Source organism: Nitrosophilus alvini, from assembly GCF_015100395.1.
Classification (GTDB): domain Bacteria; phylum Campylobacterota; class Campylobacteria; order Campylobacterales; family Nitratiruptoraceae; genus Nitrosophilus; species Nitrosophilus alvini.
In genome coordinates this window covers 1,198,928-1,314,270 of sequence record NZ_AP022847.1, presented here as the reverse complement: position 1 = coordinate 1,314,270, position 115,343 = coordinate 1,198,928, and the positions used below count along the sequence as shown (strand labels likewise).

107 protein-coding genes and 4 tRNA genes (1 of these 111 cut by a window edge) are annotated in these 115,343 nt (G+C 38.1%); 81 read left to right on the top strand and 30 right to left on the bottom strand.

What is annotated here, in order from left to right:
* Both EPR_RS06725 and polX read left to right on the top strand, forming a co-directional pair.
* Nucleotides 1–1,014: the 3' portion of a phosphoethanolamine transferase gene (locus EPR_RS06725; protein ID WP_200762477.1), read on the top strand. 462 nt of this gene lie to the left of the window's left edge; 1,014 of the gene's 1,476 nt are visible here — the last part of the coding sequence; its start codon lies beyond the left edge, outside the window; the stop codon is at nt 1,012–1,014.
* A gap of 25 nt (nt 1,015–1,039) precedes the next feature.
* Complete coding sequence (gene polX, locus EPR_RS06720; protein WP_200762476.1) at nt 1,040–2,758, top strand: DNA polymerase/3'-5' exonuclease PolX; 1,719 nt, start codon at nt 1,040–1,042, stop codon at nt 2,756–2,758.
* On the opposite strand, the gene EPR_RS06715 is transcribed toward polX, so the two are convergent.
* Nucleotides 2,748–5,156, bottom strand: coding sequence for a Lon protease family protein (locus EPR_RS06715; RefSeq protein ID WP_200762475.1), 2,409 nt, complete (start codon nt 5,154–5,156; stop codon nt 2,748–2,750). The two genes, polX and EPR_RS06715, sit on opposite strands and share 11 nt — an antisense overlap.
* 171 nt (nt 5,157–5,327) lie before the next feature.
* Between EPR_RS06715 and EPR_RS06710 the strand changes: the two genes are divergently transcribed.
* Genes EPR_RS06710 through EPR_RS06700 form a run of 3 tightly spaced genes read left to right on the top strand, consistent with a single transcriptional unit; the run spans nt 5,328 to nt 8,612 of the window.
* On the top strand, nt 5,328–5,741 hold the full coding sequence (locus tag EPR_RS06710; RefSeq protein ID WP_200762474.1) for an NUDIX domain-containing protein: 414 nt from the start codon (nt 5,328–5,330) through the stop codon (nt 5,739–5,741).
* Nucleotides 5,741–6,112 carry a hypothetical protein gene (locus EPR_RS06705; RefSeq protein WP_200762473.1) on the top strand — a complete coding sequence of 124 codons (372 nt, stop codon included), beginning with the start codon at nt 5,741–5,743 and terminating at the stop codon, nt 6,110–6,112. Before EPR_RS06710 ends, EPR_RS06705 begins: the two co-directional genes overlap by 1 nt.
* A gap of 7 nt (nt 6,113–6,119) precedes the next feature.
* Nucleotides 6,120–8,612: a bifunctional diguanylate cyclase/phosphodiesterase gene (locus EPR_RS06700; RefSeq protein WP_200762472.1), complete on the top strand. Its 2,493-nt coding sequence runs from the start codon at nt 6,120–6,122 to the stop codon at nt 8,610–8,612.
* Here EPR_RS06700 and EPR_RS06695 read toward each other — a convergent pair.
* The 5 genes from EPR_RS06695 to EPR_RS06675 all read right to left on the bottom strand — a co-directional run bounded on the left by EPR_RS06695 (nt 8,613) and on the right by EPR_RS06675 (nt 10,160).
* Nucleotides 8,613–8,689 (bottom strand) — tRNA-Asp (locus EPR_RS06695).
* Between the two features lie 9 nt (nt 8,690–8,698).
* Nucleotides 8,699–8,774: transfer RNA gene (locus tag EPR_RS06690), tRNA-Val, on the bottom strand.
* Between the two features lie 5 nt (nt 8,775–8,779).
* Nucleotides 8,780–8,855, bottom strand: a tRNA-Glu gene (locus tag EPR_RS06685).
* Nucleotides 8,856–8,915: 60 nt separating this feature from the next.
* A tRNA-Lys gene (locus tag EPR_RS06680) sits at nt 8,916–8,991 on the bottom strand.
* Nucleotides 8,992–9,071: 80 nt separating this feature from the next.
* Nucleotides 9,072–10,160, bottom strand: a complete 1,089-nt coding sequence (locus EPR_RS06675) for a CinA family protein (protein WP_200762471.1) — start codon at nt 10,158–10,160, stop codon at nt 9,072–9,074.
* Nucleotides 10,161–10,324: 164 nt separating this feature from the next.
* On the opposite strand from EPR_RS06675, the gene ileS reads away from it, so the two are divergent.
* From ileS to EPR_RS06605, 14 genes are all read left to right on the top strand, one after another.
* The gene (gene ileS, locus EPR_RS06670; RefSeq protein WP_200762470.1) at nt 10,325–13,078 is read left to right on the top strand and encodes an isoleucine--tRNA ligase; all 2,754 of its coding nucleotides are present in this window, start codon (nt 10,325–10,327) and stop codon (nt 13,076–13,078) included.
* Between the two features lie 99 nt (nt 13,079–13,177).
* Complete coding sequence (gene gatA, locus EPR_RS06665) at nt 13,178–14,515, top strand: Asp-tRNA(Asn)/Glu-tRNA(Gln) amidotransferase subunit GatA (protein ID WP_200762469.1); 1,338 nt, start codon at nt 13,178–13,180, stop codon at nt 14,513–14,515.
* A 96-nt stretch (nt 14,516–14,611) separates the two neighbouring features.
* A complete protein-coding gene (gene guaB, locus EPR_RS06660) occupies nt 14,612–16,057 on the top strand; it encodes an IMP dehydrogenase (protein WP_200762468.1) in 1,446 nt (481 codons plus the stop codon).
* Nucleotides 16,058–16,186: 129 nt separating this feature from the next.
* Nucleotides 16,187–17,296: a homoserine O-acetyltransferase MetX gene (gene metX, locus EPR_RS06655; RefSeq protein ID WP_200762467.1), complete on the top strand. Its 1,110-nt coding sequence runs from the start codon at nt 16,187–16,189 to the stop codon at nt 17,294–17,296.
* Nucleotides 17,297–17,494 carry an exodeoxyribonuclease VII small subunit gene (gene xseB / locus EPR_RS06650; RefSeq protein WP_200762466.1) on the top strand — a complete coding sequence of 66 codons (198 nt, stop codon included), beginning with the start codon at nt 17,297–17,299 and terminating at the stop codon, nt 17,492–17,494.
* A complete protein-coding gene (locus tag EPR_RS06645; protein ID WP_200762465.1) occupies nt 17,491–18,288 on the top strand; it encodes a carbon-nitrogen hydrolase family protein in 798 nt (265 codons plus the stop codon). The genes xseB and EPR_RS06645 overlap by 4 nt, the downstream gene beginning before the upstream one ends.
* Nucleotides 18,285–18,950, top strand: a complete 666-nt coding sequence (locus tag EPR_RS06640; protein WP_200762464.1) for a HesA/MoeB/ThiF family protein — start codon at nt 18,285–18,287, stop codon at nt 18,948–18,950. The genes EPR_RS06645 and EPR_RS06640 overlap by 4 nt, the downstream gene beginning before the upstream one ends.
* A 13-nt stretch (nt 18,951–18,963) precedes the next feature.
* Complete coding sequence (locus EPR_RS06635; RefSeq protein WP_200762463.1) at nt 18,964–21,804, top strand: ChaN family lipoprotein; 2,841 nt, start codon at nt 18,964–18,966, stop codon at nt 21,802–21,804.
* Nucleotides 21,804–22,922, top strand: a complete 1,119-nt coding sequence (locus EPR_RS06630; protein WP_200762462.1) for a succinyldiaminopimelate transaminase — start codon at nt 21,804–21,806, stop codon at nt 22,920–22,922. The genes EPR_RS06635 and EPR_RS06630 overlap by 1 nt, the downstream gene beginning before the upstream one ends.
* Before the next feature lie 3 nt (nt 22,923–22,925).
* Nucleotides 22,926–23,510 carry a hypothetical protein gene (locus EPR_RS06625; protein ID WP_200762461.1) on the top strand — a complete coding sequence of 195 codons (585 nt, stop codon included), beginning with the start codon at nt 22,926–22,928 and terminating at the stop codon, nt 23,508–23,510.
* Nucleotides 23,507–24,814, top strand: coding sequence for a UDP-N-acetylmuramate--L-alanine ligase (murC, locus tag EPR_RS06620; RefSeq protein WP_200762460.1), 1,308 nt, complete (start codon nt 23,507–23,509; stop codon nt 24,812–24,814). The genes EPR_RS06625 and murC overlap by 4 nt, the downstream gene beginning before the upstream one ends.
* A complete protein-coding gene (locus EPR_RS06615; RefSeq protein WP_200762459.1) occupies nt 24,814–25,164 on the top strand; it encodes a hypothetical protein in 351 nt (116 codons plus the stop codon). Before murC ends, EPR_RS06615 begins: the two co-directional genes overlap by 1 nt.
* A complete protein-coding gene (locus EPR_RS06610) occupies nt 25,165–27,357 on the top strand; it encodes an endonuclease MutS2 (RefSeq protein WP_200762458.1) in 2,193 nt (730 codons plus the stop codon).
* A gap of 8 nt (nt 27,358–27,365) precedes the next feature.
* Complete coding sequence (locus EPR_RS06605) at nt 27,366–28,679, top strand: APC family permease (protein WP_200762457.1); 1,314 nt, start codon at nt 27,366–27,368, stop codon at nt 28,677–28,679.
* A gap of 92 nt (nt 28,680–28,771) precedes the next feature.
* Here the strand turns inward: EPR_RS06605 and EPR_RS06600 are convergent, their stop codons facing one another.
* Nucleotides 28,772–29,575, bottom strand: coding sequence for an EI24 domain-containing protein (locus EPR_RS06600; RefSeq protein ID WP_200762456.1), 804 nt, complete (start codon nt 29,573–29,575; stop codon nt 28,772–28,774).
* A 244-nt stretch (nt 29,576–29,819) separates the two neighbouring features.
* Between EPR_RS06600 and EPR_RS06595 the strand changes: the two genes are divergently transcribed.
* Together EPR_RS06595 and EPR_RS06590 are read left to right on the top strand one after the other, a co-directional pair.
* A complete protein-coding gene (locus EPR_RS06595) occupies nt 29,820–31,823 on the top strand; it encodes an IGHMBP2 family helicase (RefSeq protein WP_234697100.1) in 2,004 nt (667 codons plus the stop codon).
* Nucleotides 31,820–32,422, top strand: coding sequence for a DUF2238 domain-containing protein (locus tag EPR_RS06590; RefSeq protein ID WP_200762455.1), 603 nt, complete (start codon nt 31,820–31,822; stop codon nt 32,420–32,422). Before EPR_RS06595 ends, EPR_RS06590 begins: the two co-directional genes overlap by 4 nt.
* A 19-nt stretch (nt 32,423–32,441) precedes the next feature.
* On the opposite strand, the gene EPR_RS06585 is transcribed toward EPR_RS06590, so the two are convergent.
* Nucleotides 32,442–33,533 carry a multiheme c-type cytochrome gene (locus tag EPR_RS06585; protein ID WP_200762454.1) on the bottom strand — a complete coding sequence of 364 codons (1,092 nt, stop codon included), beginning with the start codon at nt 33,531–33,533 and terminating at the stop codon, nt 32,442–32,444.
* A 54-nt stretch (nt 33,534–33,587) separates the two neighbouring features.
* Nucleotides 33,588–33,782, bottom strand: a complete 195-nt coding sequence (locus EPR_RS06580; protein ID WP_200762453.1) for a hypothetical protein — start codon at nt 33,780–33,782, stop codon at nt 33,588–33,590.
* Between the two features lie 53 nt (nt 33,783–33,835).
* Between EPR_RS06580 and EPR_RS06575 the strand changes: the two genes are divergently transcribed.
* Both EPR_RS06575 and dapE read left to right on the top strand, forming a co-directional pair.
* Entirely contained in the window at nt 33,836–34,171 is a 336-nt protein-coding gene (locus EPR_RS06575) for a hypothetical protein (protein ID WP_200762452.1), read from the top strand.
* Nucleotides 34,172–34,241: 70 nt separating this feature from the next.
* Nucleotides 34,242–35,336, top strand: a complete 1,095-nt coding sequence (gene dapE / locus EPR_RS06570; RefSeq protein ID WP_200762451.1) for a succinyl-diaminopimelate desuccinylase — start codon at nt 34,242–34,244, stop codon at nt 35,334–35,336.
* A 10-nt stretch (nt 35,337–35,346) separates the two neighbouring features.
* On the opposite strand, the gene EPR_RS06565 is transcribed toward dapE, so the two are convergent.
* Nucleotides 35,347–36,822, bottom strand: a complete 1,476-nt coding sequence (locus EPR_RS06565) for a GNAT family N-acetyltransferase (RefSeq protein WP_200762450.1) — start codon at nt 36,820–36,822, stop codon at nt 35,347–35,349.
* Nucleotides 36,812–38,005, bottom strand: a complete 1,194-nt coding sequence (locus tag EPR_RS06560; protein ID WP_200762449.1) for a M20 family metallopeptidase — start codon at nt 38,003–38,005, stop codon at nt 36,812–36,814. Before EPR_RS06560 ends, EPR_RS06565 begins: the two co-directional genes overlap by 11 nt.
* Before the next feature lie 88 nt (nt 38,006–38,093).
* Here EPR_RS06560 and EPR_RS06555 point away from each other — a divergent pair, with 88 nt between their 5' ends.
* From EPR_RS06555 to EPR_RS06400, 32 genes are all read left to right on the top strand, one after another.
* The gene (locus EPR_RS06555; protein ID WP_200762448.1) at nt 38,094–38,465 is read left to right on the top strand and encodes a RidA family protein; all 372 of its coding nucleotides are present in this window, start codon (nt 38,094–38,096) and stop codon (nt 38,463–38,465) included.
* A 74-nt stretch (nt 38,466–38,539) separates the two neighbouring features.
* Nucleotides 38,540–38,845, top strand: coding sequence for a 50S ribosomal protein L21 (rplU, locus tag EPR_RS06550; protein ID WP_200762447.1), 306 nt, complete (start codon nt 38,540–38,542; stop codon nt 38,843–38,845).
* A gap of 10 nt (nt 38,846–38,855) precedes the next feature.
* Nucleotides 38,856–39,110 carry a 50S ribosomal protein L27 gene (gene rpmA / locus EPR_RS06545; protein ID WP_200762446.1) on the top strand — a complete coding sequence of 85 codons (255 nt, stop codon included), beginning with the start codon at nt 38,856–38,858 and terminating at the stop codon, nt 39,108–39,110.
* Nucleotides 39,111–39,259: 149 nt separating this feature from the next.
* Nucleotides 39,260–40,351: a GTPase ObgE gene (gene obgE / locus EPR_RS06540; protein WP_200762445.1), complete on the top strand. Its 1,092-nt coding sequence runs from the start codon at nt 39,260–39,262 to the stop codon at nt 40,349–40,351.
* Complete coding sequence (proB, locus tag EPR_RS06535) at nt 40,348–41,106, top strand: glutamate 5-kinase (protein ID WP_200762444.1); 759 nt, start codon at nt 40,348–40,350, stop codon at nt 41,104–41,106. Before obgE ends, proB begins: the two co-directional genes overlap by 4 nt.
* Before the next feature lie 96 nt (nt 41,107–41,202).
* Nucleotides 41,203–42,117, top strand: a complete 915-nt coding sequence (gene fmt / locus EPR_RS06530; RefSeq protein WP_200762443.1) for a methionyl-tRNA formyltransferase — start codon at nt 41,203–41,205, stop codon at nt 42,115–42,117.
* Nucleotides 42,098–42,733, top strand: a complete 636-nt coding sequence (locus tag EPR_RS06525; RefSeq protein ID WP_200762442.1) for a biotin--[acetyl-CoA-carboxylase] ligase — start codon at nt 42,098–42,100, stop codon at nt 42,731–42,733. Before fmt ends, EPR_RS06525 begins: the two co-directional genes overlap by 20 nt.
* Nucleotides 42,730–43,515 (top strand): ParA family protein, encoded by a 786-nt coding sequence (locus tag EPR_RS06520; protein WP_200762441.1) that lies wholly within the window; start codon nt 42,730–42,732, stop codon nt 43,513–43,515. Before EPR_RS06525 ends, EPR_RS06520 begins: the two co-directional genes overlap by 4 nt.
* 1 nt (nt 43,516) lies before the next feature.
* A complete protein-coding gene (locus tag EPR_RS06515; RefSeq protein WP_200762440.1) occupies nt 43,517–44,371 on the top strand; it encodes a ParB/RepB/Spo0J family partition protein in 855 nt (284 codons plus the stop codon).
* Nucleotides 44,372–44,441: 70 nt separating this feature from the next.
* Nucleotides 44,442–44,864: a FoF1 ATP synthase subunit B' gene (locus EPR_RS06510; RefSeq protein WP_200762439.1), complete on the top strand. Its 423-nt coding sequence runs from the start codon at nt 44,442–44,444 to the stop codon at nt 44,862–44,864.
* 12 nt (nt 44,865–44,876) lie between these two features.
* A complete protein-coding gene (locus EPR_RS06505) occupies nt 44,877–45,392 on the top strand; it encodes a F0F1 ATP synthase subunit B (protein WP_200762438.1) in 516 nt (171 codons plus the stop codon).
* A 1-nt stretch (nt 45,393) separates the two neighbouring features.
* A complete protein-coding gene (locus EPR_RS06500) occupies nt 45,394–45,924 on the top strand; it encodes a F0F1 ATP synthase subunit delta (protein WP_200762437.1) in 531 nt (176 codons plus the stop codon).
* 24 nt (nt 45,925–45,948) lie between these two features.
* Complete coding sequence (gene atpA / locus EPR_RS06495; RefSeq protein ID WP_200764192.1) at nt 45,949–47,454, top strand: F0F1 ATP synthase subunit alpha; 1,506 nt, start codon at nt 45,949–45,951, stop codon at nt 47,452–47,454.
* Nucleotides 47,455–47,464: 10 nt separating this feature from the next.
* Nucleotides 47,465–48,349 carry an ATP synthase F1 subunit gamma gene (atpG, locus tag EPR_RS06490; RefSeq protein WP_200762436.1) on the top strand — a complete coding sequence of 295 codons (885 nt, stop codon included), beginning with the start codon at nt 47,465–47,467 and terminating at the stop codon, nt 48,347–48,349.
* Nucleotides 48,350–48,373: 24 nt separating this feature from the next.
* Complete coding sequence (gene atpD / locus EPR_RS06485) at nt 48,374–49,777, top strand: F0F1 ATP synthase subunit beta (protein ID WP_200762435.1); 1,404 nt, start codon at nt 48,374–48,376, stop codon at nt 49,775–49,777.
* A 35-nt stretch (nt 49,778–49,812) separates the two neighbouring features.
* Nucleotides 49,813–50,205, top strand: a complete 393-nt coding sequence (gene atpC, locus EPR_RS06480) for an ATP synthase F1 subunit epsilon (RefSeq protein ID WP_200762434.1) — start codon at nt 49,813–49,815, stop codon at nt 50,203–50,205.
* Nucleotides 50,202–50,780, top strand: a complete 579-nt coding sequence (locus tag EPR_RS06475) for a MotA/TolQ/ExbB proton channel family protein (RefSeq protein ID WP_234697099.1) — start codon at nt 50,202–50,204, stop codon at nt 50,778–50,780. The genes atpC and EPR_RS06475 overlap by 4 nt, the downstream gene beginning before the upstream one ends.
* Nucleotides 50,781–50,783: 3 nt before the next feature.
* Nucleotides 50,784–51,173, top strand: coding sequence for an ExbD/TolR family protein (locus tag EPR_RS06470; RefSeq protein ID WP_200762433.1), 390 nt, complete (start codon nt 50,784–50,786; stop codon nt 51,171–51,173).
* Nucleotides 51,166–51,933 carry a TonB C-terminal domain-containing protein gene (locus EPR_RS06465; protein WP_200762432.1) on the top strand — a complete coding sequence of 256 codons (768 nt, stop codon included), beginning with the start codon at nt 51,166–51,168 and terminating at the stop codon, nt 51,931–51,933. The genes EPR_RS06470 and EPR_RS06465 overlap by 8 nt, the downstream gene beginning before the upstream one ends.
* Before the next feature lie 2 nt (nt 51,934–51,935).
* On the top strand, nt 51,936–53,192 hold the full coding sequence (gene tolB / locus EPR_RS06460) for a Tol-Pal system protein TolB (protein ID WP_200762431.1): 1,257 nt from the start codon (nt 51,936–51,938) through the stop codon (nt 53,190–53,192).
* A gap of 82 nt (nt 53,193–53,274) precedes the next feature.
* Nucleotides 53,275–53,841, top strand: coding sequence for an OmpA family protein (locus EPR_RS06455; RefSeq protein WP_200762430.1), 567 nt, complete (start codon nt 53,275–53,277; stop codon nt 53,839–53,841).
* 13 nt (nt 53,842–53,854) lie between these two features.
* Nucleotides 53,855–54,796 carry a tetratricopeptide repeat protein gene (locus EPR_RS06450; RefSeq protein WP_200762429.1) on the top strand — a complete coding sequence of 314 codons (942 nt, stop codon included), beginning with the start codon at nt 53,855–53,857 and terminating at the stop codon, nt 54,794–54,796.
* Nucleotides 54,797–54,875: 79 nt separating this feature from the next.
* Nucleotides 54,876–55,385 (top strand): FKBP-type peptidyl-prolyl cis-trans isomerase, encoded by a 510-nt coding sequence (locus tag EPR_RS06445; RefSeq protein ID WP_200762428.1) that lies wholly within the window; start codon nt 54,876–54,878, stop codon nt 55,383–55,385.
* On the top strand, nt 55,336–56,121 hold the full coding sequence (locus tag EPR_RS06440; protein WP_200762427.1) for a helix-turn-helix domain-containing protein: 786 nt from the start codon (nt 55,336–55,338) through the stop codon (nt 56,119–56,121). Before EPR_RS06445 ends, EPR_RS06440 begins: the two co-directional genes overlap by 50 nt.
* A gap of 8 nt (nt 56,122–56,129) precedes the next feature.
* Nucleotides 56,130–57,062 carry an ACP S-malonyltransferase gene (gene fabD / locus EPR_RS06435; protein ID WP_420827474.1) on the top strand — a complete coding sequence of 311 codons (933 nt, stop codon included), beginning with the start codon at nt 56,130–56,132 and terminating at the stop codon, nt 57,060–57,062.
* An 18-nt stretch (nt 57,063–57,080) separates the two neighbouring features.
* Nucleotides 57,081–57,770, top strand: a complete 690-nt coding sequence (locus tag EPR_RS06430; protein ID WP_200762425.1) for a 5'-methylthioadenosine/adenosylhomocysteine nucleosidase — start codon at nt 57,081–57,083, stop codon at nt 57,768–57,770.
* A gap of 181 nt (nt 57,771–57,951) precedes the next feature.
* Nucleotides 57,952–58,713, top strand: coding sequence for a tRNA 2-thiocytidine biosynthesis TtcA family protein (locus tag EPR_RS06425; protein WP_200762424.1), 762 nt, complete (start codon nt 57,952–57,954; stop codon nt 58,711–58,713).
* 109 nt (nt 58,714–58,822) lie between these two features.
* Nucleotides 58,823–61,081, top strand: a complete 2,259-nt coding sequence (locus tag EPR_RS06420; protein ID WP_200762423.1) for an EAL domain-containing protein — start codon at nt 58,823–58,825, stop codon at nt 61,079–61,081.
* Nucleotides 61,082–62,248, top strand: coding sequence for a flagellar hook-length control protein FliK (locus EPR_RS06415; protein WP_200762422.1), 1,167 nt, complete (start codon nt 61,082–61,084; stop codon nt 62,246–62,248).
* 2 nt (nt 62,249–62,250) lie between these two features.
* Nucleotides 62,251–62,508 carry an EscU/YscU/HrcU family type III secretion system export apparatus switch protein gene (locus EPR_RS06410; RefSeq protein ID WP_200762421.1) on the top strand — a complete coding sequence of 86 codons (258 nt, stop codon included), beginning with the start codon at nt 62,251–62,253 and terminating at the stop codon, nt 62,506–62,508.
* A 92-nt stretch (nt 62,509–62,600) separates the two neighbouring features.
* Nucleotides 62,601–63,050 carry a CBS domain-containing protein gene (locus EPR_RS06405; protein WP_200762420.1) on the top strand — a complete coding sequence of 150 codons (450 nt, stop codon included), beginning with the start codon at nt 62,601–62,603 and terminating at the stop codon, nt 63,048–63,050.
* Nucleotides 63,051–63,119: 69 nt separating this feature from the next.
* Nucleotides 63,120–63,803, top strand: coding sequence for a hypothetical protein (locus EPR_RS06400; RefSeq protein ID WP_200762419.1), 684 nt, complete (start codon nt 63,120–63,122; stop codon nt 63,801–63,803).
* 9 nt (nt 63,804–63,812) lie between these two features.
* Here EPR_RS06400 and recO read toward each other — a convergent pair whose 3' ends face one another.
* Nucleotides 63,813–64,430, bottom strand: a complete 618-nt coding sequence (recO, locus tag EPR_RS06395; RefSeq protein ID WP_200762418.1) for a recombination protein RecO — start codon at nt 64,428–64,430, stop codon at nt 63,813–63,815.
* A 145-nt stretch (nt 64,431–64,575) separates the two neighbouring features.
* Between recO and gltB the strand changes: the two genes are divergently transcribed.
* From gltB to dusB, 9 genes are read left to right on the top strand one after another with little or no spacing between them, the layout of a single operon-like run.
* On the top strand, nt 64,576–69,000 hold the full coding sequence (gene gltB / locus EPR_RS06390) for a glutamate synthase large subunit (RefSeq protein WP_200762417.1): 4,425 nt from the start codon (nt 64,576–64,578) through the stop codon (nt 68,998–69,000).
* A gap of 1 nt (nt 69,001) precedes the next feature.
* Nucleotides 69,002–70,381, top strand: coding sequence for a glutamate synthase subunit beta (locus EPR_RS06385; RefSeq protein ID WP_200762416.1), 1,380 nt, complete (start codon nt 69,002–69,004; stop codon nt 70,379–70,381).
* A gap of 24 nt (nt 70,382–70,405) precedes the next feature.
* Complete coding sequence (locus EPR_RS06380) at nt 70,406–71,125, top strand: inositol monophosphatase family protein (RefSeq protein WP_200762415.1); 720 nt, start codon at nt 70,406–70,408, stop codon at nt 71,123–71,125.
* A gap of 53 nt (nt 71,126–71,178) precedes the next feature.
* Nucleotides 71,179–72,051: an acetyl-CoA carboxylase, carboxyltransferase subunit beta gene (gene accD / locus EPR_RS06375; protein WP_200762414.1), complete on the top strand. Its 873-nt coding sequence runs from the start codon at nt 71,179–71,181 to the stop codon at nt 72,049–72,051.
* Nucleotides 72,029–72,637, top strand: a complete 609-nt coding sequence (locus EPR_RS06370) for a thiamine phosphate synthase (protein WP_234697098.1) — start codon at nt 72,029–72,031, stop codon at nt 72,635–72,637. Before accD ends, EPR_RS06370 begins: the two co-directional genes overlap by 23 nt.
* The gene (locus EPR_RS06365) at nt 72,630–73,091 is read left to right on the top strand and encodes a 23S rRNA (pseudouridine(1915)-N(3))-methyltransferase RlmH (protein ID WP_200762413.1); all 462 of its coding nucleotides are present in this window, start codon (nt 72,630–72,632) and stop codon (nt 73,089–73,091) included. The genes EPR_RS06370 and EPR_RS06365 overlap by 8 nt, the downstream gene beginning before the upstream one ends.
* Before the next feature lie 9 nt (nt 73,092–73,100).
* A complete protein-coding gene (gene dksA, locus EPR_RS06360) occupies nt 73,101–73,454 on the top strand; it encodes an RNA polymerase-binding protein DksA (RefSeq protein WP_234697097.1) in 354 nt (117 codons plus the stop codon).
* Nucleotides 73,455–73,475: 21 nt separating this feature from the next.
* Nucleotides 73,476–74,480, top strand: coding sequence for a hypothetical protein (locus EPR_RS06355; RefSeq protein ID WP_200762412.1), 1,005 nt, complete (start codon nt 73,476–73,478; stop codon nt 74,478–74,480).
* Between the two features lie 11 nt (nt 74,481–74,491).
* Nucleotides 74,492–75,421 (top strand): tRNA dihydrouridine synthase DusB, encoded by a 930-nt coding sequence (dusB, locus tag EPR_RS06350; protein WP_200762411.1) that lies wholly within the window; start codon nt 74,492–74,494, stop codon nt 75,419–75,421.
* Nucleotides 75,422–75,460: 39 nt separating this feature from the next.
* Here dusB and EPR_RS06345 read toward each other — a convergent pair whose 3' ends face one another.
* Nucleotides 75,461–76,249, bottom strand: coding sequence for a hypothetical protein (locus EPR_RS06345; protein WP_200762410.1), 789 nt, complete (start codon nt 76,247–76,249; stop codon nt 75,461–75,463).
* A 100-nt stretch (nt 76,250–76,349) separates the two neighbouring features.
* Here EPR_RS06345 and EPR_RS06340 point away from each other — a divergent pair, with 100 nt between their 5' ends.
* The 3 genes from EPR_RS06340 to EPR_RS06330 all read left to right on the top strand — a co-directional run bounded on the left by EPR_RS06340 (nt 76,350) and on the right by EPR_RS06330 (nt 80,790).
* A complete protein-coding gene (locus EPR_RS06340) occupies nt 76,350–77,105 on the top strand; it encodes a sulfite exporter TauE/SafE family protein (protein WP_200762409.1) in 756 nt (251 codons plus the stop codon).
* Nucleotides 77,098–79,914, top strand: coding sequence for an excinuclease ABC subunit UvrA (uvrA, locus tag EPR_RS06335; protein ID WP_200762408.1), 2,817 nt, complete (start codon nt 77,098–77,100; stop codon nt 79,912–79,914). Before EPR_RS06340 ends, uvrA begins: the two co-directional genes overlap by 8 nt.
* A 66-nt stretch (nt 79,915–79,980) precedes the next feature.
* Nucleotides 79,981–80,790, top strand: a complete 810-nt coding sequence (locus EPR_RS06330) for an HDOD domain-containing protein (RefSeq protein ID WP_200762407.1) — start codon at nt 79,981–79,983, stop codon at nt 80,788–80,790.
* Nucleotides 80,791–80,795: 5 nt separating this feature from the next.
* On the opposite strand, the gene EPR_RS06325 is transcribed toward EPR_RS06330, so the two are convergent.
* Entirely contained in the window at nt 80,796–81,149 is a 354-nt protein-coding gene (locus EPR_RS06325) for a hypothetical protein (RefSeq protein ID WP_200762406.1), read from the bottom strand.
* A gap of 57 nt (nt 81,150–81,206) precedes the next feature.
* Here EPR_RS06325 and polA point away from each other — a divergent pair, with 57 nt between their 5' ends.
* On the top strand, nt 81,207–83,879 hold the full coding sequence (polA, locus tag EPR_RS06320; protein WP_200762405.1) for a DNA polymerase I: 2,673 nt from the start codon (nt 81,207–81,209) through the stop codon (nt 83,877–83,879).
* A 162-nt stretch (nt 83,880–84,041) separates the two neighbouring features.
* Nucleotides 84,042–87,182 carry a cytochrome c biogenesis protein gene (locus EPR_RS06315; RefSeq protein ID WP_200762404.1) on the top strand — a complete coding sequence of 1,047 codons (3,141 nt, stop codon included), beginning with the start codon at nt 84,042–84,044 and terminating at the stop codon, nt 87,180–87,182.
* 39 nt (nt 87,183–87,221) lie between these two features.
* Here the strand turns inward: EPR_RS06315 and dnaJ are convergent, their stop codons facing one another.
* Complete coding sequence (gene dnaJ, locus EPR_RS06310; protein ID WP_200762403.1) at nt 87,222–88,346, bottom strand: molecular chaperone DnaJ; 1,125 nt, start codon at nt 88,344–88,346, stop codon at nt 87,222–87,224.
* 180 nt (nt 88,347–88,526) lie between these two features.
* Between dnaJ and recR the strand changes: the two genes are divergently transcribed.
* Both recR and EPR_RS06300 read left to right on the top strand, forming a co-directional pair.
* Complete coding sequence (gene recR, locus EPR_RS06305) at nt 88,527–89,096, top strand: recombination mediator RecR (protein WP_200762402.1); 570 nt, start codon at nt 88,527–88,529, stop codon at nt 89,094–89,096.
* Between the two features lie 104 nt (nt 89,097–89,200).
* Entirely contained in the window at nt 89,201–90,553 is a 1,353-nt protein-coding gene (locus EPR_RS06300; RefSeq protein ID WP_200762401.1) for a class II 3-deoxy-7-phosphoheptulonate synthase, read from the top strand.
* 39 nt (nt 90,554–90,592) lie between these two features.
* Here EPR_RS06300 and EPR_RS06295 read toward each other — a convergent pair whose 3' ends face one another.
* From EPR_RS06295 to gatC, 8 genes are all read right to left on the bottom strand, one after another.
* Nucleotides 90,593–91,378 carry a shikimate dehydrogenase gene (locus EPR_RS06295; RefSeq protein ID WP_200762400.1) on the bottom strand — a complete coding sequence of 262 codons (786 nt, stop codon included), beginning with the start codon at nt 91,376–91,378 and terminating at the stop codon, nt 90,593–90,595.
* 21 nt (nt 91,379–91,399) lie between these two features.
* The gene (locus tag EPR_RS06290; RefSeq protein ID WP_200762399.1) at nt 91,400–92,827 is read right to left on the bottom strand and encodes an anthranilate synthase component I family protein; all 1,428 of its coding nucleotides are present in this window, start codon (nt 92,825–92,827) and stop codon (nt 91,400–91,402) included.
* Complete coding sequence (locus tag EPR_RS06285) at nt 92,827–93,519, bottom strand: SPOR domain-containing protein (RefSeq protein ID WP_200762398.1); 693 nt, start codon at nt 93,517–93,519, stop codon at nt 92,827–92,829. The genes EPR_RS06290 and EPR_RS06285 overlap by 1 nt, the downstream gene beginning before the upstream one ends.
* Nucleotides 93,520–93,641: 122 nt before the next feature.
* Nucleotides 93,642–94,889 (bottom strand): serine hydroxymethyltransferase, encoded by a 1,248-nt coding sequence (locus EPR_RS06280; RefSeq protein WP_200762397.1) that lies wholly within the window; start codon nt 94,887–94,889, stop codon nt 93,642–93,644.
* A complete protein-coding gene (lysS, locus tag EPR_RS06275) occupies nt 94,886–96,397 on the bottom strand; it encodes a lysine--tRNA ligase (RefSeq protein ID WP_200764188.1) in 1,512 nt (503 codons plus the stop codon). The genes EPR_RS06280 and lysS overlap by 4 nt, the downstream gene beginning before the upstream one ends.
* Nucleotides 96,398–96,410: 13 nt before the next feature.
* Entirely contained in the window at nt 96,411–97,007 is a 597-nt protein-coding gene (locus EPR_RS06270; RefSeq protein ID WP_200762396.1) for a CvpA family protein, read from the bottom strand.
* Nucleotides 97,008–97,112: 105 nt separating this feature from the next.
* A complete protein-coding gene (locus tag EPR_RS06265; protein ID WP_234697095.1) occupies nt 97,113–98,180 on the bottom strand; it encodes a type IV pilus twitching motility protein PilT in 1,068 nt (355 codons plus the stop codon).
* Nucleotides 98,181–98,207: 27 nt separating this feature from the next.
* Nucleotides 98,208–98,498: an Asp-tRNA(Asn)/Glu-tRNA(Gln) amidotransferase subunit GatC gene (gatC, locus tag EPR_RS06260; protein WP_200762395.1), complete on the bottom strand. Its 291-nt coding sequence runs from the start codon at nt 98,496–98,498 to the stop codon at nt 98,208–98,210.
* 179 nt (nt 98,499–98,677) lie between these two features.
* Here gatC and EPR_RS06255 point away from each other — a divergent pair, with 179 nt between their 5' ends.
* Genes EPR_RS06255 through EPR_RS06225 form a run of 7 tightly spaced genes read left to right on the top strand, consistent with a single transcriptional unit; the run spans nt 98,678 to nt 104,398 of the window.
* The gene (locus tag EPR_RS06255) at nt 98,678–99,283 is read left to right on the top strand and encodes a hypothetical protein (protein WP_200762394.1); all 606 of its coding nucleotides are present in this window, start codon (nt 98,678–98,680) and stop codon (nt 99,281–99,283) included.
* A complete protein-coding gene (locus tag EPR_RS06250; protein ID WP_200762393.1) occupies nt 99,280–100,284 on the top strand; it encodes a hypothetical protein in 1,005 nt (334 codons plus the stop codon). Before EPR_RS06255 ends, EPR_RS06250 begins: the two co-directional genes overlap by 4 nt.
* Entirely contained in the window at nt 100,281–100,613 is a 333-nt protein-coding gene (locus EPR_RS06245) for a hypothetical protein (protein WP_200762392.1), read from the top strand. Before EPR_RS06250 ends, EPR_RS06245 begins: the two co-directional genes overlap by 4 nt.
* Nucleotides 100,594–101,232, top strand: coding sequence for a type III pantothenate kinase (locus EPR_RS06240; protein ID WP_200762391.1), 639 nt, complete (start codon nt 100,594–100,596; stop codon nt 101,230–101,232). The genes EPR_RS06245 and EPR_RS06240 overlap by 20 nt, the downstream gene beginning before the upstream one ends.
* Nucleotides 101,232–101,849 (top strand): ATP phosphoribosyltransferase, encoded by a 618-nt coding sequence (hisG, locus tag EPR_RS06235; RefSeq protein ID WP_200762390.1) that lies wholly within the window; start codon nt 101,232–101,234, stop codon nt 101,847–101,849. The genes EPR_RS06240 and hisG overlap by 1 nt, the downstream gene beginning before the upstream one ends.
* Nucleotides 101,839–102,534 (top strand): class I SAM-dependent DNA methyltransferase, encoded by a 696-nt coding sequence (locus EPR_RS06230; protein WP_200762389.1) that lies wholly within the window; start codon nt 101,839–101,841, stop codon nt 102,532–102,534. Before hisG ends, EPR_RS06230 begins: the two co-directional genes overlap by 11 nt.
* Nucleotides 102,509–104,398 carry an HDOD domain-containing protein gene (locus EPR_RS06225; RefSeq protein WP_200762388.1) on the top strand — a complete coding sequence of 630 codons (1,890 nt, stop codon included), beginning with the start codon at nt 102,509–102,511 and terminating at the stop codon, nt 104,396–104,398. Before EPR_RS06230 ends, EPR_RS06225 begins: the two co-directional genes overlap by 26 nt.
* Before the next feature lie 28 nt (nt 104,399–104,426).
* Here the strand turns inward: EPR_RS06225 and rpsR are convergent, their stop codons facing one another.
* The 7 genes from rpsR to EPR_RS06190 form a co-directional block, all read right to left on the bottom strand.
* Complete coding sequence (rpsR, locus tag EPR_RS06220) at nt 104,427–104,705, bottom strand: 30S ribosomal protein S18 (protein WP_200762387.1); 279 nt, start codon at nt 104,703–104,705, stop codon at nt 104,427–104,429.
* A gap of 13 nt (nt 104,706–104,718) precedes the next feature.
* On the bottom strand, nt 104,719–105,159 hold the full coding sequence (gene ssb / locus EPR_RS06215; RefSeq protein WP_200762386.1) for a single-stranded DNA-binding protein: 441 nt from the start codon (nt 105,157–105,159) through the stop codon (nt 104,719–104,721).
* Nucleotides 105,160–105,171: 12 nt separating this feature from the next.
* Nucleotides 105,172–105,537 (bottom strand): 30S ribosomal protein S6, encoded by a 366-nt coding sequence (gene rpsF / locus EPR_RS06210; RefSeq protein WP_200762385.1) that lies wholly within the window; start codon nt 105,535–105,537, stop codon nt 105,172–105,174.
* Nucleotides 105,538–105,623: 86 nt separating this feature from the next.
* Nucleotides 105,624–106,595: a DNA polymerase III subunit delta gene (gene holA, locus EPR_RS06205; protein ID WP_200762384.1), complete on the bottom strand. Its 972-nt coding sequence runs from the start codon at nt 106,593–106,595 to the stop codon at nt 105,624–105,626.
* 11 nt (nt 106,596–106,606) lie between these two features.
* Nucleotides 106,607–107,062, bottom strand: coding sequence for a heme-binding domain-containing protein (locus EPR_RS06200; protein ID WP_200762383.1), 456 nt, complete (start codon nt 107,060–107,062; stop codon nt 106,607–106,609).
* A complete protein-coding gene (locus tag EPR_RS06195) occupies nt 107,059–109,008 on the bottom strand; it encodes a VacB/RNase II family 3'-5' exoribonuclease (RefSeq protein WP_200762382.1) in 1,950 nt (649 codons plus the stop codon). The genes EPR_RS06200 and EPR_RS06195 overlap by 4 nt, the downstream gene beginning before the upstream one ends.
* A gap of 53 nt (nt 109,009–109,061) precedes the next feature.
* The gene (locus tag EPR_RS06190) at nt 109,062–111,740 is read right to left on the bottom strand and encodes a phosphoenolpyruvate carboxylase (protein ID WP_200762381.1); all 2,679 of its coding nucleotides are present in this window, start codon (nt 111,738–111,740) and stop codon (nt 109,062–109,064) included.
* Between the two features lie 160 nt (nt 111,741–111,900).
* Here EPR_RS06190 and ilvC point away from each other — a divergent pair, with 160 nt between their 5' ends.
* The 3 genes from ilvC to EPR_RS06175 are packed head-to-tail and all read left to right on the top strand — an operon-like array spanning nt 111,901 to nt 115,301.
* Nucleotides 111,901–112,923 (top strand): ketol-acid reductoisomerase, encoded by a 1,023-nt coding sequence (gene ilvC / locus EPR_RS06185; RefSeq protein WP_200762380.1) that lies wholly within the window; start codon nt 111,901–111,903, stop codon nt 112,921–112,923.
* Nucleotides 112,924–112,961: 38 nt separating this feature from the next.
* Nucleotides 112,962–113,954 (top strand): divergent polysaccharide deacetylase family protein, encoded by a 993-nt coding sequence (locus tag EPR_RS06180; protein WP_200762379.1) that lies wholly within the window; start codon nt 112,962–112,964, stop codon nt 113,952–113,954.
* A gap of 9 nt (nt 113,955–113,963) precedes the next feature.
* Nucleotides 113,964–115,301 (top strand): SLC13 family permease, encoded by a 1,338-nt coding sequence (locus tag EPR_RS06175; protein WP_200762378.1) that lies wholly within the window; start codon nt 113,964–113,966, stop codon nt 115,299–115,301.
* Nucleotides 115,302–115,343 lie beyond the last annotated feature (42 nt).

Genomic DNA, 115,343 nt, shown 5'->3' with positions numbered 1-115,343 from the left:
CTTTTGGCTTCGAGTTTGAAAGATTACGCGCTGATAGAAAAAGAAGCTCCGTATCAGACAAATTTTTTTTCAGATATAGAAGCACTCAAAGAGGGAGAAGCCAATATCATTCTTGTTATAGGTGAGAGTTTAAGATATTCAAAGATGAGACTTTTTGGTTATGAAAAAGACACAACCCCCGGCCTTGACAGACTGAAAAATAAAGAAAATTTTATCTATAAACCTTGTATATCGTATGCAACAAGTACCGATGTGAGTGTTCCGCTGCTTTTAAATCCTATTGAAAATCCAAAGCAGCTGAGAAATATCAGGCTGTTTTCCCGCAATCTTTTCAGGCTTGCAAAGAAAAACGGCTACAGAACGTATTTTATCTCTTCGCAGTCACAGCGGGTAATAAAGTATATGAAAAAGTTTATCGGTATGAGATTTATAGATGTTTTCAAAACATGTGAAGATATGTCGGATGGTTGCAAATTCGGAATGATGGACGGGAAGCTTTTGGAGGAGTTTAAAAGTATGGATTTAAACAAAAAAAGCTTTGTTGTGCTGCAGATGAGCGGACAGCATTCACCATATAGATACTATCCCGAGGAGTTTGGGAGGTTTTCAGAAGATGTGCTTGGCAGATACGACAATTCAGTACTTTATACAGATTATGTAATCAGCGAGATAATAAAATATATAGAAAATTTTGCGAAAAGACCTACTGTTTTTATATTCACCTCCGACCATGGAGAAATGTTGGGAGAAAAAAGCAGATGGGGACACAACTGTTTTGAAAAGGAGGTATATTCTGTACCTTTCGTTTTTTATACTAAGAATTTGGAAGACAAAGCTCTCAAAGAGATTGAAAACGCTCATTTCATGACGCATTACAATATTTCCGAATTGATACTCTATTATCTTGGCTACTCATCCTCTTTCAGTCCGAAATTGACCGATATATATGTAAACGGTACTATGATAACGGGAGAGGACGGGTATATAAAACTTGAAAATGTTATAATCGATTAGACTTAAACCCAAAAGAGGTGGAGTTATGGCAGTGACCAATGCCGATATTGCGGCGATTTTCAATAAAGTAGCAGATTTACTTGAAATAAAAGGAGAAAATCCTTTCAAAGTCAGAGCCTACAGAAATGCGGCAAGGACTGTTGAAAATATAGGAAAGAGTCTTGCACAGCTGGTTGAAGAGGGATATGACCTGACAAAATTGCCGGGTGTAGGACACGATATATCTGAATATATAAAAGAGATAGTTACAACAGGAAGATTGAAAAAACTTGAAGAACTTGAAAAAGAGATACCTTCACATCTTGTAGAGATGCTATCCATCGAGGGGCTCGGTCCCAAAAGAATAAAAGTTTTATACGAAAATCTTCACATAGAGTCTTTGGAAGATCTAAGAAAAGCGGCAGAGAGTGGTGAGATAGAAAAACTTCCCGGATTTGGACCTAAACTCATAGAGAAAATCCTTAAAGGGATAAAGCTTGCCAAAAAAGAGGGTAAAAGGTTTAAGTGGGCAGTCGCAGAGTATTATGCCAACGAACTTGTAAAATATATAAAGAGTATAAAAGGTGTGATAAATATCGAAGTAGCAGGAAGTTTCAGAAGAAAAAAAGAGACTGTGGGGGATCTGGATATCCTGGTTACCGCCAAGGACTGGGAAGAGGTGAGTGATCACTTTATAAAATTTGATGGTATAAAAGAGGTGATTTCCAAGGGGCCAACCAGATCCACTGTGATACTGAAATCCGATATTCAGGTAGATCTGCGGTCAGTGGCCAAAGAGAGTTACGGATCTGCGCTTCATTACTTTACAGGCTCAAAAGCGCATAATATCGCAATCAGATCAATAGCGGTCAAAAAAGGTCTGAAAATAAACGAATACGGTGTCTTCAAAGGTGCAGAGAGGATAGCCGGTCTGACGGAAGAGGAGGTCTATAAGACAGTGGGACTTCCATATATAGAACCTGAGCTCAGGGAGAACAGAGGTGAGATAGAAGCCGCATATGAAAACAGACTGCCAAAACTGATAAGACTTGAGGATATCAGAGGCGATCTGCATGTTCATACTAAATACACAGACGGAAAACATACTATCGCTCAGATGGCTAAAGCGGCTAAGGATCTAGGATACGAATATATAGCGATAACAGATCATTCGAAGCATCTTACTGTTGCAAATGGTCTTGATGAGAAGAGGCTGAGAGTGCAGATGGAGGAGATCGACAGACTAAACGAAGAACTGGATGGTATAACCGTACTCAAAGGGATAGAAGTGGACATTCTTGAAGACGGCACGCTCGATCTGCCTGATTCCGTACTAAAAGAGCTGGATATTGTCGTAGCTGCCGTCCATTTCAAATTCAAGCTGAGTTCCGAAAAACAGACTGCAAGAATTTTGAAAGCCATGGACAATCCCTATGTAGATATCGTAGCGCATCCAACGGGAAGGCTCATAGGAGAAAGGGAGGCTTATGAGGTGGATATGCAGAAACTTCTCGAATCTGCAAAAGAGAGAGGCTGTGTTATGGAACTCAATGGCCAGCCGGAGAGACTTGATCTCAACGACGTATATTCAAAAATGGCCAAAGAGATGGGTGTAAAGCTTGCAATAACCACTGACGCTCACAATACCTTTTCTCTGAATTATATGAGATACGGTATAAATCAGGCCAGAAGAGGCTGGCTGGAAGCTGCCGATGTGATAAATACACTTCCTTTGAAAGAGATGAAAAAAGCGCTTAAGAGGTAGATTTTTTTCTCTCCTCTTTCATTATTTTTTTCGCTTTTTCGAAAAACTCTACAAGTCTCTCTTCTACAAGACGATTAACGCTATCTTTCGGAAATTTGCCCTCTGCATCTCTTTCTCCTGCTTCTTTGCCGGTGAGTATCTCCATGGCTTCATCTACGCTTTCAACGGCATATATGAAAAATTTGCCTTTTTTGATCGCATCTAGTACATCATCATCAAGCATAAGATGGTCTATGTTCGATTTTGGGATTATGACACCTTGCTCTTTTTCGAAACCTTTCAGTTTGCAGACCTCAAAAAAACCTTCGATTTTGTGATTTACACCGCCCACTGCCTGAACTTCACCTTTTTGGCTGATGGAGCCGGTTACGGCTATGTTCTGTTTAATGGGGAGATTTGAAAGAGATGAAAGAAGAGCGCATGTCTCGGCCAAAGATGCACTGTCTCCTTCAACGCTGCTGTATGTCTGTTCGAAAACCAGCGAAGCGGAAAGAGAGAGTGGAATGTCCGGAACATATCTGCCTTTTAGAAATCCTGCCAGAGTCATAACCCCTTTGGAGTGAATGGGGTCTCCTAGTTTGACCTCTCTTTGAATATCGACAACTTCGCCTTTTCCAAATCTCGTAACTGCCGTTATACGAACAGGCCTGCCGAAACTCGCCGTACCCAGTTCTATGACGGAAAGACCGTTTATCTGTCCTGTTTTTTCTCCTGTTGTTTTTATATGTATCGTATCTCTGCCTATCTCCTCGTAGACTCTCTCTTTGAGTCTGGCCGCTCTTTTTTTCTGACTTTTTACAGCCTCTTTTATATCTTCACTGTCGATTGTATCTGAACCTTTTTTGCGGGCTATATAGTCTGCCTCTTTGAGAAGACTTGTCAGCGGTTTTATCTCCATTGAGAGTTTTTTAGAATCCTCTGCCATTCTTGAGCTTATGTCTATCGTTTTTGCTACAGCTTTTCTGGTCAGAGGCAAAATTTTCTCCTTTTTGGCAAGAGCGGCGATTATTTTCGCATAGAGCTGGAGATTGTTTTCATCTTTATGGATAACCTCGTCAAAATCGGCTATTACCTTGAAAAGCTCTCTGAAATCCGGATCTAGATCGTATAGAAGATAGTAGAGAATCCTTTCTCCGACAAGAACGATTTTTATATTGAGTTCGATCGGTTCGGGTTCGAGTGTAAGTGTACTGATAAGGCCGATCATCTTTTCGCCCGGAACGATTTTTATCTTTTTTGCGAAAAGCGCTCTTTTTAGCGAATCCCATGCGAAATAGTTTGTGAGGATTTTTCTCGCATCTATAATGAGGTATCCTCCCAGAGCTTTATGAAGTGCTCCCGGCTTGATGAGCGTGAAGTCTGTTATCAGCATTCCCATCTGTGCTATATGCTCTATACGCCCGACTATGTTTTCGTATGTGGGATGATCTTCGTATATTACGGGTACGCCTTCATCTTCTTTGTGTCCTACGAGCAGATTCACTTCATATCTTTTGAAAGAGGGTTTAAAGATAGGAAGATAGGGTACAGGAGGATAGAGGTCTTCTTTGAAAAGAAAATCGCTCACGTTTTCTATCACATCTTTTTCCACTCTTTTGAGATATTTGCAGACCTTTTCGAAATCGGCATATTTTTCCAGTAGGGTTTCTAGCAGATTTCCAGCGGCTACGTTCGTTATCTGTTTATTCAGCTCTTTTAATTTTTCGTTTCCCTCTTTTTTCCAAATAGTGATCTGTCTTATGATCTCTTCGAGTTTGTCCTGCAAATATTCCACTTTTTTTTTCAGATCCTCTTTTATCTCTTCCGGAAGCTGCTGGAACTCTTCGGGTGTCATTATCTCGCCGTTTTCCTTGCGGGGTGCAAAAATGATACCCTGCGGAGTTCTTACCAAAGCTATACCTAGGGCTTCGGCCTCTTTGGAGAGGATTTTGTATGCCTCTTCGTTTTTCTGTCTGAATTCATCTTCGATTATCTTTCTTTTAGACTGATACTCTTCACTCTCAAAAGCTGCGGGAATGACAGTTTTGAGTGAGTCTACAAGTTTTTTCATATCTTTTTTGAACTCTTTTCCCATTCCTGGCGGAAGAAGTATCGCCCAGGGTTTGTTTGGTGTGTCGAAGTTGTTTACATAGCAGATATCTTCAGGTGTTTTCTGCTCTTTTGCTCTGCTTTTGAGTATTCTGTTGATTATCTCATGTTTCCCGAGACCTGTAGGACCCATAACATAAAGGTTATATCCGGTTCCATCGATGCCGATACCGAAATCTATCGCTTCCAGGGCTCTTTCTTGCCCGGCTACCTTTACGAGAGTCTCGACCTCCTGTGTGGTTTCAAAATCAAATATTTCAGGATCGCATCCGTGATATATATTTTCATATCCTAGTGGCTTTATATCCATGTAAAACTCCTCATTTTGTAAAAAAGCCGTAAAATAAGGCAATTAATATATTATACATGGTTTTTCTTTTCTGTTTCGAAAAAGTTGGTGAAAAATCTTAAGTTTTATTTTGTACGGATGGTATATAATCTATAATAAAAGTGAAAAAGATCAAAATAAAAAGGGTTTTAAGTGGCGATAAAGACACCCTATCTAACAGTTGACGGAATCATAAAAATCTTCGATGAAAAAGATCGTTTCAGAGGAATTGTATTGATAGAGAGGAAAAATGAGCCTCTGGGACTCGCTCTGCCCGGCGGATTTGTGGATGTAGGCGAGAGAGTGGAAGATGCTTTGAAAAGAGAGATGAAGGAAGAGACATCTCTTGAAGTGGAGATAATAAAGCTTCTGGGGGTATATTCGGATCCCCGAAGAGATCCGAGATTTCATACGGCCTCATGTGTTTTTGTATGCAGAGCGACAGGGGAACCTGTGGGAATGGATGATGCCAAAGAGGCGAAAATATATGCTCTTGAAGAGATTCCGTTTGAGAGACTAGTCTTTGATCATGCCGAAATTTTGCATGATTTTATAGAGGGGATGTGATGATTGTGAAACTGATAGCAGTTATGTTTATGAGTCTGTATACATTCGCCTGTACGGGTGATTGTATAGCCTGCCATCCCGTATTGAAAAAGTCTATCGATAAGCCCCATCACAAAGTACTCAAAAGATGTATAGAGTGCCACAAAGAGAATGCAGGACCGCAAAGAGAGTGCGGCGCTGACTGTTTTGATTGCCACGATAAAAACAAGTTAGTAAAATCCAATATTCCTGAACACAGAGCAGTAAAAAAATGTTTCAAATGCCATATCGATAAAAAAGAGTTCAGACCTTTTATGCAGGAGTCACCAACTCTTGGCGGTTTTATGGAAGAGTTCGGAAAAAGTTTAGAGTTTGAACCTCTAAAAAAATGAGGGTTAGATGCATTGCAAAAATATTGTAGTCGGTAAAAATGACGGAATTGACGGCAAAGATCTAGAAAAATTTCTGAATTTCAGTGCCGTTTTGATACAGGTTTTCGCGGCCAGTGAAGAGAGAAACTTTATAAAAAGAGTTTTGGAAGAAGTTAAAAGAGTGTTGCCCGACTCCGTAGTTATAGGTGTTTCAGCCGAAAGTTTCATCTGCGGCACTGATATCGGGGAGGGAGAAAAGATACTTTTGAGTATTTGCGGATTTGAAAATGCCTCTTTGGAAATGTTTTATGAAACAGACATCAAAGACAGTTTTGAAGTGGGCAAAAAAATAGGATCGAAAGTTTCACCAGACAGTAAGGCTTTGATAACATTTATCGATTCTAAGATAAATGGCGATGCGTATCTTGAAGGAATATACAGTGAAAACAGAGATCTGAAAATTGTGGGTGGAGCGGCTTCGACAAAGAGCTGGAAAGACAGTTTTATAATATTTGATACTTCGATACCCCAGTGCGGTGCAGTTGCAGTTTCGGTAAGCGGTGAAAGAGTAAGAGTCTGCAACAATTTCGTTTTGGGGTGGGAGCCCTTCGGCAGAAAACTTACGGTTACAAAAGCGGAGGGAAACAGACTTGATGCAGTTGAACGTGTTTCTCCGAAGAAGATATTTGAACACTATCTCGGCAAAGAGGTTGCGGATGCACTTCCAGGAATCGGTTCTGCATTCAGTTTTATTATAGAAAGAGATGGAGATTATCTGCCAAGAGGTATTATAGGTGTAAACGGAGAGTCGTTTATACTTGCAGGAAATGTAAAAAAGGGTGACAGAGTATATATCGGATACGCCAATCCACACAATATCATTCATCAAAACAGACTGGATGAAAATATTTACAATGAAATTGGATCAGCTGAGGTGATATTCAACTACTATTGCCTTGGAAGAAAGCTCTTTTTACCTGAGAAGATTGTCAGATACGAACTTGAAAAACTTGGAAGATGTGGATTACTCAGCGGTTTTTTTACTCTGGGTGAGTTCTGTTCGACTAAATCAAACTACAACTATCTCAACTTCAGCTCCTCCATACTTGCTTTGAGCGAAAAAGAGGAAAAAAGACCCTGTTTTGAAAAAGTAAATATACCAGATGTAGGGCCATTTGGTCTTATTGCACAAGGGCTCTTTCATATGATAGGGGTAAGAAGCAAAGAGCTGGAGAAACTTGCATATTTTGACTATCTGACATCTCTTCCCAACAGAGTCTATTTTGACCAAAAATTAAGTGAAGCGATAAAAAATGTTGATAAAAACGCAGAAAATATTGCCGTTATGTATATAGATCTGGACAGATTTAAAAATGTAAATGACACTATCGGGCATATTCTCGGGGACAAGATTTTAAAAAAAGTGGGCAAAAAACTCAAAAGTCTTGTACCCGAAATCGATTTTCTGGCAAGATTCGGAGGTGATGAGTTCATCGCTATGAAAGCTTTTAAAAGATCAAATATCGAAGAGGTCACCGATCTGGCAAATACTATTGTAGAGATTTTAAATGAGCAGATTCGTATCCGTAACAGGGTTTTTGTTTTGGGGTGCAGTATAGGCGTAGCTGTTTATCCTTATGACGGAGAGAATGCAGAGGAACTGATAAAAAATGCAGATACCGCAATGTATCAGGCAAAGCTGGCCGGAGGGAACAGATACGAATTTTACAGAAAAGATATGACAAAAGAGGCGATAGACAGGGTAAAAATGGATAACGATTTGAGAGTAGCCATGCAAAAAGAGGAGTTTGCCCTTTACTATCAGCCGATTTTTGATCTAAAAACCGGTAAAATTATAGCCGTGGAAGCATTGGTAAGATGGAACCATCCAAAAAGAGGGGTTTTGTTGCCGGCTTACTTTCTGGACTTTGCGGAAAAATCGGGGGTTATACACAAATTGGGTGACCTGGTTCTTAAAAATGTTTTCAATGATCTTCGTAGATTGAAAAAAAGAGGTATAAACCCTCCAAAAATTAATGTAAATATGTCTGTTAAAAACCTTACAGACGGTACTATTTTGGAAAAAATTTCAGACTATTCAAACAGATATGAAATTTCGGAGAACTCTATCACTATTGAAGTTACCGAAACATCCATCATGAAAAATATAGATAGATGTATAGACACCCTGAACGGACTTACAGAAAAGGGCATAGAGATATCTATAGATGATTTTGGCACCGGATATTCATCTTTGAGTTATTTGAAAAATCTGCCGGTAACTTCGCTGAAAATTGACAGAGTTTTCGTTTCTGAAATCCCTTACTGTAAAAATGACATAGTTATAATAGAAGCTATTTTGGCTCTTGCAGATGCTATGGGTCTAAAAGTCGTTGCGGAAGGAATAGAGACAAAAGAGCAGGAAAAATTTCTAATAGATAGCAATTGCAAAGCGGGTCAGGGATTTTTATATTGTAAACCTGTTGATTTTGATAAGTTTTCGGATATGCTGAAGAAATAATGGCGGAGCGGACGGGACTCGAACCCGCGACCTCCGGCGTGACAGGCCGGCATTCTAACCAGCTGAACTACCGCTCCGTATAAAAGTGGTGGTCGCTAGTGGACTCGAACCACTGACATCCACCTTGTAAGGGTGGCGCTCTACCAACTGAGCTAAGCGACCATCGATGGCGACCCCTAGGGGATTTGAACCCCTGTGACCACCGTGAAAGGGTGGCATCCTTGGCCACTAGATGAAGGGGTCAGTTTAGCTAAAAAAAGCGGTTACCGAAAAGCATTTCATGCTGTTCAGTAACCGCTTAAGTGGTGACCCGTGTTGGATTCGAACCAACGGCCCTCTCCTTAAAAGGGAGATGCTCTACCAGCTGAGCTAACGGGTCAAAAGAAGCGATTGCTTCGTAAATGTGGGTGAAATTATATGCAATTTTTTTTTCTTTGTCAAGACTTTTTTAGAAAAAAATCAAAACAGATCATCTTTTGCAATATCAAACAGAAGCTTAAGCGCATAAAAGGAGGCCTGATACTGTATATACTCCCTGTCACCTTCGAAATGCATAACTTTGACTATCTCTTTCGTATTGCTTTTTGCGCCGACTACTACAGTACCCACCGGTTTTGTTTTGGTTGCTCCGCCCGGACCCGCAATACCGCTTACAGCTAGGGCAAAATCGGATTCGCTGACTTTTAGCGCACCTGAAAGCATCTCTTTTACCGTCTCTTTGCTTACGGCTCCGAAATTGTTTAAAGTTTCCGGTTTTACGCCAAGCCACATACTTTTTATTTCATTTGCATACGTAACTAATGAGCCTTTGAAGATGGTAGAAGAGCCAGGAACTTTTGTAAGCAAAGATGCAAGAAGACCGCCTGTACAGCTCTCTGCAAAAGTGACTGTTTTTCTCATGAAAGAGAGTCTTTCTATAAGGTATTGAAATATGTTTTCGCTTACAATAATATTTTGGGGAAAAAGAAGTTTGGCGTTTTGTACAAAAAGGGCCAGTTCACCGTATCTGTTACTTGTAGCGCATACTCTGTTCCACTCCTTTGTAACATTTGAAATCGAAAGAGAGACTTCGTATGTATTTGCGAGGGCTGAAAGACCAGTGAGGATCTCTTCTTTTTCGAGATTGAATATCTGTAATGAGGCATGTTCTTCTTCACTTTTTAGAAGTATTTCGGGAAGTTTTTGGCACTCTTCGGCTAAAATTACGTTTATATTTCTTTTTTCAAATTCTATCAGATAGCTGTTTTCCTTGTAAATCTCACTTTTGGAAGGGATAAGCATATTCTCTTTTACTACAAGATTGTCTTCTGTCAGAGTCGAGATTATTTTACTGACCGTTGCAAATGCCGTTTTATTTGCAGCTATTAGAACATTGTCGTATTTGCTTATAATCTCTTGCAGTTCTATAAAAAGATTTTTATCATTTTCTTCTATAAAGACAATATTGTCACACTCCCCTGTTTTTTCTCTGAAACTTCTTTGTATGTAGTGGTAAAAACTGCTGTTTATCTGAAACTCTTTTCCTACTGCCAAAAGGGCGTTTTTCATAGTTTTTCTCCGCTTTAAAAAGGTTTGTTGTTGTCCCAAAAAAGTGTTATTTCGGGCTGTTTATATGATTATATCAAAATAAATTCTCAGCACTTCTTAAACCCTTTTTTTGTAGAATTGAGGAATTTTAAACAGGGCTTATAAATTTTGGCAAGGAATTGTTAATGGATTATAAAGAGACGCTTCTTCTTCCGAAAACCGGTTTTCCAATGAGAGGAAACCTTCCTCAGAACGAACCTAAAAGATACAAAAAATGGTTTGACGAAGATGTTTATAAAAAGATGATAGAAAACAGAAAAGATGCGAAAAACACTTTCACACTTCACGACGGACCGCCTTACGCAAACGGTCATATACATATTGGCCATGCGTTGAACAAGGTTTTGAAAGATATTATCGTAAAATTTCACTATTTTCAGGGCAAATCGGTCAGATTTACGCCGGGTTGGGATTGTCATGGGCTTCCTATTGAGCAGCAGGTTGAAAAAAAGATAGGCAGGAAAAAGAAAGAGACGCTCCCGAAATCTAAAATAAGAGAGCTTTGCAGAGAGCATGCGAGAAAATTTGTTGGCGTACAGAAAGAGGAGTTCAAATCACTTGGAGTTATAGCCGACTGGGAGAGACCATATCTTACAATGGATTTTGTTTTTGAGGCAAATATATTTAGAACTCTTTGCAATATCGCGAAAAAAGGATTGCTTGTACAAAGATGCAAACCTGTCTACTGGTCCTGGGCTGCTAAAACTGCACTTGCCGAGGCGGAAGTAGAGTATGAAGACAAAATCTCCCCTTCGATATATGTTGCGTTTCCTCTAAAAGATGATGCGAAAGAGGTTGTTGGCGAAGATGCTGCGCTAGTTATATGGACAACTACGCCATGGACACTTCCTGCAAACGTTGCGGTTGCCCTAAATCCAGAAGAAATATATGTACTTACTACCGACGGATACATAGTTGCCGAAAAGCTTTATAAGAGTCTTAAAGAAGCAGGCGTTGTAAAAGGAGATATCAAAAAAGAGATAGATCCCAAAGTACTTGAGAACAAAACAGCCGAAAATCCGCTCAACGGAAGAGATTCTAAAATAGTTCTGGGCGAGCATGTCACAATGGAGAGCGGAACAGGCGCTGTTCATACCGCTCCGGGACATGGCGAGGATGACTACCGTGTAGGGCTTAAATACGGTCTTGATGTTATCATGCCGGTAGATGACGAAGGAAAATTTGATCAGACAGTTGTTCAGATGAAGCTGCTGCCAAATCCGCAAGAGTTTGTCGGTATGAATATATTTGACGCAAATGAGAAGATTATCGAACTTTTAGGGGATGCGCTTCTTAAAAGAGAAGATATAAAGCACTCCTATCCCCATTGCTGGAGAACTCACAAACCTGTGATTTTCAGAGCAACAAAACAGTGGTTTATCTCAGTTGACGGAAAGCCTGAGGGTGAAGAGAAGAGTCTTAGAGAAATAGCACTTGAAGAGATAGAGAAAACAAAATTTTATCCCGAATGGGGTAGAAATCGACTCAAAACGATGGTGGAAAACAGACCTGACTGGTGTATAAGTAGGCAAAGAGACTGGGGTGTTCCTATAGCATTTTTCAGAAACAAAAAAACAGGCGAAGTTATTTTGGATGAAAAGGTGCTTAACTATACCGCAATGATATTTGAAAGGCTCGGCTGCGACGCCTGGTACGATATGGAAATAAAAGAGCTTTTGTATCCTGGAAGCGGATATGATCCTGATGAACTCGAGAAAGTAAATGATATACTTGATGTATGGTTTGACAGCGGCTCAACCTGGTATGCGGTTTTAAAGAGCAGAAACTATGATGCCGGAAACTATCCCGCTGATCTTTATCTTGAAGGGAGCGACCAGCACAGAGGCTGGTTTCAAAGCTCACTTCTTGTAAGTTCGGCCATAGAGCACAAAGCGCCTTTCTTTTCGATTCTAACACATGGATTTACCGTAGATGAGCGCGGTGAAAAGATGAGCAAATCGAAAGGAAACGTGGTAGCACCTCAGGATGTGATGAAAAGATACGGTTCCGAAATTCTTAGACTATGGGTTGCCATGAGCGATTATCAGAGCGATCTTAAAATAAGCGACAATATTCTCAAACAGATATCGGAACAGTACAGGAAGCTTAGAAATACATTCAGATTTCTGCTTGCAAGTGTAAACGACCTTGAGAAGTTGAGTGAAGAGTTTGGCGTTCTGGACAGATGGATACTGGCAAAGTCGAAAAAAGTGCTTGATGAAGTGGAGAAAAACTTTTCCGAATACGATTTTTCGAAAGGTTTTAATATACTTAACAATTTTATAGTCAATGAACTCAGCGGTATATATATAGACATATGCAAAGACAGGCTTTACTGCGATGCAAAAAACAGTCCCAGAAGAGTGGCAAGCCAGAGTGCCATGACTCTTATAGCAAGGTCTCTTCTGGGTCTTATAGCACCTGTTCTTACCTATACGGCAGATGAGATAGTGGAGCATGCTCCAGAGGTTCTGAAAGAGGGCAGGAAAGATATATTCGATTTTGAGTATGTGACGCTCAAAGACATCTCCAGCGACTTTGATGAGGAGTATATGCTCAAAGCGAGGGACAGTTTCAACGAGATTGTCGATGCTCTTAAAAAAGAGAAAACTGTAAAAAGTTCTCTAGAACTGATTGTAGGAACAAACTCGGATATAGTAATAAATATGGACAGAAGCGAAGCAGAGGACTGGTTTATAGTTAGCGGAATCGATGATGCGCTTGAAGGGGAGATTCTGGGTGAATTCGAAGTCGATAATGACAGGTTTGTCATAAAAAGGGCAAAACTTCACAAATGTCCCAGATGCTGGAAATTCCAGGCTGAAAAAGAAGAGGGACTATGCCCTCGCTGCGAAAAGGTGATAAGTGGACTTGAGTAAGCCAGTACCGCCTGAAGCGACAGTGTATGCGATAATATTTTTTGCTATTATAGTAACAGCAGCAATCGGTTTCATAAAAATGAAAAGCAGGAGGTAGTTTTGATAACACTTAAAGAGGCTCTGAAACTTTCCAAAGAGGAGCTTGCAGAACTGAAAAAAGATCTGGCGGCAAAAATAGAAGAAAACAGCGAAATAAATGCATATATAGATGTGAAAGATTTCGGCGACGGAGTACCTATAGCTATAAAAGACAATATACAGGTAAAAGAGTGGGAGATAACCTGTGCAAGTAAAATATTGCAAGGCTATATAGCACCATATAATGCAACCGTTATAGATAGAATGCTTGAAAAGGGACTCTCACCTTTCGGACGTACAAATATGGATGAATTTGCTATGGGAAGTTCTACCGAAACCAGTTTTTACGGCAAAACACTAAATCCAAAAGACAAGAACAGAGTTCCGGGAGGCAGCAGCGGAGGCAGTGCCGCTGCGGTTGCTGCGGGCCTGGCAGTAGCGGCTCTTGGAAGCGATACTGGTGGAAGTATAAGACAACCTGCGGCTTTTTGCGGATGTGTGGGTATGAAGCCAACATACGGAAGGGTAAGCAGATTTGGTCTTGCCGCTTATAGTTCAAGTCTTGATCAAATAGGGCCTATGACACAAAATGTAGAAGATGCGGCTATTCTATACGATATTATTTCAGGGCATGATCCGAAAGACAGTACGAGTGCCAGTATGGTCTACTCTCCCGTAGCTTCAAATCTTAATCCGGATAGAAAGCTTAAAATAGCAGTTATAGAAAAATATGTAAAAGATGCAAGTGAAGAGGTGCAAAAAGCATATAGAAAAGCGATAGATGCCCTTAAGAAAGAGGGTCACGAGATAGTCTCATGTGAGCTTATGGATGCAAAATATGACATCTCGGCATATTATATAGTCGCAACCGCGGAAGCAAGTACGAATCTGAGCAGATACGACGGTGTCCGGTACGGTTTCAGGGAAAAAGCAGACTCTCTTAGAAAGATGTATTTTAAAACAAGAAGCGAAGGTTTCGGAGAAGAGGTAAAAAGAAGGATACTTCTTGGAACTTTTGTTCTCTCGAGCGGCTATTATGATGCTTACTATCTGAAAGCGCAAAAAGTCAGACATCTGATAAAAGACGAATATGCAAAAGTTTTTGAAGATGCGGATCTCATACTCTCACCGGTAGCTCCAACTCCGGCCTTTGAGTTTGGAAGTAAAAAAGATCCTCTTGAAATGTATCTGAGCGACGTTTATACAATAGGAGTAAATCTTGCCGGTCTGCCCGCTATAAGTATTCCGGTTGACGAGACAGAGGAAGGGCTTCCTGTAGGCCTTCAGCTTATAGGAAACCATTTTGAAGAGCAGACTCTTTTTGACGGGGCATTGAGTCTGGAAAGAGCATTGGGGTAAAGTTAGTGTGAGTGTGGGTGTGGGTAAAACCAATCACTAACCACCAATCACGAATCACGAATTGCGAATTATGAATCACCAGTCACAGGAGAAAATATGAAGATAAGAAAAAGAGCATTGACATTTGAAGATGTATTGCTTGTGCCTAAACATTCTAACGTACTTCCCAAGGAGGTAGATATAAGTACGAGGCTTACAAAAAATATCACTCTCAATATGCCTCTTATTTCCGCTGCGATGGATACAGTAACGGAGTATAGAGCAGCTATCGCAATGGCACGTTTAGGAGGGATAGGAATAATCCATAAAAACATGGATATAGATTCTCAGGTTATGGAGATAAAAAGAGTAAAAAAAAGTGAGAGCGGTATCATAATAGACCCTATTTTCGTTCATCCCGGAGCTACTCTCAAAGATGCGGACAGGCTTATGAGTGAGTATAAAATTTCGGGAGTTCCTGTGGTTGATGAGCATAAGAAACTTCTTGGAATACTGACAAACAGAGATATGAGATTTGAAACCGATATGAACAAAAAAGTGGAAGAGGTTATGACAAAAATGCCTCTTGTGACTGCCAAGCAGGGAACAACTCTGGAAGAAGCGGCGGAAATCATGCATAAGCATAAAATAGAAAAGCTTCCTATTATTGATGATGAAGGATATCTAAAGGGTCTTATCACTATTAAAGATATAAAAAAGAGGATCGAGTATCCAAATGCCAACAAAGACGGATATGGAAGGCTAAGAGTAGGTGCCGCTATAGGAGTAAACCAGCTTGACAGAGCAAAAGCTCTTGTGGAAGCCGGAGTCGATGTCCTTGTTCTTGATTCTGCTCATGGACATTCCCAGGGAATCATAGATACTCTTAAAATGATAAAAGCTGAACTTGCTATAGATGTGATAGCCGGAAATGTTGCTACAGCAGAAGCAACTATAGACCTTTGCAAGGCAGGTGCGGACGGTGTAAAGGTAGGGATAGGTCCCGGAAGTATATGTACAACAAGAATCGTTGCCGGTGTGGGTGTTCCGCAGATAAGTGCCATAGACGAGTGCGCACAGGCGGCAAAAGAGTTTGATGTGCCTGTTATCGCAGACGGAGGTATAAAGTATTCCGGCGACGTTGCAAAAGCTCTTGCGGTCGGTGCAAGTTGTGTAATGATAGGAAGTCTTCTCGCAGGTACGGAAGAGAGTCCCGGCGAAGTTGTTATGTATCAGGGACGCCAGTATAAAACATATAGAGGCATGGGAAGTATCGGCGCTATGACAAAAGGAAGTACCGATAGATATTTTCAGGAAGGAACTGCTGCCGATAAACTTGTTCCGGAAGGTATTGAGGGAATGGTTCCATACAGGGGCAAAATATCAAATGTCGTACATCAGTTGATAGGTGGTCTTAGATCTTCTATGGGATATGTGGGTGCAAAAGATATCGCTGCTTTTCACGAAAGAGCAGAGTTTGTGGAGATTACTCAAGCCGGTTTGAAAGAGTCACATGTTCATGATGTTACAATTACGAAAGAGGCTCCGAACTACCATGTTTAAAAAAGAGGCGATGCCTCTTTTAGATAAAGCAAGACTTTCATTTTAATCTCAAATTTATAAAAAAATGTAATAATTATTAAAGAATTTTTAAACATATTTTTATAGGGTATAAATCCAAAAGGCGAATAGTTGGAAATAACCACAAAAAAGATAAAATTTACAAATCCTCTCTATCTTGAGAGCGGAAGAATACTCGAACCGTATGAAATTGTTTTTGAGACATACGGCGAACTAAACGAGAAAAAAGATAATGTTGTAGTCGTGTGCCATGCTCTGAGCGGTTCTCATCATGCTGCAGGAAGATACGAGGGCGATAGAAAAGCGGGCTGGTGGGACAATCTTATTGGTGACGGCAAACCTGTAGACACATCGAAATATTTTGTTATCTGTACAAATGTAATAGGAAGCTGTTTCGGTTCAACCGGTCCTATGTCTCCGAGATATCAGGGTGGAGAGCCTTTCAGGTTTAAATTCCCTGTAATTACAATTAAGGATATGGTCAAAGCCCAGAAAATTTTGTTCAGCCGCCTTGGTATTGATAAAGCGTATGCGGTAATAGGTGGCTCAATGGGTGGAATGCAGGCTCTGAGTTTCGGAGTTTTGTTTCCCAATTTTGCGAAAAAGATCATATCTCTTGCGGCTACACACGCCACAAAGCCTTGGGTTATAGCATTTAACAAAGTCGCACAGGAAGCCATACTCAAAGATCCGGCATTCAGAAACGGGTACTATGATCCTGAGATTTTGAGAGAAACAGGACTCAGCGGTCTAGCTATAGGCAGAATGGCCGGACACATAAGTTTCCTTTCGCACTATTCCATGGATAGAAAGTTTGGTAGAGAATATGTGGAAAATGAAGGTCTTTTCGAACTTTTCGGAAGGTTTCAGGTAGAGAGATATCTTGAATATAACGGGTACAATTTTTCAAAATGGTTTGATCCCCTTAGTTATCTGTATATTACAAAAGCTATAAATATTTTTGACCTCTCAAGAGGATATGATTCGTTACAAGAGGCTTTGGAAAATGTAAAATCAAAACTCTATCTAATAGGTTTTGAAAAAGATGTCCTTTTTCTTCCTGAAGAGATGAGGGAGATAAAAGACGCTATGAATTCCATTGGCAAAGGTGAACTCGCCGAATATTACGAAGTAAAAAGTGATTACGGGCATGATGCTTTTTTGGTTGAGGTGGAAAAATTCGGCGATTATATAAGCGAAATTCTGGAGGACAAAAGATAGATGGAGAAAAAAAGTTTCGAAGAGAAGATAGAGTTTGCAAAAGAGATACTAAATCGCCTTATGAATCCCGAAATTACTCTTGAAGAGAGTGTAAAGCTTTATAAAGAGGGGATAAAAGCCATACGAGAAGCTGAAGAGCTTTTGGAAAAGGCAAAAACCGAAATAATCGAAATAGAAAAAGACGAGAATGAACAATGAACATAGCGGCACTTCAACTCTCTTCTTTAGGAATGAGTCCAAATAAGCTTGATTATTATCTTAGAATATGCCGTTCAAAAAATGTAAGAGTTCTTTTGCTGGGCGAATATGTACTGAACAGATTTTTTAAAGAGCTTGAATCCACCCCAATCTCTATGATAAAAGAGCAGTCTTCCCATCAGACAAAGACGCTCAAATCACTTGCCAAAACATACGGCATTACTATTGTGGCCCCTATAGTGACCGTATCCAAAGAAAAACCCTACAAAAGTATAGCTATATTTTCTCCCTCTAAGACACACTATTATCAGCAGCAGTTTCTAATAGACTACAAACACTGGAATGAAGAGAAGTTTTTTGCAAACGAGATTAAAGAGGTGACGGCGCCGCCTGTTTTTGTTATAGACGGAGTAAAATTCGGTGTCTTGGCCGGATATGAGCTCCATTTCAATATTTTCTGGGATATCTTTATGAAAAAAAATGTAGATGTTGTTCTGTTGCCTACGGTCTCGACGTTTGATTCAAATGAGAGATGGATGGAGATAATAAAGACAAGAGCATTTTTGGGTTCTACATATATACTCAGAGCAAACAGAATTGGAGAGTATATACACGAAGGAGTGAAGTGGAACTTTTACGGTGAGAGTTTCTGTGTCAACCCTTATGGTAAAATAGAGGCAATATTATCGGATAAAGAGGAACTTTTGATCTGTAGCGTCAGTAAAGAGCTTTCAAAGGAGATGAGAAGAGCGTGGGGATTTAAAAACAGTCTTCAAAAAAGGAAGGTGCTATGAAAGAGTATTTTAAAAGACAGATTCAGCTTTGGGGCGAAGAGACCCAAATGAGTCTTGTAGATAAAAAAGTTGCTATTATCGGTTGCGGAGGACTTGGAAGTTCAGTTGCAATCGCTTTGGGCTCCAGCGGTATAGGTGAGATATATCTTGTGGATTTCGATAAGGTGTCGGTTCATAATATCCATAGACAGATAGCTTTCAAAGTTGAAGATGAAGACAAATACAAAGCTGAAGTAGTAGCCAAACTTCTTATGGACAGATCTCCATATGTAAAAGCCAAAGCTTTTACGGAGAGTTTTGACGAGTTTAAAAAAAGAGATATCAAGTATGATCTTATAATAGATGCTACAGATAATCTTCCGAGTCGGGCAAAAATAGACGAATTTTCAAAAGAGGTGGGAGTTCCGTGGATATATGGGGCAGTAGAGGAGTTTAACGGACAGGTATGCTTTTTCGACAAAAGCAGTTTTGGTGCTTTCAAAGTGATGCCGAGACAGCCGGCTGGTATTGCGGCTCCTATAGTCATGTTTATAGCCTCTTTGGAAGCAAACCTGGCACTAAGATATCTTGCGGGACTTGATGTACAAAAAGATCTGCTCTACTATCTCTATTTTAATCAGGCCGGCGAATTGGTAATGCAGAAATTCCAGATGTCAAAATAGAAGAGGGAAATTTATGAAAAAGATATTGACTGCATCGGCTCTTTTTTTATCCCTGCTTTTTGCAAATGAGTGCAACTACAATCTTAATATCGACCTTGATATGGAAAAAAATGAGCTTAGAGGCATTTCTAAAATCCAGACTGATAAAAAACATATAAGACTTTTAGACACTAATGCAAATATTACGGATATAAAAAATGCGAAAATGGTCATAAAAGAGGGCAGTCCGTATCTTATAAAAGATGATTCCGGCAGACCTGTGGAGATAAAATTTGTCTACGGATTTAAATCGTTTGATAATACTGCTGTTTTGCTTGAAGGATGGTATCCGGTAATTGATGAGATGTGCAGTTATGAGACGTTTGTCTCAAATAGGAGGCTTAAAACAGTCGTAGAGGCTACTGATGTGGAAAAGAGAAAAAACGGTTATATCTTCAGATTTGATCATCCTTTGGATTCCGTTCATCTAATATCATCGGACAGATACGTACCAAGCTCTGCAGATTTTGAAAACGGGATCGAAATTTCTGCATATCTGTATCCCTCCGACTCACATCTTGCGGAAAAGTACCTTGAAAAAAGCGATTTTTATTTCAATATGTATAAGAACATGTTCGGTTTTCTGCCTTTTAAAAGATTTTTGATTGTAGAAGTACCATTTCCCGCCGGATATTCCATGCCCACATATACACTTATAGGAAAACAGATAATAGACAAAGATTTTGTTTTGGACAACTCACTGGGGCATGAAATAGTCCATCAGTGGTTTGGCAACTATGTATATGCCCCGTACAGAGGAAACTGGGTCGAGGGGCTTACCACTTTTTATTCCGATTATCTGTATGCGGTAAGGCAAAACAGAGCTATTGAGTACAGAAAAGACCTTTTGATAAAGTATGATTCATATGTAAACTCTTCAAACGAGATAGCTCTTATTGAGTTCGAATACAAAACAAAAGAGAGCAAAAATGCCATAGGCTATGGAAAAGCCGCATATTTTTTCTATATGCTAGAAAAAAAGATTGGAAAGGATGCATTTGAGAGAGGAGTAAAAAAACTGCTCCAGGAGTATCCTTTCAAAACCGCAAGCTATAAAAATCTAAGAGAGATTTTTGAAGAGACATCAGGGAAAAAGCTTCTTGGTTTTTTTAAAACCTGGGTCTACAAAAAAGGTGCATTCGATTTTAATATAGACAATATCAAACTGAGTTTTGTTGATGAAAAATACAGACTTGAATTTGATATAACAAGCAACTCTATGATAAAGTTTCTTCCTTTGAAAATCTGCTCTGAGGATGAATGCCTTTCGACAAAAATCGACCTTACAAAAAAAAGACAGAAACTAGATCTCGATATCGAACCTAAGAAAATAGTGGTCGATGACAGATATGAAATATTCAGAAGGCTTCAGCCAAAAGAGATACCTCCCGTAATATCAAAAATTCTTCAGGGAAATGTGATCGCAGTTATTGACAGGAAAGATGAAGAGAAATTCTCAAAAATGGCAAAAGTTTTCAAAAATTTCAGATATGCCGACGAGCTGAGATTTGACGAAGTTAAAAACGGAAATATCCTTATCCTTGGCTCAGACAACTCCTTTTTGAAACAGATTGCCCTTCCTTTCAAAATGGAAGGTGATACAAAAATAGAAGTTTTCAAAAATCCTTTCAACGATAGAAATGTTGTTGCGGTATTTGATGCTGTCACTCTTTCCAAGGCTATTTTTTATAAACTGAGACATCTTGGAAAATATTCAACCGTTGTATTTGAAAAGGGCAAAATAGTAAAAAAAGAGACAAAACCTTCCCAAAACGGGGCAGTATTCAAGGTAAAAAGCGGCTCATACGCATTGAAGCCCCATATGCAAAAGCTCCAGGATATATATCCAGATATCATAAACAGAAAAGTAGTCTTTATAGGCGAGCAGCATACGGAGTTTTCAAATCATCTCAATCAGCTGAAAATAATAAAAGCTATGTTTGAAAAAGACCCTAAACTTGCAATTGGAATGGAGATGTTCCAAGAGCCTTTCCAAAAGTATCTGGACGAGTTTATAGAGGGCAGGATAAGCGAAAAAGAGATGCTTAAAAAGACTGAGTATTTCAAAAGATGGAAGTATGATTACAATCTGTACAGACCGATAATTCTTTTTGCCAAAAAGCATAAGATACCTATAGTCGCTCTCAATATCGAAAGAGAAATCACAAAAAAAGTCGTAAGAGAGGGTATTGACTCTTTAAGCAAAGAGGAAAGAGCGAAGGTTCCGAAATCTATAGACTTTGGAAACAGGGAGTATAAAGAAGAACTGAAGAGAATATTTTCAGGACATCAGGCAGAAAGTTTCAAAAATTTTGACGAGTTTTATAATGCACAGCTTCTTTGGGATGAGACAATGGCCAAAAATGTTGCCAGATTTCTTCATAACAATCCGGAGTTTAAAATGGCGGTTTTGGCAGGCAACGGTCATGTAATGTTCGGATACGGAATCCCTGACCGTATAAAACGAAGAGGTATCACCGACTATAAAATAGTTATAAATTCGATGAAACCAAAACCGGGCATAGCCGACTATCTGCTTTATCCCGAAAAAATCGATACACCCAAAACCAAAAAAATTGGTGTCTACCTGGAAGGTGACGATGACTTGACAGTTGTAAAACTGGTGGAAAAATCTCCTGCCGCAAAAGCGGGTATCAAAAAAGGCGACAGGATAGTGGCTTTAAACGGTGAAAGGGTAGAGTCTATATTCGATTTGAAAGCGGAGCTTGTTTTTGTAGAAAACGAGGCGGAAGTTACTGTTTTGAGAGGAACTTCCGAGAAAAATATAAAAATAGTCTTTGAGCAGGGAGAGTAATGAAATTTGAAAGTTATCCCTTTGAAAAACTTAACAATCTCCTCAAAGAGATAGAGCCAAATTCCGATTTTGAGCCTCTTGTCCTGACCATAGGCGAACCGCAGTTTGAAACGCCCAGGTTTATACTTGATGAATTCAGGCTCACTGCTCCAATGCTGAACAAATATCCGAAAACTGCAGGTGAAGAGAGACTCAGGCAAGCTATTTTGGGATTTGTGGAGAGAAGATTTGGTGTAAAACTGGATAATTCGCAGATAATTCCCACATTTGGAACAAGAGAGGTACTGTTCAATTTTCCCCAGTATCTTTTGTTTGACAAAAAAGAGCCCAAAATGGCATTTACCAACCCTTTTTATCAGATATACGAAGGTGCGGCCATAGCCTCAAGAGCGAAAGTAAAGTATATAAATCTCACAAAAGAGAACGGCTTTAAAGCTGTAATAGATGATGAGATAAAAGAGAGCGACCTGGTAATTTTGAATTTTCCAAACAATCCGACTGCCGGTGTTATGAATAAAGAGGAACTTGCCTTATGGGTTGAAGCGGCACTCGAGTACGATTTTGTTCTGCTTAACGATGAATGCTACAGTGAACTTTATACGCATAGCGCTCCCTCTTCTTTGCTTGAGGCAAGCGAGCTTGTAGGAAACAGAGAGTTTAAAAACATTCTTGTGGTAAACTCCATATCCAAAAGAAGTTCAGCTCCGGGTCTTAGAAGTGGTTTTATAGCAGGTGACAAAGAGATACTCAGAGGTTATTTGCAGTATAGAACATATGCCGGATGTGCGATTCCTCTTCCTTTGCAGTACGCTGCGGCAGAGGCGTGGGATGATGATGTGCATGTGATAGAGGCTAGAGGCCGATACAAAAAAAACTTTGAACTTGCTTCAAAAATTTTGGGAGTAAAAGAGCCGGAAGCAACATTTTATATCTGGCTGGAAGTGGGAGATGAGCTTGAATTTACCAAAAGGGCATATAAAGAGTATAATGTAAAAGTGCTGCCGGGAAGTTTTTTAGGACGTGAAGGCGCAGGCAGAGGATATGTGCGTATAGCCCTTGTATACGATGAAAAAAGATGTGAAGAAGCACTGAAAAGAATAAAAAAAGTTTTAGGATAGGGAATGGAAGATAAAAATCTGGCAAAACTGAAAATAGACAAAGAGTTTTTGAAAGAACTTGAAAAAAAAGAGGAAGAGGCGCTAAAAAGCGGGAAAATTTCGCTGATGTATGATGTGCTTGATACCCTGTTGGCTCTCGATATGGAGGCTGATAGGATTGACAGACTCTATTCCAAAATACTTGAAACCGCTTTTGATGCTCTTGCGGAGTATCTCACCTCTTTCAGACATTTTGATCTCTCCAAAGAAGAGGAGCTTTATACTGTTAGAGCCATATATGAGCACGCTTTGGAGAGGTATGACGAAGGCGATTTCAAAGGAGCCAAGGAGCTGTTTTTGATACTTTCGCTTGTCACCGATGATGAGGATTTCAAAAAAGCGATGCTTTTGCATACAGCTGCTGCGGCTGCTTCAGTTGATTTGAATGCCTTTTTGCAAAAATTTGTAGACCATTCAAAGCTTGACGAGAACAGTTTCTTTTTTACCGTATTTACCGAAGAGGCTGAAGATTTTATGGAAAAAAACAGAGATGCCATAGAAAAAGAACTTGAAAATCTTAAGAAACTTGCATCCGGGGAAGGCAGATGAAAATACATTTTATAGGTATCGGTGGTATCGGTCTTTCGGGCCTTGCACAGTTTTTAAAATTTGAAGGTTATGAAGTAAGCGGTTCGGATATGTTTGCCGGCAGTATTATAAATACCTTGAAAAAATTTGATATAAAAGTGGATATTCCTCATAAAGAGGAAAATATCGAAGACAAAGATATCGTTGTATATTCCGCTGCAGTAAAACCTTCAAATATTGAGCTTAAGGCAGCCAGAAAAAGAGGTATAAAGACTCTTTGCAGAAGAGAGGCTTTACCGCTGGTCCTTGGCGGCAAAAAGGTATACTCTGTATGCGGAGCCCATGGAAAAAGCACAACAACAGCGATACTTTCATCTATTATGCAGGATGCCTCGGCAATAATAGGAGCCGAATCAAAAGAGTTCAAATCAAATGTAAGATACAAAAACAGTGAGCTTGTAGTGTTTGAAGCGGACGAAAGCGATGCGAGTTTTCTAAACTCAAATCCCTATTGCGCTATAGTAACAAACGCTGAGCCAGAGCATATGGAGTTTTACAAGCACGATCTGGATCTTTTTTACGATACATACAGGGAGTTTCTGAAAAAAGCTAAAATAAGAGTTATAAATGCGGAAGACTCTTTTTTGAAAACACTCGATATGGAAGCCATCAGACTCTATCCTTCGCAGGATATCAAAAATGTTGAGTTTGTTCTGATTGATGATGAGCCATATACAAGGTTTGTTTTGAGAGATTTTGGCGAGTTTGAAGTGTGGGGATTTGGAGAGCATATCGCTCTTGATGCATCTTTGGCAATACTTGCGGCCATGAACGAACTGGGACTTGACGAGATAAAAGAGAATCTCAAAAAATACAGAGGTATCAAAAAGAGATTCGACATAATACAAAAAGAGAGTGATAAAATAGTAATAGACGACTATGCACACCATCCTACCGAAATAGAAGCGACTTTAGATTCGCTGCGCCAGTTTGCCAAACTGAAAGGGTTTGATGATATAGTTGTTATCTGGCAGCCGCACAAATACAGCCGCACTATCGAAAATCTTGAGAGATTCATAGAGTGTTTCAAAGGGAGTTCAAAACTGGTGATTCTTCCTGTATGGGCTGCGGGAGAAGAGAGGGTGGATATAGATTTTCAGAAATATTTCTCAAGATACAAACCTCTTTTTGCAGACAGGATAGTTAAAAAAGGTTCCAGGCTTGTGGCGATGAAAAACGGTAAAGAGGTTGATAGTTTTGAAAACGGCATGATTGTAGGGTTCGGTGCGGGAGATATTACTTATCAGCTTAGAGGTGATCTGTAGTGGCGTTTTTATACATAGCGATAATTTTGCTGCTTGTAGTTACACTGATAGGGATTGTTTTTATTCTTTATACGGATATGGGTAAAAAGTTTAAAATTGTCATTCTTGCTGCGGCGCTCACAGGATGGGGAATGATATATTTTTACAACTCATATCAGGAAGATGCACGAGAAAGACACAAAAAGATACTCTTTGATTACGAACACGGCAAAGAGATAAGATGCGGCGATACGGTTGTCTCCAAAGATAAGTTTAACTATGTAAGCGGTACGATGGTTTTTGTAGGAAAAGAGGAAAGTGAATATGCGGGGCTTGTAGTGCCTTTGGATAAGTGTAAAGCGGGGGAATGATTGGATTTAGCGAAAAGTCTTGATTTAACACAGTTTCTGGATGAGTTCAACTCATTTTTGGCAAGAGAGAAACCTCTTTTTATGGAAGGGGATATAAATCTTCACTACAAATTTATAAAAGAGCTTGAAAACTACAGTTTCAATCCTCCGCCAAAGGTAAAAAATCTCGATACTCAGATAGTTCATCTCAAAAAACAGGGTATTCTTGGGCTTGATGAGATATTTGAATTTGTAAAAATAATCAGATATTTCCTCTATCTCAAAAAGCTCAGGTTTGAGGGTATGGTCAAAGAGTGGATAGACCAGATAGAGATACCTCAAAGCATAAAAGATATCGAAGACTATTTTGACAAAAACGGAAAAATAAAAGATGATGTGGATGAGAGGCTACAAAGCCTTGCCAGAGCGCTGAAAGATAATAAAGATTCGATTAGACAGAAACTCCGATCGCTTCTGAACTCATCAAAGCTTCAAAACTATCTTGTCGACAGACAGATACACTACCTGAGCGGCGAAGAGGCTCTTCTTGTAAGAGGCGGGTTCAATCATGTTTTGAAAGCTTCCATTGTAGGGAGGTCTAGCAGCGGCTTTTTCTATGTGGTACCCGAAGTGCTAAGAGAGCTTAAAGATAAAGAGGCAGGGATACTCAGCCGAATGGAGGAGATATTTTACGAATACTCAAAAAATATCAGTTCTATTTTTCTTAAAAATATAAAATTTCTTGCATTTGTCAACAGAGCATTTGACAGGTTTGATCACTATCAGGCAAGAATCGCCTTTGCCAAAGCAAAAAATCTTGATATGATAGTACCCAAAAACGATGACAAAATCATTCTTAAAGACTTTGTTCATCCGGCAATTTCCAATCCAAAACCGGTCAGTGTGGATTTTAGCAAAAAAGTTCTTATCATAACGGGTGTAAACGCCGGCGGAAAAACTATGCTTTTAAAATCGATTCTTTCAGCTGCCTTTTTGGCGAAATATCTTATTCCTTTCAAACTTGATGCAAGAAAATCGCATATAGGACGTTTCAAAGAGATAATACCTATAATAGAAGATCCACAGAACGTAAAAAACGATATATCGACTTTTGCCGGCAGAATGCTTGCGTTTTCGAAACTCTTTTCAAAATCAAACGTACTTGTGGGAGTTGACGAGATAGAACTTGGAACGGACAGCGACGAAGCGGCAAGCCTTTTTAAAGTTATTTTGGAAGAGCTTATGAAAAGGGACATTAAAATAGCTGTAACTACCCATCACAAAAGACTTGCGGCTCTTATGGCGAGCCATGATGAAGTGGAGCTTGTCGCTGCTTTGTATGATGAGAAAAAATCGGAGCCCACATATACGTTTTTGCAGGGAATTATCGGGAAAAGCTATGCTTTTGAAACTGCAAAGAGGTATGGTATCCCTATAAACATAGTCAAAAGAGCCATAGAAGAGTATGGTGAAGATCAGGCAAAACTGAGCGAACTGATTGAACGGGGGAGCGAACTTGAACGAGAACTCAGAGCCAGACAAAAAGAGCTTGAGAGTGAACATGAACAGGTCAGACGTCTTCGTTCTTTGCTTGAAGATGAGAGACATTCTCTTTTTATGGAAATTAAGTCTGAAAAAGAGAGATTGCAAAAAAGCTTTACAGAAGCTATAGAAGAGGCAAAAAAAGCTATAAAAGCAAAAGAGACCAAAGAGGCGCATAAGTTTTTGAATATCGCACACAAAAAAGCGAAAAGTGTAAAAATAAAAGAGAAAGAGCCAATCGAGCCGTTAAAAGCGGGTGACAGTGTCAGATACAGAAAAAATCTTGGAACGATAATCTCCATAAAAGGAAAAGAGGCTTTTATAGAGTGTGACGGAATGAGACTCAGGGTTCCTCTAAATGAACTCAAAAGAGCAAGAGTGCCGCAAAAAAAGAAAAAAGAGAGTGTTGTAAAAGTCAGCAGACCCAAAAAACTGGGTATGACGCTGGATCTGCATGGACTTCGGGCAGAAGAAGCTATAGAAAAAACAGATAAATTTATATCCGATGCTCTGATAGCCGGTTTTGACGAAGTACTTATATATCACGGTATAGGCAGCGGCAAACTGGCACGCGCTATAAGAGAATTTCTCAAAAACCATCCGAAAGTCAAAAGCTACACTGATGCACCTCCTCATATGGGCGGACACGGTGCGACGATAGTCGAATTATGAGGGAATATATGTATAAAAATAGTGAAAAAAAGATACCCGAAAGTGAAAAACTCGGACTGAAAGAGCTTGTTGCCATAGCTATCGGTTCGATGATAGGCGGAGGAATATTTTCTGTTCTTGGAATGGCCGATCAGATTTCCGGGCACGCTACATTTTTGGTTTTTGTGCTTGGCGGTATAATCGCTCTTTTTGCCGGTTATAACTACGCCAAACTTGCAGTTGCCTATAAAAAAGATGGTGCAAGCTATACATACCTTAAAAGAGCCTTTCCAAAAAAGAGTTACATTGCCGCATTCGTAGGATGGAGCGTTATAGTAGGATATATAGGTACACTGGCACTCTATGCCTATACTTTCGGCTCCTATGCTTCCGCAATGTTTGGGTTTGAAAATAGCATATTGGCGAAAGATGTTTTCGGTTTTCTGATACTTACGGTTTTTCTTTTCATAAATCTTATGGGTGTAAAGACCACGGGAAGAAGTGAGGATCTGCTTGTATATCTGAAACTTTTGGTATTGCTTGGTATGGGCATAGCAGGTCTGTATTTTATAAAGCCTGATCATTTCACCCCTCTTTTTGATAAAGGCGTTGCGGCTGTATTCTTGAGTGGAGCCATTGTTTTTGTGGCATTCGAGGGTTTTCAGCTTGTTACAAACTCTGTCGAAGAGACAAAAAATCCCGAAAAAAATATCCCAAGAAGTATCTATATATCGGTTTTTATCGTAACATTGACATATGTGATACTTGCAATTGCCGTTACAGGGATACTTACCCCGGAGGAGATTTTGAAGGCTGAAGAGTATGCTGTAGCCGAAGCTCTTAAACCGGCTTTCGGAAAGTACGGTTTTATAGCGGCAAGTCTGGCTGCGCTTTTTGCTACAAGTTCGGCTATAAACGGTACATTTTTCGGGGCGAGCAGAATGATGGCAGATATCGCCAAAGATGGGGTTTTTCCAAGAGTTTTTTCAAAGATGAACGGTAGTTTCATACCTAAAAATGCTCTCTTTTTTATGTATATGGCGGCTGCGCTGTTTGTTCTTTTTGGAAAACTGGATGCGATTATCAGTTTTTCGAGTATGACTTTTCTGCTTGTTTCATTTTTTGTCACAATTGCCAATCTTAAACTGTACAAAGAGACCAACTCTTCTCTTTTTGTCATTATTCTCTCTATTCTTTTAATGTTAGCTACACTCTATCTGATGATAGATTATCTTGCAAAAAACGAACCGCAAACTCTTTACAAAATAGTTTTTGTATATGCCATAATAACGGTATCTTTCATTATATACAGGGTTATGCTTTTGAAAAAACAGCAAAAGTGATGAGTCCAACCCAATTCGTGATTCGTGATTGGTTTCATTTCACACCCACACCCACACCCACACTCACACTCACACTCTCACTCTCACTAACACTATTCAACAATTTCTGCCTCATATATCTCTTTTGGAGAACTTTTTTTCGAAATACGCTCTTTTTTTATATTGAAAAAAAGATGGGTCAGGACTGATACGAAATATACCTGAAGAAGCATACCGGCAAAGGGAAGAAGAGAGATAAGATAGAGTATGAGTGTTGTTATTCCCACCTCTTTTCTGTTTTCTCTCAAAATCTGTTCAAACTCTTTTGGGGCAAATATCTCTCCTGCTACATCAACGGCAAGAAGCCTTGAGAAGAGGAAATAAAAGGGTGCATTTATTGCTACCAGATTTATAACCGGAATAAAGTAAAAAGGTAGAGTCACAATAAAAAAAAGCATAAAAAGCGCCAAGCTCTTAAGTACGAACCATATATAAGAGAATATATCATACCCGGATGAGATATCGATAGAGCGATAGTGTCTTTTGTGTATTTCAGCCACTATGTATGAAGTGAAAAATCCTATGACGATAACCGCAACTATTGTAGAAAACATTATTGCAAGTCCTCCTCCTATGATATAGAAAAATGTTCCGGCTATCGCTTTGAATATAAAACTTCCGAATATTACGGAGAGAAAAGGATACTCTTTTAAAAATTCGGCAAGTTCGTTTCCTTGCACCGCCGCCGCATCGGGGTTCGTAACCGCACTGTTTAAAAGATCGAAAAATTCTCCGGAAATCTGAAAAAGCAGGACAAAAGCGATGATCAAAGTAGCGAAAAAAGGAACGGTTGTAAGAGCAAGAAATTTAGTACTCAAAAAATCTTCCAAAGCCAGAATAAATATATTTTTACCCATATCTCACCTTTGGTATAATATAACAGTTATACAAGTATTGTAACAAAAAGGATTTGACATTAAACAACTGCCGATAATTCTGCCAAAGACAGAAGATGAAAGAGAACTTCATAAACAGCTGAAAAAACTTAAAATCAAAAAATCCGATATCAAAAAGAGATACGAAGCAAACGGATATGTACTGATTTTTCTGAAAAAAAGAGTTAAAACGAAACCTCCCAAAAATTATGTTCCATCCACTATTTTGGAAAAAGAGATAATAGCTGTACACGATTTTGTCGAAGAGTATAAAAATCTTATAGAAGTTGAAAGAATTGCCGAAATTGAAGCTCAGATAAATGAGATAAGAAGTTTCAGCGGATTTGAAAGGGAGATTTTCGGCAGAGCGATACTTGATCTCAAAGGGTTCAAAGCGCCTCCTAAATTCAATCTCTATTTTGTAAAGTTTGGAAGAAGCAAAGAGATCGAAACAGAGATAAGTTCCGGAGACATTGTACTTATAAGCAGAGGAGAACCTCTCAAGAGTGATCTTACGGGGACCGTTTCGGAGGTAAAAAGCCATTTTATTACGGTTGCTTTTGAAAATATGCCGCCAAAATGGGTTTACAGCGGCGGAATAAGAATAGACCTATATATAAATGATGTTACATTTAAAAGGATGGAGGAAAATTTAGAAGAGTTAAGAGACGCGAAGGGCAGAAAAAGAGAACTTAGAAATATCATTTTGGGACTTGAGAATCCGAAACCGCCAAAAGCAAAATCCTTTAAGCCCGTAAACGAAAAATTGAACGATAGCCAAAGAGATGCCCTTTCAAATGCTCTGGGAAGCGAAGATATATTTCTCATACACGGGCCTCCAGGTACCGGGAAGACAAGCACTCTCATAGAGTATATAATCCAGGAGATAAAAAACGGAAAGAAAATCTTGGCAACGGCCGATTCCAATACAGCTGTTGACAATATGCTGGAGCGCCTCTCAAAGTACGATATTAACGTGGTAAGGGTTGGACATCCGGCAAGAATACTTGAAGAACTCGAAGAGTTTTCGATTCATGCGATATATGAAAAGAGGCTTGAGGCCGTTGCTTTGAAAAAAGGATGGGAAGAGGTTGCACTGCTTGCCAAAAGAAGAGAGGAGTTCAGTAAGCCTACACAGTCTAGGGCAAGGGGTCTGGGACATGACAGGATCATAACTCTTGCTGCAAGAGGCAAGTCGATGAGGGGAGTTTCGGCAAAAACACTGGCTTCCATGGCGAAATGGATAAAGATGGACAGAAAGATTGATTCTCTGGTGGAATCTCTGAGAGCAGATGAAGAGAAGATATATGCAAATATTATAAAAGAAGCGGATGTGGTTCTCTCTACAAATTCGATGGTAAAATCACAGGTTTTGAATGAGTTCGTTTTCGATATAGCTGTTGTAGACGAAGGAAGCCAGCAGATAATACCTTCAACGCTTATTCCTCTTATGCATGCCAAAAAGTTTGTTATAGCAGGTGATCACAAACAGCTTCCTCCTACTGTAGTAAGCAAAAATGCGTCAAAACTGGAGAAATCCCTTTTTGAAATGATGATGGAACAAAGAGGGGAATTTTCAAAGATGTTAAGGGTCCAATACAGAATGCATGAAAACATCATGGGTTTTTCCAACATAGAATTTTATGAGGGAAAACTTATAGCGGATGAGAGTGTAAAAAAGCATACGTTGGAAGATTTCAAACTCAAAGAGGCCGAAATTTTCAAAGATATTCTCGATCCTTCTCTTCCTCTTGTCTTTGTTGATACATCCAAAATGGATGCTTTAGAGTCTTTGCCTGAGCGTTCGACAAGCTATGAAAACAAAACTGAAGCTTTGATTGCTTCAAAACTTGTCGAAGAGCTTATCGATATGGGACTCGATGAGACACAAATCGGTGTAATATCTCCTTATCTCAGTCAGGTCAAGAGAATAAAACAGCTTTTAAGAGAGCGTGAGATAAAAACGGAAGTTAAAAGCGTCGACGGTTTTCAGGGGAGGGAAAAGGAGGCGATCATCATTTCATTTGTTCGCTCCAACAAAGAAGGAAAGATAGGTTTTTTAAAGGATATCAGAAGGTTAAACGTTGCAATCACCAGAGCAAAAAGAAAGCTTATCTGTATAGGGAATGCCGAGACTTTAAATCATCACGAGGTTTATAAAAAATTTCTAAATTATATAGAAAAAACGGAAAATGCCGAAATTTGCCATTTGAAAGAGGTTCTGACATGAGATTTTTAAAAGAGTTTTTTCCTCACATACTGTTTGTGATATATCTTATACTATTTTTCTATTTTGCAATAGAGCCTTATAACCTACAGGTTTGGATTGCTGAAAATGTAACAGTACTTTTGGTAGTTATTCCTCTGGTTTTAACATATAAAAGATTCAGATTCAGCAATACGGCCTATTTTTTGATGAGTATATGGGTCTATATGCATACGATTGGAGGGCATTATACTTTCGCGAGGGTACCTTTTGATTTTGTGAACGATTTTTTTGGCTGGGAACGCAACAACTATGACAGAGTTGCCCATTTTACGGTGGGATTTTATGCCTATGCAATTGCCGAACTTCTGGATAGAAAAAAGCTGGTCAATTCAAAAATAATACTCTTTCTTTTCCCCATATTTTCAATATTTACCGTTGCAAGCGTTTATGAAATAATAGAATGGATAGCAGTTGTTTTTTTTAACCCGGAGGCAGGGATAGATTATGTAAGTGCTCAAGGAGATATCTGGGATGCTCAGAAGGATATGCTGCTTGACGGATTGGGGGCTATTTTTGCAACGATACTCTATTTTATTTTGAGGAAAAAATCTCTGCCATAAGATTGGCAGAGATTCGGGATTATATTTTGAACTGTTTTTGTGTAAGTATGAAAAATCTTTTTGCTATCTCGCTGTTTTGGAGTCCAAGTTTGTTAATCATTTTGGGATTAACCAGGTAATATCCTAAAACTGCTTTTATTTTATCACCTTTTTCCAGTTTGAAATTGTGTTTGAAAACTTTTTTTTCATTTGGGCCGGGCATACTGTTTTTGATAACCTCTTTTGCCAGCCATGGAGGGGTTGGTTTGCCGTTTGCACCGATTATTCTTGCAAATGTTTTTGTATCTTCATACACTTTTTTCCCGTTACGAAAGACTTCTACTTTTAGTTTTGCAACTCTTAAAGGATGCAGGAAAAGAGCATGGGAGCTTTTATTGTTGACAGATATATCAAAATCTTCGATATTTCTTAAAAACTCTATATCCACATACTTTTTGAGCATGCTTTGATGTGTATGTGCTCCGGGAAAACCGTGAAACGTATGTGTTCTGGTTTTTCTTAGTACTGAAACACTTCCTCCAATTTTGGGCATATGACAACTTATGCAGTTTGAACCGTCCATCTCATTTTTAATATTCGTAGAGCAGATATTTAAACCGTTTTTATTTTTTTTGTGTGAATGGCATCCTATACAGACGTTACCGTCTAGAAAATTTCTATTGCTGGTATCTATTTTGTGGAAAGGGGACTTTATATGGTCTTTTCTTGTTCCGAAATATTTTTTTTCATCTTTGGAGATGATATTTACGTTTGATTTCCACTCATGTTTTATTGATTCAATTCTGTGGCAATATGCACAGGAAATTCCTTCATTTTGGGTAGGATTTTTTTGGTCGGGAACTATCCCGTTTCCTGCAGATATAAGTTCTTTAATATTATTTGCTGCCGGAGTGTGGCATTTTGCACAGCTGTAAGAACTTTTTTTCTTTTTGGGATGTATATTCCAAATCGCCCCGTGAATTTCATCTTTGAAGATTGTGGAATTTGCGTGCTGAGATGTTGCAAACTCTTGATATATAAGCGGATGGCACTCTTTACACTCTTCATTTTTGGCAAACTGAGCGCCAAAAAGCGTCAATACTGAAAGTGCTGTGATAAACAGTTTTCTCATTACCCCTCCTTTTGAGTTGGGTAAATTTTATCAAAAAAAAGCTGAATCCAAAGTCTAAAAGTAGCCTCTCTCTTTTCTTTTTTTTTCAATCTCCTCTCTTCTTTTTACAGCATCATTTGAAGGAGTATCCGGATTTGAGAAGAGAGCTTTTCCATATAGTGTGCATCCTTTATCTCCCGGATTGCATGTTTTTTTGATAAGCTCGCAATAGTTTCCAATCATATGGGAACAAGTCCAGCCTCCACTCATGTCGCCCTCCCTTTACCTTTTTGATATAATACCAAAAAATCAAGGAGAGTTCTATGCGAATAATTCTCGCTTCAGTTGCCGCACTTCTGCTACTTGGAGGATGTACGCAGGAAGTTCAGAATAAACTTGGACGTGCAGTACAAAACTGGACCGGTACAAACGGTGTTCTTGATATATATGCAGGAGATAAATTGGTAAAAAGATTTATAAAAATTGACAAAATCTCTACTGCATACGGTACAAGTGACAACAGACCCAGACCTTATAGGTACGGTTACGGTTTTTTAGATGAAAACTTCAACTATAAAGTGGATGAAGGCGAGAAGAAAGTATATTTTGAGTTTAGTGATTATTCTACAAATTATATATTTTATGAGAGTCCGAGATAGAGAGTGTGAGTGTGAGTGTGGGTAAAACCATTCACGAATCACGAATCACGAATTAAGAATAGAGGAAAAAATGGATGTAATAGAGCTTTTTAAAAAACTTCTGAAATTTCACTCTGTAACGCCACATGATGCTGGGAGTCTTGATTTTATCAAAGATTATCTTCCGGACTTTGAAGCGATATGGGTTAACAAGTACGATGTTAAAAATCTTTTTCTTTACAAGAGATTTGGCGAAGGTGAGCATCTCTGTTTTGCAGGACATGTTGACGTTGTGCCTCCCGGAGACGGGTGGAATAGTGACCCCTTTGAGCCTGTAGAAAAAGATGGATACATATATGCAAGAGGTGCGCAGGATATGAAAAGCGGTGTTGCCGCATTTGTCCAGGCTGTAAAGGAGACAGGAAGCTTCAACGGAATTTTATCTCTGCTTCTTACAAGCGATGAAGAGGGTGATGCAAAATACGGAACGAAAATTGTACTTGAAGAGTTGAGAAAAATCGGGCTAATGCCTGATTTTGCGGTAGTGGCTGAGCCCACCTGTGAAAAACTCTTCGGTGATGCGGTAAAGATAGGTAGAAGAGGCTCTATAAACGGAGTTATAGAAAAAACAGGCAGACAGGGACATGCCGCGTATCCGGAAAAAGCTGTTAATCCTATACATAAAGTGGCCCAGGTGCTTCCTCATATGGCAGGAGCCGATCTTGACGAAGGGGATGAGTTTTTTGCTCCGAGTAAATTTGTCATAACCGATATAAGAGCCGGTATGGAAGTGACTAACGTGACGCCCGGAAAGTTGAAGATGATGTTCAATGTAAGAAACTCAACGAAAACTACCATAAAAGATGTGGAAGATTTTGTACACAGATATTTTAGCGGTATGAACTATACACTCAGAATTTCTCAAAGCGCAAAACCCTTTCTGACCGATCCCAATTCAAAAATAGTAAAAATCATCGATGAGTCGATAAAAGAGGTTACAGGAACGACTCCGAAACACTCAACCGCCGGAGGAACAAGCGATGCGAGATTTTTTGGGGAATTTGGTGTAAAAACGGTGGAATTTGGTGTAATAAACGATACTATTCATGCACCGAACGAAAGAACATCTGTTGATGAGGTGGAAAAACTTTACAGAGTTTTCAAAAAAGTGATAGAGAAATTTTAATTTAACGGATTTATTTGCTTGTGCCAAGAACCCTGTTTTTGTCACAAAGTACGAATTCAAGCAGATTTTTACAGTACTCAGACCAGCAGACCAAATGTTTTTCTTCTATGATTTCGGAGCTTTCGAACTGGAGGCGAAGATAGTCTTTCTCGTTTCGCCTCGAAAAGAGAATACCTGAATAGAAAAAGCCATAATCATTTAGAATTTCAACGGTTTTGTCTATATTTTTGCAATTATTCAGGTTTATATCCGCATATATCATATCGGGATGTTTTGCCAGAGATTTTTCGAACTCTCTTTTGAAAACAGTCTCGAAATCTTCAAAATCACCTTCGATGACAAGAGTGCAGATGTTGAAAGCTTTGTTGTACTCTCTTTGCAGTTTTTCGGCTTTTCTTCCCCTTTTTGCAGCCTCAAAAGGGACTCGGCATTTTTTATACACCTCTTTTATCATCTCTTCATATTGCTTTGGCAGAAATATTTTTCTTTTTCTTCTTTTTAGAACCTTGTAGCCTATCAGAGCCGCTCCTCTTTTTTCTCTGAAGGGGTATTTGTGTTCTTTGAGCATCACTTTATGGTGTACGTCGCCTAGCAGAAGTGCGCTTTCACAAAATCCGTGTGTAAGGTTTGCTTTCTGACTGTAGGGATGAAACATGACCGCTTCTCCGAAAAGTGCGCTTAAACCAAGCTCTCTTGCGCGTTTGAGAAGAAGCTTGAACATGGCGTTCATTATTCCCATACCTTTGAATTTCGGATCTACTACCGCTATACCTATTTCGGCTATGTTTGAGTTCGGTATTTTGACAAGAGCAAAATGTCCTACCACTTTGCCATCAATTTCCGCGATAATAGAAGATATCTGACCGCTTTTCTCTTTTTGAAGAATTTTTTCTGGATAGTAGAAGAGATTTTTGAAGTATGTATAGCCGTAGTTTTTGTAGATTAGAGCCGGAATATGGATTTCGTCACCCTCTTTGAAGAGCCTTATTGTAAGTCTTTCTCTTATCATCTCTTTTGCTGTTTTGTCGAAATCGTATCCTATATCGCTGTAAAAAGGAATATCTTCTTTGAGGCGAAGTTTTTTGGGACTATATTTTATAATGGAGAATTTCTTTCCTTTTTGTCCAAGATTGTAAAACCTGAAGCTGTCGGTATTTAAAAAAACTCTGTTTAATCCTCTGTTTTTCTCTTTCAAATCGATAGGAACAGATTTTAATATATTTGCATCAAAAGGCAATCCTTCGTCTCTTATATCGATTTTGATTCCGTTTTCAAACAGTTCAAAACCTATCTCTATCTCTCCCTCTTCTTCAGGCTCATATGCATGAACAACGGCATTTTCAAAAAGCTCTTTCAAGGCGGCTTCCAACTCTTTTTTCTCCTTTGTTGGAAAATCTATAATACGGCAAAGCTCTTCGTAAAGTTTTTTCAATACCCTCCAGTATTCGATATTGTTGGGAAGTTTCAGAAAAAGCCTATTTTTCATTCATAGCCTCCAGAGCCGATGCGGCAAGTATCTTCATACCTATAGGCAAAGCCTCTTCATCGATATCGAACCTGCTGTTGTGCTGGGGCACACAGGTTCCTTTTTTGGGATTGCAGGTTCCTAGCCTAAAAAAAGCGCCTGGCACTATCTGCAGGTATCTGGAAAAATCCTCTCCTCCCATAACTGGATCGAGCAGGTCTATGACATTTTCTTCGCCTATTATCTTTTTAGCCTCTTTTACGACAATGTCCACCATTTTGTCATCGTTTATCAGTTCCGGTTGGCCGAATTCATATTCGAATTTATATTTGGCACCCATCGACTGGCATATACCTTTTATGGATACTTCCATCATTTCGGGTATCTTTTTTCTTATTTTTTCGTTCAGAGTACGAACAGTGCCTCTCAACTTTACGTGATCGCAAATGATGTTTGGTGCGTTTCCTCCTTCTATAGTTCCCAGGGAAATGACAGCCGGGTGTATCGGGTCTATTCGTCTTGATACGATATGATTTAGCGAATTTACGGCCATTGCGGTTACCAGTATTGCATCCACTCCTTCGTGAGGCCTTGCTCCATGAGAGGATTTGCCGAAAATCTCTATAGTGAAAATATCTGCACTTGCCATCATCACACCATATTTATATCCTATCTGTCCGGTCATCATGTATGGATATACATGCAGTCCGAATATCGCTTTGACATTTTCCAGAGCCCCGTCTCTTATCATATCTATACTGCCCCCTTCATTTACCTCTTCTGCATGTTGAAAAATAAATCTTATGTTTGCCGGTAGTCTCTCTTTTACAGAGGCAAAAGCGATGGCAGTTCCTATACCGATGGCGGTATGAGCATCGTGTCCGCAGGCGTGCATTACACCCTTTACTTCCGAAGCGTATGGCTTGTTTGTATGTTCTTCTATAGGAAGTGCATCCATATCTGCTCTGATTGCCACAAAAGGCTTGTTTTCGTCCACAACAAGGTCTGCTATGATGCCGTTGTGGTCTTTGAACTCTTTTATCGTGTATCCTTCCATCTCAAGGATACCTTTTACAAGATATTTTGTGTGTTCTTCCTGGTTTGAGAGCTCAGGATGTCTGTGGATGTCACGTCTTATGTTTATGGCTTTCTCTTTCAGGGAGTCGATAGTTTTGAAAAGTTTGCGTTTGATATCCCGATTCATGTGAACCTCCCTGCAAAAAAGGTCTTTATACTTTGATAATATAATAATTTTCATTTTGATAAAATAAGTTCAAAAAAAAGGATTTTATATGGAAATGATATCTACAGACAAAGCGCCACAGGCAATAGGACCATATTCTCAGGCTGTACGAATCGGAGAGTTTATATATACATCAGGACAGATAGCCCTGACGCCGGAAGGAGAGATGGTTCAGGCCGATATCGAGAAGCAGACGAGACAGGTTTTGAACAATCTTTCAAATGTACTTGAAGCAGCGGGAACAACTCTGCAAAAAGTAGTTAAAACGACTATATTTCTGGCCGATATGGACGATTTTGCGAAAGTCAACGAAATCTATGCCGAATTTTTCAAAGAACACAAGCCTGCACGCAGTACAGTTGCGGTAAAAACACTTCCTAAAAATGCACTTGTGGAGATCGAGGCTATAGCGATCCTTTAGAGTAACTCTTTAATCTAAGCTTAAACATTTTTTGGATATTATTCGCAATCAAAATGTCCGAAGAAGGAAGAAGGATGTACGCAATTATAAAAAACGGCGGTAAGCAGTATAAGGTTCAGGAAGGTGATATTATCTGCTTTGACAAAATGAGTCTTGAGCCGAAAACAAAAGTAGAATTCAAAGAGGTTCTTGCCGTAAACGACGGAGAGCTTAAAATCGGTACACCGTTTGTTGAAGGCGCTGTAGTGGAAGGCGAAGTCATAAACGAGGGTAGAGGAAAAAAAGTTATAATCTTCAAAAAAAGAAGAAGAAAAGACAGTAAACTCAAGAGAGGTTTCAGAAGAGACTTCACAAGAGTAAGAATTACCAAGATAGCGTAAGGAGTAGATAATGGCTCACAAGAAAGGTCAGGGAAGTACCCAGAATAACAGAGACAGTGCCGGTAGACGACTGGGTGTGAAAAAATTCGGCGGCGAATTTGTCAGAGCCGGAAATATCATAATCAGACAAAGAGGTACAAAAATCCATCCCGGAAACAATGTAGGTATGGGAAAAGACCATACTATATATGCTCTTGTTGACGGATATGTAAAATTTGAAAGAAAAGATAAAAAAAGACAAAAAATCTCCGTCTATCCTGCATAATTTTCGGGCTTTGCCCGAAAAGACTCCGAATATTTGAAAATCTCCGCAAAATCTTTTTTATTAAATATGGTATTTAACCATTTTTCTATATAATAATTTCGTATTTGGATAATAGTGATTGATAAATTTTTAATTTCCCAAGGATATTTATGTTTGTTGACAGTGTAGAATTGACAGTAAGTTCAGGTAAAGGCGGAGCCGGCGCCGTCTCCTTTCGAAGAGAAAAATTCATTCCAAAAGGAGGACCCGACGGCGGTGACGGAGGGAAGGGAGGAGACGTATATTTTGTAGTGGATAAAAATACCCATACTCTTTCACACTTTAAAGGGAAAAAGGTACTCAAAGCTGAAAACGGAAAGCCTGGCGAAGGAAGAAAAAAGCATGGAAAAAACGGCAGGCCTCTTGTGTTGATAGTTCCTCCGGGAACGGAAGTCAGAGATGCCGAAACAGGTGAACTGCTTCTGGATCTGACCGAAGACGGTCAAAAGGTAAAATTTCTTGAAGGCGGCAAAGGAGGGCTTGGAAACTGGCACTTCAGGTCCGCATCAAACCAGAAGCCCACTTATGCACAACCGGGACTTCCCGGAAAGACTAGAAAGATAAGACTAGAACTCAAACTAATTGCTGATGTGGGTCTTGTAGGATTTCCTAATGCCGGAAAATCTACACTCATATCCGTGGTATCAAATGCCAGACCTGAAATTGCAAATTATGAGTTTACGACACTTACACCGAAACTGGGAGTTGTAAGTATAGATGAATACAAATCATTTGTTATGGCCGATATTCCGGGTATTATAGGCGGAGCCAGCGAAGGGAAAGGACTGGGACTGCGGTTTTTAAAGCATATAGAGAGGACTAAATCCCTTCTTTTTATGATAGATCTTGCAAGTTACAGAGAGCCTTTTAAGCAGTATGAAATTTTGAAAAAAGAGCTAAAAAAATTTTCTGAAAGACTTAGCAAGAGAGAGTTCGCAATAGCTTTGACAAAAGTAGATGCATTTGATGAGGCGGAAGCAAACGAAAAGATTGAGAAGTTTATAAAAGATATAGGACTTGAACCGGGAGGCGAAAACAGATACGGACTTGATGAAAGATACAGATATTTTATACAGGAGACAGAACATTTGGAAAAATCCAAACCCTATTTTGTGTTTCCTATATCCTCCGTATCGAATATAAATATAAGGCCATTGATGTTTGCACTTTATGACCTTGTAAAAATCGGAGAGAAAAGTTGAAAAGAATCGTTGTAAAAGTAGGAAGTGCAGTATTGACCGAAAACAACAGGCTTGCCAGGGAGCGTATGCAGAAACTTGTGGATTTCCTTTCTGAAGCGGCACAAAACTTCGAGATTATCCTTGTAAGTTCTGGAGCCGTAGCGGCAGGATATACGAGAGTGAAACTGGACAAAAAACTGATAGCAAACAGACAGGCCCTTGCGGCCATAGGTCAGCCTTTTTTAATGAAGAGTTATCAGAAGAAGTTTGAAAAACACGGTATTGTCTGTGCACAGGTTCTTTTGACTGCAGATGATTTTGACTCAAGAAAGAGGACTGCGTATGCAAGAAATGCCATTGAAGTGCTTTTGAAAAACAGGGTTATACCTATTATAAATGAAAACGACGTTACTGCGACGGAAGAGCTTGTTTTCGGAGATAATGATCAGCTCTCAGCGCATGTTGCATACTATTTTGATGCCCAAATGCTGGTAATCCTATCCGATATAGATGGATATTATGACAAAGATCCTAAAAAATATCCTGATGCAAAACTGCAAAAAGTTGTAAGCCATATAGATCCTAAAGAGCTTGAATGTGAATATACTCCCAATTACAGATTTGCTACAGGCGGTATAGTAACAAAACTGAAAGCTGCCGATTTTCTGTTGAAGCATGGACGCAAGGTTTTTCTTGCAAGTGGATTTGACCTGAGTGATGTGAAAAGTTTTCTGCTAAAAGGTGAACACAGGGGCGGAACGCTTTTTGAGTGTTAGTATTGGTGTGAGTGTGGGTGTGAGTGTGAGTGTGAGATAAAACCAGTCACGAATCACGAGTCACCAATTACGAGTCACGAACAAAAAAGGAGAACGATGCGTATTGTTTTTATGGGAACTCCTGATTACGCAACAAAAATTTTGAAAAAACTTTTTGAAATGCCGGATATGGATGTAGCGGCGGTTTTTACACAGCCGGACAAGCCTGTAGGGAGAAAAAAGATACTCACTCCCCCGGATGTGAAAAAATTTCTTTTGCAAGCTCATCCAGGTATGAAAATATATCAGCCACACTCCCTAAAAGGTGATAACAGCGAAGAGATATTAAAAGATATTTCACCTGATTTTATCGTAGTTGCAGCATATGGACAGATACTGCCCAAAAATATACTAGATATTGCTCCTTGTATAAATCTTCATGCTTCATTATTGCCCAAATACAGAGGAGCCAGCCCTATACAGCAGGCTCTTTTAAACAGTGATGAAATTACGGGAGTTACAGCTATGCTTATGGATGAAGGGCTCGATACGGGAGATATCCTGGCGTACAGATATGAGAAAATAGGAGAAGAGGACAATGCCCTGACTCTTTTTGAAAAGCTTTCTGAATGTGCTGCCGAGCTTACGCCTACAGTTTTGAGAAATTTTGATGAGATAAAACCACTATCTCAGAACGATGTTGATGCGTCGTATTGTAAAAAGATAAACAAAAGCGATGGACTTGTCTCTTTCGATTCAGCTTTGGATATATACAACAGATACAGAGCCTTTATATCCTGGCCCGGTATCTATACAAACAGCGGCCTCAAACTTAAAAAGATAAGACTTGTCGAAACCGAAAGTCAAAACAGACCCGGAGTAATTCTTGATATTTCGGACAATGAAGCAGTCATTGGGTGCAAAAAAGGAACCATTTCCGTTATAACGGTTCAGCCCCCTTCGAAAAAAGAGATGGATATAGCAAGTTTTATCAGAGGAAGGAGACTGAAAGTTGGAGATTGTCTGGTTTGACGAGATTGACTCTACGCAGAAATATCTTATTGAAAAAATAAAATCAAAGGAGCTTTCCGCGCCGATTGCTGTTGCGGCAAATTTTCAGACATCGGGAATCGGAAGCAGGGGAAATGAATGGAAAAGCGAAAAGGGGAATCTTTTTTTCTCTTTTGCATATGAAATTTCTTCACTTCCAGATGATCTTCCGATAGTGTCTGCTTCTATTTATTTTTCTTATATTCTAAAAGAGATTTTATCGGTGCGGGGTTCGGGTATATGGCTGAAATGGCCAAATGATTTTTATATAGAAAGCAGAAAGATTGGAGGTACGATTACAACCAAGGCTGCCGAGGCTCTGATATGCGGAATAGGCCTAAATACGGCACATGCGCCACATGGCTACGGCAAACTCGATATCCAAATCGAAAAAGAGGATATTTTGAAAAACTATTTTTCCGAATTGAAAAAATCTCATTCATGGAAGCAAATTTTTAGTAAATATAAGTTAGAATTTCACAGAAGCAAAAAGTTTCTTGTTCATGTTCAAGAGAAAAAAATTTCTCTTGAAAATGCAAGATTGTGCGAAGACGGTTCATTAGAGATCAACAGCCAAAGGATTTACTGTTTAAGATGAGTGAAATAATAACTATAGCCAATCAAAAAGGCGGTGTGGGAAAAACGACAACTGCTGTAAATCTTGCAGCTTCCTTGGCCCTTGAAAACAGAAAGGTTCTAATCATTGATGCGGACCCTCAGGCAAATGCTACGACCAGTCTGGGGTATAGCAGAAATGATTATGAGTACAATATCTATCACGTTATGATAGGTACGAAAAAACTTTCTGAAATTATTTTAAAAACAGGGGTGGATAATTTATATCTTGCACCTTCAAATATCGGCCTTGTAGGCGTGGAAAAAGAGTTTTATAACTCCAAGGCGAAACAGAGGGAGCTTGTTTTAAAAGAGAAACTCGATGAGATAAAAAACGATTTCGATTTTGTTATTATCGATTCTCCTCCGGCATTAGGACCTATGACTATCAACGCCTTGAGTGCGGCAAATTCTGTGATTATTCCCATACAGTGCGAATTTTTTGCCCTTGAAGGACTGGCTCAGCTTTTAAATACGATAAGACTTATAAGAAAAACAATAAATCCGAAACTCTCTATCAAAGGTTTTCTGCCTACCATGTATAGCAAGCAGAACAATCTTTCCAAACAGGTTTTTGCTGACCTGTCGCACCATTTCAGAAACAAACTTTTCAAAGATGAGGGAAACTCTTCGTTTATTGTAATTCCACGTAACGTAAAACTTGCCGAGTCGCCGAGTTTTGGCAAACCTGTAGTACTATACGACAGCAAATCCTCCGGAAGCATGGCTTATCAGAGTCTTGCAAAAGTTATATTGGGAAGATAGTATGAGCAGAAAGACATTGGGACGCGGACTCGGAGCAATTTTAAGCGAAGTGGCTGAAGCGTATGAAAAAGAGATACCAGACAGTGATGAAAACAGTGTCGTAGAGATCGATATAGATGCTATCAGGCCAAACCCTTTTCAGCCAAGGCGAGTATTTGATGAAAAATCTTTAAATGAGCTTGCCGAGTCTATCAAAAGGCACGGACTTCTACAGCCAGTAATCGTTATAGAAGATATAGATGGTTTTATGCTCATAGCAGGCGAAAGAAGAGTAAGGGCAAGTAGACTGGCAGGGCTTGATAAAATTAAAGCAATAGTGGCAAAGATTGAACCTTCTAAATACAGAGAACTTGCTCTTATCGAAAATATCCAAAGAGAAGACCTAAATCCGGTTGACCTTGCCCTCTCGTACAAAGAGCTTATCGACGAATACTCCATTACACATGAAGAGCTTTCCAATATCGTAAAAAAGAGCAGAACACACATTACAAATACTTTGCGTCTTCTTATGCTTTCTGATTATGCAAAAGAGGCTTTAAAAGCCGGTAAAATTACGCCGGGACATGCTAAAGTTTTGGTAGGGCTCGAAGAGGATAAACAGAAAATCATAGTTGATTCTATAACGGGACAGAAACTGAGTGTTCGTGATGTAGAAAAACTTGTAAATAAAACAAAGCCGAAAAAAGAGAAGCAAAAGTCCAAAAATAGAGAAGATTTAAATATGGAAGAGATTGAAAAAACGTTGAAAGATTCAAATCTTAACTTCAAAATTCATGGCAATAAACTGACTATAAAATTTGATAATAATGAAGAGATTCGTTACTTTTTGAAAAAATATTTAAGAAAAAGCTATTAGTTTAATAAAAAAATATAAATTCATATGATACAATCCCGAAAACTATTTAGAATGGCGTAAAGGAGTTTGGATGTTAGACATCAGTATATCGCTGGTTTTGCTGACAGCGATTTTGTTTTTCATACTGGTCGCTGTACTTAACAGCTGGCTTTATAAACCTTTGCTCGGGTTTATGGAAGAGAGAAGCGAAAGTATCAAAAGAGATCTGGAAAACGCTTCCAAAAATACCAGCGGTTCGGCAGAGTTAAAAAAAGAGGCTGAAGAGATACTGGCTCGCGCAAAAAGTGAAGCGATGGCTATCAAACAGAGTGCGCTTAATGAAGCCAAGGCTTTGGGGCAGAGTAAAGTAGATGCAAAAAAAGCGGAACTCATGAAAGAGTATGAAGATTTCAAAGCATCTTTAAAAGAGGAAGAAGAGAGTCTAAAAAGCGCTTTGATTTCGCAAATGCCGCTTTTCAGAGAAGCTCTTAAAGCCAAGTTTAGCAAATTATAGGAAGGAGCAGAGGTGAGAACAAAATTAGCGATACTTTTTTTGCTTTTGGGAACTGCCGCATTTGCAAGCGGAGGTGGCGAAGGAGGTACTGACATTTTACCAAGGGCCGTTAACTTCCTTATTTTTGCCGGGATTATTTACTATCTTCTAGCTGACCATGTGAAAAACTTCTTTCAAGGGCGAAAAGCTTCCATTGCTGCGGAACTTGAAAATGTTCAGGTAAAACTGAAAGAGGCAAAAGAGGAGAAAAAAAGGGCTGAAAAAGAGCTTGAGAATGCCAAAAAATTTGCTGAAGAGATAATCGAAACCGCAAAAAAAGAGAGTGTTATTCTTGCGGAAAAGATTAGAAATCAGTTTGAAAATGAGATTGCCAGTCTGGAAAAGATGCATAATGAGCAGTGTGAACTTGAAAAGAGAAAGATGATAAGAGGTGTAGTAAAAGAGGTTCTTGATGAACTTCTTGATGAGAAGAACCTTCCTATCAACGAAAAAGAGTTTGTCAATCTTATAGTAAAGAAGGTAGCGTAAAATGGAAGAGTTGATCGCAAAAAGATATGTAAAGGCCTTAACAGCGGTATCCACAAAAGAAGAGCTGACAAATTATGGCCAGCTTCTTACTGAACTATCGGAAGCGTTGGAGACTCCTGAAATAAAAGCCGTAATATTGTCGCCAGAGGTAAAAGATGAGCAAAAATGCAGACTTATCCTATCAGCGATCGAAACTGCTGATGAAAAGTTTAAAAATCTTATAAGACTTCTTGCCGAAAAAAAACGACTCAATCTTATTCCTGTTTTGGCAGAGGAACTTGAAAAGCAGCTCTCTTTCCTTGAAAACAGGTTTGAAGGTGTGGTTTATTCGGCGGTAGAACTTGAAGAAAAAGAGATAAAAGAGATAGAAAAAGCTCTTCAAAAAAGAGTTGGTGCCGAGATAAAACTGCATGAAGAAGTAGGAAAATTTGACGGAATAAAAGTCGAAGTTGAGAGTCTTGGACTAGAAATCAGCTTCTCGAAAAGCAGAATCAAAAACATGATGATTGAACATATTCTTAAAGCAATTTAGAAAGGAGAAACTGTGGCACACAAAATGCAAGCAGACGAAATCAGCTCTATCATAAAAGAGAGAATAGAGGATTTTGAACTTAAAATTGATATAAATGAAACCGGCAAGGTTATATCATTTGCAGACGGTATAGCGAAGGTATACGGTCTAAACAATGTAATGGCCGGTGAAATGCTTGAGTTTGAAAACGGCGAGAAAGGTATGGCTGCAAACCTTGAAGAGAGCAGTGTGGGTGTTGTTGTTCTTGGAAAGGGTGAAGGTATCAGAGAAGGCTCAAGTGTAAAAAGACTCGGAAAACTTTTAAGAACTCCTGTGGGTGACGGAATTATCGGAAGAGTTATAAATGCGATAGGCGAGCCTATTGATGGAAAAGGTCCGATCGAAGCGACAGAGTTTAGATTTGTAGAAGAGAAAGCTCCAGGAATTATGGCAAGAAAATCTGTACATGAGCCTCTTCAGACAGGTATTAAAGCGATAGATGCTCTTGTTCCTATCGGTAGAGGCCAGAGGGAGCTTATTATCGGTGACAGACAGACAGGTAAAACTACTGTTGCGATTGACACCATCATAAACCAAAAAGATGAAGATGTTGTTTGTATCTATGTTGCTGTTGGACAGAAGCAGTCTACTGTTGCTCAGGTAGTCAGAAAGCTTGAAGAGCATGGAGCTATGGACTATACTATAGTTGTAAATGCCGGTGCCAGTGAATCGGCTGCACTACAGTTTCTTGCACCGTATACAGGTGTTACAATAGGTGAATATTTCAGGGATAACGGAAGACATGCACTTATCATCTATGATGATTTAAGTAAGCATGCTGTTGCATACAGAGAGATGTCTTTGATTCTAAGAAGACCTCCGGGCAGGGAAGCTTATCCTGGTGATGTTTTCTATATTCACTCAAGACTTCTTGAAAGAGCGGCTAAACTTAGTGATGAACTTGGCGCGGGAAGTTTGACGGCACTTCCTATCATTGAAACTCAGGCAGGTGACGTTTCGGCGTATATTCCTACAAATGTTATCTCTATTACCGATGGTCAGATTTTCCTTGAGAGTGATCTTTTTAACTCAGGTATAAGACCTGCTATCAACGTTGGTATCTCGGTATCAAGGGTTGGTGGTGCGGCTCAGATAAAAGCAATGAAACAGGTGTCTGGAACTCTCAGACTGGATCTTGCTCAGTACAGAGAGCTGCAGGCGTTTGCACAGTTTGCAAGTGACCTTGACGAGGCGAGCAGAAAGCAGCTTGAACGTGGACAGAGAATGGTTGAAGTTTTGAAACAGCCACCTTATTCTCCTATACCTGTAGAAAAGCAGGTTGTTATTATTTATGCTGGAGCAAAAGGCTATCTTGACGATATTCCGGTTGATCAGGTTACAAAATTCGAAGCGGAGCTCTATCCGTTCCTTGAAGCAAAATATCCGGATGTTCTCAAAGGAATTAGAACCAAAAAAGTTTTGGATGACGAAATCGAAGATATGATCAAAAAAGCGTTAGAAGAGTTCAAGGCAAGTTTCTCTGCCGAATAAGGATATATAGATGGCAAATCTAAAAGAAATCAAGAGAAAGATTGCTAGTGTAAAGAATACTCAGAAAACTACAAGAGCAATGAAATTGGTCTCAACTGCAAAGTTGAGAAGAACGGAAGAGCTGGCTAAAAGGTCACGCGCTTTTGCAGATACTATAAATGAGGTTTTGTCTGAGATTACATACTCGATACAGAAGTATAAAATCGGAGGGATCGAAAGCAGATATTTTGAACAGATCGAAATACCTGCAAAAGTAGATATTATTTTTACGACCGCTGACAAAGGTCTTTGCGGCGGTTTCAACCATCAGACAATCAAAGCGGTCAAGAGTCTAATTGATGAATATAAATCAAAAAAAATCAAAATCAGACTCAGAGGAATCGGAAAAAAAGGAATCGAGTTTTTCAAGTTCCAGGGTGTGGAGATGTTTGACGAAGTAGTTGGATTAAGCTCTTCTCCAGACTATAAAAAGGCTAGTGAGTTTATAAGAACTTCCGTAGAGGATTTTCTTGAAGGCAAAACCGACAAAGTCATACTTGTCCACAACGGATATAAGTCGATGATTGCCCAAGAACTTAAGATAAACAATATTCTTCCTATCGATATCGGTTCAATAGAAGAGAGAGAACTTCCTTCTATGATGGAACTCGAGCCGGAAGAGGGTGAAGCGGTTCTTGAAGAGCTTGTAAAAAAATATGTGGAATACAATATGTATTACTCACTTATCGACTCTTTAGCTGCTGAACACAGTGCAAGAATGCAAGCAATGGATGCTGCGACTAAAAACGCAAAAGAGATGGTTGACCAATTGACAATCAAATACAATAAAGCAAGACAAGAGTCTATTACTACCGAGTTGATAGAAATTATCAGCGGTATGGAAGCAATGAAATAAGTTTGAATTTTTAAGGAGATATGAATGCAAGGAAAAATCATCCAGGTTATGGGACCGGTTGTTGATGTTGATTTTGAATCGTACTTGCCGGCTATCAATGAAGCAATCGATGTAAAATTCAATGTTGAAGGCGAAGAGAAAAGTCTTATCCTTGAAGTTGCCGCCCATTTGGGAGACAACAGAGTAAGAACAATCGCTATGGATATGACGGAAGGTTTGGTAAGAGGCCTTGAGGTAAAAGCACTCGGCAGTCCTATTAAAGTTCCTGTCGGTGAAGAGGTACTAGGAAGAATCTTCAATGTTGTAGGTGAAACAATTGACGAGGGCGAAGAACTGAAAGCCAAAACCTACTGGTCTATTCACAGAGATCCTCCGCCTTTTGAAGATCAAAGCACCAAAACAGAGATGTTTGAAACAGGTATTAAAGTTGTTGACCTTCTTGCTCCTTATGCAAAGGGTGGTAAAGTCGGTCTCTTCGGCGGTGCAGGTGTTGGTAAAACGGTTATTATTATGGAGCTTATCCACAACGTTGCTTTCAAGCACAGCGGTTACTCTGTTTTTGCCGGAGTCGGTGAAAGAACTAGGGAAGGAAACGACCTTTATCATGAGATGAAAGAGTCCAACGTTTTGGATAAAGTTGCACTCTGCTACGGACAGATGAACGAGCCTCCGGGTGCAAGAAACAGAATCGCGCTAACTGGTCTTACAATGGCTGAATATTTCAGAGATGAAATGGGACTTGATGTTCTTATGTTCATCGACAACATATTCAGGTTTGCTCAGGCGGGTGCGGAGATGTCTGCGCTTTTGGGAAGGATCCCTTCAGCGGTCGGTTATCAGCCTACACTTGCAAGTGAAATGGGTAAACTCCAAGAGAGAATTACATCAACTAAAAAGGGTTCGATTACTTCTGTTCAGGCTGTATATGTTCCTGCAGACGACTTGACAGACCCTGCTCCTGCGTCTGTTTTCGCTCACTTAGATGCAACAACGGTTCTAAACAGAAGAATTGCGGAAAAAGGTATATATCCTGCAGTTGATCCACTGGATAGTACATCAAGAATGCTTGATCCTCAGATTATCGGTGAAGAGCATTATAAAGTTGCCAGGGGAGTACAGCAGGTTCTTCAAAAATATAAAGATCTTCAGGATATTATTGCTATTCTTGGTATGGATGAGCTTTCCGAAGAGGACAAACTTACTGTTGAAAGAGCAAGAAAAATTGAGAGATTCCTTTCTCAGCCTTTCTTTGTTGCTGAAGTATTTACAGGAAGCCCTGGTAAATATGTTACTCTTGAAGATACTATTGCAGGATTTAAAGGACTACTTGAAGGTAAATATGACGATATTCCTGAAAATGCGTTTTATATGGTAGGAAGCATTGAAGAGGCTCTTGAAAAAGCCGAAAAATTGAAAGCAAAATCTTAATACAGAGCATCTGCTCTGTAATTTAAAGGATTTTAATGGAGACATTAAAATTAGAAATTGTAACTCCCCAGGGACTGATATTTGAAGGCGATGTTAAAAGTGTCGTTTTCCCGGGAAGCGAAGGGGAATTTGGAGTTTTGCCAAAGCACTCCTCTTTGCTGTCGCTATTAAAGCCTGGTGTAATTGAGTTTGAAAAAGCCGACGGCAACAAAGAGTCGATTGTTATCAACTGGGGACATGTCAAAGTTGACGAAAACAAGGCTGTTGTTCTTGTTGACGGAGCCGTTCCTCTTGCAGGCGAGAGCGAAAGTGAAATAGCAAAAGCTATCGCAGAAGCAAAAGAACTTATTGAAAAAGCCAGTGACAACAAAGCTGCGATTGCATCTGTAGAGGCCAAAATAGAAAAGGCTGCAAAGAGTATGCTGTGAGAGCGATTGAGCTACTACTTGACTACTTGAGCAGAAGCAGTGCTATTACTATAATAGTTCTTGCTCTGCTTTCTCTCTATTTTATAATAGTGAACTGGGTATTTTTCTATAGATATTTTTTTCTGTCAAAATGGCTCGGACGCGAGAAAGAGTCGTTGGAAGCACTCTATATGGGGTCAAAAACGCCTGCACACAATTCGATTATAAGAAGTTGTATGAAAAAAGCCGGAGGAATTTCTAAAGAGATGACCGAATTTTGCAAATTTGCATCTACCAAAGAAGCTACATCTGGCCTCACTTTTCTTTCTATAACGGCTTCTACGTCTCCTTTTATCGGACTTTTTGGTACCGTTGTATCTATACTCGAAACCTTTTCAATGCTCGGTTCGGTCAAAATGGCTTCAATAGGGGTAATAGCTCCGGCGATTGGTGAAGCTCTCGTTGCGACTGCTGCAGGTATTTTCGTAGCCATATTTGCATACAGCTATCATCTGACATTAAAGAGAAAAGGATTTGATGTACTCTCTTATATTCAGATGCAGTGTGACCTTCTTCTAACGAGAAAAGAGGGATAGATTGTGTATGACTGGGAAGAGAAGCCGGATCTGAACATAACTCCCCTTGTGGATGTTATGCTTGTACTGCTTGCGATTCTAATGGTAACTACCCCTGCAATGATTTATGAAGAGCTTATTGAACTTCCAAAAGGGTCAAAAACGAAGGTAGTACAGAAAATATCTACCATTGAGATAAGAGTGGACAAAAACAGAAGAATATATATAAAAAAGGAGAAGTACAAGTTTTCTGATTTTGCAGACAACTTCTTGCTTTATTCCCAAAAATTTGATAAAAACTCTCCTGTATATATTAGAGCGGACAAGTCTCTTTCTTATGGTGATGTTATGTTCATACTAAAAACCGTCAAAGAGGCAGGATTTTCAAAGGTATCCTTGATAACAGATGGATAAAAAAAAGATTTTTTTAATATCGGGTTTCCTATCTTTCGCTGTATATATTGCTACATTGACTATCATGGTTCTTTTTTTTATTAAAAAGGAAGAGAATCTTAAAAAATATTCTATGCAGAAAAAAAAGAGTATTGAGGTAACCCTGCTTACACCCGAGAAAAAAAAACAGCTTCCCAAAAAAGCGATTCCCGCTCCTCCTAAACCGAAGAAAAAAGCGGAGATAAAAAAAGAGAAGCCAAAACCTAAACCTAAAAAGAGAGGGTCCAGGTCTCCTAAAAGAGAGGTGGATATATCAAAACTATTTTCTACGGTGGATACAAAAAAAATCAAAAAAATAAAAAAAACTGAGCCACAGCGGAAAAAAAGCGAACCTCCCAGCCGCTTTAAAGGAAAGAGTGCCAAACCTGAAAAAAAAGCGGAAGAGTTGCTGAAGAGGCTTGAAATAAAAGATATTCAAAGAAGTGCAGCAGCTAAAAGTATACAGAGCGTAGAGGGAGAAAATGATCCTTATTATGCTAAAATATATGAAATTTTATATAAATACTGGTATCCTTCTGAAGAGAGTGCCGGAAACAAAGCTAAAGTTAAAATAATAATCGATGAATATGGCAATCTTGATTATGATGTACTTTTATACTCAAACAGTGAACAGTTCAACAAAGAGTTGAATGAATATCTCGAATTTATGAAAACGAAAAAGTTTCCCGTACCGAAAGAGGGAAGAAAAGAGATTGTAGTCTATTTTGAAGCCAAGGGGTGAATATGAAAAAAATAGTAATGTTGCTTTTTTTGTCTCTCTCTGTTATCGCAGCCGATATTACCATGGAGATTGTAAAAGAGGTTGAAAAAAAGCCTTCTATAAGTATTGAAGATGCTTCGGCTGAATTTTCAGATAGGCTAAACAGAAAATTTTTTAAACTTCTTGTAGGTGATTTGAAAGTAACTTCCCATTTCCATGTGAACGAAAATTATAACAGGGCAGACTTCGATTCCGGTTTTGATTTTGCAAAATATAAAGATTATGACCTTGTTCTTAGGTATCAGCTATATTATGATGATTTTGGATATATGCGAGTAAAAGTCAAACTTTTCAATCTAAAAAGTTCGGAATTGGCTTTTCAGAAAATTTTTAAAATCAAGAACAATAAAAGATACCCTTTTTTGGCGCACAAAATTGCTTGTGATACGAATGACTACACAGGTGCTCCGCCTGTTGACTGGATGAGAAGGTTTGTTATATTTTCAAAGTATACAGGTGCAAAACAGAGCGAAATAGTAGTTTCTGATTACTCTTTGACATACCAAAAAACGATTATAAAAGGCGGTCTCAACGTATTTCCCAAATGGGCTTCCAGGGAGCAGAAAGCTTTTTACTATACTGCCTATGAAAGCAAACCGACTCTGTACAGAGTTGATCTTTATACCGGTAAGAGAACAAAGATATTGACCAGTGAAGGTATGATAGTGTGTTCCGATGTGAGTCGTGATGGCAAAAAGCTTTTGATAACTATGGCACCGAAATTTCAGCCTGATATCTACGTTTATAACATTGGCAGCAGAAAACTGGAGAAGGTTACAAAATATCCCGGCATTGATGTAAACGGCAATTTTATAGAGAATGACAGAAGAGTAGTTTTCGTCTCAGACAGACTCGGATATCCAAACATTTTCGCAAAAGGTATAAATACACCTGGTGTGGAAAGGCTGGTTTATCATGGAAGAAACAACAGTTCATGTTCGGCATTTGGACACTATGTGGTATACAGCAGTAGAGAGAGTGACAATGAGTTTGGCTCAAATACATTCAATCTGTATCTTATTTCTACAAAGAGCGAATTTATAAGACGCCTTACTGCTACCGGTATAAATCAGTTTCCTAAGTTTTCAAGTGACGGTGAATCAATTTTGTTTATAAAACATTTCAAAAATCAAAGTGCCCTTGGAATAATAAGACTTAAATACAACAAAAGTTATTATTTTCCATTATGTGTAGGAAAAATACAATCAATTGACTGGTAATCTTTGATATGGCGGCTCAATAGAGGAGTCCTTAAGAAAATTATTGATAAAATAGAGGCAGAAATTTTTTTAGGAGATGGCTATGAGAAAAAGTTTGGTACTCGGACTTTTTGCTGCTGCATTGATAATGGGCGGTTGTGCGAAAAAAACTGTTGAAATTGAGGCTCCTCAGGAGGCTGCTCCGGAGCAGGCCACTGTAGTGCATGAAGGGGAAGGACTAGCGGTTGTTTCACCTGAAGAGGGCGCAGGGATGGAAGCGGCGGCTGTTTCAGCTCAGGAGGCAAAGTTTCAGAAGATGAAAGCTATAGAGTCTGAAGCAAAAAAGATATATTTCGATTTTGATAAATACAATATAAGACCAGATCAGCAACCAAGAGTAGAGTATGACGCAAATCTTTTCAATAGAGATGATGCAAAAGAGTTCAATATAAAAGTAGAAGGAAACTGTGACGAATGGGGTACAGACGAATATAACTACGCTCTTGGTCTAAAAAGAGCAAAATCTGTAAGAGATGCATTAGTCTCTTTGGGAGTTGATGCCAACAGAATGACCCTTGTAAGCTACGGTGAAAGCAATCCTGTCTGTACAGAGCATACAAGAGAGTGCTGGAGAAAGAACAGAAGAGTCGAATTTGAACTTCTTCCGTAAATCGGAGTGGTAGGTGAAAAAAGCTTTAATATTTATTTCTCTTTTTCTCTCCTTCGCCTTTGGGCGAGGAGAACCTTCAGCGTTCGGGGCTGGTGATCTTGAAAGTCCCGAACCATACGGACTTACTCAGAGCGAAAAATATATACTACAAAATAAAAAGGCCATACAGAAACTTCAAAGCAGTCAGAGCAGGCTGCAGATGAAAATTCAAGAGATTGAAGAGAAAGTCGAAGGTGTAAAAAGTATTGTCGAAGGTATTGATCAGAATCTGAATTCACTAAAGGTAAAATTGGAAGAGTTTTCTGAAAATGAGAGCAAAAAGCAAAAAGAGATAGAAAATCTCAAAGAGAGAATCACTGTAATAGAGGATGATCTTAATAAAACAATAACTCTTCAGAACGAGAATTACAATCAGATAAAAACTGTCCTCAAAGAGCTGACTTCACTTATAGACTCAATAAATACATCATATGTCAGTAAAGAGGAATTCAAATCCGAACTAGAAAAGCTAAATCAGGACTATAAAAAAAGACTTGCCAGAGTTGAAAAAGAGATTAAAAAAGAGTTGAAAAAGAGGAAAATTGCGAAAAAGGACAACGCTACTCTTTTCAAAGAGGCAAAAAAACTTTACAGAGAAAAAAAATATGATACAGCAAGAGAATATTTTGAAACTCTTATAAAAAATGCATATAAACCTGCAACGTCGAATTTTTATATCGGTGAAATCTGCTACTATCAAAAAAAATATGAGTGTGCAATAGAACATTATAAAAAAAGTGCTTCTCTTTACAGTAAATCTTCATTTATGCCTACTCTATTGCTTCATACGGCAATATCTCTTGAGAGAATAGGTGAAAAAGATAAGGCAAAAACTTTTTACCAAAACCTTATAGAAAATTTCCCCGATTCCAAAGCTGCAAAGATAGCCAAAAAAAATCTTCAAAAAATCAAATAGAAAATGTTAATTTTGTTAAAATAAAGAAAATTGTGGTAAAATAAAAAACTTTTTACAATAAATACAGGAAAGGTAAATTATGGCAATTGACGAAAATAAAGTAGTATCGATAGAATACGAAGTGAGAGATGCCGAAACGAAGGAAGTTATAGACAGCAATGTTGGTCAGAAACCTCTAAGTTTTATTACAGGAAAGGGTCAGATTATATCCGGTCTTGAAAATAAAATAAAAGAGATGAACGAAAACGAGAGCGCCGATGTTTTGGTAAAGGCTGCGGAAGCTTATGGTGAAAAAGATGAAAATGCAGTACAAACTTTGCCAAAAGAGCAGTTTGCCGGAATTGATCTTCAAGAAGGTATGACACTTTACGGACAGAGTGAAGACGGACAGACTGTACAGGTTACTGTTAAATCTTTTGATGAAAATGAAGTTACTATAGACTTTAATCATCCGCTTGCCGGAAAAGATTTGATGTTTAGCGTAAAAATTCTTGAAGTAAGAGATGTTACGCCTGAAGAAGCGATGACAGGTCAGGTTATTGATCCTAACGAATCTTGCGGATGCGGAACAGGATGTGGCTGTCACTAATTTTATAGCATACTCCAGAGCCTCGAAAGAGGCTCTTAAATCTGCGAATCTTTTAAAAAGTCTGCAAATTAATGTTCTTATAGAAGGCGAATATGGTGTCGGAAAAAAGACACTGGCATCATATATAGCACCTGATGCACCCGTAGTTGACGCAAATTCAGATGAGCTTAAAGAGTTTGTCCAAAAAAACGACGAACTTATAATAACAGATATAGAAAAGATCAGAAATTTTCAGCTTTTTTCCGAGATATTAAAACTCAAAAAAATCAGAATCATAGCAACGTCAAATACCATTTTGAAAAATGATGCAGTCGACAAAATCTTTTCGATAAAAATATATCTTCCTCCGCTTAGAGAGAGAGAAGAAGATATTTTTCCTTTGGCAGAAAAATTTTATGGGGAAGCCAAGCAGATTTTTGGCGATGAAAATGATTTTGATCTTTCCAAAGCCGATTTTGATCTGCGGCAAAATGCCGACTCTTTAAGACGGTCCGTATTTTTCAGCTATTTAATAAACAATATAGATGACAAAGAGATAATTAAATGTATGGAAACATTTCTGTTTAAACATATCGGTTCGGGTGATGATTACAGAAAATTTCTCTATCTTTATGAAGTTCCGCTTATAAAAGCGGGAATGAAAAGATTTAAAAGCCAGCTTAAAATGGCTGAAAAATTCGGATTGAATCGAAATACCTTAAGAAAGAAAATACAGGAAAACGGAGAATATCTATGAATAGAGAGATAAAAAAAACCATTTTTCTTTTTCCGGGACAGGGAAGCCAGTCAGTAGGGATGGGCAGAGATTTTTATGAAAATTTTACTTTGGCGAAAGAGATTACCGAGGCTGCCAGTGAAAGGCTTAAAATAGATTTTAAAAAACTTCTTTTTGAAGAGAATGAAAATTTAGAGAAAACCGAATATACGCAACCTGCTATTTTGCTTGTAAGCTCTATTGCTCACAAAATTTTTGAAAATGAGATGCCTGTGAAACCGGTTTTTGCACTCGGGCACTCTTTGGGAGAGTTTTCTGCTCTTGTAAGTGTAGGTGCTTTAGATATTATAGACGGAGTTGAGCTTGTCCATAACAGAGGCAAATTTATGGCAAAAGCGTGTGAAAATATTGATGCTGGAATGATGGCGGTTATCGGGCTTGATGATGAGAAAGTGGAGCAAATATGTACAGAAGCAAGGAGTAGTGGGAAAAAAGTATGGCCTGCAAACTATAACAGCGACGGACAGATTGTTATAGCAGGTATGAAAAATGATTTGAAAGATATGGAATCGATTTTAAAAAGTGCAGGAGCTAAAAGGGCACTTCTATTGAATATGTCAGTTGCCAGCCACTGCCCTTTGCTTGAGCCGGCAAGAGAGCCTTTAAGAGAGTATCTGGAGAAGTTTTTAAAAGATGAGTTTATCTCTCCTGTTATATCAAATGTAACAGCATCTCCCTACAGCAGTAAAGATGAAGCTCTGGCTCTGCTTGACAGGCAGCTTGTAGAGCCTGTTTTGTATAAACAGTCGATAAAAAATATTGAAAATCATGCAGACCTTTTTATAGAGTTTGGAAACGGCTCTGTTCTAAAAGGTTTGAACCGAAGAATTTCAAAAGTGCCCACACTAAATGTTTCCGATGTTGCGACACTTGAGAAGACACTTTCAGAACTTTCACTATAAAATCGGCGGAGAGAATCTATGAAAATAGCTATTATGGGAGCAATGGTTGAAGAGATTGAACCATTGCTTGAAAAGATGCGTGAGGTAAAATCCTTTGAACTTGCAGACAATATCTATTATGAGGCCAGATATAAAGGTATAGATACGGTTATAGCATACAGTAAAATAGGTAAAGTTTACGCTTCTTTGACTGCCTCTTTGATGATCGAGAGATTTAAAGCGCAAAAACTTCTTTTTAGCGGTGTGGCCGGAGCTATAAATGATGAACTTAAAATCGGCGATCTGATAGTAGCTAAAAAGCTGTGCCAGCATGATTTAGATATAACCGCATTTGGCCATCCGTACGGATATGTTCCTGAAGGAAAAGTGTATGTGGAGAGTGACAAAGAACTTCTTTTCCTGGCAAAAGAAGTGGCCAAAGAGAAAAAAATAGAGTTAAAAGATGGGATTATAGCAACTGGAGATCAGTTTATTGCCGACCCTAAAAGAAAAGAGTGGATAAGAGAAACTTTCAATGCAGATGCTCTTGAGATGGAAGGTGCAGCAGTTGCCGTAGTATGCGATGCTCTTGATGTTCCGTTTTTTATACTCAGAGCCATAAGCGATGCAGCCGATATGGATGCCGGTTTTGATTTCGACACCTTTTTGAAAAGCTCTTCGAGAAGAAGTGCTGATTTTATTATATCTATGTTGGATAAGATGGCTTGAAAAGAGTTGAAAAAACGAAGAGGTGTTAAGGATGAAGACTGAAAGGGCTGCTTGTCACATATAACGCAATTTAGTGTGGTGTTGACAAGAGCCAGTCATTAACCAATCCACTATCAACTATCTATCAATTAATCAATCATCAGTTACTAATTACGAAAAAAGGAAATGAAGGAGCATTTGGGTGAAGAGAGCCGAGATAAGTAAAAAACTTTTGAGAGTAGTGGGCAGAACAAATGGAGAATACGGACTCATAAAGGATAAAGACAAGATTTTGCTTGGTCTTAGCGGGGGGAAAGATTCTCTCACTTTAGCTCATATTCTCAAACATATGCAAAGAGTGGCTCCTTTTGATTTTGAATTCAAAGCGGTTACTGTAAGTTATGGAATGGGCGAGAGGTTTGACGCCCTTAAAGCACACTGTGAAGAGTATGATATCCCTTTTGAGGTTTATGAGACTGAGATCTTTTCCATAGCCCAGGAGAAGATAAGACAAAATAGCTCTTTTTGCAGTTTTTTTTCAAGAATGAGAAGAGGAGCTCTATATACCGCTGCGCTTAAAGGCGGATACAACAAACTTGCACTCGGGCACCATCTTGATGATGCAGTAGAGAGTTTTTTTATGAATATGTTCTACAACGGAACGATGAGGTCTATGCCTCCTATTTACAAAACTGCAAAAGGACTCTATGTAATAAGACCCCTCATAGAGGCGAGAGAGAAGCAGCTAAGGGCGTGTGCCGAAAAGAACGGTTTTCCTTTGATAGGAGATGAGATGTGTCCTTCTATGAGATTTGATGTAAAAATGCCCTATGCAAGAGCACAGATGAAAGAGTTTTTAAACTCACTTGAAAAAGAGTATAAAGATGTTTTCAAATATATAAAAACCTCATTTAAACATATACATGAAGATACTTTCTTTGATAAAACAAGATTTAAGATATAAAACATTACTATTTATTACGGAGGCACTCTAAATATCCTTTTAATTGCAATATCCGTACTTATATTTACTGGTATCATTTGATTTAGCCGAAAAAATCTGGAAGCTAGAAATGAAAAAAAAAGTTGTTTTTCTTACATTTGCTGTAATTGTGGCAAATATTGCTATATTTAGTTCGATAGATATTATCAAGGGTAGAGAGCTTCTTGATGATGCAATAAAAGAGAAACAGGCTCTTATTGAAAAAATTTTTAAAAAAAGAGAAGATCTTGCTTTCAATATCTACTCAAACCGCATAAAAAATCTACTCTCGTTTGAAAAAGTGCAAGAAATTATAAAAACAGGAAACAGGAGTCAACTGGAAGAGCATATCGGGAAAAGATTTAAGATGTTACAAAAAGAAAATCCATATATCGTATCTCTTCAAATCATAAGGCCGGACGGAACCTCTTTTTATAGAGCACACAAACCAGACAAATATGACGACTCACTTCTTGGAATCAGAACAATTATAGAAGAGGTAAATCGATCGAAAAAGTGTAAATCAGGCTTTGAAGGAGGAAAATATGTTTTATCATATAGAGTGGCGTGTCCTATAATTTTAGACGGAATCCATTATGGTGTTGTGGAATTAGGATTGGACCCAAACTTTTTCGTTGAGCCTATGAGAGACATAGTGGGAGATATAAAGACAGCCATCGCTTTGAAAAAGAAGGAGATAGAATTTCTTGAGGATAAAAGCAAATTGGGCGAATTATGGATATACAAAGGGTATGTTTTCCCCCATATAAACCCATTTTTTAAACACATAATAGAAAAAATAGATCTTGAAAAAGAGTATATAGAAGTTAAATATAAAAACAGATATTACATCGTTTCTGATACTTTGAATCTGAAAGATTCAAATGCAAATGTGGTTGGAAAAATTTTTATTGCCTACGATATTACAAAATATAAAAGCGTTTTTGAAAATTTTGTATTAAAAACCATATTAATGCTACTAATAATGGCCGTTCTTATATATCTTGTTTTAAAACAGAGTTTTGACTATTACGACAAAATTATTTCAAAAAAATCAAAAGAGCTTGAAAATCTAAACAAAAACCTTGAAAAAGAGGTGGAAGAGCGTACAAAAAAACTAAAAGAACACTTCTTTACAGACGAACTTACCGGTCTAGGAAACAGAGAAGCGCTTGCTGAAGAGCTGAAAAACGTTGAAAATCCGGCTATCATAATAATAGATATCCACTCTTTTAAAACTATCAATGATCTATACGGCGTAGATGTAGGAAATCGTGTCCTTGTCCATTTCTCAAAATTTCTTGCCCAGATTGCATCAGAAGAGAGAGGGGAATGTGAGGTATTTAGGATATCGTCTGATGAATTTGTATTCTTCTACAAAGGAATTACAGATGAGGAGTATTGTAAAGAGATAGCAAAAAAAATAGAGAAAAGACTCAAAAACAGAAGATTCTACATTGAGGATATAGAAGAGTATATAGACCTTGATGTAAATATGGGTATAGCGGTTGGAAATGTTGGAATATTGAAAAAAGCGGATATAGCGTTGCAAAAGGCCAAAAATGATATCAACAAAACCTTTTATATATATTCCAAAGATATTGATTCTACGGAAAAAATAAAAGAGACTCTACGTTGGAAAAAAGAGATAAAAAATGCACTTAAAGAAGAGAGAATAGTGCCCTATTTTCAACCTATCGTCGACAGAGAACAAAATATAGTCAAGTATGAATGTCTGATGAGACTGGTAAAAAAAGAGGGGAATGAGACAAAGGCGTACTCTCCTTTTCTCTTTTTAGATATCGCAAAAAAGACAAAACTCTATCCAGAACTATCAAAACGTATAATTGAAAAAAGTTTTGAGAAATTTTCAAAACTGGACAAAACATTTTCAATAAATCTTTCTATGATGGATATAAGTGAGAAAGATTTTCTGGAATTTATAAAAACTTTATCAAAGAGATACGATATTGCGGACAGAGCAGTTTTCGAAATAGTAGAAAGCGAAGGCGCAATAGATTTTGAAAATATAAAGAATTTTGTCGATGAAGTCAGGAAAATGGGTATAAAAATAGCAATAGACGATTTTGGTTCCGGATATTCGAACTATTCTCATCTGCTTGAGATAAAACCTGATTTTCTGAAAATAGACGGCTCTTTGATAAAAAATATTGACGAGGATAAAAAAAGCTTTATTCTTGTCAAAAATATTGTAATATTTGCAAAAGAGCTTGATATAAAAACGGTAGCCGAGTTTATTCATTCAAATGAGGTGTATGATATAGCAAAAAAACTGGCTGTGGATGAATTTCAGGGATTTTATTTTAGTGAACCCAAACCGGATATATAGATGATCCATTTTAAACCATTCAATGAAAATATCGAATTTCTTATACTCACAAAGCCGCTTGGAAAGTCGATCTCTTTTAAAGCCGGAGAGACCCTTAAAGCGGAAGTGATAGATATACTTCCCAACGGCGGCGTAATAGCAAGAATAAAAGGTCAGCATGTAGCGATAAAGACAGAAATTCCTCTCAGAAAAGATGACTCTCTTTTGTTGAGAGTTATGGACAGCGCAAATAGTGACAAGAGTCTCAAACTGCAGTTTTTGACATATATAAAGCCTCAAAAGAGTCAGTTTTCGGAACTTGAGAAAAATCTCAAAACAGCAACGCAAAACCTTCAAAGAGGAATAGTATCACAAAACAGCGATATTAAAATTTTACTAAAAAGTGCTGATGCAGCGGAAAATCTGAAAATGGCTGTCTCAAAACTTCTGCATCAGACAAATCTGTTATCTCAGACAAAAAACATTTTAAACGACACTATTTCTCTTCTGGAAGATATAGGTAAAATTCCAATGAAAAATGAAACACTTCAAAATATTTCAAAAGCTGTTAGTGAGATATTTGTAAATGCTGAAAATATTGCAGAAAGTAATATAAAAAATATGCTGCAAAATAGCGGAGTTTTATATGAGGCAAAACTCAAAGAAGTGCTTAAAAACAGGGAAAACAGATTAAAACATATAAAAAGTGATCTTAAAGGTCTGCTGCTTGGACTTAAAGAGGAGATAATAAAGATTGGAGGCGGTTCTGATACGGATAAAAAAATAGATCAGGTTTTGTCGCAAATAGAGATATTGCAGCTCTATTCGAAAGCGACAGATGCGTTTTATACATTTTTGCCGATAATATGGGAAGGTCTTGAAGAAGGAAGCATAGCATTTAAAAAAAGAAAAGGGAAAAAAGAGTTTTATCTGTGCAGAATATCACTCAATTTTTCGGCCTTTGGAGAGATTGAAGTAATGGCTCTTTTAAACCGTAGTGAAATCAATATTACATTTAGAACGCAGAGTAATCAGTTGAGAGATGTTTTATCTGCAGATATACAAAATTTAAAAAATGAGATAGAAAAGGATGGAATAAGAGTAGGTTTTATAAAGTTTATAAACAGCAGTGATAAAAACTTTGATGAATTTATGCATTTTGAGAATGTTGTAAATATAAAAGTATGAAAATGAACGAAAAAGAGAAAAAAGCGGTTGCTCTCAAATATGTAAGAAAGAGAGACAATGCTCCGAAAATTGTTGCTAAAGGAAAAGGGGTAGTCGCAAAAAATATACTTGACCTGGCAAAAGAAAACAATATACCTGTTCAGGAAGATGCGGAACTTGTTGAAATACTGTCAAATATGGAGATAAACAGCGAAATACCTCCCGAACTCTACAAAGCAGTTGCAAAAATACTATCATATATCTATAAGAACATAAAATAGTTCGAACTGTCGCAAAACAGCCTTATATTTCTTTAAACCAAATAGAATAAAATATAATTGTAATATATGCAAAAGGCATAAAGGGGAAACTTATGAAAGCCGGTGAACTTTGCAACAGAGAAGTAGCGATAGTATATCAACATGAGAATATAAAGGAGGCCGCAAAACTTATGAGGCATTTTCATGTAGGCAGCCTCGTTGTTGTTATGGATACGGAAGGCGGCAGAATTCCTGTAGGAATAATCACAGACAGGGATATAACTGTAGAAGTGGTTGCACGAGGTTTTAACCCTGATAATATAAAAGTTGAAAATGTTATGTCTAAAGAGCTTGTGACCGGTAGCGAAAATGAAGATGTCTACGAAATAATAAAAAAAATGAAAGACCACGGTATCAGAAGAATGCCTATAATAGATACAGTGGGATTTCTTGTAGGAATTTTAACAGTTGACGATGTTTTAGAGTTTTTATCGGAAGAGATGAATATTCTGGTAAAACTTTTTTACAGAGAGATTGAAAAAGAGAGCGAGACTAAAGAGTAGTATAAACTTTATTATATGAAGCTGGTGTATAATGAATATAAGAAACAAATTTAATAAAAGAGGAGTATTTTGATGAGTTTGAACCTTAGTATTGCGGGAAGAGCGAAATTGGTAAAGTTTTATAATCTAAGCAGACTTGAGATAGAAGGTCTTGATATCTCCCAACTGGACCTGGAACAAAAAGAAGATATTGAAGAGTTTTTTGAAAAAGTGCTTGAATTTACTGAAACCGGCGAAGCTGAAGCTTATGAGCCTCCTTTGGAAGTTCACGGTTGTGATACTGAAATATGTACAATAAAACTTAAAAATACAGAAGAGTATGTATTATCTGCTGATGAAATTACACTGAAAAATATCCATATTGATGAAATTCTTAAAGATATTCAGCATGCGAAAGAGGGAGATATCTATTTTGTAAAATGTTTTGAAGGAGATGCGCTTTGGGATTTCGACAGTGATTACGAAGGAGAGGTTGATCCTTCCAAGTTTAAAATAGGATATATCGACTGCACTATTGACATTGATCAGTATGAAGCTTTAAGTGCAGGATATTACGACATACTGTGTGATATAATTTATACAGATTACATTGAATATGATAACAGTATGTTTGAACTTGTAGACTTTGTTTTCCATCCTATGAAAATATATGCTCAGCTATATATTGTTAAAAAGGATCCTGTAACAGGTTTGAATATTTTGGAAAAAGTCGACTTCGGCGGTCGCATGATATCTGATGTTCAGGAGTTATAAGAGTATCTTTTAAAACCCTTCCAGCATTATATTCCATAAATGAGCGACACTCTCGTCATCAAGAAAGAGGGTTGTTTTTTGTGTAAAAAGTGAATTGAGTGTTTTTGCATCGAAATCTTTCGAATGAACACACAAAGGATGAGCTGGCAAAAATCCTCTGACTAGGGAGATGCGCTCATTTAAAGACCGGTTACAAACGAAGCAGTAATTATCCGAATGTAGCCTTCCCTCATGCTGCAATATTTTTATATAGCATTCAACTGCAGTTCTTTTTGGATTTTGTTTTCCCCAGAGGGTTGCTGCATTGTTTATCAGATTGAAATAGAAACTATCTATTTCGGTTGCATCTTTTAGATGTTCGAAAAAGTTGACTATAAATTGCTGCCATAGCATAAAACGCTCTTGGCTTTTAAGCCAGTTGTATCCCAAATGTGTCACATTTCTGAGTCTGGGAAGATATGCTTTTTGACTGAATTCTGTTTCAAAATCTATCTTGTAACCTAGATTTATGATACTGTGTCTTGCACCGTAAAAACGGTAGAGAGTGACTATTTTCTTTTCTGTAAGAACTGTCACGATAATATCTTCATTTTTTGCACGGGTAGTTTTCAGTATAAATCCCTGCATAATCCTCTTTTGCTTGTTTGGTTGGTTTTTGATAGTGTTATAAGAGCATATTAACAAAACTTTTTGTAAAATATCAAGCAAATTAATTCTATACACAAAATAGATTAAAAATAGTTTAAATCAATGAACCTATCAAGGGGAACAAATGGATATATTAAGAAGCTATAAAGATAACTGCGGGTTTGGGCTATTGGCTGATTTGTATAACAGACCTAGCCATAAAAACCTTCTGGATGCGGTAACTGCCCTAGAAAGAATGATGCACAGAGGTGCGATTGCTGCTGATGGAAAAAGCGGTGACGGCAGCGGGTTGCTATTTTCTCTTCCGAAAAAGTTTATGTCTAAGGTTGCCGCCGAAGTGGGAGAATCTTTACCGAAAGATTATGCTGTAGCGATGGTATTTTACAAAGATGAGGAAAATATTTCGGTTTTTGAAGAGATATGCGAAAAGAACGACCTGAAAATCCTTTTTATCAGAGAGGTGCCGGTAGATAAAGATGCATTGGGAGAACTGGCATTAAAAACACTGCCAAAAATTGTTCAGATTTTTGTAGCTCCGGACTCTCTTATGGCATCTAAAAGATTTGAGGCTCTTTTATATCTTACGAGAAGAGAGATAGAAAATACTCTAAAAGAGGATAAAGATTTTTATATACCCACATTTTCAAACAGAGTTATCGCTTATAAAGGGTTGGTGATGCCAACCTATATAAAAAAGTTTTATCAAGATTTGAACGATCCTGATTTTGAAGTTAGTTTTGCGCTTTTTCACCAGAGATTTTCTACAAACACTCTGCCGGAATGGAGACTTGCGCAGCCATTCAGAGCAATCGCCCACAACGGTGAAATAAATTCGATTGCCGCGAACAGATTTAATGTACTTGCAAAATGCGAATCACTTAAAAGCGAAGTTTTCAGTGACGAAGAGATAAAAAGAATCCTTCCCGTTATGGAAGAGGGGGCAAGTGATAGCAAAAGCTTAGATAATTTTTTTGAGTTTCTTATAGCAAACGGAATGGACTTTTTTAAAGCGGCACGTGCTCTTATACCAGCCCCATGGCAAAACGCTCCTCATATGGATGCGAATCTAAGAGCTTATTATGAATATTCCAGTACATGTTTTGAAGCATGGGACGGGCCTGCGGCAGTAAGTCTTACAGACGGAAGATATATAGGATGTGTGCTTGACAGAAACGGACTCAGACCCGCGAAATATATAGTAACAACAGATGAGAGACTTATAATAGCGAGCGAATACGGTATTCTTGACGTTCCTGACGATGAAATAGTAGAAAGAGGAAGACTCCAAAGCGGAGAGATGATCGCTCTGGACCTTAAATATGGAAAAATACTTAAAAACGAAGATATTAACGAATATCTAAAAAACTCAAAACCTTATGCAGAGTGGCTGAATGAAAACATGGTCTATCTGCAGGAGCATCTCGATACACCATTCAGCAATGTTTCAGACTATGAGCTTGATGATATGGTACATATGCAGAGATTTTACAACATAACTCATGAGGTTATAGAACAGGTAATCGAGCCGATGATAAAAGACGGCAAAGAGGCTGTGGGTTCTATGGGTGATGATACTCCTTTGGCAGCTTTCAGTAAAGAGCAGAGAAGTTTTACAGACTTTTTTAAACAGAAATTTGCGCAGGTTACAAATCCTCCGATTGACCCTATCAGAGAAAAGGTTGTAATGAGTCTCAATACGGGATTCGGAGAGATACATAATATACTTGATGAAGACCCGAACCACGCATTGAGACTAAAAGCCGTCTCTCCAATCCTTATAAAAGAGAAGATGGATATCCTTTTGTCGTATGGAGACGAAAAACATCCAAGATACAAAGCATGCTATAAAAATAGAACTTTTTATACCTCTTTTGACGAAAATCTAAAAGGTTCTCTCGAAGATCTTGCTTATGATATTGTAGAAGCTGTAAAAAATGATGGTGTCAGAATAGTTCTGCTTGATGACAGGGACCTTTGCAAAACAAAAAAAACGATACCGATGGCGATGGCGATAGGAAGGGTAAATCAGGTACTTTTGGACGAAAAGGTTAGGCATCTGGTATCGATTGTCGCTGTTACAGGAGAAGTAATAGATTCGCATTCTGCAGCGTGTATGATAGGATACGGAGCCAGTGCAGTTTATCCTTACCTTCTGTTTGCCACTGTATGGGATAAACTCAAAAGGCAAAATCTGAGCAGCTTTGAGCAAAAAAACAGATTTAAAAATGTATATAACGCTTTGAATGGCGGACTTTTAAAAATAATGTCCAAAATGGGTATCAGTACTATCGCATCATATAGAAATTCGGCACTTTTTGATGTGATAGGGTTATCGAAAGATATTGTTGAAGATTGTTTCAGAGGTTCTTATTGCCATCTTGACGGACTTACGTATGACGATATTGAAGAGAGACTCAATGTTTATCATCAAAAGGCGTATGAAATAGATCTTACTAAAAGGCTGTTTCCTCTTGAAATCGGTGGGATATACAAGTATGTTGACGGAAAAGAGTATCACGATTTTGCGCCTGATACCGTAAATGCCATACATGTTGCATCCGTTACCGGAAAAGATGAAGATTTTGCAAAGCTTAAAAAGATGGTTGACGGCCGCGGATACAAAATGATAAGAGACTTTTTCGAATTTAACAGCGACAGAAAACCGATACCGCTTTCGGAAGTAGAACCTGTGGAAAAGATATTCAAAAGATTTGCAAGCGCTGCTATGAGTTTGGGGTCTATCTCTCCAGAAGCTCATGAATGTATTGCCGAAGCTATGAATAAAATAGGGGCTCAGTCTAACTCCGGTGAAGGGGGAGAAGATGAGCGAAGATTTGGAACTATAAAAAACAGTAAAATCAAACAGATTGCATCCGGAAGATTTGGTGTAACACCTGCATATTTAAGAAGTGCAGAAGAGATTCAGATAAAAATAGCACAGGGCGCAAAACCTGGAGAGGGGGGACAGCTTCCCGGGCATAAAGTAACGGAGCTTATTGCAAAGCTAAGGCATACTATGCCAGGGGTCACTCTTATATCTCCTTCTCCTCATCATGATATATACTCTATAGAGGACCTTGCGCAGTTGATATTTGATTTGAAGCAGATTAATCCGGAAGCTGCAATAACTGTAAAACTGGTTTCGACGGCAGGAGTCGGGACTATTGCTACAGGTGTTGCAAAAGCCTACGCGGACAAGATAATTATCTCCGGCGGAGAAGGCGGCACCGGTGCTGCACCGCTTAGCTCCATAAAATTTGCAGGAAACCCTTGGGAACTCGGACTCTCTGAAGCCCATAACGCTTTGAAAGCAAACCATCTTAGAGAACTTGTACACTTGCAGACGGATGGGGGGCTGAAAACAGGCCTTGATATAGTAAAAGCCGCTCTTCTCGGAGCTGAAAGTTATGCGTTTGGAACCGGCGTTTTGACAATACTCGGATGTAAGATACTCAGAGTCTGCCATCTTAATAGATGTACGGTAGGTATTGCAACACAGCAGGAGTTTTTAAGGGATCACTATGTGGGTACGGTTGACAGACTCATAAACTATTTTACACTACTTGCTGAAGATGTAAGAAAAATACTTGCCCAGCTTGGATACAGAAGTCTTGAAGAAGTAATAGGAAGGAGCGATCTTCTTAAAGTTGTTGATGACGAATTTGCCAAAAAATTTGACTTTAGCAACGTATTGCAAAGATTAGAGGGAATAGATACCTGTCAGGTTAAATCGAACGAGCCTTTTGACAAAAATGAGTATGAAAAAGAGATTTTAAAAGAGATATACTCTGTTATTGAAAATCCGGAAACAAGTGTTACTGTAAGCAGAAAGATACAAAATATCAACAGGAGTTTCGGAACTAGAATAAGCGGTGAGATTGCAAAATATTACGGAGATGCCGGACTAAAAGAAGATACTATAAAGATAAATCTTACCGGAGTAGCCGGCCAGTCTTTGGGAGCGTTTTTGATCGGTGGCGTATCTATAAGGCTAACAGGTGCTGCGAACGACTATGTGGGAAAAGGAATGCATGGTGGAAAAATCGTAATAACCGGCAAAAAGCAGGGAGCAAAATTTTCTCTTGCCGGAAATACATGTCTGTATGGAGCCACTGGAGGGAAACTTTTTGTTGCCGGTAGTGTAGGAGAGAGATTTGCCGTAAGAAACTCCGGTGCCCTGGCAGTAGTTGAAGGTACCGGCGATCATGCATGTGAATATATGACAGGCGGGATAGTAGTGATACTCGGAAGCACAGGAGTCAATTTCGGTGCAGGTATGACAGGAGGACTTGCGTTTATATATGATAAAGAGCATACATTTGCAGAAAATATCAACCAGGAACTCATTGAGGCAAGAAGAATAGATACTGATGAGTTTGATGAAGCCAGACACTATCTGAAAAGACTTCTTAGAGTCTATTACTTAGAGACAAAAAGTGAAAAAGCGAGAGAGATTTTGGAAAATTTTAGAATGGAACTAAGAAATTTCTGGATGGTACGGCCGAAAGAGCTTACAAAAGTACCTCTTAACCTTGAGGAAGGGGAATAATATGCAAAATTTTATAAAAACAGAAAGAGTAGACCCTAAAAAAAGAGCTGTAAACGAGAGGATAAAAGATTTCAGCGAAATATATGAGATATATAATTTAAATGAAGCCAGTCTCCAATCTGACAGATGTGTGCAGTGTGGTGATCCCTATTGTCACAACAGATGCCCTCTGCATAACTTTATACCCCATTGGCTTAAAGCTGTGGCTGATAAGGATCTTGAACTGGCTTTCAAATTATCAAATGAACCTTCGCCTTTTCCTGAAGTGATGGGTAGAGTCTGTCCCCATGACAGACTTTGTGAAGGACATTGTACTCTCAATGAGGGATATGGTGCGGTAACCATAGGGCCGGTAGAGACATTTATAAGTGAAGAGGCGTTTAAAAAAGGTATAAGGCCTGAGTTTCCTGGAATTACGACAGATAAAAAAGTGGCTATTATCGGTTCCGGACCGGCTGGGCTTTCTGCAGCAACGTATCTGCTCAGAGCCGGGATAGAGCCGCATGTGTATGAAAGAGCGGATAGACCCGGAGGGCTTCTCACGTACGGAATTCCAGGTTTTAAACTTGATAAAAAAATCATAAAAAGAAGAGTTGACTGGCTTATTGAAGCCGGTATGAAACTTTATCTAAATACAGAAGTGGGAAAAGATATATCATTTGAATATCTTTTAGAAAATTTTGATGCCGTCTTTATAGGTATAGGCGCTACAAAAGGAAAACTTCCAAATATACCTAATGAAAGAGCAAAAGGTGCGTTTTTGGCTATGGATTTTCTGACAAATGTGCAAAAAAAGCTCTTTGGTGACGGTTACAGCAAGGATTATGAGGTAAAAGATAAAAATGTTGTTGTAATCGGCGGTGGCGATACCGCTATGGATTGTGTCAGAACAGCCGTAAGAGAAGGTGCCAAGAAAGTGAGCTGTCTTTACAGAAGAGATGTAAAAAGTATGCCTGGTTCCAAAAAAGAGTATCAAAATGCTGTAGAAGAGGGAGTGGAGTTTATATTTAATGTTGCTCCCAAAGAGGTTCTTGTTGACAGTGAGAACAGAGTCATCGGTGTAGAAATGGTAAAAACTATTTTAGGTACCCAGAAGGACGGCAGAAGAAAACTTGAAGAGGTAAAAGGAAGTGAATTTAGAGTCGATGCTGATGTTATAATATTTGCTCTCGGTTTTGAAAATACTCCTCTTGGTTTTCTTGCCGAAAACGGAATCGAGACAGATGAGTGGGGTGCTGTGAAAATTGATGAGAATTTTGAGACAACAACCCCCGGTGTATATGCAGGAGGCGACTGCTACAGAGGGGCTCATCTGGTAGTTACTGCTGCTTATGACGGCAGGGAAGCTGCAAAAAATATAATCAAAAAACTTTTGGGATAGAAAATAGTTTCTCAAAGGTCTGATTTGAACGCTTTTTTGCAATCTGCCCTAAAAGCCAATAGGGCAATATACAAAAAAATCTCCCGTACCATGGATAAAAGCTGCTATACATATCTAAAAACCGGTGCGGGAGGAGACAGAAGTTCCGGAATCGACCTTTTGGCAGAAGAGATATTTACAGAACATCTTTCTATATTTGGGCAGATTGTATCGGAAGAGAGCGGTGTAATGGGAGAAGAGGGGGATATAAAAATCGTATTGGATCCAATTGACGGCAGTGATAATCTTCTTTCCGGATTTCCATACTTCGGAACATCTGTTGCTATGATAAAAAATGGCAAAACACTCTCTTCAATGATAGTAAATCTAGCAAACGGTGATGTTTTTGCAAAAGATGAACAGACTCTTTATTACGGCAGATTGGACAATGGCAAGTTTGAAAAAAGAGAAAGATGCGGGATTTCAAAAATAGGTATTTTTGAAAAAGCGTATGCAAACCCTGATATTGTAAAAAAGATTTCCAAAGCGAAACTTAAATTCAGAAGTCCAGGGGCATTGGCGTTATCTATGGCATATGCATATGATACTGAGTTTTTGCTATATGCGGGAAAAATAAGAGAGTATGACATAGCAGCAGGGCTGCATCAATGTGAAGAAATGCATACTCTTTTAGAAGAAAATCTCTTACTTATTTGCAAAGATAAGGAAAAGTTTGATATGCTGTATGATATACTAAAGAGTTAAATCCGGAAGATTTTATAAAAATATAAGATTAAGAATGAAAAAAGGACCTGTTAGTGAAATTCAGCAGTTTTTTCAACAGAATAAGAAGGTCACAGCCAAAAGAAAGCGAAAAGCCGAGCCACTGGATAAAATGTCCAAATTGTCAGGCTCTTATGTATTATAAGGAAGTTATAAATAAATCACATGTTTGTCCAAAATGCGGTTTTCACTTCAGAATCGGAGCAAAAGAGAGAATAGATATCCTTTGTGACGAAGGGACTTTTGTTGAACATGATGCAAATCTTGTACCTGTAGATCCGTTGAAATTTGTCGATAAAAAGAGTTATAAAAAGCGTTTGGAAGAGAGTCGGAAAAAGACGGGAAGAAACAGTTCAGCTATAAGCGGAACATGTTCAATCGACGGAGTTGAGACGGAAATAGTTATATTTGATTTTTCATTTATGGGCGGGAGTTTGGGTTCTGTTGAGGGTGAAAAGATAGTAAGAGCCGTTCATAGAGCGATTCAAAAGCGTAATCCTGTAGTTATAGTAAGTGCCAGCGGTGGTGCAAGAATGCAGGAAAGTACCTTCAGCCTAATGCAGATGAGTAAAACAAGTGCAGCCCTTGCAAAACTACACAAAGAAAAACTGCCGTTTATATCAGTTTTAACTGATCCGACTATGGGAGGAGTAAGCGCATCATTTGCTATGCTTGGTGATGTTATTATGGCTGAACCCGGAGCTTTGATAGGATTTGCCGGACAAAGAGTTATTAAGCAGACTATCGGTGCTGATCTTCCCGAAGGTTTTCAAAGAGCAGAGTTTCTGCTTGAACACGGGCTTATAGATATGATAGTAAACAGAAATGAGATGAAAAAAACGATAGCGGATCTGCTTAGAATTTTTTTGAACAGAAAAGCTTCTGTTGAAAAGACCGAAACAGAGTGAGAATAGTATGAAAATATATGCGCTTTGTGATTACGAACTTCTAAAAAAAACTGAGATAGGTTTTGAAGAGTTTGTAAAAATTGCTAAAGATGTGGGAGCGCAGATAATACAATACAGAGATAAAACTTCATCTTTAAAAGAGAAAAAAACAAACCTGCTTAAAATTCGCCATTTGTGGAATGGAATTCTTATAGTTAATGATCATGTCGAACTTGCTGCATATGCTGATGGTCTTCATCTGGGTCAGGATGATATGGCTGCCATAGACCGAGATTTTTCAAAAGCTGTACAAAAGATCAGAAAAGAGATAGGCGAAGAAAAAATTCTGGGACTCTCGACTCATAATGAAGAGGAAGTGCTTGCCGCAAACAGACTTTCCATAGATTATATAGGTCTTGGAGCATACAGGAGCACAGATACTAAAGAGGTAACAAACATACTTGGAGACAAACTTCCTGAAATCGCGGCCCTTTCAGCGCATCCTGTAGCGGCTATAGGAGGAGTCAAAATAGATGATAAAATTGAAAATGTCGAATACATGGCTGTAGGTTCTGATCTTATAAGAAGGCGGGTAGAGAGTGCATAAGATTGCTGTTTATTCGATTATGAAAAAAGAGGAGAAGTGTTATAAGGAGATTGCTCAGGATTTTACAAAAATGAGCAGAAAGTTTGCAGATATAAAAACATTTGATATTTTTTCCAAAAAAATAGGAAGTGCGCAAACAAAAGGAGAAGATGAAGCAAAGGCTGCATATACTCAGGCTCTGGAACCTTATATAAAATCCGGATTAAATATTGCGCTTGATCCAAAAGGGGAAGTTTTAAACAGTGAAGAGTTCAGTTCTTTTTTTGAAAAATCTCAGACTATAAACTTTTTTATCGGCGGAGCTTACGGATTTGAAAAGAAATTTTTAGAAAAATGTGATAAGATTATCAGTTTAAGCAAGATGACGTTTAGCCATAAACTGGCTAAAATCGTTTTGCTTGAGCAGATATATAGAGGATTGTCAATTGTGAATGCTCATCCATATCATAAGTGAAAGGGTTGCATGAGAGATATAGATTTGAAGTTTTTTGAAGAGATTTTGATTGAAAGAAAAAAACAGATAGAAAAAAATATAGAAGAGGCGCAAAAAGAGTTGCAAAATCTTAAAGAAGTTGAGGTAAATGATGAAGGTGATTATGCAAGTATAAGTTGTGAAAATATGATAGAAAGTGCGATTTCCAACCATCAAAGCGAGGAGCTAAAGGAGATTTTAGAGGCTCTTGAAAAGATAAAAAAGGGTACATACGGTATCTGTGAGATGTGCGAAGAGCCTATCGGCTACCATAGACTAAAGGTAAAACCGAGGGCAAAATACTGTATTGTCTGCAGGGAGATTGTAGAAAATAACGGCAGATAGAATTTATATAAAGGATTTATAATGCGTCTTAAAAAGTATACATTTTTTTCTCTGCTTTTAATAACCTTAATTGGTGTTTTTGTCTATACGCAGATAAACGAAAAATATACTCTCGATATATTTGGAGTTCCGTTGACGCTTCCTGTTGCCGTGTGGGTTGTAATACCGCTTCTGATTTTATATTTTGCATCTCTTTTTCATATGGCGTTTTACTCTTTTAAAAGTTATCTGCATTCAAGAAATTTGAAAAAGGATTTCTCGTCACTTATAGACTCTTTGTATTTTGCCATATTTAAAGAGCCCAAAATCCATAAATACCATACCGATGAGTATGCTCAGGTTGGAGAAGTAACAGATAGAAGCGAGATAACATTGAAAGCTTTGGATTATGAGTTTGGCAATGAAAAGATAAAAAAAGCGGCCGAAACAATAAAAAAAATAGAAGATGGGAATTATGTTGAAATAAAAGATATCAAATTCTCTCCAGACAATCCTATATATATAAAAAATATTGAAAACAAAATCGCGTCAGAGCCTACATATTGTGGCGTTATTTTGAAAAAATGTGAAGAGTTTCCAAAAGACCTTTGCAAAAAAGCGCTGCGAAAATATATCGAATTTGCCGATCTCTCACAGATAAAAAATTATGCGGACCTTTTTGACAGAGATATTTTGTTCGATCTACTCAAAGCTGCAGTCAAAGATGAAAATAGATTGAAAATTTCTGTTGATGACATTCTCTTTTTCTGTCAAAAAACGGATATGAAACAGAGTGACTATATAGACCTTGCCAAAATTGTGAAAAAACTGCTGCAGCCTGATGAAAGACTGCAACTTTTTGAAAAACTCAAAGAGCAGGACGAAAAAGCAGAAGCCGCCTATATATATACGCTTCTTGATCTGGAAATGGTTGAAAGAGCTGCCGAAGTTTTGGAAAACAGCGAAGAGGATGAATTTTTGAATTTCAAAGCATATCTTGATCTTAAAAATATCGGTAAAAACTATCATATAGAACTCTTTATCTAAAAGGCGGTTTTTTGGGCAAACTTGACTTTAGTCTTCCAATATATGTTTTAGCTCCGCTTGCAGGTTTTACTGATCTACCTTTCAGAAGTGTAGTAAAGAAATTCGGGGCGGATTTGACTGTTAGTGAAATGATAAGCTCAAATGCGCTGGTCCATAACTCATCCAAAACATATAAAATGTTGCAAAAAGCCCCAAACGAAGAACCATATGCAGTTCAAATAGCGGGAAATGATAAAGATATTGTCAAAGAAGCGGTATTGATACTTAATGATATTGAAGGTATAGATATTATAGACCTTAACTGCGGATGTCCTGTTCCAAAGGTTGTTAGAAGCGGCGGAGGAAGCGCACTGCTTAAGGATCTTAAAAAGATGGGTGAAATTATTGAAACTATCAAAAAATATTCCGAAAAAGAGTACACAAGCGTAAAGGTAAGAATCGGTTTTGACGAAAAAATTCCGGAAAAAATCGCTAAAGTCTGTGAAAGTGCCGGTGCCGACTTTATAACAGTCCATGGAAGGACAAGAAGCGGAGGTTTTAAAGCGCCGGTGGATTATGATGCTATAAAAAGAGCAAAAGAGAGTGTTTCCATACCTGTTATCGCCAATGGTGACATAACAAGCTATGAAAAAGCGGAGTGGGTACTTGAGTATACAAAAACAGACGGTGTAATGATAGGCAGAGGAGCTATAGGAAAGCCCTGGATATTTTATCAGCTAAAACATAAAACCAGTGACATATCACCGGAAATAAAAAAAGAGATAATAGTCGAACATTTTGATAAAATGATAGAGTTTTACGGGGATTACGGTGCGGTAATGTTTAGAAAGCATCTTCATACATACTCAAAAGGGTATCAGGGGGCTTCTGCTTTCAGAGACAAAATAAACAGGATAACTGACCCCAAAGAGATGAGAAAATTGATAATAGAATTTTTTTGATATCTATGAATCTATTAAATAAATATTTATAGGGTTCTGTTATTTACTGGCTTTTTCTTTGTAGGCTTCAAACTCTTTGTCATTTTTATTCAAAAAAGCTTCCACCTCTTCTTTATTTTCTGATACGATATTTTCGAAATCTTCGTCTTTTTCTACTTCCTCGTCACTGTATTTTCCCAGAAGAATATTGGAGTTTCCTATAATTACAAGATAGTTTGTACCTTTATACGAAATAAGGGCAATTTTATTGTGTTCATCCAACTTTTTTTCATATCTCACATCGATATCGGGTCTATTCTGGTCTATAACCCACATTGATTTTTTTCTGACACTTTTTTCTCTTCTTGTCAAAAGATAGAACAAAGTGCCGAAAATTGCTATTATTGCAATGCCGCCAAGTACTGTTTTTAAAATGTTTTCAAAATTGAAAGAGGAACTGTTTTCGGATATCTGAATACTCTTTGATGTTTGGGTTGAGAGTTTCTTAACAAGAAGTTTCAGTCCAAAGCCGTCGGTCGATTTTGATGCAAGAACTGCTGCTTTTTCAACAGTATAGATGATTAATTCACTGTCGTTGCCTTTTGGAATCAATTCAATCTGATAAACAAAAGAGGTGTCTATCTTTTTTTGCCATGAGCTTGGAGATTTTGCATCTTTGAGTATGATTTTTATCTGTTCTTTTGCAACTTTTTGTGATATTTGGCCTTCATACGGCGTATCGAAACCAAAAAGGATCTCAATATTATCTTTATGCTCCTTTACGTCGATACTGAGAATGTTGGAAGCAAAAATCGGTATGCAGAATATCAGTAAAAATAGATATCTCAAGATATAACCTTGTTTTTTATAGCTTATTATAAGGTAAATATTTTAAATTGTTTATTAACCACCTTTCAGTATAATCGGGGGCTGATAAAGGACGCTGTTAATGATTGTATCTTTGATTTTTGTCGGACTTGCTACAGGATTTGTTTCTGGCTTTTTTGGAATTGGCGGCGGAACGCTGCTGATCCCCGCACTGCTCTATCTCGGACTTGATATGAGGCAGGCTGTCGGTATCTCTGTTACTCAGATGATGTTCTCATCGATATTTGGTTCATATCTTAATTTTAAAAAAGAGATTTTTGAAGCGGCAAGAGGACTTGCATTGGGTATGGGCGGGTTCTTCGGCGCACTTTGCAGCGGATTTATTGTATCTGTTCTTGATGAAAAAGTGCTTATGATAATGTTTCTGTTTTTTGTTCTGTTTGCACTTTTTAGATTTTACTCTTCCCCGCTTGTTCAAACTGAAGAGAGAGTGGAAGTAGGCAAAATATGGCTATTTTTGATAGGTTTCTTTGTAGGCGCGGTAGCGATATCTGTGGGGATAGGAGGAGCGCTGCTTGTTACGCCTGTACTTGTCGGATTTTTCAGATACGATATAAGAAGAGCAGTTGCAAAAAGTCTTTTTTTTGTAGTGTTTTCATCTGTTGCAGGTTTTTTGAGTCTTTCATATTTTGGGCATATAAACTATTTTTACGGCCTGATAGTAGGTATAAGCTCTTTAGCAGGTGTCTATTTCGGTATAAAGATTGCCCATAAGATTGATGCAAAAAGATTTAAAAAACTGTTGGGGCTTATGTATGCGATTATTTTGCTGCTTATACTTAACAAATTATACGGATTTTGGGAGATAAATGGATAAGATAAAGATTTTTGGCGCAAGAGAGAACAATCTTAAAAACATAGACTTAGAAATTCCAAAAAACAGAGTTGTAGTTTTTACCGGACTCAGCGGAAGCGGAAAAAGTACACTTGCTTTTGAGACGCTTTATGCGGAAGGGCAAAGAAGATATATCGAATCTCTTTCAAGTTATGCCAGACAGTTTCTAGAAAGACTGGAAAAACCGGATGTAGACAAGATAGAAGGGCTTACGCCTGCAATTGCGATTGAACAGAAAACAACCAGTAAAAATCCCCGTTCTACTGTTGGAACAATAACGGAGATATACGATTATCTAAGACTTCTTTTTGCAAGAGTAGGAAAGCAGCACTGTCATCTGTGCGGTAAACCGATTTCCACAATGACTGCAAGCGATATAGTAGAGGAGGTTTTAAAACTCCCTGAAGGCAGCAAGCTGGTTATATTGGCTCCTCTGATCAGAGAAAAAAAAGGTACATTTGCCGATCTTATAGAAAAACTTCGCTCAAAAGGGTATGTAAGAGCTTTGATAGACGGAGTTATGGTAAGGCTGGATGAAGAGGTGGAACTTTCCAAAACAAAAAAACACACTATAAAAGCCGTTGTAGACAGAGTTGTGGTAAAAGAGGAGAACAGAAGCAGGATAGCGCAGGATGTGGAAAAGGCTCTCGGTGAGAGTTATGGGGAAGTGGAAGTTCAGGTAGTAAACCATAAAGAGATGGGGCTTGAGAGAGAATTGATACATTACAGCGAGCATCTAGCATGTTTTGACTGTAAAGTAAGTTTTGAGCCGCTTGAACCTCTGAGTTTTTCATTTAACTCTCCAAAGGGTGCCTGTCCTACATGCGACGGTCTTGGTATCCGATATACGCTCGATATGAACAAGATTATAGATCCGCACCTGCCTATAGAAAAAGGCGCAGTCAGGATAATTTACGGATATAACAGAGGATATTACTTTACATTTTTAAAGGCGTTTTGCGAACAGAGCGGCATTGATATCACAATACCTTTTGAAGAGCTTGAAGAGCATCAGAAAAAAGCCGTTTTGCATGGAACACCGGATGAGATAAAGTTCAGATGGAAAAGTCACCCTATTGTAAGAGTCTGGCCTGGAGTGGTAAAAATTGCATATGATATGTTTAAAGATGAAAAAGAACTCGGTGAATATATGAGTGAAAAGGTGTGTGACAGATGCGGAGGCCACAGGCTCAAGCCCGAAAGTCTTGCGGTAAAAGTTGCGGGAAAAGGAATAGCCGACATTCTGGATATGCCTATAGAAGAGTGTTACGATTTTTTTTCTGAGGAGAAGAGATTTGAGTATCTGACTTCTCAACAGAAAATGATTGCCGCACCGATACTCAAAGAGATAAAAGAGAGGCTTTTTTTTCTTTTTGATGTGGGACTTGGCTATCTGAGTCTGGGCAGAGATGCAAGAACCATAAGCGGAGGCGAAGCACAAAGAATAAGGATTGCAAGTCAGATAGGAAGCGGGCTTACCGGTGTGATGTATGTTTTGGATGAGCCCAGTATCGGTCTTCATGAAAGAGATACTTTGAAACTCATAAGAACGCTTAAAAATCTGCAAAAAAAAGGTAATACCGTTATTGTTGTGGAGCATGACAAAGAGACTATAGAACATGCCGACTTTATCGTAGATATTGGTCCCGGTGCGGGCAGGTTCGGCGGAGAAGTTGTTTTTGCGGGCAAACTTGAAGAGCTTAAAAAAAGCGATACTCTTACCGCACAATATCTCACAGGAAGAAAAAAGATAGAGTATTTTTACAGAAGAGCGCAAGAGGAGTGGATAGAGGTAAAAAACGTAAATATAAACAATATAAAAGATCTTGATGTCAGATTGCCTCTTAGAAACTTTGTAGCGGTTACAGGCGTAAGTGGAAGCGGCAAAAGCTCATTGATACTGCAGACACTTTTGCCTGTTGCAAAAGAGCTGCTGAACCGTGCAAAAAAGGTCAAAAAGGTAGCCGGTGTGGAGATTGAGGGTCTTGATAAGCTAGATAAAGTTATATATCTTGACCAAAGTCCGATAGGAAGAACGCCAAGGAGTAATCCTGCTACATACACCGGAGTTATGGATGAGATTAGAAATATCTTTTCAAAAACAAAAGAGGCCCAAATCAGAGGATACGGTCCCGGAAGATTCAGTTTTAACGTAAAAGGCGGACGATGCGAGAAGTGCAAAGGAGAAGGAGAGATAAAAATAGAGATGCATTTCCTGCCTGACATTATGGTCAAGTGCGATGCCTGCGGGGGTAAAAGGTACAACGCTCAGACATTGGAAATCGAGTATAAAGGGAAAAATATAGCAGATATCCTGGCTATGAGTGTAGACGAAGCTCTTGAGTTCTTTGCAAATATTCCTAAAATAAAAGCCAAACTGAAAACCCTGCAGGATGTAGGTCTGGGATATATAACATTGGGTCAGAATGCCGTGACACTAAGTGGAGGTGAGGCACAGAGGATAAAGCTTTCAAAAGAGCTCAGCAGAAAAGATACGGGAAATACTCTCTATATTCTTGACGAGCCTACAACAGGACTGCATTTTGCGGATGTGGACAGGCTGACAAAAGTTTTGCATCATCTTGTGGAACTTGGCAACACTGTACTGGTGATAGAACACAATATGGATATTATAAAAAATGCCGATTATATTATCGATATGGGACCTGAGGGGGGAATTAGAGGAGGAAAGGTTGTAGCGACAGGTTCTCCTGAAGAAGTTGCAAAAAATTTTGAAAAAACCGGAAGTTATACGGGAGAGTTTCTGGCAAAAGAGATCAATTTGAAATAGCACAATTTAAAATAATATAAGAAAATATCCGGCAAAATAGAGTTAACAATATTTTCAAGGCAGATTATGAATGAGTCTTTGGTCAAAAAAATAAGACAGCTTCCGCCTTTACCGAAAACTATAGAAGAGTTTGAAAGGGCGTATAACGATCCGGATATTAGTCTTGAAGATATTGCAAAGATACTTGAACACGACCCTATGCTCGTAGCCAATATTCTGAAGACGGTAAACTCTCCCTATTACGGCCTTAGAAACGAGATTACAACCGTAAGTCATGCTATCTCCCTTTTGGGGCTTTCACAGATAAAAGGTATTGTACTTCAAAATACAATAAAAAAACTACTCAATATCGATATGGAGCCATACGGTATTACAGCAGAAGAGTTTGCCAATATATCACATCTGCAAAGTAACCTGATGTACAGATGGTATAGAAAAATCGACAGTAGAAAGCTGAATACTCTTGTAATGGCGGCTCTTCTTCAGGAGATGGGGAAAATTCTCATCGCAGACGAAATAATACAAGAAGATATGCTCTATCCGTTTCATTCGGAAATCGAAGCCGGAGCCGACATTACTCTTGTTGAAAAAAGTTTTGTAGGAGTTACAGCAGCCGAAGTTACAGGACAAATGTTTGAATACTGGGGCTTTGATCCGCTTTTTGTAAACTCTATACGATATAGTGATGATTATCTTTCCGCGCCGGAAGATGTTAAGGACTACTCTCTTGCTCTTCATATAGTAAAAACGGCTGCGCCAGTAAACTCTCCTTTATCAGAAGTTAGTATAAACAAAGCTCTTGCATTATCTGAAAAAGAGGGATTAGGCACAGAGTTTTTGGAAGATGCTGCAATGAGCCTTAGAAACAGTTTTTGAGTTTATCAATCAACAAGGCACTCTTTAACTTCATCAAAATTCATCGATTTTCCCCAGCAAAGTTTCTCCTTTTCCATAACTTTGATATCTCTTTTCAAAATATTCAGATAATAGGTGGTTGGAAACATATTAATCATCAATTTCCCCAGAGAGTCGCGGTTTGGCATATTTTCAAATTGAGGAGAGGGGTGCTTTTCAATACATTTTTTTGCATTGTTGCCATTTTCTATACACTCTATCCGATCTTTGTACACTTTTATACTGCTGTTCAATATCTTTATATTCGCCTCTCTGATCTCAGAAAAACTTTGTGCATAAACTGATGAAATGAGAAACAAAAAAATCGATAGATTTTTCATAACCTGCCTTTTTGTATAATTTGAGTAAAATTTTATCAAAATTAGGAGACAGTTTTTATGAAAAGTTTGACAATTATAGACACATTCGGATTTTTTTTCAGAAGTTACTATGCTTTACCGCCTTTAAAAAGCAAAAAAGGTTTTCCAACAGGTCTTTTGACAGGATTTATAAATTTTATATTCAATCTTGCAAAAGAGCACGAAACGGACTATCTGCTGTTTGCTCTTGACAGTGAAGGTCCGAGTTTCAGACAAAAAATTGACCCAAATTACAAAGCGCAGCGTCCCGATGTGCCAGAAGAGCTTTTAAAACAGCTGCCAGTGGCAATATCATGGATTCCCAAAATGGGTTTTAAGGAGTTGAGTCTTGAAAACTATGAAGCCGATGATATCATAGCTTCTATGGTCAGATGTGCAAAAGAAAAAGGAGTAAAGGTACGCATTGTAAGCCATGACAAAGACCTTTATCAACTTATAGATGATGAAAAAGTTGTTCTTTATGACCCTATAAAAAAAGAGGAGATAGATGAAGAGAAGTGCAGGCTTAAATACGGTATTGAGCCTAAATACTTTATTGATTATCAGGCCTTAGTAGGAGATAGTGTGGATAATATTCCTGGTGTCAGGGGAGTAGGGGCCAAAACAGCCGCAAAACTTATAAATGAGTTCGGACATCTGGAAGATATCTATAAAAATATAGAAAAAGTCAAACCCGAACGTGTCAAAAAGCTTCTTATAGAAGGGAAAGAGAATGCCTTTTTGAGCAAAAAACTTGTAACTTTGAAAGATGACCTTTTCAAAGAGTGCAACCTTGAAGAGTTTAAGCTCCCTTCGGTAAATCCTATAGTAAAGATAGCAGATGAACTGATCGACTACGATATGACTTCTATTCTGAGCAGGATTAAAGCGGCTCCTGTTATTGAAAAGCTTGAGAAAGAGGATGAGGTCAAATTTGAAACAGTTATTCTCGACAGCAGTGAAGAGCTGAAAAAAACCATTGATTCAATAAAAGATGATGCGATTGTCGCATTTGATACAGAAACAGACTCTTTAGATACAAAAAGTGCCAAAATGGTGGGTTTCAGTTTTTCATTCGATGGCAAAAAAGGCTACTATGTACCCGTAAATCATAATTATCTCGGAGTATCTAAGCAAATCCCTCTAGAAGAAGCTTTGGATGCCATAAAAAAGATTTTGGAAAAGAGAGTAGTAGGCCACAATCTGAAGTTTGACTTTTCTCTTCTTTACAGAGGATACGGCTTTGAAGAAAAGGTGCCTTATGCTGATACGATGATTCTTGCGTGGCTTGTAAATCCGGAAGCGAGTGTTGGGCTCGATTCACTTGCAAAAAGATATTTTGACCATCTTATGATTGCATTCAAAGATACAGTAAAAAAAGGAGAAAATTTCAGCAGTGTGGATATCCGGGAAGCTGCAAAATATGCTGCCGAAGATGCTGTTTTGACATATAAACTCTATTTCAAACTTTTAGAGGAGTTGAAAAACCAAGGAGCCGAGCATCTTATAGATGAAGCCAAAGATGTGGAGTATCCGTTTATTAATACTCTTGTTTTTATGGAGAGTGCCGGAATAAAGCTTGATATTGATTTTTTTGAAAAACTTTTGAAAAAGACAGAGAGAAAACTAGAATATCTCACAGAAGAGATATACTCATATGCGGGTGAAGTTTTCAATATAAACTCTACAAAACAGCTTGGCAGGATTCTTTTTGAGAAATTGGGATTACCGACCGTAAAAAAGACAAAAACCGGCTACAGCACAAACGAAAGTGTTTTGAATGAGTTAAGAGCCAAACATCCGGTTATAGAAAAGCTTCTCGAATACAGAGAGCTTTTTAAACTCAAAAGCACATATTTAGAACCATTGCTCAAATATGCAAAAAAAGATAAAAAACATAGAATCTACACATCGTTTCTTCAGACAGGAACTGCTACCGGAAGGCTTAGCAGCAAAAATCCTAATCTTCAGAACATTCCTGTCAAAACAGAGGTGGGAAGAGAGATAAGGGATGGCTTTGTCGCAGAAGAGGGCAATCTTTTGATAGGTATTGATTACTCGCAGATAGAACTCAGACTCCTTGCACACTTCAGTCAGGATGAGTCTTTGTGCCGGGCATTTGAAGAGGATAAAGATATCCATCTCGAAACGGCTATAAAACTTTTTGGAGAGGAAGCAAAAGAGAAGAGAAATATAGCAAAAAGCATCAATTTCGGTCTGATATACGGAATGGGAAGCAGAAAACTCGCCCAGACACTAGGAATAGGAACAAAAGAGGCAAAAGAGATTATTGAGAGTTATTTTGCCTCATTCCCTACAGTCAAAAGTTTTTTAAACAGTATAGAAATGTATGCGAAAACACACGGATATGTGGAGACGCTTCTTGGACGCAGAAGATATTTTGATTTTGCACACGCCACCCCGATGCAGATGGCTGCATATTTAAGAGAAGCGACAAATACCGTTTTTCAGGGCAGTGCTGCCGATTTGATAAAGATGTCAATGAACAAGATAAAAAAAGAGATATTATCTGAAAAATTAGATGCAAAAATGCTTCTGCAGATCCATGACGAATTGATTTTTGAAGCAAAAGAGAGCGAAGCAAAAGAGCTGGCAGAAAGATTTGCAGTAATTATGGAAAATATTTATAAACTTAATGTCCCTTTGAGGTGTTCGGTGACTCTTTCAAAAAGATGGGGGAGCCTTAAATAGCCTGTTTTTAGAATATAATGAAAGCCCGTTCATTACGATGCTGCGGGCTTTTGCTTAAAGATATCTATTAACTTTATCAGCAAACAATCATTTTTGTTAAAAAAGTATAAAATCTTTCTCCATACCGTCAGAGAACCTGTTTTGTTATGCAAGGAGCCTTTAGTGTTAAAATCCCTCAAAAATCTTTTTTTCTCCATAAAATCTGCAGTTATAATGATGTTTCTTTTTGCATTTTCCATAGGATTAGCAACGTTTATAGAAAACGATTTCGGGACAGAGACGGCAAAAGCGGAAGTATATAACGCTTTATGGTTTGAGATTCTGATGATTCTGCTTGCGATAAATCTTGTTTACAATATTTACAGATTCAAGCTTTACAGAAAAGATAAATGGCTTATAGGACTGTTTCATGCGGCATTTATAGTAATTTTAATAGGTGCGGCTGTAACAAGATATATAAGTTATGAAGGGATAATGCACATAAGAGAAGGAGAAACCTCAAATACAATAATTTCCGACAGGACTTATATCCAGATAGATATAGAAAAAGAGGGCAGAAGATACCATTACGAATTTCCGATAATACTCTCCAGACTTTCAAAAAACAGTTTTGAAAAGAGTCTCAAAGCCAACTCTGATGAGATAGAGATAAAACTCAAAAAATTTATTCCAAACGCCGTAAGCAGACTGGTAGAGAGCAAAGAGGGAGAACCGTACATATCGCTTGTGGTATCATCGGGGGATTCTCCGGTAAATATCAATCTGAAAAAAGGCGAATATTTTGATGCTGGCAGTGTTATAATCTCTTTTGAATCAAAAACTCAAAGTGACAAACCTGTTATTCTTATTGAAAATAAGAACGGAAAACTTTTCATAAAAACGCCTGTTGATATACAAACAGTATCGATGGGTGATCAAAAAGAGGAGCTGATAAAAGCCGGAGAAAAAAAAGAGTTTGAAAAAAGAAAACTTTATAGAGCCGGTAAAGTCAATTTTGTTCTTCAAAAATATCTGCCACATGCAAAAACGGCTCTTATTTCCGCAAGTGAAAAAAAAGGCAAAAGAAAATTGTCCGATGCTCTTGTTTTTGAAATAAAAGATAAAGAAGAGAAAAAAGAGATAACGGTATTTGGTTCCAAAAGTTCTGTCGGCGTTCCTGTAACTGTAACTATCGGCGGTAAAAAAGTTACTGTGGCATATGGTTCCAAAATTATAAAACTCCCTTTTTCTCTAAGACTTATAGATTTTGAGATAAAAAAATACCCAGGTTCCATGAGTCCCTCTTCCTATGCCAGTGAGGTTATGCTCATAGATGAAGAGAGGGGCATAAGAGAGCCTTTCAGAATATATATGAATCATGTGCTGGACTACAGAGGATATAGATTTTTTCAGTCCTCATATGATATGGATGAAAGAGGCACGGTTCTTTCAGTTAACCATGACCCCGGAACACTTATCACATATATAGGCTATCTTATGCTGGGAATAGGCATGGTATTTCATCTCTTTTTACCGGGCAGCAGATTTATGAAGCTTATCAGACTGACCAAAAAGCTACAGAGCAAACGCTCTCTCATGGCTTCCTTGCTTCTGCCGCTTTTTCTGCTTTTTTCCCAGAATGCAGAGGCCAACGAAACATTAAGTGCGGATGAAATTTTAAAAACTGCAAAAGCGTTTAGCAAAGAGCATGCGGAAAAATTCGGAGAGCTTCTCGTTCAGGATGTAAACGGCAGGATAAAACCGATCGATACTTTGAGCCGTGATGTTATCCATAAGGTGAGCAGAAGAGAGAGTATACTCGGACTGGAGCCCAATCAGATATTTTTGGGAATGGTTGTAAAACCAAGAGTCTGGCAAGAGATAAAGATGATATATGTAAGCCATCCGAAACTCAAAGAGATAATAGGAATGAAACCGGATGAAAAATACGCATCTTTCAATATGTTTTTTGAATACACTAACGGGCCAAAATATATAATAGCCAAGTATGTGCAGCAAGCTGTTCAGAAAAAGCCTTCACAAAGAGACAAGTTTGACAAAGATCTGATCAAGGTGGATGAAAGGGTAAATATCTGCTATATGTCTTATACGGGAGAACTTTTGAAAATTTTTCCGAAACCGAACGACAAAAATCAGAAGTGGTACTCTCCTCTAGAAGCGATAAAGACTTTTCCTCCAAAAGAGGCTGAACTTGTAAGACTGATGATGGCAAGCTATTTTTCAAATATTGATGAGGCGCTTAAAAATGGAGACTGGGATAAAGCAGACAAATCTTTGAACGTTATCAAAGAGTATCAGAAATTTTACGGAGCTTCGATAATTCCTTCCGAAAGCAGGATAAAAGCCGAGCTTCTTTATAATAAACTCGATATTTTTAACAGACTTGTTCCCTATTTTATAATTATAGGTTTTATTTTGCTTGTAATTACTCTGGCAAATCTGATAAACCCCAGAATAAATATAGGCCCAGCTGTAAAAATAGCTTTTGTACTTTTGATGGCTGGTTTCCTCATTCTCACTTTCGGTATGGGTCTTAGATGGTACGTATCGGGGCATGCACCGTGGTCTAACGGATATGAGTCTATGGTATATATTGCATGGGCAACAATACTCGCTGGTTTTTTCTTTGTTAAAAACTCTTCTGTCACGCTTGCGGCAACTTCGCTTTTGGGAGGTCTGATTCTTTTTGTTGCACATCTCAACTGGCTTGATCCTCAGATAACAAACCTTGTGCCTGTACTCAAATCGTACTGGTTGATGATCCATGTATCGGTTATTACGGCAAGTTACGGTTTTTTGGGACTCAGTGCACTGCTTGCGTTTATTGTTCTTCTTCTTTATATTTTTATGACAGAGAAAAACAGGGAATCTTTAATACTTACTATTAAAGAGCTTTCATATACAAATGAGATGAGCCTGATTTTAGGACTTATTCTTGTTACTTTGGGAAACTTTTTAGGCGGAGTATGGGCAAACGAGTCCTGGGGAAGATACTGGGGATGGGACCCGAAAGAGACATGGGCTCTTGTTGTTATTCTTACATATGCTGGCGTAGAGCATTTAAGACTGATTCCCAGATTAAACGGGATATTTCTATATAATGTGGCTTCACTACTGGCATTTTCAACCGTTATAATGACATATTTCGGTGTAAATTTCTATCTTTCCGGACTTCATTCATATGCATCAGGAGATCCGGTACCGGTACCTACATGGGTCTATTTCGCTGTTGCGACAGTCTTTTTTATTGTAATGGCAGCATATTATAAGAAGCAGAAACTTGGAATTGATATGAGGATGTAGAAAGAGAGCAGAAGCGCTCTCTTTTCATTGCAGCAGATACTACTTTTTAAACCACCCTTTTATTTTCTCGAAAACATTTTCAAAGACACTTTCGTGAGGTTTGCTCTCTATACCGAAACTCTCCTGTAGTTTCAAAAGAAGCTCTTTTTGCTCTTCTGTCAGTTTTTTTGGATATACTATTTTTATCTGAACTATCAAGTTTCCTTTATGTCCGGACCTGACATTTCTTACACCTTCACCCTTGAATACAAACTGTTCTTTATCTTTTACTCCCGCGGGAAGTTTCAGCTCTTTTTCTCCTCTTGGGGTCGGAATTTTTATTGTTTCGCCCAAAATCGCCTGGGTAAAAAATACAGGAACTTCAAGATATATATCGTCGTTGTATCTTACAAAATGTTCATCCTCTTTAACATAGAAAGTTATATAAAGATCTCCCCTTTGGCCGTTTATTCCTATATTGCCTTTGTGTGAAACTCTTATTTTGTCACCGTTATCGATGCCTTCCGGGATATTTATAGTGATTTTTTCTCTTTTTCTCTCAAATCCAAGGCCTTTGCATTCGGGGCATTTTTCTTTTATTATGCGCCCTGAGCCATTACATCTGGGACAGGTTTGGGAAAATGTCATAAATCCCTGTCTGTAGTATATCTGTCCGTTTCCGCCACATTCGGGGCAGACTTGAAGCTCTCTATCTTTGGCTCCCGTTCCGCCACATGCTGAGCATGGAATTTTGTATTCGTAGTCTATCTCTTTTTGTGTGCCGAAAATCGCTTCTTCAAAAGATATCTCCATCTCGTATGAAAGATCAAGAGGATACTTCTGGTCGTCTCTTTTTCTGTTTCCAAAACCAAATCCTCCGAAACTTCCTCCGAAAACAGATTCAAAAAATTCCATTATATCTTCGTAACTGCTGTGGCTAAATCCCTCAAATCCTTGATTTTCAAGTCCTGATTTGCCGTATCTATCGTAAATGGCTCTTTTGTTTTCGTCGCTTAAAACCTGATATGCTTCGTTTATAAGTTTGAATTTCTCTTCTGCCTCTTTGTTTCCCTGATTTCTGTCAGGATGGTATTTTAATGCAAGTTTTCTGTATGCCTTTTTTATCTCGTCAAAAGTCGCCCCTCTTTCAACTTCCAAAATTTCATAATAGTCTAGATCAACCAATTTCAGTATCCTTTAAGTGGAGTTTAAGCTTCAGCGATTTTACCATAAAATATTTTATACATAGTTAAAGTTTTTTTAATAAAAGTAAACCGATTGTAGCTATATCTTTTTTACATAGTTTCATAATTCTCATAAACAGGTTATTTTGATATAATTTCACATAGAAAAAAGGAGAGAGAGTTGAAAAAAGGGCTTAAAAAGTTTAATGAACTTGTAGAAGCATTGGAATCTCTTCCTACAATCGGTAAAAAATCGGCAATGAGGCTTGCATATCATTTGGTTATGGAAAATAATATGACTGCCATGAAAATTGTCCATGCCATAGAAAATGCCGTGAGCTCGATACAAAAGTGTTCGAAGTGTGGCGGAATAAGCGAAGATGAAATATGCTATATATGCGCCGATGAACACAGAGACAGCTCTCTTTTGTGTATCGTTGAAAGTGCAAAAGATATTAATATCATAGAGGAGAGCGGTGAGTATTTTGGACGCTATTTTGTGCTTGATTCGATTGAGGAAGACGATATAGAAAGGCTGAAAGATATCGTATCCGAAGGAGTTGAAGAGATTATTTTTGCATTGACGCCCTCGATTGCCAATGAGACTGTAATTTTATATGTGGAAGACAAACTGAAAGATTTTGATCTGGTATTTACGAAAATCGCTCAGGGGGTTCCGACCGGTGTAAGTCTTGAAAATGTAGATATGCTTTCTATTTCAAAAGCGCTTCACGACAGGATAAGAATATAACTTTACAGAGTAATCTCTTTTCACAGAGTTTGCATAAAAATTTCTTTCTTTAAAAAAAAGTAAAAAAAGAGTATAATTTCACAATTTTTTAGAAGAGGTATAAAATGAGCTGGAGACCAGATAGCTGGAGAAAATTTCACGCAAAGCAGCAACCTGAGTATAAAGACTTAGAAAAGCTTGCGGCTGTTGAAAAAGAATTAAAAAGATATCCGCCGCTGATATTTGCTGGAGAAGCCAGAAATCTGAAAGAAAAACTGGCTTCCGTGTCCGAAGGAAAAGCTTTTCTTCTTCAAGGCGGTGATTGTGCGGAAAGTTTTGCGGCTTTTAATGCAGACAATATACGAGATTTGTTCAAAGCGATACTGCAGATGGCAGTTGTTTTGACTTTTTCAAGTGGAAGACCTGTTGTAAAAGTAGGAAGAGTAGCAGGTCAATTTGCCAAGCCAAGATCAAGCGATTATGAAGAGATAAACGGTGTCAAGCTTCCCAGTTATAGAGGCGATATTATAAATGATATTGCTTTTACTCCGGAAGCAAGAGAACCAGATCCGGAGAGAATGATAAAAGCGTATAACATTTCCGCTGCAACGCTGAATCTGCTCAGAGCTTTTGCAAGGGGCGGACTTGCCGATCTTCACAGAGTACACAGCTGGAACCTTGATTTTGTGAAAGATAAAGCTTTGGGTGCGAAATATGAAGAGCTCGCCGATAAAATATCCGAAGCTCTGAGATTTATGGAAGCTATAGGAATAAATTCCAGAAATACGCCACAGCTGAGAGAAACAGTACTGTATACATCACACGAAGCGCTTCTTTTGAACTACGAAGAAGCCCTTACAAGACGCGACAGTATAACAGGAGACTGGTACGACTGCTCTGCGCATTTTCTCTGGATAGGAGACAGGACAAGAGAGCTCGACGGAGCGCACGTGGAGTTTTTCAGCGGCATTAAAAATCCTATTGGCGTAAAAGTCGGACCTAGCATGAAAGAAGATGAGCTTATAGCGTTGATAGACAAACTCAATCCTGAAAATGAAGCCGGAAGGTTGACTCTCATAGTCAGAATGGGAGCTGATAAAATAAGCGATATTTTCCCTCCGCTGCTTAGACGTGTAAAAGCCGAAGGTAAAAAAGTTTTGTGGAGTATCGATCCTATGCACGGAAATACCTATAAGACTCAAGGTGGGCTCAAAACAAGAGATTTTGAAAAGATTTTAAGTGAAGTAAAACAGTTTTTCCAGATTCATAAGAGCGAAGGAACATATGCCGGCGGTATTCATCTTGAGATGACCGGCCAGGATGTTACAGAATGTACTGGAAGCGTGAGCAGTTCAATCACTCCTGAGAGCCTCTCTCACAGATACCATACCCAGTGTGACCCTAGACTCAATGCAGATCAGGCTCTTGAGCTATCGTTTATGGCTGCGGAAACACTCAAAGAGATAAGAAAACAGTAATCTTTTAAAGAACCCTGTGAAGAGAGATTTCACAGGGTCTTAAAGTTCAAAACTCTCTCTCATAAATTTCTCTATCGTTTTGATATCGTATCGGTGATTTGTAAAGTAGTCAAATGCCAAAACTCCCTGATAAAGAAGCATATCTTTGCCATCTTTTGTTTCAAGTCCTAAACTTTCGGCAAGTTTCAAAAAAGGTGTTTTTTTGCCGTATATTGCATCTACAGCATATTTGGCGTTTTCAAAAACTTTTTTCAGTATGTTTTCGGGAGCCGGAAAAGAGTCGTCTTTAAGCCCTGCGCTGGTAGTGTTTACAATCAGTTTATAACTATCCGGTTCGAAGTTTTCCCAGGTATAAACTTTCCACCCTCTTTTTTCAAAATAGTCAAGTCTTCCCGCGCTTCTGTTCAATACGGCAAAATCTATACCTTCTTTGGCAAAAGCGGCTGATATCGCTTTGGCAGTACCTCCGGCACCCAAAATCAGTGCAGATTTGAAGTCAAACACTTCTACCGCCTTCATAAAACCGGGTGCGTCCGTATTGTATCCTATGATCTTTTTGTCTTCATATATAAGAGTATTTACAGCACCTATCTCTTTTGCAATACCCCTTATTTCATCAGCCTGCAAAAAAGCCTCTTCTTTATGAGGTACAGTGATATTCGCACCGCTTAGACGCAGATTCAAAAAGGTCTCTTTAACATTGGCACTTTCAAGCAGAACTCTTGTATAACAGTGTCTGATACCAAGTTTTTCAAAAGTGTAATTATGCATCAAAGGCGATCTTGAGTGATCAACCGGATTGCCGAAAATTGCGAAAAGTTTCATTGCTGTGCCTTTTGACAAAAATCAGATCTCTTTTTCACTCTCTTGAGAAAGGAGTCTGATTGTATTCATCAGAGCACCAAGTTTGTTTTTTACTTCCAGATATTCAAGTTCAGGTTTGCTGTCGGCAACAACTCCCGCACCTGCCTGGAAAATTATCTCCTCATCTTTTATCATTGCCGTTCTTATGGTGATGGCACTGTCCATATCTCCGTCAAAACCAAAATATCCGATGCTGCCGCTGTAGAAGCCGCGTTTGAGCCCTTCGAATTCTGCTATCAGCTCCATTGCTCTGATTTTCGGTGCTCCTGTCATGGTCCCTGCGGTAAATGTGGCGGCAAAAAGATCAAACATATCATATTTTGGATCCAGCTCCGCTTCTACATCACTTACCATATGCATAACATGTGAATATTTTTCAACTCTCATCAAAGATGTAACTTCTACGGTGCCTTTTTTTGCTACTCTTCCCACATCATTTCTGCCAAGATCGACAAGCATTATATGCTCTGCTCTCTCTTTGGGATCGTTTAGCATTTCAAGTTCCAGTTCTCTGTCTCTTTTTATATTTTTCCCTCTTTTTCTTGTACCGGCAATCGGCCTTAGAAGTATTCTTCCGTCTGTTAGCCTTACCATAACTTCTGGTGAGCTTCCTGCAATCGCAAATTTTTCATATTCAAGCAAAAACAGATAAGGAGAAGGGTTTAGCGACCTTAATGTTCTGTAGAAACTGAATTTGTCAACAACGGCTTTTTGTTTTAGGCGGTTTGACATTACTATCTGGAAAACATCCCCGCTTTTTATCATCTCTTTGGACTTTTCGACCATTTCGAAAAATCTCTCTTTTGAAAAGGAAAATTTGGCCTCACCAAGTATTTTTGCCTTTTTCATCCGGATGTGTCTGTAAGATGAAGTAAGCTCTTTTGTAATGGAGTCAAATTTTTTTTGAATCTCTTCATCAGATGTTATAAGTGTAAGCATCGAGTTTTTGTGTGAATAAGCCACTGTCATTTTGGGACGAATCAGGTCGATATCGGGAGTATGAAGCTCATCTTTGAGGTTTTTCATATATTTTTTGAGCACAGGTTCGAACTCTTTTACCATATCGTAGCCGATAAATCCAATAAAGCCGTCTACAAAGCCTACATTGAGATCTCTTTTTTTCTCTTTATAATATGAAAAATCGATTTTTTTATAATACCTTTTCAAAAAGTCAAAAGGGTTTTGATCAATTTCTTTGACTTCGCCTTTTTCATTCTTATAAAAACTCTTTTCATCAATATGCCAGATTCTCTCTTTTTCTCCTACAGCGATATAGCTATAGTTTCCTTCAGTAGTATAAACAGCACTTTCAAACAGAAAAGTAACGTCTTCAGGGAAAAAACCTTTTATTTTCTGATATATTGCTATAGGTGTAAATTCATCAAGTAAAAAAGATTTGGTATATATCATTATCTGCCTTTGACAATGAAAGCATCTTTGTTTATTTTTCTTTTTATTTTCATGAGAGCCTCTCTTGCTTCTGCTTTTGATACATATGGCCCAATTAGGACTTTTTTTATTTCATGTGAATCTTTTATCACCGTTTTTATCACATATTCAAAACCGTTCTGTTTTATCTTCGACAGATACTCTTTGCTTGGAGGATTTTTAAAAAATGCCCCCACTTGTATATAGTATCCGCTTTTAATTAGAGTTTCCGTCTTCTCTTTTTTTGCAACAAGTGTCTGTTTTTTGGGTTCTTCTTTTTTTATTTCAGGTTTTTTCTCTTCTTTTTGAACGGTTTTTGGAGTTTCGGCAGGTACCTCTTCAGCTTTCTTCTCCTCTTTTATCTCCTCAACTATTTTTTCGAACTCTTCATCACTTTTGGGCTCTTCTTTTATGATTGGTACCTGTTCAAAAGCGGCGCCGGATTCGGACTCTGCCTGGAACTCCTGAGTTTCGCTCAGAAGATCGCTTATCTGGTCATCTTTTTCGCCGCCTGTTTTTACAATTGCTATGACAACGATAAGTAAAATCAGCAGAGCTGCCGCGATAAGTGCAATTTTTTTAATATCTCTTTTGTTATCACCGTTTTTATCTAAAATTATATCGTCGAGTTCATTTTTCGCCTCTTCGTTATCCAAAAAATCTTTATTATCCATTATATGTCCTTTCTAACAGTAAATAAACGGCAGTAATGATTATACCAAAAGAGAGCTTGAAAATATTTACTTTTCTCGGGCAACTCTGAAAAGATAAAAAGAGCGCTTTGCGCTCTTTTTAATCAGTATGTAGGTTGAGTATATATAACAAAGTTTCTTGCAAGAGAGGTGAGTTCTTCTTTTATCTTTTTCTGAAGGTCTTTATTGTTTATGTCATCAAGAACATCTGCAATTCTGGTGGCGATAAGTTCGAACTCTTTTTCTTTCATTCCTCTGGAAGTAAGAGCCGGAGAGCCGATTCTGATCCCGCTTGTAACAAACGGGCTTCTAGTTTCTCCGGGAACAGTATTTTTATTTACTGTGATACCGGCGTTTCCAAGAGCTTCATCTGCATCTTTTCCGCTGAAATTTTTATCAAGGAAAGATACAAGCACAAGATGGTTGTCAGTCCCTCCGCTTACTATATTGTAACCTCTGTTTTTTAGTACATCTGCCAAAACGGATGCATTTTTTTTGACCTGTTTTGCGTACTCTTTCCATTCGGGCTGAAGATTTTCACCGAAACCGACGGCTTTTGCCGCTATAACGTGAACAAGTGGGCCGCCCTGTATACCGGGAAAAATTGCACTGTTTACTTTTTTTGCTATCTCTTCATCGTTTGTCATGATAAGACCGCCTCTTGGACCCCTTAAAGTCTTATGTGTGGTTGTGGTTACAACATCGCAGTAAGGAAATGGGCTAGGATGTTCGCCGGCGGCAACGAGACCTGCTATATGGGCGATATCTGCAAAAAGAATGGCTCCCACCTCATCGGCTATTTCTCTAAATTTTTTAAAATCTATCTCTCTTGGATAAGCACTTGCTCCGCATATAATCATTTTTGGTTTTACTATATTGGCAATATCTCTTACTCTGTCATAATCTATCCAGCCTTCCTGATTTACACCGTAAAAGAAACTCTGATAGATTTTTCCCGATGCATTGACTTTTGCTCCGTGAGTAAGATGCCCTCCATGACTCAGGTCCATTCCCAAAATTTTATCGTATGGCTTTAAAAGGGCATTATATACGCCCTGATTTGCCTGGCTTCCGGAGTGGGGCTGAACATTTACAAATTCGCAGCCAAAAAGCTTTTTTGCCCTTTCTATGGCAAGAGTCTCCACTGCATCTGCATATTCGCATCCGCCATAATACCTTTTTCCAGGGTATCCTTCTGCATATTTGTTTGTAAATATACTGCCCATCGCTTCCATAACGGCAGGGCTTGTGAAGTTTTCACTCGCTATCATTTCAAGATGGTCTGTCTGTCTCTCTAACTCTTTTTCCAAAATTTCATAAACTGCAGGGTCAGCCTGTTTTAAAATGCTCATTCTTCATCCTTTTTTTCTTTTTCCTCATGTCTTAATGGTTTCATTGCAGGGAAGAGTATAACGTCTCTGATGGAGTGCTGATTTGTCAGCAACATAACAAGTCTGTCTATTCCTATGCCTTCACCGGCAGTCGGCGGCATTCCGTATCCAAGAGCTTTTACATAATCCTCATCCATGTGCATAGCTTCATCATCGGTATCTTTTGCAGCGGCTTGTTCTTTGAATCTCTCATACTGATCAAGAGGGTCGTTAAGTTCGTTAAATCCGTTTGCGATCTCTTTACCCGCAATGAATAGTTCGAATCTTTCTGCAATATTCGGATCTTCGTCACTTCTTCTTGCAAGAGGACTTATTTCGATAGGGAAATGTGTGACAAAGGTTGGATTTATAAGTTTTTCTTCCACAAAATTATCAAAAAGCTCTGCCTGAAGTGCACCAAGACCCAGATTTTCGTCCACTTCTATTTCTTTTTCTTTTAAAAAATCTATAATTTTCTCTCTGTTTTCGACGATTTCCGGATCGATTCCGCCTATCTCGACGATTGCGTCTTTGTATTTTACTCTTTTGAAAGGTGTATGGAAATCTATCTCATATTCGTCGTAAGGAAGAATTTTCGGCAAACCAAGTTTCTCAAATAGATAGTCGAAAAGCTCTTCTGTAAGTTTCATCAAATCTTCATATGTATGGTATGCCCAGTAAAATTCTATCATTGTAAATTCTGGATTGTGTGTATGGTCCATACCTTCGTTTCTGAAATTTCTGTTTATTTCGAATACAGCTTCAAATCCTCCAACCACGAGTCTTTTCAGGTAAAGTTCGGGAGCAATTCTTAGATATCTGTCAATTCCTAGAGCATTATGGTGCGTTACGAATGGTCTGGCGTTTGCACCACCCGGAATTGGATGCATCATAGGTGTTTCGACCTCTAAAAATCCTTTTTTCTCAAAAAACTCTCTTATTAAGCTGACGATTTTGCTTCTCATTTTGAATACTTTTCTAACGTCAGGATTCATAATCATATCAAGATATCTCTGTCTGTATCTAAGCTCTATATCCTGCAGTCCATGGTATTTTTCAGGCAGAGGAACTATCGCTTTTGTAACAAGTTCAAGTTTTTCCGTATGTAGAGTCAGTTCACCTGTTTTCGTAACAAATGGATATCCGGTTGCGGCTATAATATCTCCTACTTCAATGAGTTTTTTTACCTTTTTGAACCAATCCTCTCCAAGAGAATCTTTGCTAAAATATATCTGTACGATTCCTGTATCGTCTTCTATTTTTGCAAATGCTGCTTTTCCCATAAGTCTTAAAAATTTTATTCTACCGGTAAGTGTTACTTTTTTGCTATAGTCTTTTTTTTCTTCCAGATCTTTTACATATGCAAATTTTTCAAGAAACTCACTGTTTGTTATCTCTTTTTTGTATCCGGTTCCGTAGGGATTTATACCGGCCTTTTTTAATTCTTCGGCTTTTTGAATTCTAAGCTGTTCGTACTGATTGTCGAATATCAACTTTTATCCTTTATTCTAATGTAGTATTGTTTTCAATTGTTTCATTCGTTTCGTTTTTGTCAAGAGGAAGTATTGACAAATTGGAATCGATTTTCTCTTTTGCTTTTTGTGCTATCTCATCCGGATTTAGTTTTATTATGTAGCTTCCGGTTTTAACCAGAACGGGATATAAAAGTGAGTCTGAAACGAATTTTTCTATAGCTTTTCTGGCAGCTTCAACATTTGAAACCGCATATACTATAACGGAAAATATCAGAAATATTTTTCCAAATCCGAAAACGGCTCCCAAAATTTTGTCAATAGCCCCCAGTCCGCTGGCAACTCCCATCTTTGCAAAAAGTTTCCCCAACATCAGCATCAAAACCCAGAAGAGTACAAGGGTAAGCAAAAAGCCCACAAGAGAGAGTGCGGCCGGATTTTTTATATGAAAAATATTGCTGCTTATAAATTCCCCTACTATTTTTGCATAATGAGAGCCAAGATATATACCGCCTATTATTCCTATAAGACCGAAAAACTCTTTTATAAATCCGTCTATAAGCCCTTTTATGCCCAAAAGTAAAATCAAAGCGCCGACTGCAATATCAAAATAGTTGATTCCATCCATAGTGTGTCCTGATTAATAATTTGAAAGCGAATTATACTATTTTTTTTATAAAAGTTGTGTGATTATTTTGCTATAAGTTAGAAAAAACAGGGCTTCCCCCTGTTTTTATAGAGACTGGATAAGAGATTTCAGCTCTTCTGGTCGGTTTGAGTATCTTATCGCATCCTCTTTTGTTATCAGATGGCTTTTAAGAAGCTTTACCAATAGTTGTGTCTGTGTCTGCATACCCGTTTGCTGCTGATTGAGCTGCATTTGTGAATAGACCTGATGGACTTTGTTTTCTCTGATAAGGTTTGCGATAGCAGGATTGTTTATAAGTATTTCAAAAGTAGCCACTCTTCCTCCGCCTATTTTTGGGATAAGAGCCTGAGATATAACCGCAACGAGACTTGTTGAAAGCTGAGCCCTTGTTTGGGGCTGTTCGTCACCAGAGAATACGTCAATTATTCTGTTTATTGTCTGTGCGGCGGAGTTTGTATGGAGCGTTCCCATTACAAGGTGCCCTGTTTCTGCTGCGGTGAGTGCTGCCGAAATCGTCTCCTTGTCCCTCATCTCACCTATTAGAATTACATCCGGGTCTTCTCTCAGAGCGTATTTTAGTGCTCTGGCGTAGCTTTTCGTATCATTGCCTATCTCTCTGTGGGAAAAAAGTGATTTGTCGTTTTCATGAACGAATTCTACAGGATCTTCAATAGTGAGTATATGTTTTCTCTCTTTTTTGTTTATTTCGTTGAGCATTGCGGCAAGAGTGGTAGACTTACCGCTCCCGGTGGGGCCTGTTACAAGGATCAGTCCTTTTTCTCTCTGGACTATTCTGGAAAATATAGGCGGTGCCGAGATATCTTCCAATGTAGGTATTTTAATGGGAATTATTCTGAAAGCTGCGGCTATTTCACCCAGTGTGTTGTAATAGTTTGCTCTGAATCTGCCCACCCCCGGAACCATAAGAGCAAAATCGAGTTCTCCTTCTTCTTCAAATATCTTTTTCTGCTTCTCTGTAATAATGGAGTAGCACATCTGCTCTATTGTCTGTCCGTCCAGTTTCGGTAGATTCAAGGGAACCAGTTTACCGTCTATTCTTATCTGCGGTTCGCTTCTGCTTACAAGATGAAGGTCAGAGGCTTTGTAGGCGACAACACTTTTTAACAGCTTTTTTATATCCAGTTCGCTCATAAAATTTCCTTTTGGGGCAAAGAGGTATTATTCGATTATTTTCGGGACAATAAAAAAGTCCTCGCTGCTCTCGGGTGCATTACTCAGTATAGCTTCGGGTATCTCTTCTTGGGATATAGGTTCATCTTTTCTGAACGGCGAGCCCCCTTCAAGAGTTGTGAATGAAGCATCCAGCCCTGATATATCGAGCTCATTCAGATTTTCAACAAAAGAGAGAAATTTGTTTAGTTCTTCAAGTATCTCCTCTTTTTTCTCTTCTTCTATACTGAGGTGTGCAAGTTTTTCGAGTCTTTCTAGTAAAGAGTTGTCTATTTTCATAATTTTCCTTTTATTTCGATACTTTGACAATATAGATGAATAATTTTAGCAAAAAAAAATTTAATTGCACCCAAAAAAGTATTTTGGGGGTATACCCCCTTTTTAAAGGTGACCTTATATGCATTTTATCTTTGATTTGATATTATACTAGCTTAAAATATTGTGAAAAAGGGGTCCCTTTGAGTACAAAAGAGAATATTCAGATATTGAAAGAAGAGCTCTCTAATGAAGAGAAATTTTTAGAACAGATAATAAAAGTTGAAAGATTTTACAAAAAATATAAAAAGGTCATTATCGGTATATGTATTGTTGCCATAGTTGCTGCATTGGGATATACTGCATATGATTTGAAGGTTTCCCATGACCTGAAAGTATCAAATGAAGCCTATATCAAGCTTCAGCAAAATCCGGAAGACAAAGAAGCGCTGATGCTTCTGAAAGAGAAAAATCCTTCATTATATAACGCATTTGTTTTTCAAAAAGCTTTGCAAAAAAATGATGCTGAAATTCTTAAAAGTATAGCTGCAAAAAATATAAACGTTCTTTCGGATATTGCAAAATACCAATATGCGGCAATTTCAAAAGATGAAAAAGTTTTGAAGGATTACAGATATACTCAGGATGCTCTGCTTAAAGATTTGGCTGTTTTAGATGAAGCGTTTCTGCTTTTCAAAGAGAAAAAAATCGAAGAGGGCAAAAAACTCCTTGAATCAGTGCCGGAAAATTCTCCCGCAAAAATATTTGCAAAATTCTTATTGCACTATAGTGTGAAAGGCGGCAAATGAAAAAAGTAATCACTTATCTTTTTTTGGCAACTTTTTTTCTATTTTCAGGATGTAGTTCAAAACAGTATTTTGAGCCTGAAGAGATAGCAGGCAAAGTGGAGTATGACGGAGAACTCCCTGCAAAGATAATAGATATTACAAGAGATGGAGCAACTCTCGAAAATGGACAGGTTATTACAAAAAGCGGTGTTTTGGATATAAAAATTCCAAAAGATTTTGAATTTGTCTCAGATAATGATGAATATGTCATAGCTGCTCACAGCTGCGGAGACATGGTTATCATCTCAAAAAAAAGCGGCAAAGAGGTTTTAAGACACCATTTTGACATGAAAAGAGTAGCTGCTGCCAAAATGGAAGGGGATATAGTTGTACTTGTTTTTGATAATAATGAAATAGGGATCTTTGACTGGAAAGAGGAAAAAGTTTTAAATTCTATAAAATCGGATGAGATTTTTTCAGTAGATACAAAAATAGCAAATCCCTATTTTATGGAAGAAATAATTCTTGTTCCTACTCTTGACGGAAAGATAATCATTGTCGACAAAAAGACAAAAAAAGCGATTAGAACAATAATTGTGGGTACCGAGAAGTTTCTAAACAATATCATTTTTTTGGATGTCCTTAACAATAGACTTGTGGCAGCCACTCCGAATAAAGTAATCTCTGTCAATCCTGAAGATATAAATACCCTTGATATGGAAATTTCGGATATTCTCTTTTTAAATGAAGGAATATATATACTTGCCAAAGACGGTAGAGTGGTTTTGACAGATGCTGATTTGAATGTTTTGAAAACAAGAAAATACCCCTTTGCACATTTTACCGGCGTAATATATGGAGAATATCTCTATATTATTGAAAAAGAGGGCTATATGATAGCTACCGATCATACTCTTCGAGTATCAAACATTTTTAAACTTCCTGATGAGATTGATGACTATATCTTTGCTGCAGAAGACAGATTTTATTACAAAGATAGATATTTTCAGCTGCAAAAATGAAAAATTTGATAGATTTTTTCCAAAAGAAGGGTCTGATTTTTAAAAAATTTGAACCTGTGGATTTGAAAAAGTACGGTATAAGAAAAAGAGTATCAGTCTTCAATGCGCTTACAGTCGATAACAAATATATGCTCATAATTTTTACGAGCAGAAAAAGCAGGGTTTTGGTAAAAGATGCCCAAAGCTATGAAGAGGTTTCAGAACTTTTGAGCAAATCTTTTTCGCACGGATTTAAAAAGAAGATACTGATAACTGATGCACCGGTATGTGCAAAAGCCCAAAGTCTGCTTAAATCTATAAACTGGAGAATTGAGATTGCTTCTTTGTGATATCGGCAACAGTTTTGCACATTTTTATAAAGATAAAAAGGTATATAAAGAAGAGATAAATGATGCTCTTGAAAAATACAAAGAACTGAAGCTTTTTTATATATGTGTAAACAGTGCTGCACAAAAAAGAGTAAAAAATTATAAAAACTGGGTAGATATTTCCCCATATGTGGATATCGATACCGATTATAAAGGTATGGGTATCGACAGAAAGGTTCTTTGCAAAGAGGTGTATGACGGTGTTGCAATTGATGCAGGCAGTGCCATTACCGTTGATGTGATGCAAAAAGGCAGGCATCTTGGAGGTTTTATAATGCCTGGATTCAGGGCTGTGAGAAGTGCTTTTGCATCTATATCTCCCGTTTTGGATGTTGAATTTGATTTTTCTGTCGATATTGATGTGTTGCCTCAAAATACTAAAGATGCTTTGAGTTTCGCTGCGCTAAAATCCGTTATTTTAATGATAAAAGATACGGCAGGCTCGAGGAGACTGTTTTTTACCGGCGGTGACGGTAGAGTTTTGAGTTCATTTTTTCAAAACGCTGTATATGATGAAGCTTTGATATTTAAAGGTATGATGAAAATTATAGAAGAAAACAGATTGGCAAAGGAAATATAATGCTGACTATAGCTCTTCCAAAAGGCAGGATAGCCGATGAGAGTCTGGGAATATTTGAAAAGATATTTGATAGAAAGTTTGTTTTTGAGGAGAGAAAACTGATACTGGAAACGGATAACTTCAGATTTCTTCTTGTGAGAAACCAGGATGTCCCTACATATGTATATCATCAGGCGGCAGATGTGGGAGTTGTGGGTCTTGATGTGCTTGAAGAGCAAAAATTGGATCTTATCAGACTTCTTGATCTCGGTATCGGTAAATGTAAAGTCGCAATCGGTATAAAATGTGATGAAGAGCTTGACCTGGACAGACCATCTTTGAAAGTTGCCACAAAAATGACCAATATAGCCAGAGACTACTTTTCTAAAAGGGCTGTCCCGGTAGAGATAATAAAACTCTACGGTTCAATTGAACTTGCACCTTTGGTAGGACTTGCCGATATTATAGTCGATATTGTGGAGACCGGAGAGACAATGAAGCAAAACGGTCTCAAGCCGGCTTTGACTATTATGGAATCGAGTGCGCATCTTATAGCCAACAAAAACAGCTTTTTTGCCAAGAAAGATGAAATACTTTCATTGTATGAGAAGATAAGCGGGGCTTTGAATGGGTCTTGACCTTTATGCAAAAATAGAACCGTATCTGGGATTTGATGAAGAGATAGAGTATCTGCATCGGCTTTTTTTGGAAAAACTCAAAAAAAGCGGCGCAAAGAAGATACTTGATATCGGTTGCGGAAGCGGTTCTTTTTTGCAAAAAGCAAAAGCTGCCGGTCTTGAGGCAAAAGGTATAGACCTAAGCGGTGAAATGGTCAGACGTGCACGTCAATCCGGTGTTGATGCGGAGTGTAAAGACCTGTGTGATGTAAATGAGAAATTTGATGCTGCGGTTGCTATATTTGATGTTTTGAATTATCTTGACAAAAAAGAGCTTGCAAAGTTTTTGAAATGTGCAAAAAAAGTTCTCAAAGAGGGAGGGAAGCTCTACTGCGATATTAATACCGCCTATGGATTCGGAGATATCGCACAGGGAGTCATGGTAATAGATAAAGATGATATTTTTATCGCTGTTGATGCGGTTTTTGAGAATGAAATTTTGAATACCGATATAACGGTTTTTGAAAAAGAAAATGGTTGCTTTAAAAAAAACAGAAGTTCTATCGTGCAGTATTATCACAGTATAGAGGATATAAAAAGAGTGTCACCTATGAGACTTGTCTCATATGAAGAGATTTTTCTCTTCTCAGATGATACTGCGGATAAAAGAGTGCTTATTTTTGAAAACAGCGAAAAAGAAGGTTGATATGGGGCTTTTTGATTTTGGGAAAAAGAAAAAAGAGAATAAGGCTGCAACCGAAGAGAAAGAGAAAAAAGATACTGCTCTTAGTAAACGCCAGTGTGACAGATATCATGTAGACAATCTTTATATAGAGGGAATAGGAAAAATTCTTGATGTTTCCAAAAACGGTGCAGCAATAGAAAAAAGAGAGATTGAAGAGGTTAAAAAAACAAAAATAGAGATAAAGATTCAAAATCTGGAAAAAACGGTAGAGATAAAAAGGCAAACCCTTAAAGAGATGGGGGTTATGTTTGAAGAGTCTTTGAAATCCGTTGATTTTTTTGAGAAATATGTAAAAAAACCGCATAGAATAAATTTTCGCCTTGAAAGAAACATCTCCGAAAATGATATAGAAAAAGATGAAAGGCTCGATACCGTCAAAGCGGTTATTAATCTGATGCTCGAACTTGACGATCCCAATACCACCGTAGTGAAATTCAAAACACACATCGAAGCGCTTCCCGAACTTGAGGCCGAAATCATAAAAAAAGCCAATTCGGTCGAAAAAGCCGGAAAAATGGATATTAGTTCAATATCAAACGCTATAACGAGACTCGGATTTGATGAGGTAAAAAGACTGACATACGAGCATATAGATACCAAAATCTCTATGTCAAATGTTGCTTTGGACGAATTTGAGCATTATGAGATGTTCGGAATATTAAAAACAGCAATTTTTAAAAAACTTGCGCCTCTTTTTTCATTTAGAGATTTAAGAAGCGAAGGGCGTTCTTTGTTGGTAACTGATATTATGGGTATAACTTTTATGGCCGATCAGGCTGATGAAAAATTCAAAAAGTTCTTCAAAACACCCAAAGAGCTCTATTCATACACAGCAAGAGTTATGGAAGAGAGAACTTTCGGCAAAACGATGATTGAAGTTAACAAACACTATTTTGAACAGGTTCTGGGGTTTTTTCAATATCTTTACGACGGATATCTTATGGCGCACCTTCTGCGTCATCCCTATATTGAGTATCCAGAGAGTATAAAAATGACTCTCTCGTCAAGAAAACTCAGATTTTCATATGTTGCATATCTTACTATACTTGCACTTGAATTTATTCTCAGCAGCGATAAAAGAAGCGGGTATATACTTTTAAACCGTCTCAAAAGGTTTGGCATGGATAATTCAAAAGCCATATCTTTTTTGAATGAGACCATATTTGATGCAAACGAGATGCTTGAAAATATCGGAGTCAAAGATAAAATACGCTCCGTTTCACTTCCCACATTTTCCATCAGTATGGAGAGAATTTTGGGTAAAGAGCTCCATTTCAGTGCATATGCAGATAAGATAAAAATTGTGGATCAGAGTACAAAGAGAGCGGCTTTTAGATATGAAGACCCGTTTTTTGCAAACTTTCTGATAGATCTTGTATTAAATGCATCGGACTACTCTTTTGAAAAGATGCCTTTTTGTATCGTTCCATGTGACATATTAGATGATGAGGATCTTAAACTTGAGATGTTTTCCGGATTTGATCTTATTATTTTCAAAAATATTGACAAACTTAAAGAAGAACTTTTTGAAGAGTTTTCCAAAATATGGAGAGATTTTGAAGGAAATGTCTTCGTTACGTATAACGCTTACAGTTTTATAGATTTTAAAAACGAAAAACTTCATAAAATTTTGAGGGATTTCATCATTGATACACCTTCCTATTTTGACAGTAAAAAGGTGTATGAGACTATGCTGAAAATTGCCTGCAGCGATATAAACAAAGAGTTTGACAAAGACCTGGCTGATCCAGGATCGTTCAGGGATAAAATATACACAATGGATTCGATTTATAAAAAGAGTGTAGACAAATATTTCAACTCATAAAAGAAGAAAAAGGGCAAAAGCCCTTTTATTATTTTGTATAAAGAGGTTTTATCTCCTCGAAAGGATTTGCTACAACTCTTTTTCTGTCTACTATATAAGGAACAAGTGCGGCGTGTCTTGCTCTTTTGATAGCTTCTTCAACCATTTCCTGATGTTTTTTACAGTTTCCTGTAAGTCTTCTTGGCATAATTTTATATCTTTCACTTAAGGAGTGCTTCAAAAGCTCTATATCTTTGTAATCTATGAAATTTACCTTCGCTTCGCAGTATTTGCAATATCTTTTTTTGAATTTTCTTTTTTCGGCCATTATTTTCTCCTAACTAAAATGGTATTTCGTCGTCGTCAATATCTATTTCGGGTATCTCCGGGCTTTGCTGAGGTTGCTGAACACTCTGTCTAGGCTGTTCATAGTTTCCTGTTGTAGCCGTGGCTTCGTCTCTGCTGCCTAGCATTTGCATATTTTCAACGGCAATTGAGTGTTTACTTCTTTTCTGCCCGGTATTGTCTACCCACTGTTCATATACCAATCTTCCTTCAATCAAAACGCGTCTGCCTTTTGAAAGATATTGATTGGCAACTTCCGCGGCTCTGCCAAAAAGTGTAATGTCTATAAAACATACTTCGTCTTTCTGCTCGCCGCTTTGGGATTTAAACCTTCTATTTGTGGCAATGCCTGTTTTTGCAATAGCCATTCCGTTTTGGGTATATTTCAGTTCAATATCTCTGGTAAGGTTTCCTACCATTATAACTTTGTTGTACATAAAATTTTCCTGTTATTCAGCTGCTGCTGTTTCCTTTTGTGTGGCTTTTTGTGCTCTTTGAACCATCTTTTCCCAAGCTGCAACATCTTTTTTTGTCTCATATTTCATAGTAAGAAATCTGATGACATCTTCAGTGATTCTGTAGATTCTTTCAAGTTCAAGTACCGTTGTTGAAGGCGCTTTGAAGTATATAACGTAGTAGTGGCCTCTTTCGAATTTTTCGATAGGATAAGCAAGCTTTCTGACTCCGAAATCTTCATAAGCTGCTATTTCACCGCCATTTTTTTCAATGACCTCTTTAATAAAGTCAAACTTGGCTTTACTCTCTTCTTCCGTAAGAGTAGGCTTTAACACAAAAAGTGTCTCGTAATGTCTCATCTATTCTCCTTTTGGCTATATATCCGTCTTTTGACGGCAAGGTTTGCTTTTTGGGGTACATTTTCCCAAAATAGGCGCCAATAATATCACAATATAGCTTGAAGTTTTATTAAGGAAGAATATAAATATCCTTTTTTGTCTATATTGCTTTTTGTTTTGATTTCCAGCTCAGTTTCAAGCAGAAGGGCCATTATCTTTAGAAAACTTTGTTCTTTTATTTTGAGCGCAAGTGCCAGGCGCTCTTTTTCTATAGCTGGCGGCAGTCTGTATCCAAGAACTTCCCTTGAATCGAATCTGCCCGAGATTTTTACGAAACTTTGAAACATAAAAAGCTGCTGAACATAGTTTTGCAGGCCGATTAGTATCTGTATTTCATTTGACTCTTCTTCTATTTTTTCAAGCATGGAAATAATGGGCTGTTTGCTAAGCAGTTCGTGAAAAAAACGCTCCAGATTGACGGTTGTCAACGGATATACAAGATCGTCAATCTCTTTTGTGCCTATTTTCAAGTTTTTTAGTGACAGTTTTTCTAACTCTTTTAATACAAGCTCTATGTTATTGTCAAGAAGCAGGATAAGATGACTTAGAGAACCATCATCTATATCAATTTTTTTCCTGTTTATATATTCTTGAACCTCTTTTTTTGCTTCGTAAAAGGATGGTTTGAAAAATCTTACATTTATCGCATCCATTTTTTTATCAAAAATTTTCGGAAGCTTTTTAGTATCATTTCCGTAAAATTCATATATAAAAAAGCTGTTTTCATTTTTTTTGCAAATCTCGATTAGTTTTGTCAGTTCCGATTTCGGTATCGTTTTGTCATGTTTGATAACAAGGAGATTGGCATCCGCGAAAAGTGATGCTTGAGAAAGGTGCGATTTTGCACTCTCAAAACTGTATTCGTCAAAATAGAGAACCATTCTTTGTTCTTTTGGAGAGAGTCTGTCGGCAATGATATCGGAATATTTTTTTATGTAGTATGATGATTCTCCATATAGAAGTATCGATTTGAAATCTATTCCTTTTTGTAAAATTTCGTCTAGAGCTTTCTTATACACTTTTTCAGCCTTTAATCCTCATCATGATGGTCATCATCTCTCTTTTTGTCACCGAAAGTCTTTATAAGACCCGTTATGAATTTTTTTTTCTCTTCTTTGCTGAGCCTGGCTTCTGGGTGAGCTATAAGATAAAACCACGGAGGCATTTCGCCTTCACGTACCTCTTCGGCAGCTTCTTCACCATCATTTTCTCTTTTAACGCCCCATTCAGATATATTGAAATGCTCTCTTCCTTCTTCAACGTCTCTTTGTATAAGCCACGACATAGGTGCTATATTGCTGTACCACGGCCACTCGGTTTCATTGCTGTGACAATCTTTGCAAGCTCTGAAAAAGTACTCCCTTGTTTTGGGAGAGTCCCATTGAGGTTCCGAAACAACAGGAGGATTCTTATGATCTTTTCCATAGGGCACAAACTGAATAGCTATCAGTATGATAAGGACAATAGCTGCAAATCTCTTTTTCATGATCTATTTTCCTCCATATCCAGTCTTTGAACAATTTTGCCGATAATTTTAGTTGTAGCAAGATCAGCATCCTTTATCTCAATGAGCACCTTTTCAAATAGTTCCACATCTTCGTCTAGCAAAAACACTCTTGCACCTATGATTTCGTCCTCTATGACTGCTATCGGCATACTCTGGGGATCGGTTATAACAGCTTTAAAACTTTTGCCGATGTTTTCTTTGGCCCATCTGGCAAACTTTCTGTCTATAAAGTCCCATTCCACACGTGCGGCTTCGCGCTCAAGCTCACTTATCTTTACGGTTAGTGACTCTATATTCCTTAATATATAATCGAGCTTTTTATCATTTTTATCAAGTATTGCTTTAAGAAGTCTGTGAAGAGTCAGGTCGGAATATCTTCTGATAGGCGAGGTAAAATGTGTATATTCTTCAAATCCGAGACCAAAATGGCCTATATTGTCAGCTGTATAGGCAGCCTGTTTCTGAGCTCTTATTATAAGTTTGTCCACATGTTTTTGTACGCCCAGTTCTTGAGCCTGTTTTTGAATCGAGCGGATCAGTTCGTGTATATTTCGATACTGTTTGGCAAAAATGCCGATAGTGGCAAGGTCGTCAAGCATCTCTTCGATCTTTTTGATATCCGGTTCTTCATGTGTTCTAAATATGCCATATTCGAACATTTTTGCCGTCGCCTTGTTTGCAAGGAGCATGCAGTCTTCTATAAGTGCATGTGATTCGGTCTCTTCTTCTATTTTTGTTGCTACGAGTTTCAACTCGTCGTCAAGGATTATTCTTATTTCCGGATTTGTAAATTCAAAACCTTTTTGCAGTCTTATCTTTCTAAGCTTTCCGGTTACCTTTGAAAGAGGAAGAAGGAATTTTAGTATCTCTTTGTCAGTTTCATCAATATCTTCAAATTTTCCTTCCAAAAATTCATCTATACGCTCATAGCTGTACTTTCTTCTTGATTTTATAATGGCTTCGAAAAGCTCTTCTTTTATCGGTTTCAGAGTGGTTTTATCAAGTGTTATTTTACTCACAAATGCGAGTCTGTTAACCTCCGGCTTAAGTGAACATATACCTTCGCTCAGAGCCCTTGGCAACATAGGTATCGATTTGTGGGGGAAATATATGGAAAATCCTCTCTCTTTTGCTTCCTGGTCGATAGGACCGAACATGGTTACATATTCGCTCACATCCGCTATGGCAACATAAAGAGCATTTTCTTCCGTATCGAAATAGATGGCATCATCATGGTCTTTTGCAGTTGCGGGGTCTATGGTGCAAAAAGGCAAGTGAGTAAGGTCTATTCTCTCTGGATATAGTTCTTTGTCCACATATGTTGCATAACCGCTTGCTTCAAGTTCTGCCTCTTTGCTGAATTCCTCCTTTTTGTTGTAGAGTGCAAGAGATATCTTTTCATCCACTTTAGGGTCTTCTAAAACTCCCAAAACTTCACTTATAAGGTGGTTTTCATTATCTATTTTTACAACTGTATGATTGGGAAGAAGATTAAGAGATTTTTTTGTTGCGTGAACGGTGACTGGAAGCAGGTTTTTTACGTTAAGAAACCGCATATTGTCTTTATCAAAATATGCTACCGAAAATCTGAAAGCTTTCTCTACTATATATACCACTTTGGCAGAAGGCCTTCCGCTTTTTTTGAAAATCCTTTTGGCAATAACAAGATCGCCTTTTGTTGCTCCTGCAAGATTTTCAGGTTCTATAAGAAGGTCTTTTGTTTTTTCACCCAATACTTCCAGATAGCCGGTCCCCTTTTTCGCCACATCTATTTTTCCGACTCTGTATTTAGATCTTATTTGAACGATTTTACCGTCATCTTTTATTATTTTAAGCCGTCTAAGATCGTCAATAAGCGGCATATCTCTTTTTAGGATATCTTTTTTCGGCATTCCTCTGATAAGCTTTAATAAAAGTTCTTTCAATTATGTTCCTTTTTTTAGTGTTAGTGTGAGAGTAGGTTTACTCAACTTTGCTCCTACCCAGTATTTCTGAGTCCTTGTGCAATTCCTACTATAGTTGTATGTATCTGTTCGAGTATTCTTCTTTTCAGTCTTGCGTATTTTGCCTCTTTATATTTTTTTATCAGCTCTATCTGAAAAATATTTAGAGCCGTAAGATACGGTTTTCTCAGCAGAATGGACTGCCTTAAAAGATGCTCTTTTTCCAGAAGCTCTTTTTCATCTCTTATCATAAGTATATATTTTTTTGTTTTGTAAAACTCTTTTTCTATTTTGTTCCAGATAATCTGAGAAAGTTTTTTATCTTCTACAAACTGGTTATAGACTTTTGCGATATTGAGGTCTGTTTTTAGAAGAATCAGGGCGATATTGTCTATAGTTGTATTGAAAAAAGGACACTCTTTATAGCATTCCCGCAGTTCTTCTATGCCTCTTTCCTTCAGTGCAAGTTCGATACCACTTCCTACCCCGTACCATGCTGGAACTATGCTTCTGTTTTGTGTCCAGGCAAATACCCAAGGAATTGCCCTAAGGTCTTCAATAGATTCCGTTTTTTTTCTTTTGGAGGGTCGGGAACCGATGTTTAGCTCTTCTATAAAATGTATAGGAGTTGCCTGCTTGAAGTAGGTTACAAAACCTTTGGTATTGTATACAAGGTCCCTATATGAAGTGTAGGATGCATCACTTATTTTTGCCATGAGAGATGTAAAACGATCGTTTTTGCCGCAGTCGATCCTTATATCAAATCGGTCGTATACCGATTTATGCAGAAGTGCGGAGAGGGTCTTTGTCAGGTTGTATTCTGCTATCTGGGGATTGAGATATTTTGAACTTATTACCTCTCCTTGTTCGGTTACTTTCAAAAAACCGTTTACGCTTTTTGCCGGACTTGCCAAAACAGCTGCTTCAGTAGGACCGCCGCCCCGGCTTATGCTTCCTCCTCTTCCATGGAAAAGAAGAAAATCGAGTCCGAGCGTCTCTCCAAGATCGATAAGATTTATGATGGCACGGTTAAGATTGAAATTGCTTGCAAATATACCGCCGTCTTTGCTAGAATCGCTGTATCCAATCATAACTTCCTGCAGGTTATTTCTGTCTTTGAGATACTTTCTGTATTGTGAATTGTTGTATAGCTCTTTTATGATGGCGGGTGCACGTTTTAGATCGTTTATCGTTTCAAAAAGAGGGGTTATAGATATGTTGCACTCTTGTCCGGGTTTCCACAGATGTGCCTGTTTTGCAAACCAAAGCACTGTCAGAAGGTCTGCAGCCTCTTCTGTCATAGAGATTATAAAGCTGTCGATAATTCTTTTTGATATCTTGTTTTTCGCCCATCGTATCTTTATAAAAGCCTCTACAATCTTTTCGGTCTCCTTTGTTACCTTTCCCAAAAGGTTCTGCAGTGTTATAGGCGGCTTTTTTATGGCTTTTGTGATAATTTGCACCCTTTTGTAATGAGGAAGTTCCAAAAAGTCCGAATCTGCATATCCGAGAAGAGAGAATATCTCTGCTATTGCGTTATGCATAACATTTTTATGTTCTCTGAAGTCAAGCTTTAACAGATGAAAACCGCATGAGATCACTAAATTTCTGAAGCGTCTAAGCTCTTTTGAACTTGTTTCATCCAAAGAATCTATCATCAGGTCTATATCTTTAACAAGCTCTTTTGGTTTTATATAGACAAAATCAACCGGATTTACGGCGTTTATACAAAGAAGTCTATTTTCAAGTTTTTTTCTCATCAAAGAGAGCTTTGCTCTGAAAGGTTCGCTTTTATGAAGTTTTATTGACTCATCGGTCAAAAACTTCGATTCTTTGTTGATCGATTCAAGAAGCTCTTTATTTACTTCCGTCTGGTCTGTACTTATCGAGAGTTCGCGTATGAGTTTATCTATTTTTTCCATATAGAAATGTATTATAGTGTCATGTTGGATTTTCATCGTCTGGGTCATTACTTCGTTTGTAACATAAGGGTTTCCGTCTCTGTCACCGCCTATCCAGCTTCCGAGCCTGATAATGGGTTTTTCTAGTCTGCCGGTAAGTTTTTCTATGTTTTCATTTACACGATTCAGAGCACCCATTAAAGAGCTTTCGATGATATAAAGCAGGTTGTCCAGTTCAAAAAGTACTTCGATTTTCTCTTTTCTTATCAGATTGCTCTGCCAAAGAAGTGTCAATTTATATCTTAAATGGTCGATTGCATCTTTGTCGTTAAATTCGAATATTCTGTCAAGATCCGCACTGATCTCATGGTGAGCTTCAAGAAAAGTTCTTCTTCTGGCTTCGGTAGGATGAGCAGTAAAAACGGGATAGAATTTTATTTTTTTCAGAGTATCGAGTATATCTTTCTTATCGAACCCCTCCCTTTTAAGGAGTTCTATTGTTTCGTTAAAATCAGCTTTATCTCTCTTGGCTTCTTCTCTTTCTTCAACGATATTGAGAAGAATCAGGTATAAAGAGAATGATTTAATCAGATCATTTACCTGGTCAGGATCAAGAGTTGCTATGATTTTTTCAAACTCTATAGGTTTGTTTTGCCTGCTTTGAAGGAAAATTTCTCTGAGTCTTTTAAATTCGTTTTTTATAGAAGGGGCATATTTATCAATAAGATTCAGTATCTCTCCCAGTATAAAATCGACCTCTTTTTTTATCTTGCTGTTTGGTTTGAAAAGCGAATAATCTTTTGTTTTGTTCATTCAATTTCCTTATTGTCTATATTTCTTTTTTAATTTTCAATATTGTTTCTATTATACCAAAAGTGGGAATTGTCCCTTCTTTTTTGTAGAAGTTCCTTTTTAGGCTATTTTTACAAAATTTTGGATAGAATTGCGAAAACCAAGTCAAAAAAGGAATAAAATGGCACTAAATGTCTATTATGACAAAGATTGCGATTTGAGCATTATCAGAAGTAAAAAAGTAGCGATTATAGGTTTCGGGAGTCAGGGGCATGCCCATGCGGAAAATCTCAGAGACAGCGGAGTTGAAGTTGCTATCGGTTTGTATCCGGGAGGAAAAAGTTGGAAAAAAGCGGAAGCGAAAAACTTCAAAGTTATGGAAGTGGCAGATGCCGCAAAATGGGCTGACGTTGTAATGATACTGATTCCTGATGAAATTCAGGCGGATGTTTACAGGGTCGATATCGAACCAAATCTTGAAGCGGGAAATGCGATAGCATTCGGACACGGATTCAATATACATTTCGGGCAGATCATACCCCAAAGCGACATAGATGTTATCATGATAGCTCCTAAAGCACCCGGACATACAGTCAGGAGCGAGTTTGTAAAAGGTGGTGGTATTCCGGATCTTATCGCAATATATCAGGATGCTACAGGAAAAGCGAAAGAGCTTGCCCTTTCATACGCAAGCGCGATAGGCGGCGGAAGAACAGGTATAATCGAAACAACTTTCAAAGATGAAACAGAAACCGATCTTTTTGGTGAACAGGCGGTTCTTTGCGGCGGTGTAACGGCGCTTGTTCAGGCCGGTTTTGAAACACTTACAGAAGCGGGATACGCTCCTGAAATGGCTTATTTCGAATGTCTGCATGAACTGAAACTTATCGTTGATTTGATGTATGAGGGCGGAATTGCGAACATGAGATATTCTATCAGCAATACTGCAGAGTACGGCGATTATGTAAGCGGACCGAGAGTTATAAACGAAGAGAGCAGAAAAGCTATGAAACAGATACTCAAAGAGATCCAGAACGGTAAATTTGCCAAAGACTTTATACTTGAGAGAAAAGCCGGCTATGTGAGAATGAATGCGGAGAGAAATCTTTGCAAAAACTCTCTTATAGAACAGACCGGAGAAAAACTTAGATCTATGATGCCATGGATTACAGCCAACAAGATAGTAGACCAGGACAAAAACTGATCTGAAAGCCTTTTGGCTTTCAGTTTTTCGAACTGCTTATGACTAAAAGAAAATCTAGAACTTCAAAAGCTTCCAGAAAAAGAAAATCTTCAAAAAAAGTTTCAAAATTTCCCATACTTTTAATATCTTTTATAATATTTCTTTTGCTTGTTTTCAGCAGTGTTGTCGGATATATCGCATACAAGGCAGGATATGACAAAGGTTATGAGGCTGCTTCAAAAATAGCGATAAAAAAAATAGCCAAAATAAAAAAGAGAGAAAAAAAAGTAATTTCGGAGCATATAAAAGAGTATAAGTCTGAAGTCAGCGACTATATGCAAAATGTAAAAGAAGAGGAAAAGGTTGATATTAAAAAGATAAAAAAAGATGTTGTCGTAAAAGGAAAGCCAAAACTTGCCATAATAATAGATGATGTTGCATTTTCATATCAGGTAAAATCGCTCAGATCTTTGAATATCCCTGTAAACCTCTCTTTTTTCCCGCCAAGCAGTATACATCCCAATACACCAGATTTGGCGAAAGGTTTGCCATTTTATATGATACATCTTCCTTTGGAAGCCAAAAATTTCAGTTCGCCCGAACACGGGACTCTTCTTGTATCTTCATCATTGGAGGATATAGACAGGAAAATAAAAGAGATAAGAGAGAAATTTCCTGCTGCAAAATATATAAACAATCATACCGGAAGCAAATTTACTTCTGACAAGTATGCAATGGCCAGGCTTCTGAGGGTTCTTAAAAAATATGATTTCGTTTTCATCGACAGCAGAACTACATCGGATACCGTTGTTCCGTATATAGAAAAAGTAACAAATGAGCCCTACCTCTCAAGAGACATTTTTCTTGATAACAAGGCCGATGTAGGTTATATAAGAGGCCAGTTGAAAAAAGCGGTTGCAATTGCGAAAAAAAGAGGCTATGCCGTTGCGATAGGCCATCCCCATCCAAAAACTATAGAGGCTCTTAAAAAATCTAAAGATATTTTAAAAGAAGTTGATTTAGTATATGTAAAAGATTTGACAATTCATTAACGGAAAACAATGATAAAAATATTAACCGCCGTTATAGTAGCAACTGGGCTCTATTTTCTTTCAACTGCCTTTTTCGAACCTGTGCAGTCACGACTCATAGGTGTCGTAGCTTTTCTGGTCGTTCTTTGGAGTAATGAAGGGCTTCCTCTTGGAGCTGTTTCTCTTATGCCCCTTATACTGTTTCCTGTGCTGGGAATAGTTGATCTAAAAACCGTAACTCCGAATTATTCGAAACCTATAATCTTTCTATTTATCGGAGGATTTTTTCTTGCCCTTGCAATGCAAAAAACTAAGCTTCATGCCGTAATATCTGCAAAACTGCTTTCAGTATTTCCAAACACACCCAGAGGCATAATATACTCTCTTGCTATAACTTCTGCAGTTTTGAGCTCTTTTTTGTCAAATACAACAGTAACACTTATGCTTATGCCCATTGCAATGTTTTTGACTGAAAATAAAAAGCTGATGGTCAGATTTTTGATAGCTACTGCATACGGGGCGAGTATCGGAGGTATCTTCACACCGATTGGAACACCGCCGAATATGATACTTATGGGATTTTTAGAAGATATAGATATGAAAGCACCGGCTTTTCTGGAGTGGATGATGCTGACTGCTCCGGTAGTTATCGGTATGCTGATAATCATTCCGTATCTGCTCTCATTTGGCGTAAGAGATGAAAAGCTTGAAGGAGCTGTGAAAGAGAAAGGAAAGCCTCTTTCGAAAGAGCAGAAAAATCTTTCATTTATTCTTATTGCTCTTGTAGTTATATTACTTCTAAATGCGCCCATAAAGCCTATATACAGCGGTCTCGGACTGAACGAAAAACTTCTTTTACTCGGATTTGGTCTGTTGATGTTTCTGTTTAAATTTCTTAAATGGGAAGATACGAAAGAGATGCCTTATGAGATAGTCTTTCTTTTCGGAGCTGGTTTTAGTATAGCCAGTGCCTTTATAAAAACCGGACTTGCTTCGGCTCTTGCCGGATATTTTCAATATTTTGGCAACTTTGAAATGTTTGTTATACTGATACTGATTGCACTTTTTGTCTCTTTTTCTACCGAAATCACGAGTAATACGGCACTTACTTCCATTGCTCTGCCTGTTTTTTACGAATTTTCCAAAACATCAGAAATAAATCCGGAAATCATCCTCTTTACGGCTACCATAGCCGCAAGCTATGCCTTTATGCTTCCGATTGCCACACCGCCGAATGCCATCATTATGTCAAGTCGTGTTATAAAAGTTAAAGAGATGGCGAAAATCGGATTTTTGGTAAATCTTATCGGTGTAGTGCTTGTCTCTTTGGTTGCGATATTTTTCTGGAGAGGGTATTTTGGGAATTAGGGATTTTTCGATAAACACTCACACCCACACTAACACTAAAAG

Excerpts from the sequence above, each read along its gene's own strand:
- EPR_RS06280 (WP_200762397.1), bottom strand. The coding sequence starts at position 94,889 with ATGAGCATTTTAAAACAGGCTGACCCTGCAGTTTATGAAATTTTGGAA.
- EPR_RS06605 (WP_200762457.1), top strand. The coding sequence starts at position 27,366 with ATGTATAAAAATAGTGAAAAAAAGATACCCGAAAGTGAAAAACTCGGA.
- EPR_RS06415 (WP_200762422.1), top strand. The coding sequence starts at position 61,082 with ATGATCCATTTTAAACCATTCAATGAAAATATCGAATTTCTTATACTC.
- EPR_RS06430 (WP_200762425.1), top strand. The coding sequence starts at position 57,081 with ATGAAAATAGCTATTATGGGAGCAATGGTTGAAGAGATTGAACCATTG.
- EPR_RS06175 (WP_200762378.1), top strand. The coding sequence starts at position 113,964 with ATGATAAAAATATTAACCGCCGTTATAGTAGCAACTGGGCTCTATTTT.
- ilvC (WP_200762380.1), top strand. The coding sequence starts at position 111,901 with ATGGCACTAAATGTCTATTATGACAAAGATTGCGATTTGAGCATTATC.
- EPR_RS06640 (WP_200762464.1), top strand. The coding sequence starts at position 18,285 with ATGAAAGAGTATTTTAAAAGACAGATTCAGCTTTGGGGCGAAGAGACC.
- polA (WP_200762405.1), top strand. The coding sequence starts at position 81,207 with ATGAAAAGTTTGACAATTATAGACACATTCGGATTTTTTTTCAGAAGT.
- xseB (WP_200762466.1), top strand. The coding sequence starts at position 17,297 with ATGGAGAAAAAAAGTTTCGAAGAGAAGATAGAGTTTGCAAAAGAGATA.
- EPR_RS06645 (WP_200762465.1), top strand. The coding sequence starts at position 17,491 with ATGAACATAGCGGCACTTCAACTCTCTTCTTTAGGAATGAGTCCAAAT.
- EPR_RS06285 (WP_200762398.1), bottom strand. The coding sequence starts at position 93,519 with ATGGATAATAAAGATTTTTTGGATAACGAAGAGGCGAAAAATGAACTC.
- atpG (WP_200762436.1), top strand. The coding sequence starts at position 47,465 with ATGGCAAATCTAAAAGAAATCAAGAGAAAGATTGCTAGTGTAAAGAAT.
- obgE (WP_200762445.1), top strand. The coding sequence starts at position 39,260 with ATGTTTGTTGACAGTGTAGAATTGACAGTAAGTTCAGGTAAAGGCGGA.
- EPR_RS06405 (WP_200762420.1), top strand. The coding sequence starts at position 62,601 with ATGAAAGCCGGTGAACTTTGCAACAGAGAAGTAGCGATAGTATATCAA.
- EPR_RS06520 (WP_200762441.1), top strand. The coding sequence starts at position 42,730 with ATGAGTGAAATAATAACTATAGCCAATCAAAAAGGCGGTGTGGGAAAA.
- gltB (WP_200762417.1), top strand. The coding sequence starts at position 64,576 with ATGGATATATTAAGAAGCTATAAAGATAACTGCGGGTTTGGGCTATTG.
- EPR_RS06590 (WP_200762455.1), top strand. The coding sequence starts at position 31,820 with ATGAGATTTTTAAAAGAGTTTTTTCCTCACATACTGTTTGTGATATAT.
- EPR_RS06265 (WP_234697095.1), bottom strand. The coding sequence starts at position 98,180 with ATGAGCGAACTGGATATAAAAAAGCTGTTAAAAAGTGTTGTCGCCTAC.
- gatC (WP_200762395.1), bottom strand. The coding sequence starts at position 98,498 with ATGAAAATAGACAACTCTTTACTAGAAAGACTCGAAAAACTTGCACAC.
- EPR_RS06410 (WP_200762421.1), top strand. The coding sequence starts at position 62,251 with ATGAACGAAAAAGAGAAAAAAGCGGTTGCTCTCAAATATGTAAGAAAG.
- EPR_RS06705 (WP_200762473.1), top strand. The coding sequence starts at position 5,741 with ATGATTGTGAAACTGATAGCAGTTATGTTTATGAGTCTGTATACATTC.
- polX (WP_200762476.1), top strand. The coding sequence starts at position 1,040 with ATGGCAGTGACCAATGCCGATATTGCGGCGATTTTCAATAAAGTAGCA.
- EPR_RS06585 (WP_200762454.1), bottom strand. The coding sequence starts at position 33,533 with ATGAGAAAACTGTTTATCACAGCACTTTCAGTATTGACGCTTTTTGGC.
- recO (WP_200762418.1), bottom strand. The coding sequence starts at position 64,430 with ATGCAGGGATTTATACTGAAAACTACCCGTGCAAAAAATGAAGATATT.
- EPR_RS06300 (WP_200762401.1), top strand. The coding sequence starts at position 89,201 with ATGAGCTGGAGACCAGATAGCTGGAGAAAATTTCACGCAAAGCAGCAA.
- rpmA (WP_200762446.1), top strand. The coding sequence starts at position 38,856 with ATGGCTCACAAGAAAGGTCAGGGAAGTACCCAGAATAACAGAGACAGT.
- EPR_RS06600 (WP_200762456.1), bottom strand. The coding sequence starts at position 29,575 with ATGGGTAAAAATATATTTATTCTGGCTTTGGAAGATTTTTTGAGTACT.
- EPR_RS06675 (WP_200762471.1), bottom strand. The coding sequence starts at position 10,160 with ATGAAAAACGCCCTTTTGGCAGTAGGAAAAGAGTTTCAGATAAACAGC.
- EPR_RS06445 (WP_200762428.1), top strand. The coding sequence starts at position 54,876 with ATGGCAATTGACGAAAATAAAGTAGTATCGATAGAATACGAAGTGAGA.
- ileS (WP_200762470.1), top strand. The coding sequence starts at position 10,325 with ATGGATTATAAAGAGACGCTTCTTCTTCCGAAAACCGGTTTTCCAATG.
- EPR_RS06715 (WP_200762475.1), bottom strand. The coding sequence starts at position 5,156 with ATGGATATAAAGCCACTAGGATATGAAAATATATATCACGGATGCGAT.
- EPR_RS06190 (WP_200762381.1), bottom strand. The coding sequence starts at position 111,740 with ATGAACAAAACAAAAGATTATTCGCTTTTCAAACCAAACAGCAAGATA.
- EPR_RS06420 (WP_200762423.1), top strand. The coding sequence starts at position 58,823 with ATGAAAAAAAAAGTTGTTTTTCTTACATTTGCTGTAATTGTGGCAAAT.
- rpsF (WP_200762385.1), bottom strand. The coding sequence starts at position 105,537 with ATGAGACATTACGAGACACTTTTTGTGTTAAAGCCTACTCTTACGGAA.
- EPR_RS06465 (WP_200762432.1), top strand. The coding sequence starts at position 51,166 with ATGGATAAAAAAAAGATTTTTTTAATATCGGGTTTCCTATCTTTCGCT.
- murC (WP_200762460.1), top strand. The coding sequence starts at position 23,507 with ATGAAAATACATTTTATAGGTATCGGTGGTATCGGTCTTTCGGGCCTT.
- EPR_RS06270 (WP_200762396.1), bottom strand. The coding sequence starts at position 97,007 with ATGGATGGAATCAACTATTTTGATATTGCAGTCGGCGCTTTGATTTTA.
- EPR_RS06180 (WP_200762379.1), top strand. The coding sequence starts at position 112,962 with ATGACTAAAAGAAAATCTAGAACTTCAAAAGCTTCCAGAAAAAGAAAA.
- EPR_RS06330 (WP_200762407.1), top strand. The coding sequence starts at position 79,981 with ATGAATGAGTCTTTGGTCAAAAAAATAAGACAGCTTCCGCCTTTACCG.
- EPR_RS06455 (WP_200762430.1), top strand. The coding sequence starts at position 53,275 with ATGAGAAAAAGTTTGGTACTCGGACTTTTTGCTGCTGCATTGATAATG.
- dapE (WP_200762451.1), top strand. The coding sequence starts at position 34,242 with ATGGATGTAATAGAGCTTTTTAAAAAACTTCTGAAATTTCACTCTGTA.
- EPR_RS06295 (WP_200762400.1), bottom strand. The coding sequence starts at position 91,378 with ATGAAACTTTTCGCAATTTTCGGCAATCCGGTTGATCACTCAAGATCG.
- EPR_RS06385 (WP_200762416.1), top strand. The coding sequence starts at position 69,002 with ATGCAAAATTTTATAAAAACAGAAAGAGTAGACCCTAAAAAAAGAGCT.
- rplU (WP_200762447.1), top strand. The coding sequence starts at position 38,540 with ATGTACGCAATTATAAAAAACGGCGGTAAGCAGTATAAGGTTCAGGAA.
- EPR_RS06555 (WP_200762448.1), top strand. The coding sequence starts at position 38,094 with ATGGAAATGATATCTACAGACAAAGCGCCACAGGCAATAGGACCATAT.
- uvrA (WP_200762408.1), top strand. The coding sequence starts at position 77,098 with ATGGATAAGATAAAGATTTTTGGCGCAAGAGAGAACAATCTTAAAAAC.
- rpsR (WP_200762387.1), bottom strand. The coding sequence starts at position 104,705 with ATGGCCGAAAAAAGAAAATTCAAAAAAAGATATTGCAAATACTGCGAA.
- EPR_RS06580 (WP_200762453.1), bottom strand. The coding sequence starts at position 33,782 with ATGAGTGGAGGCTGGACTTGTTCCCATATGATTGGAAACTATTGCGAG.
- atpA (WP_200764192.1), top strand. The coding sequence starts at position 45,949 with ATGCAAGCAGACGAAATCAGCTCTATCATAAAAGAGAGAATAGAGGAT.
- EPR_RS06355 (WP_200762412.1), top strand. The coding sequence starts at position 73,476 with ATGCGTCTTAAAAAGTATACATTTTTTTCTCTGCTTTTAATAACCTTA.
- fmt (WP_200762443.1), top strand. The coding sequence starts at position 41,203 with ATGCGTATTGTTTTTATGGGAACTCCTGATTACGCAACAAAAATTTTG.
- EPR_RS06230 (WP_200762389.1), top strand. The coding sequence starts at position 101,839 with ATGGGTCTTGACCTTTATGCAAAAATAGAACCGTATCTGGGATTTGAT.
- hisG (WP_200762390.1), top strand. The coding sequence starts at position 101,232 with ATGCTGACTATAGCTCTTCCAAAAGGCAGGATAGCCGATGAGAGTCTG.
- guaB (WP_200762468.1), top strand. The coding sequence starts at position 14,612 with ATGAAGATAAGAAAAAGAGCATTGACATTTGAAGATGTATTGCTTGTG.
- EPR_RS06325 (WP_200762406.1), bottom strand. The coding sequence starts at position 81,149 with ATGAAAAATCTATCGATTTTTTTGTTTCTCATTTCATCAGTTTATGCA.
- EPR_RS06245 (WP_200762392.1), top strand. The coding sequence starts at position 100,281 with ATGAAAAATTTGATAGATTTTTTCCAAAAGAAGGGTCTGATTTTTAAA.
- EPR_RS06200 (WP_200762383.1), bottom strand. The coding sequence starts at position 107,062 with ATGAAAAAGAGATTTGCAGCTATTGTCCTTATCATACTGATAGCTATT.
- EPR_RS06340 (WP_200762409.1), top strand. The coding sequence starts at position 76,350 with ATGATTGTATCTTTGATTTTTGTCGGACTTGCTACAGGATTTGTTTCT.
- tolB (WP_200762431.1), top strand. The coding sequence starts at position 51,936 with ATGAAAAAAATAGTAATGTTGCTTTTTTTGTCTCTCTCTGTTATCGCA.
- EPR_RS06250 (WP_200762393.1), top strand. The coding sequence starts at position 99,280 with ATGAAAAAAGTAATCACTTATCTTTTTTTGGCAACTTTTTTTCTATTT.
- EPR_RS06515 (WP_200762440.1), top strand. The coding sequence starts at position 43,517 with ATGAGCAGAAAGACATTGGGACGCGGACTCGGAGCAATTTTAAGCGAA.
- EPR_RS06630 (WP_200762462.1), top strand. The coding sequence starts at position 21,804 with ATGAAATTTGAAAGTTATCCCTTTGAAAAACTTAACAATCTCCTCAAA.
- EPR_RS06565 (WP_200762450.1), bottom strand. The coding sequence starts at position 36,822 with ATGAAAAATAGGCTTTTTCTGAAACTTCCCAACAATATCGAATACTGG.
- EPR_RS06560 (WP_200762449.1), bottom strand. The coding sequence starts at position 38,005 with ATGAATCGGGATATCAAACGCAAACTTTTCAAAACTATCGACTCCCTG.
- dksA (WP_234697097.1), top strand. The coding sequence starts at position 73,101 with ATGAGAGATATAGATTTGAAGTTTTTTGAAGAGATTTTGATTGAAAGA.
- EPR_RS06700 (WP_200762472.1), top strand. The coding sequence starts at position 6,120 with ATGCATTGCAAAAATATTGTAGTCGGTAAAAATGACGGAATTGACGGC.
- EPR_RS06500 (WP_200762437.1), top strand. The coding sequence starts at position 45,394 with ATGGAAGAGTTGATCGCAAAAAGATATGTAAAGGCCTTAACAGCGGTA.
- EPR_RS06635 (WP_200762463.1), top strand. The coding sequence starts at position 18,964 with ATGAAAAAGATATTGACTGCATCGGCTCTTTTTTTATCCCTGCTTTTT.
- ssb (WP_200762386.1), bottom strand. The coding sequence starts at position 105,159 with ATGTACAACAAAGTTATAATGGTAGGAAACCTTACCAGAGATATTGAA.
- EPR_RS06575 (WP_200762452.1), top strand. The coding sequence starts at position 33,836 with ATGCGAATAATTCTCGCTTCAGTTGCCGCACTTCTGCTACTTGGAGGA.
- atpD (WP_200762435.1), top strand. The coding sequence starts at position 48,374 with ATGCAAGGAAAAATCATCCAGGTTATGGGACCGGTTGTTGATGTTGAT.
- EPR_RS06290 (WP_200762399.1), bottom strand. The coding sequence starts at position 92,827 with ATGATATATACCAAATCTTTTTTACTTGATGAATTTACACCTATAGCA.
- atpC (WP_200762434.1), top strand. The coding sequence starts at position 49,813 with ATGGAGACATTAAAATTAGAAATTGTAACTCCCCAGGGACTGATATTT.
- EPR_RS06625 (WP_200762461.1), top strand. The coding sequence starts at position 22,926 with ATGGAAGATAAAAATCTGGCAAAACTGAAAATAGACAAAGAGTTTTTG.
- EPR_RS06510 (WP_200762439.1), top strand. The coding sequence starts at position 44,442 with ATGTTAGACATCAGTATATCGCTGGTTTTGCTGACAGCGATTTTGTTT.